Source organism: Chryseobacterium sp. BLS98, assembly GCF_001045445.1.
Taxonomy (GTDB): Bacteria; Bacteroidota; Bacteroidia; order Flavobacteriales; family Weeksellaceae; genus Chryseobacterium.
In genome coordinates, this window is record NZ_LFNF01000003.1 from 807,402 (window position 1) to 922,744 (window position 115,343).

Here is a 115,343-nt window from a genome sequence, read left to right on the forward strand (position 1 = left end):
CACTTCCCCGTCAGGAGTTAAAATGCTTTCAGGATGGAACTGTACGCCATGCACATCATAGGTTTTATGCTGCAGTGCCATGATCATTCCGTCCTTGTCTACGGCTGTAATTTCCAGTTCTTCCGGGAAACCTTCCGGGTTTACCGCCCAGCTGTGGTATCTTCCGACTTCTATTCCTGAAGCCAGATTTCTGAAAATTTTGGTATTTTCTTTCACCAGTTCAGCTGAGGTTGCCACTCCATGGAAAATTTCAGAAAGATTGATCAGGTTTCCTCCGAAAGCTTCCGCAATAGCCTGCTGACCGAGGCAAACACCTAAAATACTTTTAGTAGGTGCATATTCCCTGATCAGATCCAATAGAATTCCTGCTTCTTCCGGAATCCCCGGACCAGGTGAAAGGATAATCTTGTCATATTTTCCGATCTCTTCCAAAGTGATCTGGTCATTTCTTACAACATCTACTTTCTGATCCAGAATTCTTTCAATGATCTGAACCAGGTTATAGGTGAAACTGTCGTAGTTATCAAAAACCAGAACTTTAGGTTGCTCGTTAGTTATATTGTTGTTCATTTTTGTCTTTTTAATTGTTTTTGTTGGTAGTTGTCAGTTGCTGGTTTTTAATTGTTCAACCCTGAACCCTGAACCCCGAATCTCGAAACCCGCATCCCGTACCTTTAATTCATCACGATTTTCCCTGCTTTATCCACTGCTTTTTTCAAGGCATTCAATTTATTATTCACCTCCTGCAGCTCGTTTTCAGGGACAGATTTGGCGACCAGTCCGGCTCCGGCCTGATAATACAGGGTATTGTTCCTGCTTAAAAAAGTACGGATCATAATAGCCTGGTTGCAGGTTCCGCTCAGCCCGATCATGCCGATGCATCCACCGTAGTAGCCACGGGAGTCTTTTTCATACTGATCGATCAGCTGAATGGCTTTATGCTTTGGAGCGCCGCTTAGAGTTCCCTGTGGAAAGGTGGCGGAAACCATATCAAGAGGATTTATATTTTCAGGAAGATCTGCAGTAACTTCACTTACCATATGGATAACGTGTGAAAAAAGCTGGATTTCTTTCAGTTTCGTTACAGTTACATTTTTACCGAGCTTTCCAAGATCATTCCTGGCCAAATCGACCAGCATGGTGTGCTCTGCATTTTCTTTCGGATCATTTTTTAAAGCTTCAATAGACTGGAGATCGGTTTCAAGATGTCCGGTTCTTTTAAAAGTTCCTGCAATAGGGTGGATGATAGCTTTATTGTCTTTGATGATCAACTGGCTTTCGGGACTTGAACCGAATAATTTATAATTTCCATAATCGAAAAAGAAAAGGTAAGGTGAAGGATTGATATTCCTAAGGGCACGGTATACATTGAATTCGTCTCCTTTGAATTTCTGCTCAAATCTTCTGCTAAGAACCAGTTGGAAAACATCACCTCTCATGCAGTGCTTCTGGGCAATTTTTACCAGTTCAATGTATTCTTCATCCGTAAGGTTAGAAGTTTCGCTGCCGGTTTTTTCGAAAGGGTAGACCGGAGTATTTTGATTTCTGAACAGGTTTTCCAGCAGATAAAGCTCAGATTTTAAACCGGGAATCTGATTTTCAATGATATGCATCTCGTCATTGTAATGGTTGATGGCAATAACGTACTGATATAATCTGTAACGAAGGATCGGAATTTCCACTTCGGGACTTTGTGGCTTTAAACTGATATCTTCAAAAAACTGTACTGCTTCAAAGCTCGTATATCCGAAAAGGCTCTGCGCCGTTTGTTCAATAGGATCATGGGTGGTTTCGCATTCAAAAACACTTTGAAATTCCTCAAAAATATCCGTGATATTCCGTTCACCTATCAGTTGTTTCACAGGATCTGAGCCGGGAAGCTTGATTTCAAATTCAGTAAGATTTTTCACTTCAATTCCTGCTACGGCATTCACTGCGATGAATGAGAAATTATTATCAATATTCTTAGAATCCGAACTTTCCAGAAGGATGGTGTCCCGGAATCTGTCCCTGATCTGTAGGTAGATATTCATTGGAGTATAAAGGTCTCCCAATGTTTTTTTAGAACCGGTCTTTATTTTTATTCTTTGAGTGGTCATCTGACTTGTATTTTTTGTTTTAATGAAATAAAAAAGGCTTCAACGGAATCCGTCAAAGCCTATATATTGTTTGTTTTAATTATCTGCTATACCAATTAGCAACATGACAATACTTTCAGACCCGACGAAGAGTTTGAAAGCCACCACCAATTTTTGTTGCTTATATTTAACATGAGACAAATGTAGAAATTTTTTTGATATAAAAACAAAAAAACAGGAGAAAATAAAAAAACTTAATATGAGAATTCTTTATTTAAGCTGTTGCAATTCTTTTTTCAATTCTTCAATTTTTTGCCGGTACTCTTCACTGTCATAGTAACTTACATATTCTTCCAAAGCTAAAATATATTCTTCAATAAACTCTTTATTCGTTCTGTCAGCCTCATATTTAATCTTTGCAGAGTTCACCGGAGCCATTTTTTCATATCGCAATAGAGCGTTTCCTTCTTCGGATTGATAATAAAGAATTACAATGTTTTTCTCGTATCCCGGAATGTATTTCACCGGAAAATGCTGTTCCGTTCTTGGGATCCTGATGGCATTTTCAATAGGATAAATTGTAGCACTTGTCGTTGAGAAATAAGTAGATACATATTTTCCGTCCTGTTTTTTTACAATAGCTTCATAATCATGAATGTACATGTCATTCAGCGTGGAGTTGGTTTCTACATCTGAAGTGATGATTGCGGTACTTTCAACGCCGTATTTATTTAAAAACCAAGCATTAAGATACTGTCCGGCAAAACCATTCAGAATGGCTAAAGGAATAATCGGTATCAGAAACCAACCTTTTTTTGTGACAAATGAAAGCAGTCCAAAGAATACCAGAAGAATAATCACGGTATAAAAACCATGATGGCTGGTGAAAAACAGGATTTTAGATATAAAGATCATGAGAAGCCTGAATTATTTTTGACTAAGTTAAAAAAATTCAAACAATAAAAACAAATTGAGAAATATTGCCTATTTACTGAAGTTTGCTTTATAATATTTTATGCCTTTAATCCCGACAAGCAGCATTAATAGTCCAAAAAATCCGAGAATTGCAATTGCCAGATAATTATTGTTTCGGTGTGCATTATTATAATTGTTCAAAGATAAATATTCAGTATTCCTGTTATGGATTTCCACCATACTTACCCTATTTTTATACAAAAGGTTTCCTGGAAATGGGATGTTTTCTGATTTTAATATTTTTCTGTTATATTCCTGCTTCTCAATAAAAAACATAATTGAATCTCCCGGTTTATTGTCGCTCATCAAATCATAAAAAGATATTTGATCCGATACAACACCTCCAATCATAAAATTAATTTCAGGATATTCATTTAAATGAATTATTAAGGCTCTGCTTCTTCTTCCTTTTTCTATTTTAACATCTTTTAAAACACCTTTTATCTCTGTAATGCTGCTTCTGCCCGGTAATTCGGATAAAGAAATCTTGATTGCAAAAAATAAAAGAAAAAAACTTAATATAAGCGAGATCCAGATAAGCCTCCTGTTTGATTTCTTTTCTTTGTGATAATCCATTTGTGGTTTTGTTTATGGGGCTAAATTACTAAAAAACGGAAATGTTCAATTGACAGTTGAAATGCATTTTTTTGAAGGCTTTAATACAGTAAAATCGTATTAAATGGGAAAATGTCATTCATTTAAAAGCTTATTTTTTATATTTTTGTCTAAATTTTATAGAAAAAATAATGAAAAAAGTATTAGCAATTGCATTCATCGGAGGTTTATTGGTTGTAAACTGCTCTAAGAAACCGGATCACGATTTACAGGACAGCAACACAATGCTGCCAGAACCAGATGCTCCAACAGTAGTAGATTCTACAGCTAAAACAGCTGCTCCGGCTGCTGCAACAACTCCTGCACCATCAACTCCAGAAGCTGCTAAAACAGATTCTACTGCAGCAAAAAAATAATGAAAAAATTCCTTTTGGCGGGAGCTATGGGATTTTTAATCCTTTCCTGTTCTAAAAAAGAAAATACGGAGGTGCCAAGTGTGGATTCTGAAACATCCGCTGTTTCAGAGCCGGCAAAAGCTAATCTTTCAGGTGACCAGATCATCGAAACTTTAGACTGCTCAGGATGCCATTCCGTGAATGAGAGAATGATAGGACCTTCTTACAAGGAAATTGCAGAAAAATATTCCGAAAAAGATATTGAGCTGCTGGCTTCCAAGATTATAGAAGGCGGAAGCGGAGTTTGGGGAGGTGTTCCGATGGCTGCCCATCCACAGGTATCTAAAGAAGATGCTAAAAAAATGGTAGAATACATTCTGAGTCAGAAAAGTAAATAATGTCTACCGAAAAATCCAGTCTGCACGCAAGAAATCTGCATCGTGATCCTTATAATTTTGATCAGCTTATTTCTTGCGTGCCGGAACTGAAACACTATGTTTTCGTTAACGCTTACGAAACAAAGACCATTAATTTTAGCCTTCCCAAAGCGGTTAAACTTCTTAACCAGGCACTACTTTTACATTTTTATCACATTCAGGGCTGGGATATTCCTGAGACCAATCTGTGTCCTCCCATACCCGGCCGTGCAGATTATATCCATTATATTGCCGACCTGTTAGCTGAAGAAAAATCTGAAATTCCGACAGGAATTTCTGTATCTGGTCTGGATATCGGAACCGGGGCAAATCTCGTTTATCCTTTATTGGCCCATAGATCTTATGGATGGAAAATGTTGGGAACCGATATTAATCTTGATTCTTTGGAAAACGCACAGCGTATTTTAGATCAAAATCAGGATTTACTACCAGTTATTCATTTAAAACAACAACCTGATTCTCATCATATTTTTAAAAATATCATTAAGACTGGAGACCGTTTTACATTTTCTATGTGTAATCCTCCGTTCCATGATTCTGAAGAATCTGCATTGAAAGGGAATCTTAGGAAAACAAAGAATATCAGAAAATCAAAACCTCAGAAAGTTTTATTAAACTTTGGCGGTCAACAATCGGAATTGTGGTGCGAAGGCGGTGAAATAGCTTTTATTTCAAAAATGATTGAGGAAAGTGCTTTATATTCTTCGCAGGTTCTCTGGTTTACATGTCTGGTATCTAAAAAAGATAATCTTCATAAATTAACCACACTTTTAAAGAAAGTCAAAGCTGTAGATTTTAAAATAATTGATATGGCGCAGGGACAGAAAATCAGCAGGATGCTGGCATGGACTTTTATCTCTCAAAAGGAGACAAGAAACTGGTTTTAAAGGTCAATAGTTAATTGTCAGTGGTCAATTTTGCTGCGCAAGTCAATAGTCAATTTGAATCTGCACAAGAAAATTCACTACGAAGGAGATTCACTATTGACCATTCACAATTAAAAAAATCATCATTGACAACTCACCAAAAATGCCTAAATTTGTACGCTTTTAGAAAAATAAGAAATGCAATTATCAGAACAAGAAATCATTAGAAGAGAAAAGCTGAACAAGCTTACTGAAATGGGAATTAATGCATTCCCTGCGGAGGAGTATACGATTACAGATACTACAGAATCTATAAAACAGGATTTTTCTGAGAATAAACAGGTGAAGATCGCTGGTAGATTAATGTCCCGCAGAATTCAGGGAAAGGCTTCTTTTGCTGAATTGCAGGACTCTAAAGGTAAAATTCAGGTGTATTTTAACAGAGACGAGATCTGCCCGGGTGAAGATAAAGAATTATATAACGAAGTATACAAACACCTTTTGGATATCGGTGATATTATCGGTATTGAAGGAACTTTATTCACTACCCAGGTAGGTGAAATGACTATTTTGGTTAAGAACTTTACCCTTCTTACCAAAGCTTTACGCCCGCTTCCTCAGGCTAAAACTGATGAAAATGGAGTAGTGCACGACGGATTTACAGATCCTGAATTAAGATACAGACAGCGTTATGTAGATTTAACGGTTAATCCGCAGGTAAAAGAAATTTTCGTAAAGAGAACAAAAATGTTCAATGCAATGAGAACTTTCTTCAATGATGCCGGATATTTTGAGGTGGAAACTCCTATTCTGCAGTCGATTCCCGGAGGAGCTGCGGCAAAACCGTTCATCACGCATCATAATGCTTTAGATATTCCATTATATTTAAGAATTGCCAATGAATTGTACCTGAAAAGATTGATCGTTGGTGGTTTTGATGGTGTTTATGAGTTCTCTAAAAACTTCAGAAATGAAGGAATGGACAGAACCCACAACCCTGAATTTACAGCCATGGAGATCTATGTAGCATACAAAGATTACAACTGGATGATGGATTTCACGGAAAAACTTCTGGAATTCTGTGCTACTCAGGTTAACGGAAGCGCTGAATCTACTTTCGGAGAGCATACTATCAACTGGAAAGCGCCTTATCCAAGAGTTTCCATGACGGAAGCGATCCAAAAATATACAGGTTTCGATATCACAGGAAAAACTGAACAGGAATTGTTTGATTTTGCCAAATCTATCGGAATTGAGGTGAATGAAACCATGGGGAAAGGAAAATTAATTGATGAGATTTTCGGTGAAAAATGTGAAGGAAACTTCATCCAGCCGACTTTCATTACAGATTATCCGATTGAAATGTCTCCTTTAACTAAGAAACACAGAAGTAAAGAAGGCTTAACCGAGCGTTTTGAATTAATGGTTTGCGGAAAAGAAATTGCAAATGCTTATTCAGAGCTTAATGACCCGATCGATCAAAGAGAGCGTTTCGAATCCCAGATGGCCTTATCAGAAAGAGGAGATGATGAAGCAATGTTCATTGACCAGGACTTCTTAAGAGCACTGGAATATGGTATGCCTCCAACTTCCGGATTAGGAATCGGGATGGACAGACTGATCATGTTCCTTACAAATAATGCATCCATCCAGGAAGTTTTATTCTTCCCTCAGATGAGGCCGGAAAAAACGGTTCCTCAGATTGAATTGGGTGAAGATGAAAAAGTAATTCTTGAAATCCTTAATTCTCAGGAAGAGGCGATGTCTTTGGCTGAAGTAAAAGAAAGAAGCCAGTTATCCGGGAAAAAGTGGGATAAAGCATCTAAAATACTGACAAAAAATAATTTAGTAAAAGTTGAAAAGATTGATGAAAATATCTTGATGAAACTTATATAAATAAGAAATTCATTTATTTTTAGGTGTAACAGGTTTGCACCTGGAAGGTTTTGACTTATTCGTAAAAGTTGGGATTAGCGTTTTGTATGATTTTGCAAAAGATTTCTTTCTTATAAAATTAAAATGTGAAAAAATTAAAACAATAAAAACAATGCTTATGAAAAAAGTAAGAGATGGTGTGTTAAAGGCCTTGATTGCGTGATCACAATTTTATAATAAGTCAAAATCATTGAATAATTTAAGGCTATGGGTGCAAATCCCTCTCACGCACAAAAAATCCTGAAAATATTTTCAGGATTTTTATTTTAAATTAAATCAGTACATGGATCGTACTCTTCCTACTTTCTCTGCCTGCTAAACGAAACCATCAGATAAAACAAAAACGGAAGAATAAACAGTGAACCAAGCATTAGTGCCCATCCTAAAGCCGCTATCGTTTTTGGAGGAGCCATATGTTCCAGTAATGAAAGATGCTGTCCGTTTCCAAGCAGGATAATATCCGGATTATGCTGATAAGTTGCCGCCACGAGGATCATGACCATCTGGAATCCTGCCAGTGCGCGTACGGGAAGCAGTTTTCTTTGATTCATAGCTCGAAGGATAAGAAGAAGAGCAATTGTAGCAAAAGATATGGCCATAATTCCTAACGGTTTTGAAAATACCCACATCAACAAAGGAATATCAGAAACATAAGCTGTTAAGAATACCAATATTCCGGTAACCACCACAAAAACCATGGTTTGTTTTGATTTTTTGATCATTAACGTAAGATCGGCTTTATCACGGGTTTCTCTTAAAGAAAAGATGGAAGCCAGATAAGCACAGAGTGCTACGGTGAAAAGTCCTACGGAAACACCAAACCAGTTCAGCCAGCTGAAAATATATAAATCCAAAAATCCAACCGCATCTGGATTGATAGAATGGGAAACAGTTGCCGCTGCAATCAGACCCAGGAAAAATGGAGTTAACAGGCTTGCGTAATAAAAAATCTGGGTATATAAAACCTGCCAGTTATCTTTCACAGCATCGTAATGTCTGAATGTAAAAGCCGTCCCTCTTGCAATAATTCCTAAAAGCATTAGAACCAGAGGAATATGAAGATAAGTCGACATCGTCGTATAAATTTCAGGAAACCCAACAAAAAGAATAACAATAGCAATAATCAGCCACATATGATTGGCTTCCCATACAGGTGCAATGGATTCATACATGATTTCCTGTGTTTTGTGACGGGCCTTTTTGTGGGTGAAAAGCTCTACAATTCCGGCTCCGAAATCAGCTCCGCCCAAAATAATATAAAGACAGATGGAAAGCCATAGAAAGCCTATAACAACGTAAATCATGATTTTTTGTTTTTATCGTTAAACTGAGCGTCTGTAGGGTCATAAAGTTTCGGCACCATCTGGATCTGTCTTCTCAAAAGAAAGATAATGACCAGTGATAAGGATACGAAAATAGCGGTAAAGAAATAGAAAGAATACTGTATGCCCGGCATTGGCGTTACAGCATCTACAGTTCTCATGATTCCATAAATAATCCAGGGTTGCCTCCCAACTTCCGTAACTGTCCATCCTGCTTCCAGAGCAATATATCCGAAAGGTGTCGCGATCAGGAATGTTTTTAAAAGCCAGTTTTTGGTCAGCCATTCCTTTTTGAAGAAAAAAGAGTAAAGGTACACAGCTCCGATACAGATCATCACAACGCCGAAAAAAATCATGATCTGGAAAGCGTAATGAACAACAGCTACAGGAGGCCATTCATCACGGGGAAAATCATTTAAACCCTTTACTTCGGAATTAAAATCATTGCTTACCAGAAAACTTAATACTTTCGGAATTTTAATGGCATATTTTACTTCTCCTTTTTCCTCATCAGGAATTCCTCCAAGTACGAACGAAGCACCCTTTTCAGTTTCAAAGTGAGCTTCCATTGCAGCCAGTTTGATGGGTTGTCTTTCCGCAACGGACTTTGCCGCAACATCACCGCTTAAAGGTGCCCCAAACGCTCCGATTAAAGCAAATCCGGCAGCAATCCTGAACGCTTTTGTATGGAACTCTACATTCTTACCCTTCATAATTAAGAAAGCATGAACTCCTGCAACGGCAAACCCGGTAGCACAGAATGCAGCAACCGTCATATGAAGTGCCTGAGGGAACCAAGCTTCGTTGAACATTGCCTTAATAGGATCTATATTTACATATTGCCCGTTGATATAATCAAAACCTGCAGGTGAATTCATCCAGGCATTTGCTGCAACTACCAGGATTCCTGATGCCAGCCCGCTTAGGCCTACTAAAAATCCACAGAACCAGTGGAACCATTTATTAAATTTTTCCCAACCATATAAAAAGAATCCAATGGCAATAGCTTCAATAAAAAACGCAGTCCCTTCAAGAGAAAATGGCATTCCGAAGATCGGTCCGGCATGTTTCATAAATGCCGGCCATAAAAGGCCCAGTTCAAAAGAAAGCATGGTTCCGGATACAGCACCAGTGGCAAAAAGAATGGCAACTCCCTTGCTCCAGGCTTTTGTAAGTCCTTTGTATACTTCATTACCGGTTTTCAGATATTTCCAGTGGGCGAAAGCCATCAAAAAAGGCATTACCATTCCCACGCATGCAAAAATGATATGAAAACCCAGCGAGAGAGCCATCTGCGCGCGGGCTGCAATAAAATCATCCATATAATCAACTTTTGAGTAATAAATTTAAGAATAAATTAGGTATGTAGGATATGATTTAATACAGTTGATTTTTGGGAAATAGATGATAACTTTAAACTTTTTTAAGCAAAATTACATCCTGGGTTTTCATAAAAACTCCACTCTTTTTTGACATATTTTAACTTTCATAAGTCGAAAAAAATCACGATATTTGTGGGTCTTTGCATTTGGCAGGATTTTAATAATTTATATGAGTCAGAAACAATATACAGCTAGTAGTATTCAGGCATTGGAAGGAATGGAGCACGTACGTATGCGTCCTTCAATGTACATTGGTGATGTGGGAGTAAGAGGTCTCCATCATTTGGTTTATGAAGTAGTAGATAACTCTATTGATGAAGCGTTGGCAGGATACTGCGATACGATCTTCGTCAGCATTAAAGAAGGAAACGGGATCGAGGTTAGTGATAACGGTAGAGGTATTCCGGTAGATTTCCACGAAAAAGAGCAAAAATCCGCCCTTGAGGTTGTAATGACGAAAATCGGGGCAGGAGGTAAATTTGATAAAGATTCTTACAAAGTTTCCGGAGGTCTTCACGGAGTTGGGGTTTCGTGTGTGAATGCACTTTCCAATGAAATGATCACTACTGTTTACAGGGACGGAAATGTGTATCAGCAAATATATTCCAGAGGAAAAGCCCAAACCGGAGTTGAAGAAATTGGTCACAGTGACAAAAGAGGAACCAAACAGTTCTTCCAGCCTGATGATACTATTTTTACAGAACTGGTTTACAACTATGATACTTTAGCAAGCCGCTTAAGAGAGCTTTCCTATCTTAACAAAGGGATTACCATTACGCTTACCGATGAAAGAGAAGCGTTGGAAGACGGATCTTTCAAAACAGAAGTTTTCCATTCCGAAGGAGGACTAAAAGAGTTCGTTGCCCATATTGACGGAAACCGTGAGTCCATTATGGAAAACGTTATCTTCATGGAGGGTGAAAGAGATGATATTCCTGTAGAAGTGGCGATGCGCTATAATACATCATTCAGCGAAAATCTTCACTCATATGTTAATAACATCAATACGCATGAAGGAGGAACCCACCTTGCCGGTTTCAGACGTGCTTTAACAAGAACATTGAAGAAATATGCCGATGATCTGGGAATTCCACAGAAAGAAAAAGTAGAAATTACCGGTGACGATTTCCGTGAAGGACTTACTGCCGTAATTTCTGTAAAAGTAATGGAACCTCAATTTGAAGGACAGACCAAAACCAAACTTGGGAACTCTGAAGTTTCCGGTGCTGTGGATAAAATTGTAGGTGAAATGCTAACCAATTTCCTGGAAGAAAACCCTAACGAAGCAAAAATTATCGTTCAGAAGGTAGTTTTGGCAGCAAAAGCAAGACAGGCAGCCAAGAAAGCTCGCGAAATGGTTCAGAGAAAATCGCCGATGGGCGGTTCTGGTCTTCCTGGAAAATTATCCGACTGTTCATCCAAAGATCCGGCAGAATCTGAACTGTTCCTTGTAGAGGGAGATTCCGCAGGTGGAACAGCAAAACAGGGAAGAGACAGACATTTTCAGGCTATTCTACCTTTAAGAGGTAAGATTTTGAATGTTGAAAAATCAATGCTTCACAAAGTATATGATAATGAGGAGATCAAAAATATCTATACAGCCCTTGGAGTTTCTGTAGGAACAGAAGAAGACAGTAAAGCCTTGAATATGGCCAAGTTAAGGTATCATAAAATAGTTATCATGACCGATGCTGATATCGATGGGTCTCACATTTCTACTCTGATTCTTACGTTCTTCTTCAGATTTATGAAGGAACTTATTGAGAACGGCTATATTTATATTGCTCAACCGCCTTTATATTTATTGAAAAAAGGAAATAAAAAGGTATACGCCTATAACGAGAAAGAGCGTGAAGAGTTTACTCTGGAAATGGCTCCGGACGGAAAAGGGGTAGAAGTACAGCGTTATAAAGGTCTTGGAGAAATGAATCCTGAACAGCTTTGGGAAACCACCCTTAATCCTGAACACAGAATTTTAAAACAGGTAACCATTGATAATGCAGTGGAAGCCGACAGTATTTTCTCAATGCTGATGGGTGATGAGGTACCACCAAGAAGAGAATTTATCGAGAAAAATGCAAAATATGCTAAGATTGATGCATAATTGCTTTTAAAAATAATTAAAAAGACTCCAGAAATGGGGTCTTTTTTATTTTGGCATTAAAGATAATCTGTCAAAATAATTATTTTAGACTTTGATATCCTGGTTTGGAGATTTAAAATGTTAAAATAATAAATTTAAGTTATTGATTGTTAGTTCATTATTCTGTTTTTTAATTTATATTGAAATAAAAAATTAACATTTATTAAGATTTTATTATTTTTGCTCAATTTTAAAGACCATGATGAAAATTTTAATTATAGGGGCTTTATCTACTGCCTCTGTATATTTCGCCCAAACCTATCCGGTGTCTGCTATCCCTGAAAATTTAAAGAAGAATGCTAATGTTGTCATCAGAAAAGATTTTACAACAGTTCAGATTAATAAAATTGATGAAATCAGGTATCAGTATAATAAAGTAACTACTGTTTTAAATAAGGATGGTGACTCTAAGGCTCAGATTTATATTCCTTATCAAAAAGGAGATAATATTTCTGAGGTAAAGGTGACGGTTTATGATGAATCCGGGAAGAAAGTAAAAAGCTTTTCAAAATCTGATTTCGGTGACTTTGCCAACAATACCCAAGGGGTGTTTTATTCAGATAACAGGGCTTTAGCTTTACCGTATACCTCTGCTTATTACCCTTATACTATTGATTTTTCGTACCAGATCACTGATGAAAATACCATTTTCATTCCCGATTTTGTACCATTCTCTTCTCCCAATACCTCTTTGGAAGAAGCTCAGTTTAAAATAATCAATAAATCCGGGATTGATCTTAAAACCAAAAGTTATCCTTCAAAATACGGTTATGCTGCGGTTACTGTGGCTGATAATGGTAATGAGAAAAGCTATTCTTATAAAAATGTTCCCGCTATGGATGATGTTTTGATGCTTCCTCAGCCTGAAAAAATATTGCCTAAAGTAAGTTTTGCCCTGACAAAATTTAACCTGGAAGGAAAACAGGGAGCTTTGAACAACTGGACTGATTTTGGAACCTGGTATTATGCTAACCTTGTAGAGCCTGTTTCTGCGTCTACTCCTGCCATTAAAGCAGAGGTGGCAGCTCTTAAATTAGAAGGCTCAACGGAAGAAAAAGTTAAAAAACTTTACCAGTATATGCAATCAAAAACCAGATATATATTTGTCGGATTGGGTATTGGCGGCTGGCTTCCTATGCTTCCGGATGAAGTTCAGAAAAAAGGATATGGCGACTGTAAAGGGCTTACCAACTATATGAAAACTTTATTGAACGAAGCCGGTATTCCTTCCAATTACTGTGTGATCAATTCCGGTTCATCCGATATTTCTTTTGATCCCGATTTTCCATCTATGGGAGGAAACCATGCCATTCTTATGGTGCCAACAGAAAAAGGAAATATCTGGCTGGAAAACACTTCACAGCAGATTGCTTATAATCACTTAAGTTACAGCACTACGGACAGAAATGTTCTTGCTGTCACCAAAAAAGGAATAGAGTTGATCAATACACCATCTTATTCTGCTGAACAGAACGGAGAAAAGCAGGTTGTAAAAGTTAACCTTACGGAAGATAACAGCATCAATGGGGAAATTCAGTTTGCTTATACGGGAAGTCAATACGATAACAATTTGATATATAATTATTTATCACCAAAAGAAAGAATTGATGCTTTGAAAAAAAGCTTTGATGTGCTGAATTTTGAAAAAGTAGAAATGAAAGACCTTGTCAATGATAAGGATAATGCTGTGATCAGGTTCAATGTGGATTTTAAAGCCAATAATTATTCTAAAACCGCAGGAACTAATTTACTTTTCAGGGCTGTACCTATTTTTAGTAATAATTTTTATAAATCTGATGAGAACAGAGAGCTTCCGTTTGAAATAGGCCAATCTTTTCAGGATGAGTACGAAATTGATTATACCGTTCCTAAAAATTATAAAATAGATGAAGTTCCCGAAAATGTAACCATCAATTCTGAATTCGGGACCTATAAGCTGAATCTTGTAAAAAACGGTGAATCATTGAAAGTGACACGGTTTATCAAAATTAACAAAGGGATATTTCCAAAAGAAAAATACAATGACTATGTAAGCTTCAGAAAGAAAATTCTGAATATGGATAATTCTAAAATATTACTGATTAAAATTTAACCATGAAAAACAAATTATTAACTGCTTTCTGTTTCGGAATTATAATCTCTGTAAACGGTCAGAAGCATGAGTTTCTGGATCCCCCGAAGTTTGACAATGCAGATCTGGCCAAGACAAAATCGGAGCTTGACGAAAATGCCCCTGCAGAAATTTTATACAAATCGGTACACTTTAATGTAGACCCTTCCACAGGAACCCTTAGGAAAAATGTTTTTTACAGAGTAAAGATCTATAACAAAGATAAAGCGGAAGACTGGTTGAATCTCGAGATTCCGTTATATAAAAATTCCAGCAATGACGAAGAAACTTTAAGCAAAGTGAAAGCTTTCGTTTATAATCTGGAAAATGGAACTGCGGTACCTACTAAAGTAGATAAAAGCTCAAAATATAAAAGTAAAGAAAGTAAATATACAACCATAACTAAATTTGCTTTCCCTAATGTGAAAAACGGCTCTGTAATAGAATATCAGTATGAAGTTTTCTCCCCGTTTTTATATTCTGTTCCGCAAATTCTGATAGAATCGGATGCTCCTTCTCTTTACACTGAATATATTCTGGATAGTCCTTCGCATATAGCCTATAATGTAAATTATACAGGATCATTAAATCCAAAATACAGGATGGTTGAAGAAAAAACAATGTATGGAATGCCGTTTAAAACCTATAGATTCGGATATGAAAACCTGAAAGGATTCAAAACTGAGAAATTTGTTAAAAACGATAGGAATTACCGTACAAAAATAAGTGCTGAGCTTCATTCCACTAATTTTGGACAATTGAAAATGTATTCCTCTTCCTGGGAAGAAATCAAAGATAAATTGTATAAAGATGAAGATTTTGGGGAAGAACTGAAAAAAACAAAACTCGCTAAAGAAAAGGTAACATCTGTTATTTCAGGCTTAAATTCTGACGCTGAAAAAGCTGATGCTATTTTTAATTATGTGAAAAATATCTTCACCTGGAACAAAGATCGCGGGATTTATACAGAAGACGGAATAAAAAAACTTTTAGAAACCAAAACAGGAAATGCAGCGGAAATTAATCTTTTCCTTGTCATGATGCTTAGAGAAGCCGGATTGAAAGCTGACCCACTTGTTATTTCCACAGTAGACAACGGTTTGATTAACCTGGTTTCTCCCAGTATAGTGGGGATGAATTTTGTGATTGCAGCCGTAAAAATAAAAGATGGATTAGTCATGTATGATGCTACCTCAAAACAGGCATCTGTGAATAACCTTCCGCCAAGAGACTGGAACCAGTATGGTGTTTTAATGGCTAAAGAAAAGGCAGCCCTGATGGAAATGGGAAATACCACCACCAGTTACAATTATCTCACTACAGAAGCAAAGATCAATGAAGATGGCAGTATTTCAGGAACCTATTCCGATAAAGATACCGGTTCATATGCCATGTTTGTTAAAGAAAGCTACGATGAGAATGCTGAAAAATACAAGAAGCAGTATAAAGAAAACTATTCAATAGACTTTACAGGAATTGAATCGAAAATACTGGATAACGGAGATTTTGAAAGTACGATGAAATTCTCTTCAGATAACCTGATAGATAGAGTAGGGAAAAAAATGATCATCAATCCAATGCTGTTTTTAAGTAAAAATTCCAATGAATTTGATCAGACTGAAGAAAGAAAATATCCCATTGACTTTATTTCCTCATTTACTAAAGTGAAAAAAGTGATTCTGGAAATACCGGAAGGCTATATAATAGAAGCAATGCCTAAAAGTAAAAGGATCGTTACAGAAGATAAAGAAATTGAATACAGCTATATAGCCGAGCAGAAAGGTAACAAACTTGAAATAATTTCTACCACAAAAATTGCCAGCCCGGATTATCCTAAAGAATATTACCCTGCATTCAAACAGATCTGGGGAACCGCTTCAAAAAGTGAAAACCAGGTAATCAGCCTAGTCAAAAAATCATAAAAAACAATTCTTTCAGAATAATTTTGCAAAACCATTCATTTTTGAATGGTTTTTGCATTAGGATAGAAAAAATAATTATGAAAAATACCATCGCCGTTCTGGCTGTTTCTTCACTTCTTGCTTTTTCAGCCTGTAAAAAAAGAGAAACTACAGCTGTGGCCGATAAAACAGAAACTTCCCAGCCGGAAAAATTTACTGTAGACTCCGTGAAAGTAAGCGATTCATCGAAAATTGCAGATTCACTTACGGTAAGCTTCACTTCCAAACTGCTCGTTTTTCCAGCTTTGAAAGACAAACGACTGCTGGATAGTATTTATTTTCAGAATAAAGGCATTAAGGATTTTTCTAAACAAGGACTGCAATCCTACCTGGAAAGCGATAAAAATAAGTATTTCAAATCTGTAAAAAACGACAGCAAAGACTGGATTTCAGATTCCTATGCACAGGACTGGTATACCAATTCCCACATGAATCTGGTTTCCAACGATAACGATTATATGCACATCGAGTATATATGGAGTTCATATGAAGGAGGAGCCCATGATAATTATGGGTTTTCAGAAAGAGTTTTTGATCTTAAAAACAATAAAAAATTAGAGCTTAAGGACATTACTTCAATGCCTAAAGCCAGGCTTGAAAGTATTTTGATGAAAAATATCAATACAATTCATAGTGGGGCAAGTGACAATGGAGATGATGTGAAAAATTCAGATATGCTGCTGGTAGAAGTGATTCCTGCTACAGATAATTTCTATTTCGATCAGAAAAACCTCTATTTCCATTACAGTCCCTATGAAATTACAGCTTTTGCTGCCGGAGATATTGTAATTCCAGTGTCATGGGAGGAATTGAAGGGAACTCTTAATACACAATTTAAAGAAAGAATGAAAATAAAATAAAATTAATGCTTCCGGATGTGGAAGCATTTTTTATTTTTGCGGTAATGGAAAGAACAGCTTTTATCATTAATCCCTTTTCGGCCAAAAAAAATTATCAGCCGTTTCTTGACGAGCTCAAAAAAAAGGTTGGTAATCCTTTATATTATATTTCCGAATCTATTCCGGGGACTGATGATTTTATCAGGGAAAATTTTGACAATGTTGATATCTTTGTAGCTATCGGAGGGGATGGAACCATCTCTACCGTAGCAAGAAATCTTATCAATACAGATAAAATTCTGGCCATCTTTCCGGCCGGTTCAGGAAATGGTTTTTCCAACGAGACCAAATTCAGCAAAAATCTGGATGAACTTTTAGATAAAATTAAAGCTAAAGCCTCCAGAAAGATTGATACTTTTACTGTTAACGACAAATTGTCCATCAACGTTTCTGGAACCGGATTTGACGGAAAAGTCGTTAAAGAATTCGAGAAAACCAGCCGTGGATTCAAAAATTACATCAAAGTATCTCTGAAAACATTCTTCAATTACAAACCTATCAAGGTGAAGTTCTTCGATGAAGCCTATCAGCAGTACAATGGGCGGTATCTTATGCTCAATATAGCCAATACACGCCAGTTTGGGAACAACGCCTATATTGCCCCGAATGCAAGTAAAAGTGACGGTTTGGTCGATATGGTGCTGGTGAAAAAATTCCCGTTGACCTATTCAGCGCTTTTCGCTTTCAGAATGTTTACTAAAAGGCTGAAAGATGATGAATACGTAACCTATCTTCCCGTTTCGGAAATTTCATTTAAAGTCAATACCAAAAACTGGCATCTTGATGGTGAGTTTAATAAAATAAAATCACCGGTTCATGTGAAAGTACAGCCATCAAGTTTAAATATTTTAATATAGTTTTCTGCCGGACTATTTCCAGTAGTTTTTCATAAGATCTGCTACCCACTCAGGCTGTTTGATCTCTGTTTTCGGTTGAAATTCCTTGAATACAGGTTTAATATCAAGCACAGGTGTTCCGTCAATAGCATCCAGGAACTTTACTTTGATGGATCTGCCATTGTGTTCCAGTAATTCAACTGTTGCAAGCCCTATTGTGTTTGGTCTGTCCTTTTTGCGCTGTCCGAAAATACCTGTCATCGGATAATTTACATTCCCTCTCGGATGACCGGAAAAAACGATATCATCTTTTTTTACCTTGTCAAAATAATAAATGATTTCCAGATGGGAGAAGCTTGAAATGCTGTTAAAAGCTTCCGTAGGAATATGGTCCGCCAATTCAATTTCTGCAGTGATGGTTTCCCAGTTGTCATCGATTGGTTCCGTTCTTGAATTTTTGACTGTTGCTACAGGCCGAAGTATTATTTCCATTTCTAAGTGTTTTTATATTGATTTTTTAAATTTCCAGTTTTTTCTCTATTTCAGTCGGGTGATCCAGACAGTACTGAAGCTGGTTTTTATCCAGCTGTTTTTCCCAGTTGGCAACCACTACAGTGGCTACAGAATTTCCAATAACGTTTGTCAGTGCTCTGCATTCGCTCATAAATTTATCAATTCCCAGGATTAAAGTCATTCCTGCAATGGGTATTTCTGGAACTACAGCCAAAGTTGCCGCTAAAGTAACGAACCCTGCTCCTGTAACTCCTGCAGCACCCTTTGAGCTGAGCATTGCCACCAAAAGCAGCATTAATTGTTTTTCCAGCGGAAGGTGAATGTTCAGGGCCTGGGCTATAAAAAGAGAAGCCAGCGTCATATAAATGTTTGTTCCATCCAGGTTAAAAGAATATCCTGTAGGAACCACCAGCCCTACAATCGCTCTTGAGCAGCCTGCTTTTTCAAGTTTTTCCATAATTCCCGGAAGTGCCGATTCGGAAGAGCTGGTTCCTAGAACCAACAGCAGTTCCTCCTTCAGATAAAACATCAGCTTAAAAATATTGAATCCGTTGTACCAGGCTACGGCACCCAAAACCAAAACAACAAAAAGAATAGAGGTAATATAAAATGTTCCCACTAGATATATAAGATTCAGCACCGAATGAAGGCCATATTTTCCAATGGTAAATGCCATGGCACCAAAAGCTCCGATCGGGGCAAGCTTCATCAGTAAGTGGACTATTTTGAATATCGGAGTCGACAGATCCTGTAAAAAATCGGTTACTTTCTGGCTTTTTTCTTTGGTTAAAACCAGGGCAACACCCATTAAAATGGCTACAAGTAATACCTGCAGTATGTTTTCGCCAACCAACGGGCTGAAAAGTGTTTCAGGAATGATATTCATGATAAAGCCGGTCAGCGTGGTATCATGGGCTTTTTGCTGATACTGCGAAACATCTCCGGACAGGGTAGCGGGATCAACGTTTAAGCCATGTCCCGGCTGCAGAAAGTTTCCGACAATCAACCCGATAATCAGGGCTAAAGTTGAAAATGTAAAGAAATAGATCATTGCTTTTATGGCAATACGTCCGACTTTTTTTAGGTCAGTCATATGCGCGATTCCAAGCGTTAAAGTAATGAAAATCACAGGGGCTATAATCATTTTCACCAGTTTGATGAACCCGTCGCCCAGCGGTTTCATTTTTTCGCCCAGTTCAGGATAAAACCTTCCTAAAAGTATACCGGCTGCTATGGCAATAATAACCTGAAAATAAAGCTGTTGGTGAATTTGTTTCGCTTTCAAAGGATTCTTTTTATTTTGGATGCGGAAAATTAAGAATTTTTATCTTAAACATGACAAATGTCAGTTAAAATAATCCGGAGGTCTTGAAAAAGAGAAGGAGAAGTCAAAAGATAGAAGATTCTGAAAGTTTCTATAAAAAAACGTCTCTTTTGACTGAATGGTTCGTTCTTAAAAGAAATAATGCTTCGACTCCGCTCAGTATGACAGTTTACAGTCTCTACACTTATACTTATTAGAGATGTCATGCTGAGCGTAGTCGAAGCATATAAAAGCTTTGGTAGAAATGAATCTGTGTAATTATTCCACCGCAACCGAATCATCCCCGCGGCCATCTGCCACAGCATGGATGTTTCCATTATCATCCATCAGGATCAGTTCGGTTTTTCCGATGTATTTTATTTTTTCGATCACATAATTTTTGCTTTTAAGAGCTTCAATTGTACTTTCGGGGAAATTATTTTCTACGGTAATTTTTTCGGGAAGCCACTGATGATGGAACTTTGGTGCATTCACTGAAATATTGGCATTCAGTTTAAAATCTACCACATTCACAATAGACTGATAAACGGAAGTAGGAATGGTGGTTCCTCCCGGTGTTCCAACAACCATGTAAGGTTTTCCGTTTTTAAGCAGGATAGTAGGAGTCATTGAAGAAAGCATCCTTTTATTAGGCTGTATAGAGTTGGCTTCCCCACCTACGGCCCCAAACATATTCGGAACGCCAGGTTTAATAGAGAAATCGTCCATTTCGTTGTTTAAAAAGAATCCGGCACCTGAAACAACAACTTTACTTCCATAGTATCCGTTGAGGGTAGTCGTTACAGAAGCTGCATTTCCGTCTTTGTCAATAACGGAAATATGGGTGGTCTGTGTTGATTCTTTGGGCTGTTCGATGATTTTTCCTACTTCTGAACTAGGGGTAGCCTTACTGAAGCTGAAGCTTTTCCATCTGCTTTTTAAATAAGCATCAGAAGTCAGGTAAGTGGTTTTATCCTCAATGAAATCAGGGTCGCCCATATATTCTGCTCTGTCTGCAAAAGCTCTTCTTTCAGCTTCCGTCATGATCTGTACAGCTTCCGTTGAGTTCTGCTGATATTTTTCAAGGTTTTCGTATCCGGCCATTGTCAGCATTTGGGCAAGCAATACACCGCCACTGGAAGGAAGAGGCATGGTTACCACGCGGTTTCCTTTATAATCAAATTCTAAAGGTTTTCTTTCTGCTGTTTTATAATTTTTAAGGTCTTCCAAAGTAATGATTCCGTTGCCTTTTTTCATTTCGGAAACCATTAATTCAGCGGTTTTACCTTCATAAAATCCTTTGGCTCCCAGTTTCTGAATTAATTTCAGTGTGGCAGCCAGCTCTTTCTGCACCAAAAGATCACCGGCTTTCCATGGACTATCTTTTACAAAAGCGATAGAAGATTTATTGTGTTTTAAGAAGTTTTCTTTGTGGGTATTCAGCATATTGGCTTCCATTTCCGTGATGGCAAATCCTTTTTCTGCCAAATCAATAGCTGGCTGGATAATTTTGTCCATCGGGAGTTTACAGTATTTTAAAGTCGCAAAAAATCCGGCTATGCTTCCAGGGATTCCCACTGCGAGTCTTCCGTTTTGGGACAGGTCTGTATTGGCTTTTCCGGTTTTGTCAACATACATGTCTCTGGAAGCTTTCCTGGGAGCTGTTTCTCTATAATCCAGCGTGAATTTTTCACCATTGTTTTTCACACCGACCAGAAAACCGCCACCACCGATATTTCCGGCCTGAGGATATACCACAGCAAGGGCATATTGTGTTGCCACAATAGCATCGTAAGCATTTCCTCCCATCTTCATAATATCCGCTCCCGCCTGGCTTGCAAGAGGGTGGGCAGAAACCACTACACCTTTATTCTTTACTTTCACCTCTTTTATGATGTTGAAATCAGTAAACTGTGCCCAGTATATATTACCTGCCAACAGTACTGCTGCAATAAAAAACTTCTTCATATGATTTTTGTTTTAAACAAAAGTAGAGAATTTTTGAAGAAACTGTCAGTCTTTAACAGGAGTTTATATTTGTAAAAATCACTAAAAAATAAATTATTCGTTAAATTATTTATTTGTATGAAAAATATAAAACAGATTGATTAATTTATTTGATTTATTGGTATTGTTTTATTTATTTTCATTAAATATGGCGTTTTATTGAGTTTAATATAGTATTTTATGTATTTAATTGTTATTTTTGATAAAAGAAACCATATGAGAAAAAATTACCAGAAAATTGCTTTGCTTGGAGTATTGTTTTTTATTTCAGCAAATGCCAGTGCCCAAACCAATGATTCTATAAAGACCAACCAGGTAGATGAAGTAAAGATCTCCATTGGTTCAAGGAATAAAGCCCGGGTCGCTACTGATACTCCCGTTCCTGTAGATGTTATTAACATCGGATCCCAGTCGGTTTTAAGCCCACAAATGGATCTTAATCAGATTCTGAATTATGCAGCGCCTTCTTTTACGTCCAACTCAACAACCGTAGCGGATGGAACAGACCATGTGGATCCCGCCCAATTAAGAGGGCTCGGACCTGATCAGGTATTGGTTCTTCTCAATGGAAAAAGAAGGCATACCTCTTCTTTGGTCAATATCAACGGTTCGCCGGGCAGAGGATCGGTAGGGACCGACCTCAATGCAATTCCCGCATTTGCTATTGAAAGATTAGAGGTGTTGAGGGACGGAGCTTCTGCACAATATGGCTCTGATGCTATTGCAGGGGTCATTAACGTCATTATGAAGAAAAATACCAATGCTTTTACAGCTGCTGTTACAGCGGGAGCTTTTAATTCAAAAGGATCCAATGATCATCATGGAGGCTGGGATGGCGGAAAATACCAGGTGGATCTTAATTATGGAACTAAGCTTGGAACAAGCGGATTTATCAATTTCACGGCAAGTTTATTAAGCCGGGACGATACCAGGAGGGCTATGGCTGCGACCGGAGATATTTTTAATGCCTATAATGCCATTGAGCAAAGAGCATTGGAAAACGGGGTAAATATTTCTTCGCTTTTTGGAAACATTAGTAATACTCCAAACACACAGCAAATCATAGGTTATATCCATCAGTATGCCCCGCAGGTCGGTTATTTTACAGCCCAGCAGCAAGCGGGTATTCAATCTGCAAATACTATTGCACAATTACAGAACTTGTTGAGAGTTGATGTAACTGAAAATGAATTGGCTTACAGGAAACTGACAAGGGATGATTTTAATATGAGGGTAGGACAGTCGAAACTGACATCCGGCCAGTTTTTTATGAATTCTGAATTTGATCTTTCTTCATCAGTGAAGGGGTATGCCTTTGGGGGTATTTCTTACAGAGACGGTAATGCTGCCGGCTTTTTCAGAAGACCCAATCAGAACAGAACTTCCACTTCGTTGTATCCCAATGGTTTTTTGCCTGAAATAGCCTCTGATGTGATTGATCTTTCTTTTGCAGGTGGATTTAAAGGAAAATTGGGAAATGTCAATTACGACATCAGTAACACTTTTGGTCAGAATACTTTTGATTATACCATTAAAAACACTGCCAATGCATCCATGCCTTATCCTAGCAAAACAGAATTTGATGCAGGAGGATTAAGCTTTATGCAGAATACCATCAATGCAGATTTCGATACAAAAGTTGACTGGCTGAAAGGCTTTAATATAGCTTTCGGAGGTGAAGCGAGGTTTGAACGGTATAAGATAAAAAACGGAGAAGAGGCATCATGGGCGCTTTATGATATCAACGGAAGGATTCAGACACCAACAACTGATGTTTCTTTAAAACCAACTGATTTTTTTGGAGCTACCAGACCAGGTGGATCACAGGTGTTCCCAGGTTTCAGGCCTGAAAATGCTTTAAATAAAGGGAGGCAGTCTGTAGCGGCTTATGTGGATACTGAACTGGATGTTACGGATAAGTGGCTTTTGAGTGCGGCTTTACGTTATGAAAACTATTCAGACTTTGGATCTACCTTCAATTATAAAGTTGCAACCCGATATAAACTGACTGATCAGATCAATTTAAGAGCGGCTCATTCTACAGGCTTCAGAGCGCCTTCTTTGCAGCAGATTTACTTTAATGCTACAGCAACTCAGTTTGTTGGCGGTACAGCGTTTGAAGTGGGTACGTTTTCAAATGATTCGGAAGCGGCCAAGCTGTTGGGTATTCCACAGTTAAAACAGGAAGAATCAACAAGTTATTCCGCCGGGTTTACAGCTAAAATTCCACAAGCCAATCTTACCTTTACGGTTGATGGATATTATATTAAAATTAAGAACAGGGTAGTTCTTACCGATCAGTTTTCAAGACCATCCGGAACTTTTCCTGATGGAAGTCCGCAGAAAAATCTACAGGTTCTTTTTGACCAGGCTAATGCTAATGCGGCAACATTTTTCGCTAATGCCATTGATACCCAGACTAAAGGACTGGAAGGAGTTATTTCCCACAGAGGGAGATTTTCTGAAAAGTTTTCATTAAACTCTGATCTGGCAGTGACTATATCCAAAACCAACAGGATAGGAGAGATTCATGGTTCGGATGCTTTGATTAATGCGGGGCAGATCAACAGATATTACTCGGAATCCAGCAGGATCTACCTGCAGGAAGCTGTTCCTAGATTTAAGGCATCTCTTAATAATTCTTTTGAGATCAGCAGGTTTAATGTGCTTCTTAGAAACGTGTATTTCGGAAAAGTTACCGACCCGAATGTGATGGATGCTAACGGAGACGGGATTATAAGTGGTGAGATTATCAACGGGCAGGCAGTTGCCACAGAACATCCTGTTTGGGGTGGCAAAGTGATTACTGATCTTTCGGTAGGCTATAAATTCAGCAATCAATTCAGGCTGACGATTGGAGCCAATAATTTATTTGATATTTATCCGGATAAAAATTATGGGCCTGCTGTTGTGAAAACACCTGCTCTGGATAGTTCCGGCAACCTGGTGTATGTTGCCAATGCTGCTCCTGTAGATCTTACCAACCAGAATCAGTTTGTTTATTCAAGAAACACATCTCAGTTTGGGATGAACGGAAGGTTTCTTTTTGCCAGGGTCAACCTGAGCTTTTAAAGGCTTCTTTTCAGGTATAATGAAAAAGGTATGTTTTTGCATACCTTTTTTATTTTGGATGGTATGATTTTTTTACTTTTGTACAATTCTAAAAAATATGTAAAATGGAATCCTATACGGAAAGAATACTCATTACAGGTGCATTGGGACAGATCGGCACCGAACTGACAAACAGACTTGTTGAAATTCACGGGGCTGACAACGTTGTAGCATCAGGACTGGACAGATGGCAAAAAGGAATTACTGCTGCAGGACATTACGAAAGAATGGATGTTACCAATACGCAGTTGGTAAGACAGGTAATCAAGGATTATGAGATCACTACAGTGTATCACCTGGCTTCTCTTTTATCCGGAACTTCAGAAAAGCAGCCGATTTTCGCCTGGAAACTTAATCTGGAACCTCTCCTTCATTTTTGTGAAATGGCAAAGGAAGGGCTCCTTAAAAAGATCTTCTGGCCAAGTTCAATTGCTGTATTTGGTAAAGGAATTCCAAAACAGAATGTAGGACAGGATGTTGTTTTGAATCCTACCACCGTGTATGGGATTTCCAAAATGGCCGGAGAAAAATGGTGCGAATATTATTTTGATAAATATGGAGTAGATGTAAGAAGCATCAGATACCCTGGACTTATCTCATGGAAAACTCCTGCAGGGGGTGGTACTACCGATTATGCCGTAGAGATTTTTTACGAAGCGATAGAGGAAGGCAAATATACCAGCTTTATTTCTGAAGACACGGGAATGCCAATGTTGTATATGGATGATGCCATCAATGCTACCTTGAAATTAATGGAAGCTCCGAAAGAAAGTCTTACCGTTCGTTCTTCTTACAATTTGGGTGGAATGTCATTTACTCCTAAAGAACTGGCAGAAGAAATCAAGAAAGAAATACCGGATTTTTCGATCGATTATCAGCCGGATTTCAGACAGGCAATTGCAGATTCATGGCCGGCTTCCATTGATGATTCCGTTGCGAAAAAAGACTGGGGGCTTACTTATGATTTCGGAATTTCTGAAATGACGAAGGATATGATTAAGAATCTCAGAGTGAAATTAAATAAAAGTTAATTACTTAAAGCTAATGTTTAAATATTAATTTATTTAACATCTGATTTATAATTAATTATGAATATTATCTAAAATTTAATTTAAATGATTTTATTGACTTTTAACATCTTAAATATTGAAGCTGAAGCTAAAAACGGTTCGGAAATTTCGGATGTGGAAAGACTGAAAATTGCAGAAGACAATACAAAAGCTATTCTTCGGATTTTAGATATTTATGACATTAAAGCCAGTTTTTTTGTAGAGGTTTCCATCGCTGAAAAATTGCAGAATTTATTAAAAGCAATTTCATCCAAAGGGCATGAAATTGCTTTTTATAATAAGAACTCCAATCTGCATGAAATTGAAAATGTCAAAAAAAATATTCAGGATCTTTTGGAAAAACAGATCAGGGGAATCAGGCAAAAAGATTTTAAACTGCCTCAGGAAAATCTGAAATCATTGGAGTTTAATTATGTTTCCAATATCGATAATGCAGATATTCTTTTTCCCTTCAAAAGGCTGAAAAGAGATACGGAGATCAGTGAAGAAGACGGATTGAGTATTGTACCGGAAAGCATCTCGCCATACAGCCAGCTGCCGTATAATGATTTTGTATTTCAGATCCTGCCGATGAAGTATTATCAGAATATGGTTTTTGAAACCCTTAAAAAGGATGATTTTGTACTGATCTATCTTAATTCCTGGCAATTCACCGACTTTAAAAAGTATAGATTTGACATCCCGTTTTACAGGAGCCTTTTTTCGGGTAAAAAAATGGAGGACAAGCTGGAGGCACTCCTTGCCTGGATCGATGAGAATGATATGGCTACTTCGCGTATGAAGGATTATATTTTTTAGGTAGCAGGGATTAGGGATTAGGGATTAGGGATTAGGGATTAGGGATTAGGGATTAGGGGCTGCGTCGCAGTTGAAATTCCGGTCTTTGTTTATGTCAATTGTGAATTTTGTTTTGCAAGTGAATGGTGAATTCAGAATCAAGAGCCAAGATGCAAGAGTCAAGAACAAAGATGCTAAATGTCAGACATCAGACGATAAACTCGTTGTTTTAATGACTACGAACTAGCAATAGTAAGTGAACACGCTTCTCTCAACTCATTTATTCTCCAACCCTCAAACTCCAAACTCTCCGACTCCGCAACTCGAATCCCGCATCGCGGAACTAACTCAGCTCAAACAAAGTTATTTCCGGCAAAACCCCAACTCTTCCCGGATAGCCCAGAACTCCAAACCCTCTGTTGACATACAGCATTTTCCCCTCACTTTCATACAGATCGGCCCATTTTGGATAACGGTACTGTACCGGAGACCATTTGATATTTTTCAGGTCTAAGCCGAACTGCATACCGTGGGTGTGTCCTGAAAGGGTTAAATGAATGTTTCCGGGATGCTTTTTCACTACATAATCAAAATGGGTAGGATCATGGCTCATCAGGATTTTTGGAGCGGATTCCGGTACACCTTTTAAAGCGTCATCAATTTTACCGAATTGAGGGAAGGGCTTCAATCCCCAGTTTTCAACTCCTAGGATGTAAAGCTTTTCTCCGTTCCTGTCTATTACCCTGTTTTCGTTTCTCAGCATATCAAAACCGGCTTGTCTTTCGTATTCGATAAGAGTGTCAAGATTCTTCTTTTTAGCATCAGCGGAGGTCCAGGTAACATAATCTCCATAATCGTGGTTTCCGAGAACTGCAAACTTGCCGTCTTTTGCTTTAATTTTTGAAAATAAAGGGATAAAAGGCTTGAATTCATCCGAGACATTATTCACCATATCTCCCGTGAAAAGGACAAGGTCCGGATCCTGCTCATTAATCAGATCAATAGCATGCTGCAGTTTGGACGGATCAGTAAAACTTCCGCTGTGCACATCGGAAATCTGGATTACTTTATAGCCCTGGAAGCTTTTTGAAAGTCCCGGGATTTTTATCTTTATTTTTCTTACCGTATGCCTGTACTTTCCGAACGTAATTCCATCAATAAAAAGAGCCGAAAGCACACCTCCAAGACCTAAACCTACCAGACTCAGGAACTTTCTTCTCTCGGGAAAGAAGTTTTCATTGGGTTGGGTTAATCCTATCAGGTATCCACCGGTTCTTAAGATGTCATCGATCAGTAAAAACAGGACTACAAAGATTTTAGGCAGAATAAAGATCAGGAATAATGAAATCATGATCTGGAATCTGACAGTGCTTCTGTCTGATTTTTGGAAATGGGTAACTTCATAGGCAAAGATCCCATAAACGGCCAAAGAGACAACCCAGTACCCGAGTCTTATCCAGAAATTATCAGTTAATGTTCTTATAGCCTGATAGATATAGACCTCCAGGAACAGGAAGACGGCGGCAATGATTAAAAAATTTCTCTGCATGATCAATTTAAAAAAGCACAAAGAATAATTTCCCTGTGCTTTATATTTTTTTATTAATTAAATATTTTTAAGGAAATCTGTACACGATAGCATTGATGTTCATTCCGGCCCCTACCGACGTCATTACAATGTTACCTTTATCTTTAAACGTTTGACCTTCCATTTTTCCTTTAATTATTAAATCATACATGGTAGGAATGGTCGCTACAGAGGTATTTCCAAAATCCTGGATGGTCATAGGGGAGATGGCATGGTCGTATTCTTTCACATCGTAAAGCTTGTGAAGTCTTTCAATCATGGCGTAATCCATTTTTGCATTGGCCTGGTGAATCAGGATCTTGTCAATATCTTCAAGAGAAAGCCCGGCATCATCAATGGTTTCTTTGATGGCTACGGGAACATTTTTCAGAGCGTATTCATAAATTTTTCTACCCTGCATTCTTACAAATAAACGGGTCTGGTCTGCATCTTTGTTGATGGAAGGACCGTTAGCCAGGTAATTTAATTCAGGACCGTTATCGCAAATGGTGTTGTGGGCAATGATTCCTACATTTTCTTCATCTGTAGCCTTTACTACAACAGCTCCGGCACCGTCTGCGAAGATCATTCTGTTTCTGTCATGCGGGTCTGTAACACGGCTCAGGGTTTCACCTCCGATTACAAGGATTGTTTTGGCTACTCCGGCTTTAATTAAATTGTCGGCCAAAATCATAGCTTCCACCCATCCCGGACATCCGAAAAGCATATCATAAGTAACGCACTTTCTGTTTTTAATGCCCAGTTTATTTTTTACTCTTGCCGCCATCGTAGGCATGAAATCAGCATAACCGTTTTGGGTAACTTCGCCGAAGTTGCTGGCGTAAATAATATAATCCAGTTCTTCTCCATCTACTTTAGCATCCTCAAGGGCTGCTTTTGCAGCTTGAAAACCGATCTGTGAGTTGGAAAGATCGTCTTCAATAAATCTTCTGTTTTCTATTTCTGTGATTTCTACAAACTTCGCGATAGTTTCTTCAGCAGGTTTCTCAATCTTAACTCCATCTTCAGTGTAGAACTCAGAATCCATGAAATAATCTCTACCAATAACTCTGTTAGGAATATAGGACCCGGAACCAATAATGATCGTATTCGGCATTCGTTTATATGATTTTTTAAAGATGCAAAGTTAATAATTAATATTAATAACGGAGAATTAAAAATATTATTAAATTTGCAAAAATTGTACTTTACAATCGTATGAAAAACAACTCGTCCTTAAAAGGCTTACTTATTGCAGCTGTGGTGTTTATCCTCGCCTTTGGGATCTACTTCTTTTTTTTAGCCAAGAAAAATTATTTTGTCGTAGACAACCCTACTTCCAACACTTATTATTTTAAGATCAATAACGGTTCGGAGGGGATCATTTCTGCGGGACAGTACGTTCATGTAGATATCAAACCCGGGAAAAATTCTATCAAGGTTTTTGATCAGAATAAGAAAATGCTCTATGATTCTGCTTTTGAAGTTAATAAAATTCGGGGACTGATTAATATCGCCCATCAGGATTATTATATTAATGATCAGTATTATGGATACAATCTTAAAAAAGATTCACTACTTTTGGCCCTTGACAAGATCACGATAAACGGAAAAGAATATCTCGGAGGAGCAAGGCACTTCAATAAGCTTTACACCGAAGATTTTTATTATAATGTAGATGAAGATTACGATAAAGTGATCAAAAACATCCAGAAAGTGGAATCGAGATCAAAGATCTTCAGAAAGCAGGATTTCCTAAATTATTACAAAGAATATTACAAGTTTTAAAGTTTTGACAAAAGATATTACCAAAGTTACTCCCTACAATTCCGAGGCTACCAAAAAAAGCCAGGTAGAGGATATGTTCGACAATATTGCACCGAAGTATGACCTTCTGAATCATGTTTTATCTATGAAAATTGATGTTTTATGGAGAAATACACTGGTGAAAATGATGAAAAAAGACAACCCGCAAGAAGTGCTGGATGTGGCTACAGGAACGGGAGATTTAGCAATCACGATAGAAAAAGGAACCGGTGCAAAAGTAATTGGTTTGGATTTATCACAACAAATGCTGAATGTTGGCGTTATTAAAATAAAAAAACTTAAATTAGACGGCAAAATTTCCATGCAAAAAGGGGATGCAGAAAATTTACCTTTCGAGGACAATAGATTCGATGCTGTTTCCGTTGCATTTGGAGTAAGGAATTTTGAAAACCTTACCAAAGGTTTGGCAGAATTAAGAAGAGTAGTTAAAGATAACAAGAGTGTTTATATACTGGAGTTTTCAAAGGTTGAGGGGTTCTTAGGTCCATTTTATATGTTTTACTTCAAAAACATATTACCTGCAATTGGCAGATTGGTTTCCAAAGATAATAGGGCATATACATACCTTCCGGATTCTGTAAATGCTTTTCCTTTCGGGGAAAAGATGAAGCAAATTCTTTTAGATACAGGATTTAAGAAAGTAGAATATAAAAAGCTAAGTTTAGGTATAGCCACAATTTATAAAGCAACAAAGTAACCTATGAATAAATTTCTATTAAGAGCACTGGTTTTAGCCTCAGTCAATATTGCAGTTTTTGCAGATGCACAATTCAGAACCCGAAACAGAATGGATAAGTTGGAAGACTTTGACGAGCAGAAATTCAGTTGGGGTTTTTATTTGAACGGCAACAGGCTGGACTACCGTATCGTCCTTCATCCGAGATACGGTTCAGAAGGCAATCAGAATCTTGTTAAATCCAAAGAAAGCTACAGTTTCGGGGCCGGTCTGATCGCCAAATGGAGGCTGAACGACTATCTGGATTTAAGATTGGAGCCAGGCTTGCAATTTGCTCAGAGACAGTTGATTTTCAATACCCAGTCAAATGACCAGTATGCTGCCGGAACATTGACGAATCCACCTTTTACTCCAATTCCGTTAACAGATAAAGATAAAACAAGAGATATCAAATCCACATTGGTAGATGTCCCTGTACTATTGGAACTTCATGGTAACAGATGGTACAATTCCAGACCCTACATTGCAGCAGGGGTGAACTATGTGGTTAACCTTCAGTCCAATTCAGATTCTGAAGATGACAACATGCAGCAGGTTTTCAGATCTACCACGCATAACTTTGCCTGGTCGGCTGAAATGGGAATTCAGTTTTATTTCAACAAATTTAAGCTTACTCCGGCTATCAGAGGAACGTTCTTCATGAACAACGAGAAAGTAGCGGATAATGCGACTACACCTCCGTACTGGGCAACAGCAATGTCTACCCTTCAGACAAGAGCGGTGATGTTTGTTCTTAAATTTGAATAAGTAAATTAATACATCAAAAATACGGAAGGAGGGGCTTATGCACCTCCTTTTTTTCATACCCGGTCAAAATATAAGGACTTTTATTTTTGTTACTGTTATTATTTTTTTACTTTTGCTATTAGTTAGAATATAGAAAACCTGAAATGCTTCAAGATTTAGAAAATAATTTTTCAGAATTAGAGAAAAAGATTTTGCTTTTACAAAAGAACTATAAAAATCTTACTGAGACATTATCTGAATTAACGGTTGAGCATGAAGATCTGAAGAAGAAATACGATGAGGAAAGAAGAAGAAATCAGGTATTAGCAGAAGAACAAAAAAATATAAAACTTTATTCAGCAATATCAGGGAATCCTGAACACAACAGATTAATGAAAAACCATATCAACAGATTGGTAAAAGAAATTGATTTCTGTATTGCACAGCTTCAAAACAGTGGATTATAATGGATGTAAGAAGAATAACCATCAACATTGCAGGAAGGGTATATCCGCTGAACGTACCGGCCGCAGAGGAGGAAACTCTGCGTAAAGTAGGAAAGCAGATTGAAAATATGATTAAAGATTTTGAACAGAACTTCGACGTAAGAGACAAACAGGATGCTTTGGCGATGTGTGCCCTGAAACTGGGAACCAATGCTGAAGTGGTTTCTCTTAACTACGAAAAAAATATAAATTCTACCAACGAAAGATTAGTGAAGATTAATCAGTTGTTGAATGAAACTGGGAAATAGATTTTTTTTCCCGACAAGACTGCCTACAATAATTCTAACACATTTAAGGTAAACTCAACGCTAAACAATTACCGAACGAATGTCCGCTGAATGGCGTGCCGGGTTTCCCGGATTACAGACAGTGGAACTTAGTTCAAATCGTGTTGATTAGGAGTTTACTCTCAATCCCTGAATTGTTGTAGGTTTTTTTATTTAGATAATGTAAGACAATTAAAACTCAATATATATTATGACAACAGCCATTATAGTCGGCGTTATTTGCTTAGTTGTAGGAGCGGTAATAGGGATTCTTTTCTCTAAGAGCTCACTCAATACCAAAGCAAAATTTATTGTAGATGATGCAAAGAAAAATGCCGAAAACCTTATAGAAAAAGCAAATGTTCAAGCTGAATCCATAAAGAAAGAAAAAAATCTGCAGGCCAAAGAAAAATTTTTGGAACTGAAATCCCAGCATGACGCGGATATCCAGTCCCGTGAGAAAAAAATGCAGGAGATTGAAAAAAGGATCAAAGACAAGGAGCACAAGCTGAATGATGAGCTTAGCAAGACCGGAAAACTTGAAAAAGACCTGGACAAGCAGATTGCAGATTACGCTAAGAAAAATGAAATCTTAGAAAGAAAACAGCAGGAACTTGATGTAGCTACTGCCAAAAAAGTAGAGATCCTGGAGAAAATTGCTAACTACACAGCAGAAGAAGCGAAAGCAGAATTGGTAGAAACCATGAAAGCAGAAGCGAAAACAAGAGCTCAGGCGCACGTTCAGGGTATTATGGAAGAAGCGCAGCTTAATGCTAAAAACGAGGCAAGAAAAATCGTTATCCAGACCATCCAGAGAATCGGAACCGAGCAGGCCATCGAAAACTCAGTATCCGTTTTCAATATTGAATCTGATGAGGTAAAAGGAAGAATCATCGGTAGAGAAGGTAGAAACATCCGTGCTTTAGAAGCCGTTACAGGAGTGGAAATCATTGTTGATGATACCCCTGAAGCGATCCTTCTTTCATGCTTTGACCCGGTGAGAAGAGAAATTGCAAGATTATCCCTTCACAGGTTGGTAACAGATGGAAGAATCCACCCGGCAAGAATTGAAGAAGTGGTAGAGAAAACAAGAAAACAGATCGAGGAAGAGATCATAGAAGTAGGAAAAAGAACGATCATTGATCTTGGAATCCACGGATTACACCCTGAATTGATCAAAATCGTAGGTAGAATGAAATACCGTTCTTCTTACGGACAAAACTTATTACAGCACTCAAGAGAAGTAGCTAATATTGCTGCAACAATGGCTGCTGAATTAGGACTTAATGTGAAATTAGCCAAAAGGGCAGGTCTTTTACATGATATCGGTAAAGTTCCTGAGCAGGAATCAGAACTTCCTCACGCTTTATTAGGAATGCAGTGGGCTGAAAAATATGGTGAAAATGCAGAAGTTGTTAACGCCATCGGAGCTCACCACGACGAAATTGAAATGAAGTCATTATTATCACCAATCATCCAGGTAGCTGATGCGATTTCAGGAGCAAGACCGGGAGCAAGAAGACAGGTGCTTGAATCATACATCCAGAGACTGAAAGACCTTGAATCGGCTGCATTAAGCTTCGACGGAGTATCAAGCGCATATGCGATCCAGGCTGGTAGAGAGCTGAGAGTAATGGTAGAAAGCGGAAAAGTAAACGATGAAGTTGCCAACCAGCTGTCTTATGACATTTCTGAAAAAATCCAGAATGAACTGACATATCCGGGACAGGTAAAAGTAACGGTAATCAGGGAAACAAGAGCCGTGAATATTGCAAGATAATAACACGATCAAGATATTTAATAAAAACCTTTCAGGAAACTGGAAGGTTTTTTTATATAAATAGAATAGTCTATCTTAAGATTTTAGGCATCTAATTTCTCTTTTTTCTCTTCTTTGATATTGAGATTGTGTCATATGTAATATTTTAGCGATGTTTCCTGTGTGTTTTTTTTATCAACTTATTTTTATCATTATTATGTACAACTATATTATTTATCTGTTGATATTTACATAAAACTTACATAAAAAGGGTGAATTTATTTCAATTGTGCTTGATATATTTGAAAGGTCAATAAGGCACAAAACAATAAAAAAAATTATTATGAAAAATTTAAAAAAGATTTCAAGAGAGAATTTGAAAAAAGTTCAAGGAGGCAGAAGAGCAGATTTCTGTCAGCCGGGAGCTGGTGACGTTTGCGCACAATACGGATTGGAATGTGGGTTTTGGTACACTTACCAAGATGGTGTATTAGTAGAGAGCCATAACGCGTGTATGTAATTAATTTGAAATGAGTGCTTAAAGAGATATCAAAAGTATCTCTTTTTTTCTATTTTTATAATAACTTAATGCATACTACATGAAACACTTATTTATTTTCATATTTATATCGAATATAATATTTGCACAAAATATTACTTTCATTTATGATGTGAAATACAAACCTAACTCAGGAAAGGAAATTAAAACAGAATACTATTATTTGGATGTTTTGGGAAGTCAATCTGTTTTTAGATCAGAAAGTGCAAGAAATGCTGATTCTTTAATGCAAAAGAATGGATTCTGGCAAAGTCGGAAACCGACATTTGATCATATATATTCCTTCAAGAACTTAATTAGTAATAAGGTGTATAAAAGTGTTACACATCCGGCAATGTATGACCTATACCGTATCAATATTGATGATAAACTTGAGTGGCATATACTCCCAGAAAAAAAGAAAATTGGTGACATGGAATGCCAAAAGGCTTCAGTACAATATGGCGGACGAAATTGGATAGCCTGGTTTGATCCTAAAAACCCAATACAAGATGGGCCATATGTTTTTTATGGACTTCCCGGGCTAATTCTAAAATTGAATGATGACCAAGGTGATTTTGATTTTAACCTGATTTCAATTAAAAGATCTGATAAAAATAATATGTTTTATGTCAGAAAAGGAAAAGAAATAAATTGGGACACCTATAAAAAATTGCAAAGCGACTATTATAATGATCCTTTTGCTGAAATTAAAGCCCATGGTATCAAAACAAAGACTGGTGATGCAAATGGAAATCCTGTAAGTGTAAGCTGGAAGGAAATGACTGAAAGTATTCAAAAACAGTTAGTAGATAAAAATAATCCCATAGAAATAGACAAGAAAGTTGAATTTAAGAAATAGCATTCAAAATAAAAACTATTAAACACGTATAAATAATATTAAATGCGCTCTGTTGAGTGCATTTTTTTTAGAAATTCGGTTTTATTATTTTACATTTAGTTTTCGCGATTTTATTTTTTTAAATTTTTATATGATTACAAAACTTAAATACACATTACCTGTTTTTATTCTTTGCTTTTTTGGCTGTAAAAAGACAGAAAATTATTCTGAAGTTAAAAAAACTTTAGAACAGGTATTAGTAGATGATCAAAAATTCCGGCAACCAACCTATGATTATATTAAACAAGCTCCAATAGACAGAAAGAATATTAAAATAGTAACTAAAATCATTGATAGTTTAGGATGGCTGGGTGAAGATAAGATAGGGCATGATGCTAATTTAGCACTGTTTTTAGTAATTCAGCATGCTGATAAATTGGAAACAATGGAAAAATATCTACCCATATTAAAAGAAGCTGCTAACAAAGGGAATGCTAAAAAAGAACAAGCAGCCTACCTGATTGATAGAGTAGAATTATTAAATAATAGAAAACAGATTTACGGAACACAATATTCAATAAGAAAAAACGGAACAACTTTTATAGAAAACCTTATTGATTCTGCAAATGTGAACTCCAGAAGAAAATCCATGGACTTATATCCGTTGGAAGATTATTTAAGAAAAATTGATTCTTCAAATAATACAAAATGATATTAATAATGTTTTGACAGATTGAGTTTAATGGTAATTACATGGAAAGCAGAATAAGATATTTAATAAAAACCTTTCAGGAAACTGGAAGGTTTTTTATTTTTATCAAAACTTAAAAATGCAAGAACTGCCTTTGTCTTCAAAACTGAAGTACATCTTTTCAATTCCCGTTATTATTTCAGCCCTCGGCTATTTTGTAGATATCTATGACCTTCTTTTATTCGGGATTGTAAGAATTCCGAGCCTGAAAGCTTTAGGCTTGAATCCTGATGCCGACGGAACCTTTATTCTGAACTGCCAGATGGTGGGACTTCTTATCGGAGGTGTTTTCTGGGGAATTTTTGGAGACAAAAAAGGAAGGCTGTCTGTACTTTTCGGGTCTATTTTAGTCTATTCCTTAGCCAATATTGCCTGTGGATTTTTACCCTATTTTCCCAAAGAGCATCTGGTGTACCAATATGCAGGATTAAGGTTCATTGCAGGAATAGGGCTGGCCGGAGAGCTTGGAGCCGGAATTACCCTCGTTTCCGAAAGCCTGCCAAAGAATCTCAGAGCCATCGGAACTTCAGTAGTGGCCGGCTTCGGACTGATGGGAGCCGTTGTGGCACAACTCACCGTAGAATTGGCCGGAGGATGGAATATCTCCTATATCATTGGTGGAATTATGGGAATCATGCTGTTGATCCTCAGGGTAAGTGTTTCAGAATCCGGAATTTATAAAAATTTAGAACATAAAAGCGTCTCCAAAGGCAACTTTCTTTCCTTTTTTACCAATAAAGAACGTTTCGCCAGATATCTTAAATGTATTGCGGTGGGACTGCCTACATGGTATTGTATAGGCATTCTGGCTGTTTTAGCCAACCAGTTTGCCCCTGAATTGGGGATTAAGGATCTTAACCCCGGAAAAGCTATTATGTGGGCTTATGTAGGTATTTCTGTCGGTGACTTAATGAGCGGTTTTATTTCCCATGCTCTTAAATCCCGTAAAATGGCCATTTTTTATATGCTCTTGTTTACGATAGTGGGGGTGGCTATTATGCTGTTCGGAAATACCAATTCAGAAACAAAGTATTATATATTCTGTGTATGGCTGGGGCTGGGGACCGGCTATTGGGCTATGTTTGTAACCCTGGCGGCAGAACAGTTCGGAACCAATATCAGAAATACGGCGACCACTACTGTTCCCAATATGGTAAGAGGATTGGTTCCTGTTATGATTCTTGCATTTGACCTGTTGAAAAATAATTTCACTGTCATTGTAAGTGCGGCAATTGTAGGAATTGTGGTCTTTGGACTGGCTTTTTACTCATCCCTTACCATCTCGGAAACCCATGACAAGGATTTGGAATTTACAGAATAATTAAAACTGTTTAAGAAATATTATGATTATGTTTTACGTTTAAAGTATAGTAAAGGTAATGAAATCAATGTTTTATTAAAATTTTAATTAATTATGTTGCGAATAATTAATATTTGTTTAACTTTGGAAAGTAACCAAACTATATTTGTTTAATCTCAAAATCAAGTCACATGAAAAATGCTAAAAAGCTAAAAAAAGCAGATCTTAAAAACATTACAGGAGGAGTAAGCGGACCCGTTGATTTATCTAAATGCGGATGCAGCTGCTCAGGTTCCGTTACAGGTCCATACTACTGTGTACAGTATATTGCTTGTCCACAGGTATACAACTGCCTGGATTAAGATCCTTTAAAAATTATTTCAGTAAGAAATAAACATTTCCACATTTAATACGCAAAAGCCTTTTGGATCTTCCAAAAGGTTTTTGTCTTTGAAGCTTATAAAAGATCTTAACTGATAATATAAAGAAGACTTCCCACACTTATCGTAACCCATAAAATAATAGCAACAGCCAGCGGCTTGATTCCTATTGTTTTTAAAGTTTGAACAGAAAGAGTAGTTCCGATAAAGAACAGCGTAAGGTTTAATCCCGATTTGGCCAGCGTCGTTACAGAACTGCTAAAACCTTCAAAAACAGAAAAATAAGTATTCAATAAAATAGCCAGGACAAACCATCCGATAAACCATGGAATTTTAACTTTAGATTCTTTATTTTTAAAAATAAACATGGTGATCACAGAAACCGGAATAATCCACAAAGCGCGGGCTAATTTCACGGTTGTAGCGATTTTTAACGCCTCATCTCCATACTTTCCTGCTGCTCCAACCACAGAACTGGTATCATGGATTCCTACCGCGCACCACAGCCCGAACTGTTCCTGGGAAAGCTGCAGAAGATGCCCAATGGCCGGATATACGAATAAGGCTATGGAATTTAAGGTAAAAATAATGGCCAGTCCCAAAGAAATTTCCTTTGTGCCGGGTTTTATGATAGGAGAGACGGCTGCAATGGCGCTCCCGCCGCAGATTGCGGTTCCGGCCGAGATCAGATAAGCGAGTTTTTTTTCCAGTTTGAATATTTTTCCCAAAACATATCCAAGAAGCATTACCGTTACAATACTTACAACCGTTAAGAAGAACCCCGTTTTTCCTGCCTGCAACGCCTCATCAAGCTTAAGTCCGAAACCCAATCCTACAATGGAAATCTGAAGGAGAAGATGAATGTACCGGTGAAGATGCCTTTCAAACGGATTTCCTACCAACATAGCCAAGCCAAAACCAAGAAGTAATGCTATCGGGGAAGAAATGAGCGGAGTAAGACATACCACAGCAAGTATAATAAAAATAATTTTTCGTATCGTTTCATTTGGGACGAAGCCTTTCATAAAATAAGTTTTAAATAAGACTCCAAAATTCAGGAAATTAGTATTACAAAATAAATTGTATTTTATTATGATGGATAACTTTTAGTTATGGATTGGGAGTTGCGGACTCTGGTTTATGGTTTATATAAAGCAGAGTTTTAATATTTTCAAATTTCAAATAATTAATTTATAATGAATTAAAAATTAAGCCCATATTTACATTGATTGAAAAAATTCACCTATCACTTGCAAAGCAAATTCACCCTTCACACCACCAACCCATCAAAAGGCTACAAGCGAATCTGCGACTATCATTCCTGCAACCTGCTACCTACCGTCTGCCACCTAACTTTCCACAAATCTCAGGAAAAGCTTGATCATTTCAGACTGATCTCCTTTTGGAAGAATAAAATGGAAATTTCTTTCAATGCTGAAGTTTTTAATATCCACAATAGTCAGGGTGTTGTTTTTCAGTTCATTCAAAATGGTGCTGATTGACAGAAATGCCATGCAATCCGAGTGTAAAAGATAGTTTTTAATGCTCTCGCTGCTTCCGAGCTGCATTATAATATTCAGCTCTTCGAGGTTAATTCCTTTTTTCTTTAAGCGGTTCTGAATAAATTCCTGAGTGCCGGAGCCCTGTTCTCGGAAGATCAGGTTTAAATGATAAAGATCTTTCAGGCCTAACGTTTTATTCGCCATAGGATGATCTGCCTTTGCTGTGAGAACGATCTCATCCGGTTTGAAAATCTTATAATCGAAAAAAGAAGACTGGGATTCGCCTTCAATAATTCCCAGGTCAATTTTTCCCTCCTTCAGAAGTTCGGAGATCATTTCAGTGTTATGGGCAATCAGTTCAATTTTAATGTCCCTGTAATAAGAATTGAATTTGGCCAGTATTTCGGGTAAAACGTACTGGGCAACACTGGTGCTGGCCCCGATGATCAGTCGTCCTTTATGCTGTTCATTGACCTGGCTGATCTCAAATTCGAGGTCGCGATAGATATTCCGGATCTTTTCTGCATATTCATACAAAATTTTTCCGCTCTGGGTAAGCTGTACAGAAGTTCCTTTCCTGTCAAAAAGTTTGGTGCCGAGCTGGTTTTCAATCTCTTTGATATGCTTGGTAACTGCAGGCTGGGAAATATGAAGTTCTTCAGAAGCTTTTGTAAAACTTAGCCTTGAGGCGGCTGTATGAAAAACTTTTAATCTGTAGTCAAACATTGGGATAGCTTATGGTTATAGCAAACTTAGTGAAATTATGCGGAAAGCGAGAGGGCTTGAGTGTAATAGAGTTTGAGAGTGGAGGGTAAACGAGATACAAATTGAGTGTTTTGGGACTGAGATTGCAGATTAGAAAAAAACAGTACAATATATATCAAGTATTTTATTTCACATAAAACACTAAAACACTAAAACACTAAAACATTCCTACTCTGAAACCCTCTTACAAATCTGAAAAATCCTTGTCCCTGTCACTTTCATACCTCCTGTTTTTTGCTTCCCCGATCTTTTGTTTAGTATAAATGCTGCTGTGGCCGGAAAGCAGATAAGAAACCACACAGGCAATAGCTATATAAACAGCGCTTTCTGCTCCGAACAGTTCAATTCCCATCAGCATACAGGCTAAAGGAGTATTCGTCGCTCCTGCAAATACAGCTACAAAACCCATTCCTGCAAGCAATCCAAACGGTAAAGGAATAAATAAGGATAATGCACTGCCAAGTGTTGCGCCAATAAAAAACAGAGGGGTTACTTCGCCGCCTTTAAATCCTGCCGACAGGGTAATAATGGTAAAGGCCATTTTTAACGCGAAATCATATAACGGAAGCTGTTTTTCAAAAGATTCTAAAATGACGGGAATTCCCAGTCCGATATATCGGGTTGTTCCCATTGCAAAAACGGCAACCGCAATGATAATTCCACCAATCACCGGACGAAGTGGAGGATATTTTATATTGGATTTGAAAACGGAACCCATCCAGTGGAGAATCCTGCTGAAAGATGCCGCGCAGATCCCAAAAATAATTCCTGCCAGAATACTGTATAAAACAGAAGGGAGTTCCATTTTAGGGATGATATCAATATGATAATGGGCGTGTTTTACATTCCAGAGACCGGTAACCAGATCTGCAAAAACGGCAGAGGCAAAGGCAGGAAAAATAGCATTATACCGTATTTTTCCGATCAGAAAGACTTCCAGACCGAAGACCGCGCCGGCTAGAGGGGTGCCGAAAACCGACCCGAAGCCTGCGGCGACTGCAGCAATTAGTAATGTTTTTCTTTCATCTTTGTCAAGCTTAAAAGGTTTGCTGAGCTGGTCGGCAATAGCTCCCGCCATTTGAAGAGCTGTACCTTCACGGCCTGCCGAACCCCCGAAAAGATGAGTAACTATGGTTCCCAGATAGACAAACGGTGTCATTTTAAAAGGAATAATCTCTTTCGGATCATGGATATTGTTAATGAGCAGATTATTCCCTGCCTCAACATCTTTTCCGAAATAATAGTATAAAAGCCCAATAAGAAACCCGGCAGCAGGAAGGAACGCAATCAGCCATAGATGATTTTCCCTGAAGCCGGTTGCCCATTCCAGAGACGTAAGCAACCCTGCAGAAGCGGTACCTGCCAATGCTCCGATAATCATACTGATGCACAGCCATTTTAAAATATACGGTAAAGCCGGATATTTCCTAAAGAAAAACCGGGTATGAAAAGTTGCTTTTTTGCGTATGGTTCTTTGATTTTCTGACATAATAATCCTGATTAATTATTGGTTAATAATCTGTTAATCAGGCGTCATCAGCTTTGGTAAAGCGGTTGGGTAAGGAAGAACACCATTTCCTTATGTTGCAAATATAACTAATATTTCGAAATATCTTAATTTTTATAATGAACAGCTTTATTAATTTCAACCGGGTTATTATATTTTCTTATAATCTCCTGCATGTTTTTTACCTGAGCATTCAGCTCATCAATAGAATGTATTTCTTTTCCTCCGATGTTTATATTTAAATTGCTGTTTGCCGATTTGTTGAAATTGGTTCTCTCAAATGAAAAAGGATCATTATAAAACTCCAGTAAAAGCTTTTGTTTTTGTTTTTCGTTAATTGAAATAGCCTTGCTTCCGAAATTCGATTCAAAAAAATCATCGGTAGGATAGAGGTCTGGAAGTTCCTGACTTTTTACAAGATTGTAAATGAAATTCTTTTTCGAATCGTAAATTTCAAAAACTAATCCCGGAAGGCCGGAAAACTTAAAGGGACCTTCATTGAAAGGAATATCTTTATTAAACCAGGCAATCCAGTTTCTTCCGCCGAATGTTGTCGTTGCTTTTTGCAAGGTATACTGCTGTACCTGTTTGGTTTCGTGAGAAATATTCCAGTTGATTTTATCTGTGGTTTTAAAAGAATAATACCCGAATTTAATGTTGATAAAGTTTTCATTATCAAAAGTGTTGATCTTTCTTTTAACAATCTGTCCGGTCATATCAACATGTTTGTTATCCATATTCCCGAATTTTTTGTTCAGGGAATCTGCGATCAGAAGATTACGTCCGTAGAATTTTACTTCTTTAGAATTGATATCCAGATTCATGTTAAACTTTTGATAATCAGATTCTGTAGAGTCCATTTTTAACTGAAGCTCATACACAAACCGATGGGTTTGAGAGCTTAAAGAAACAATGATCAAAAGGCAAATGAGGGCTGAAGCTTTTTTCATGATCGGCAGTTTTGATTGGAAATTTATTTAAAATAAGAATGATCGAGAATGTATTTTTTGCTGATGGCAATGCTTTCAAAAATATCTTTATCGCTGGAATCCTGCTCTAAAAACCAGTATTTGAGGCCGGCATTTTCTCTGACTTCAAAAATTCTTTTAAAATTGATGGTTCCATTTCCTATTTCTGTAAAATCTTTTGTTGTGGCTTTCATATCTTTTACGTGCCACAACGGAAAACGGCCGGGATACTTTTCAAAATAATCCAATGGATCAAGCCCTGCTTTTGAGATCCAGTATAAATCCAGTTCCATTTTAACCAGTTCCGGCGATGTGTTTTCTAAGATAAAATCATAAACGCTTTTATGGCCTTCCAGTTTTTCAAACTCAAAATCATGGTTGTGATAGGCAAACTGAATTCCTGCTTTCCGGGCAATTTCCCCGGATTTTTCAAATAATTCAGGAAGCTTTTTATAATGTTCAACGGTTCTTTCTTCTGGGAAAAGATAGGAGCAGACCATATACTCCGAGCCGATAAAATGTAGGTCTTCAACAGATTTTTCCCAGTTATACAGTAAAGTGCCCTGGTCTTTATGAATAAGTCCTGTTGTATGGTGCGAGCTGATGACTTTCAGGCCGTTCTGTTTAAGAATAGTTTGGAATTCAGTTCTGCTTTTTCCAAAGAATGTTCCGTCGTACCCATAGATCTCTAATTCTGTAAAACCCGAAGTTGCCAGTTTTTCCAGAGCTTTTTCAAGGTTATCCGAAACAGCATCCCTAATGGTGTAAAGCTGTATAGCTAAAGGTTTTTTACTGCTCATATTAGAAATCCCACAGGAGTATAAACCGAGAAATCCCAGGGACGAAAGTTTGATAAAATCTTTTCTTTGCATACATTATAAAAAAGGTTTCATTTCATCCTCAATCTGTGTTCTAAGGTTCATCAGTCTTTTGGCATACTCTTCCTGCTGTTTTTCCTCTTCTGTTTCAGGAATCCATGCAGGCACCGGGAGCTTCTTACCGTTTTCATCTACTGCTACGAACACGATGATACAGTGTGTTTTTTTATCAAAAGTAGGTTGCTTAAGGTTTCTTGAAAAAACATTGATGGAAATATGCATGCTGGATTTTCCGGTGTAAATCACCTGCGCGTCCACTTTTACCACTTCCCCGATCTTAATCGGTTCATAGAAACGGATACCTCCAACATAAACCGTTACGGAATAGTTTCCGCTCCATGTCGTTGCACAGGCATAACCTGCCTGATCAATCCATTTCATAACGCTTCCTCCATGTACATTTCCTCCATAATTCACATCCGAAGGCTCTGAAATAAACTGAAAAGTAATAGGTTTGTTCTGCATCTTTATAAAATTTGAATAAAGTTATTTAATAATTTCCAGAATTTTGGATTAAATCCTACTTTTGAAAGACAAAACTTCAATGAGGAAGGAAATTTAACAATAACAGATTTAAAAGTAATAATGAAGAAAGTATTTTATCTTAATACATGCGATACCTGCAGAAAGATTTTGGCACAGTTTGACCTTACAGGCTGGGAGCTCAGGGAGATTAAAAAAGAGCCTGTCACCAAGGAGGAATTGGCGGCTATGCATAAAAAAACAAAGTCATATGAAGCTTTGTTCAGTAAAAAATCTACCCAGATCAAATTAAGGGGGCTGGACGTGAAATCCCTTGGAGAAAAGGATTTTAAAGAATTGCTGCTGGATCATTATACATTTCTGAAACGCCCTGTTTTTCTTACAGATGATGAAATTTTTGTAGGGAATGATAAGAAAAACGTTGAAGCTTTAAAAGAATTCTTTGGGGTGAATGAATGAAATATCTGATTTCCATATTGCTTTTGCTTTCCGTAAGTCTTTCCGGGCAGACGGTTTACAGAACGCCTTCAGGTGCTAAATACCATCTGGCATCATGCAGAATGGTGAAAAATGTATCTGCAGGTCTTCAGGTAAATAAAGCTGTGGAAATGGGACTTCAACCCTGTAAAATATGTAATCCGCCTTCAGCCACTGTATACAGAATTGTTTCCCGGCCGAAGAAAGTAAGCGGAACAGATAAAGGAAATCAATGTCTGGGAACAACAAAAGCAGGAACAAGGTGTAAGCATTATACCCGTATCGGAAATGATTACTGTTTTCAGCATGTTCCTAAATAACTTTTAGGAAGCGGTCAATATTTAACCATAAAAAAGTCTGCAAATTATTACTTGCAGACTTTTATTATGTTTTGAACAAATCAATTATACGAAAGGAGCTTTCACCACTTTTGCAGGAATGTTCTTATTTCTTACCTGGATAAAAATTTCAGAACCCAGTTTGAAGTGAGGCTTATCCACATAAGCTAAACCTAAACCGATCTTTTTCATTGGTGACTGTGTCCCTGATGTTACTTTTCCGATTACGTTTCCTTCTGCATCCACTACAGGATAGTCATGTCTCGGAACTCCTTTGTCCTGAAGCTCAAAACCAACTAATTTTCTTGTAACTCCTTCCTCTTTTTGCTTGGCAAATATATTTTTGGAAACAAAATCTTTATCGAATTTGGTAATCCATCCTAAACCTGCTTCAATAGGAGAGGTAGTATCGTCAATATCGTTTCCGTAAAGGCAGAAACCTTTTTCCAGTCTTAAAGTATCTCTTGCAGCAAGTCCGGCAGGAATAATTCCTTCCTCTTTTCCTGCGTTGATGATGGCATCCCAAAGCTGTTCTGCATTTTCATTGTTGAAATAGATCTCAAAACCTCCGCTTCCGGTATATCCTGTGTTTGAAATAATTACATTGTTTACTCCTGCAACACTTCCTACGGCAAAATGATAGTAAGGAATCTCAGAAAGATTGGTTTCTGTAAGTTTCTGAAGGATTTCTGTAGCTTTGGGACCCTGAACAGCCAACAAAGACATATCATCAGAAGCATTGGTCATTTTAGCTCCAAAAGTGTTGTATTTTGATATATGATTCCAGTCCTTGTCAATATTTGATGCGTTTACCACTACAAAGTATTTGTCATCCTCCATTTTGTAAACAATAAGGTCATCCACGATTCCTCCGTTTTCGTTAGGAAGGCAAGAGTACTGAGCTTTTCCGTTTTCCAGAGCATCTACATTATTTGTTGTCACAAACTGTAAAAGATCTTTGGATCCGGGTCCTTCAATAAAAAACTGTCCCATGTGGGAAACATCAAACAATCCTGCCTTCTCTCTTACTGCAAAATGTTCTTCCGTTACACCAGAATATTGTACAGGCATTTCAAAACCTGCAAAAGGTACGATTTTAGCGCCCAAAGAAACGTGTTTATCGTATAAGGCTGTTTTCTTCATATTTAATTTTTATTTCTTTATTTTAAAGCTGTTGAAAGTTTCGTTAAAAAGGCTCATATAATTTCCGTTCCAGAATTTCTGACCGCAGTTGATAGAGATCAGATACAGGTCTTTGTTCTTCTGAAAAGCTTTGGTGATCCAGACCGTTTTTTCTTTTTCATCGAAATATTCGTAAAAATATTCTGTGTATCCTTTTTTGGCCTTGTTTTCTTTTATTTTGTTCTCCGGATCTTGAGATTTATAAAGAGCCAGGATAAATTTTTTCATCTCTGCCTTTGGAAGATCCAGATCATGGTATTCCGAAATGGTGATTGCCCCGATTTCATTTGCGGGGAAAACATTTACAATGCCGCTGTCGTCGGTAGATCTCCAGCCTTCAGGGACATTAATAGAATAGCCGGGAGCCTCATAAATTTTTGCTTTTTGGGCAAAGAACATACTTGCCGATAAAAAAGCGGAGATCAATAGTATTCTTTTCATCAGTTAAAAATGGTGTTTATATTCTTCAAGGATGATTTTGAACCACTCTGTAAAATTCTCCGGGGATTCAATCATTTCCTGATCAAGGTCTTTCATGGAAATGAATCTTACTTCCTCTACTTCCTGTGGATTTAAATTGAAGCCAGCTTCATAATTTCCTACAAAAACATGGTCTAGTTCATGCTCCCAAAGGCCGTTTCCTACATCTGCTTTATAGATAAAACTGAATTTTTCCGTAAGCTCCGTTTCAATTCCGAGTTCTTCTTTTATCCTGCGTCTGGCACCATCGAGATAGGTTTCATTTTCTCTTGGATGAGAGCATACCGCATTAGTCCACTGATTGGGGGAATGGTATTTTCCCTGTGCTCTTTTTTGAAGGAGCATTTCACCCTTACTGTTGAACAGGAATACAGAAAATGCACGGTGCAGAAGACCGTTGATGTGAGCCTGCTGCTTTTCCATAAGGCCTAAAACATCATCTTCAGGATTTACTAAAACTACAAATTCTTCCATTTCTACAAATGTAAGCCTAATAAATGTATTTTGAAAATTTTTGAAGAAACATCATATTTTTAGAGATTGAAAGAGAACAGAGATGATTATAGATTTAGATTATATCTTCCAGTAAAACTCCGGCTGAACATTCCCATCCTCCGGAGGGGTGGATTTCAAAATGAAATTTTGAAAGACGGGGTGGTTAACAAAAAGAAGCATTAGAAGAGAGGTTTAAATGATGAATCATCAACTATTAATTAAATCTTACCAGTGAAATTCAAAACATTGTGATCGTTATTGAGAAAATAACACTAAATGAGAAAAATTTTAATCATAAAGATTGAAATAGAGAATAAAATGTTTATATTATTCTTTAAATATGATTGTTTGTTGTATTTTTTTAACTTAAACCCGATTTAATATTCTGGATACCTATAAAATGTGTAACTTTGCAACTCAAATTTTAATGATGGAGTTAGAATACAAAGAGCATATAAGTCCTATTCTTAAGGACGGGGTAAAAAATTATTTAATAGACATAGACGGTACCATTACAGATGATGTTCCGAATGAAGAGCCTGAAAGAATGGTTACCTGCGAACCTTATCCTGATGCCCTTGAAACCATCAATAAGTGGTACGACGAAGGACACCAGATCTGCTTCTTCACTTCCAGAACAGAAAATCTGAAGCAGATTACCATCGACTGGTTGGATAAGCATGGCTTCAAATACCACAGTGTACTCTGCGGAAAGCCGAGAGGAGGAAATTATCACTGGATAGATAACCACCTGGTAAGAGCAACTAGATACAAAGGCAAATTTACAGACCTTGTAGAAAAGCAGGTTACCATTGAAGTTTTCAAAGAAGATTAAGAAAACATATACAGAGATTTAAAAATTAAATGATAAAGTGTACGCACTCAAAATTCATTAATTTTTAAATCTTTTCACTTTTAATATCAAATTCTATTTATGAAAGTTTTAGCAAACGACGGTCTGGATCAATCTGGAATTGATGCTCTGGCTGAGAAAGGTTTTGAAGTGATCACAACAAAAGTTCCGCAGGAATTTTTGGTGGATTACATTAATGAGCATAAAATCCGTGCCCTGCTGGTAAGAAGTGCCACGCAGGTAAGAAAAGATATTATTGACGGATGCCCGTCTATCGAGATTATCGGAAGAGGAGGTGTAGGAATGGATAATATTGATGTGGATTATGCAAGAGAAAAGGGAATCCATGTGATCAATACCCCTTCTGCTTCTTCAGAATCGGTTGCTGAGCTTGTTTTTGCCCACTTATTTTCAGGAGCAAGATTTCTTCAGGATTCAAACAGAAAAATGCCTTTGGTAGGAGATACGGAATTTGCCGCTCTTAAAAAAGCCTATACTGCCGGTATCGAACTAAGAGGAAAGACCATTGGAATTGTCGGCATGGGAAGAATAGGACAGGAAGTTGCCAGAATAGCCCTTGGACTGGGGATGAGAGTAGTTGCAGCGGATAATAACGTAGGAAGAGCAAGTATCAAAGTAAAATTCTACAACAACCAGTTCATTAATGTAGATATTGAAACGGAACCGCTTCAGGAAGTCTTGAAACATTCAGATTTTATTACACTGCATGTTCCGGCTCAGAAAGACGGATATATGATCGGAAAGAATGAATTTGATATCATGAAAGACGGCGTTGCCATCGTCAACTGTTCAAGAGGAGGTGTTATTGACGAAACAGCTTTAATTGCTGCATTGGATTCAGGAAAGGTGAAGTTTGCAGGATTGGATGTTTTCATCAATGAGCCTACTCCTTCTAAAGAAATCCTGAATCATTCAAAGATTTCACTGACTCCCCACACCGGTGCTTCCACTTTAGAAGCTCAGGACAGAATCGGGCTTTCTTTGGCTGAACAAATCTCAAGCATTTTACAGATTCAGTAATCGCTGAAAAAAGAATAAAATAAAAAGCACCTCTGTTTTTTAGAGGTGCTTTTGTTTTATATATTGTTTTTACTTTTAAGAAGATCTCTGATTTCTGTCAGTAATTGCTGATCTGCAGTAGGTGCGGCAGGTGCTTCAGCTTCGGTCTTTTTCATTCTGTTAATCATTTTTACCATAAGGAAAACTACCAGTGCAAGCAGGAGAAAATTAATACCCACGGTCAGGAAATTTCCGTAAGCAAAAATACTCGCACCATCTACTTTTTTTGCATTCTCCAGAACCATACCCGGCTTTACACCATGATTAGGATCGGAAAGGACAACGTATAAACTGCTGAAATCCGGTTTACCGATCACTGCTCCTACCAAAGGCATAATAAGGTCATCCACAACACTCGTTACTATCTTTCCGAATGCCCCTCCGATGATTACCCCAACGGCCAGATCGAAAGCATTGCCCTTGATGGCAAACTCTTTAAATTCTTTAACAAATCCCATAATTTATATTTTTTTAATTAGTATATACACAAAAATATAATTAAAAAATGTAAAAACATTACTTTTTATAGTTTTTTACTCCTTCATTGTTGAATTAACTGCTGTAATTAATTAGCTTTTTTAGTGAATTTATTCTTTTAGCTAATATTTTATTGTTGTCATCATTTGGACTAAGATGTCAGAAAAAACTTTCGTAATTTGGTTAAAAGTTAATACTATCTATGAAAATATTCACTGCAGAACAAATACGTAACTGGGACCGGTTTACCATTTCGAACGAACCTGTTTCATCCATTCAGCTTATGGAAAGGGCTTCGGAAGCATTGGCGGGTTGGATCTCTGAAAATTGTAAGAATTACAGGAAATTTGCCGTTTTCTGTGGAAACGGAAACAACGGGGGCGATGGTTTTGCTGTTGCAAGAATACTTTATCTGAAAGGTTTCGATGTAGATGTATTTATTAAAGATTCCCGATCAAAGTTTTCAGAAGACGGAGCGGTGAACTTTAAAAAACTAAGGGATTTTTCAGGAATATCGGTCAAAGAATTCAAAGATATGGATCAGAATAATTTTGATTCTAAAACAATCATCATCGACGCACTCTTTGGCACCGGATTATCCAGGAATATAGAAGGTGAATATAAAGAGATCATTGATCAGTTAAATGAAAGAAGCAACATCAAAATTTCAGTGGATATTCCTTCCGGTCTTTTCACGGACAGGATTTCTCAGGAAGATGCCATTGTTTTTAAGGCAGATTATACTTTGAGCTTTCAATCCTGGAAAAAAGCTTTCTTACACCCTGAAACAGGGCCTTATGCCGGAAAAGTAATTATTCTGGATATAGATTTAAGCAAAGAATACACTTCCCAAACAGAAACTGATGATTTTGTTATTGATGATGCCGTTATTGATAATATTTTTAAACCAAGATCAGAATTTTCTCATAAAGGGACTTACGGTAAAGTTACAATAGCTGCCGGAAGCTATGGGAAAATAGGAGCAGCAGTACTTTCCACAAGGTCTGCTTTGAAAACAGGTACAGGTCTTACATTTACTCTTGCTCCCAACTGCGGATATGAAATTCTTCAGACTTCCTGCCCGGAAGCCATGTTTACTAAAGGAGGCGAAAATTATATTGATCATTTTGATATAGAAAAAGATACTGTAGCCGGAATAGGGCCGGGCTTAGGAACTGATGCTGAAACCCAGAAGGCATTTTTAAAATTTTTAAAAGAATATTCAAAACCCGTGGTTCTGGATGCCGACGCCTTGAATATTATTGCTCAGGATGAAGCAAGCTTAAAATTAATCCCTGAAAATTCCATAATAACTCCGCATCCTAAAGAGTTTGAAAGGCTTTTTGGAGAATCAGATGACTCTTATCAAAGATTGGATCTGGCAAAAAATAAGGCTAAAGAACTCCGGATATATATCGTTTTAAAAGATCATCATACCCAGGTTATTACCCCTGAAGGGAGGGTTTATTATAATATTACAGGGAATTCAGGACTGGCAAAAGGGGGGAGCGGCGATATTCTTACCGGTATTATCACATCGCTTGCAGCCCAGCAATATTCTGAAGAGCAGGCAGCAATTCTGGGAATCTGGCTCCATGGAAAAGCAGCTGATTTTGCCGCCGAAAAGCATTCCAGGGAATCAATGCTGCCAACGGATGTTATCAATGAGCTGGGAAATGTATTTAAGCTTTTGGAAAGATAGCCTTGCAAAAAATAAATAAAAAAGCTTTTCAGAAGTAACTCTGAAAAGCTTTAATCTTTTGTTATTACATATTATTCAGGCTTCTCATTTTCTGCCTGGGTAATTTTGAATTTTTTAGAAATAATCATGATAATTACTCCGGCAATCATAAACGGAATGGAAAGCACCTGTCCTGTATTCAGTCCGCCAATATGGATAAACTCATCGCCCTGAGGCTCTTTCAGGAATTCAACAAAGAACCTGATTGCCCAAAGGATAATGAAGAACAACCCGAATAGCCATCCCTGCTGGTATTTTTTATTTGTTTTTCTGTATAATATCCATAATAAAACAAAAAGACACACATAGCCGATAGCTTCAAGGAGCTGGCCCGGATATCGGGGAACCGTTGGACCATATTCACTGCTTTGCTGTGGGAAAAGGATAGCAAAAGGAGAATCAGGAGCCACTGCTTTTCCTACAATCTCGGAATTGAAGAAATTCCCCAATCTTACAAATGCACCGCCCAGGGCAACCACAATACCCAGCCTGTCATATACCCAGAAAGGATTTTTCTTGATGATTTTGAATGAATAATATAATGTTGTAAAAATTAAAGCAATCGTAGCACCATGACTGGCAAGTCCGGAAAATCCTGTGAATTTAAACCCGTTTTTAGTGCTTATCGGTAAAAATACACTCCAGAAATCTTCTTTAAACAATTCTGGCTGATAGAAAATAACATGGCCTAATCTTGCTCCCAAAATAGTTCCGATCAGTGTCCATGTGAAAAGCGGTTCAAGGTATTTCTGGTTTACATTGTCGATCTTGAAGATTCTTGTCATCAAAACATAGCCGAAACCAAAGGCAAAAACGAACATCAGGCTATAAAAATGCAAGGTAGCCGAGAATATATGAATACCTTTTGAAGGATCCCAGATTTTGAAAGGTGTTTCCAGTGCTACAGTATCAGATCCGTTAATTGGTTTTGCTGTTTTTACGGCATATTTGAAATCGGTGATATTTTCTTTTGTAGCGGGATTGTCGATCAGCTTAAAGTTTTTGTCAAAAAACTGATAACGGGCAGTTTTGTATTTTTCTAAAGTTGTTGCGCTGTAGTTAAAATAAGCAGGTTCAAAATTGGATTCGTTCAGAATAACCAAAACATCGTTGCCTGTATTTTTGTCCGGAAAAGTATTAAGATCACCTATTTCTGTGGTGGAAAAGATCTTTACAGGGACATTGTTTCCGCTTACCTTCAGAGTTCCGTCGGATAAGCCTCCGGGGTAATTCTGGGCAAACATAGACTGGGTAATGAATGCAAATGCGATGAGGTAAATTCTGAAAATTAGATTACTCATTTCTATCGATTTAATAGTTTATTACTGATTTAATTTTTTCGGGGGAACGGGATCGTAGCCGCTGCCTCCCCACGGATGGCATTTTGAAATTCTTCTGATGCCCATCCACAACCCTTTGAATATACCATGTACCTGGAGGGCTTCCACCATATAATGGGAGCAGGTAGGTTCATACCGGCAGTTTTTGGGAAGTAGGGGCGAAATAAACCATTGGTAAAATTTGATCAAAATTACCAAAGGAAAACTAATGACTTTATTGAATGTAAGTTTCAAAACAATACAAAAATAGGGTAAATAAATTAAAATTGGTTTAATTTTGTTAGAAGTTTCAGGGATAAGAAACCTCTGAATCTGTTGATCAAAAAATAAAATATCTTGAGCCAGAATATACCATTAGCCGAAAAATTAAGACCCAAAACCCTCGATGAAGTTCTTGGACAGGAACATCTTACCGGCGAAAAAGGGACGATCAGAAAAATGATTGAAAATAACACCCTGAATTCGTTGATTCTTTGGGGGCCTCCGGGAACCGGAAAAACCACCCTGGCTGAAATCATTTCAGAAAAATCAGGAAGGAAGTTTTATAAGCTTTCAGCAGTTTCTTCAGGGGTTAAGGATGTTCGTGATGTCATTGAGGATGCCAAAAAGCAGAATCTTTTTTCCGGAAAGTCTCCCATTTTATTCATAGATGAAATCCACCGGTTCAACAAATCCCAGCAGGATTCATTACTACATGCTGTGGAGAAAGGCTGGATCGTGTTAATTGGTGCCACTACAGAAAATCCAAGCTTTGAAGTGGTATCTGCACTTTTGTCAAGAAGCCAGGTGTATATTTTAAAGGCACTGAGCTACGAAAAGCTGGAAGACCTCATAGATACTGCTTCCCGGAGATACAATAAAGATGAAGGAACCGATTTTAAGATCATGGAAAAAGAAGCATTCATCCAGTATTCCGGCGGTGATGCCAGAAAGCTGATCAATTCCGTTGAACTTGTTCTTAACCAATATAGGAACTCTGACACAAAAGAGATTACGAATGAAGATGTTTTGAGTGTTTTGCAGGAAACGATGGCGCTTTATGATAAAAACGGTGAGCAGCATTATGATATTATTTCTGCTTTCATAAAGTCGATGCGCGGGGGAGACCCGAACGGAGCGGTGTACTGGCTGGCGAGAATGATTGCAGGGGGTGAAGATATTAAGTTTATTGCCCGGAGAATGCTTATTCTTGCCGCAGAAGATATCGGATTGGCCAATCCCAATGCTTTGGTGATTGCAAATAACTGCTTCCAGGCCATTAATGTGATAGGAAACCCGGAATCAAGGATTATTTTAAGTGAAACGGCAGTCTATCTTGCTGTTTCTCCCAAGAGCAATTCTACCTATATGGCTATTAATGACGCGTTGGCCCTTGTGAAGAAAACAGGGAATCTCCCTGTCCCTCTGCATCTGAGAAATGCACCGACCAAACTGATGAAAGACCTGGATTACGGTAAAGAATATAAATATGCCCATTCCTACGAAGGAAATTTTGTAGAACAGGATTTTCTGCCCGAAGAAATTAAAAACGAGAAGCTTTATCAGCCGGGAAACAATGCTACTGAAAAAAAGATCTACGAGGAGCTGAAGAAAAAATGGAGCAACAGATATTAAACAAAAAGGATACTTTCAAAGTATCCTTTTGTTATATAAATTGTAAGTATTATTATTTTATACCATTTGTACTTAGGAAAACGGTTTTTCTTCCGTCGTGATCCTTTACTTCCACGTTACCCATGATGTCACCGTAGATTTTTGTGCTGCTGTCAGGGAATTCGTAGCCTTCAATAAAAACCGGTGTATTTTCAGGCACTCCGTATTGTGAATTCAGCTGAGCCAGGGAGAGGATATCCAAACCTTCCTGCCCGTTCTTAATTTTAAACTCCGTCAGACCTTTTTCTGCAATGAAGCTGTATTTTTTTAAATCCTGAGGCAGACCGGCTGCACTTTTATAGACACTTGAGCTCTGAACAATAGCTTTTCTTGCATTAAACATGCCTACTGTTCCTACTACATCATTGGCAACAGCAAATTTTACAGAAGGATTTTTCTGGGCGGATAATGCTACAGATGATAATATTAAAAAAGAATAGAGTATTTTTTTCATAACCGGATATGTAACTGTTAAAAACTGGATAAATATAATTAATTTTTACAAAATGTGAATGAATTTTTAAATATTGTTTAGAAATAAAAACATTTGTTAGGAATTTTTGATTTTTAGAAAAGCATATTAAAGTCTGTTTTCATTGAAAGGGCTTGCTAAATATGCCTGTTGTTAACCTTCTTTTTCTTCCTCCTTTTTATCAACCATATTTTTGATAATGTTTTTCAGTCTTTGAAAGGTGAAAGAACTTAATAATAAAATGATTCCCAGTATAATAAATGCTGTAATTCTTGAAATATTGTCCATTTGCCATACATCATAGCTGTAAAGTTTCAGGACCATGATTCCTATGAGGACAAAACCAATCCTGCTGTATTCCGGAATGTTCTTTTTTAAGCTCATGTATATAAAAATACTGGCCAGTACAGTCCATATGATCGGAAGATAAAGGATATTGAAATGTTCCTTCGCCTTGTAAATAAGGGACAGATCATTTACGGAGCTGAGAATGTAAGTATGATAGAATCCACAGCTTATGGCAATAACAAGCGTTACAGAAACCATCCAGTAAGAAATCCTGGTTTTGTAAAAATCTGAGCTGGAAGCTGTATTCCACAAAATATATACAAAAGGGATCCAGTGCAGAAGGTGGATCATATAAAAACCGGTCGTAAGTTTCTTCTGTAAAACTGCATTAACGACTGCTGAAGCCGCAAATGAAGCATTCAAAACAATCAGGATAAGAAGCAGATAGATAAGACCTGTTTGAATCATATTGCTGATATCCAGTTTTTTCCTGAATATCATCAGCATAAAGATGTAATAGATGCTGAACAGAAGACCAATACTTGTAATAGCCGGCCAGGGCATATCCGAAATATGATAAGTGATCTCCAGAAGAAGAGCAATATAGATAATACTGTAGCTTACAACGGCAAAAATATTTTCAAAAAAACTGTCCTCCTGTTTATGGGACTTATTGATCTTTTTTAACAGGAAAAGGTTAATGATCGTAGTCGTAACAGTGACAAGACTGGTTAAAAAGACGGGATTAAATACAATGCCCATGTGTTGTTTGTTCAGATATTCCGACCATGTTATAATCTGTGCAATGATGACAAGCGGAAACAGAACGTAAAAACATGTTTTGAAAATAGTATGGCCGCTTTTTTTCCAGATATAAAGGAGCAATGACGCTTCTATTGCCCAAACACTCGTAATGAGATGGCTCATGAACTGAAGGGCAACCGCTACTGTGATCAGGCTTATGGTAAGCGCTGCGAAAATAGAATAGCTGAATCCAAAACTCTTTTTACCGTATTCCCTTAAAAGGAGTACACCGTTAAGTGCTGCAAAAAGAAGCGGAAAAATAATGACCGGTTCATAGTTTAATGCCTTGAATATGTAAATTAACCCGATAATACTGGAAAAATTAATTAATATCAGCATCAAAGTCTCCCATGCTGAAAGTAGATCCTTTTTGAAATGATTCCGAAGAGCAAAAATGTAGAAAATAATATAGTTAATCATATAAAAGACAATGCACAGAAGCTCGGGCTGTTTTATAGTCCAGAAGAAAAGATAGATGCTGGTGAAGATATAAGACGTCCATCCCACGCTCTTCCAGTCCTTTAAAAATGTAGTGACGAGCATGCCTGTATTCAGGAGCGTAAGGTAGGTGAAAAGGAAAAGATAGTTACTCTCGCCGGTGCTGATCATCAGAGGAGCTGAAAACCCACCGAGTAAGGCAAAAATAATCAGAACCTCGCTTTTATAATAATGAGCAAGGACGATAGAAATTACAGTGATCAGAGTTGTGATAATAAAAGCAGTATTCTGGGTAAACAGATGGTATTCCCGGAATGCAATGGTGGTCGTAAAATAAAGCACGGCAATTCCTCCTCCGGTAATAATGGAGGCAAAAACAGCATAATTCTTCCTCAGAAAATGCCCAATCACCATAATTCCTGCTCCGACAGCTAAACCTATTCCTGCCCTTGCACTTTCTCCGATCCAGTTTTTATCAATTGCATATTTTACAAAATATCCGATTCCCAGAACCAGTGTGAAAATTCCGATAATGGTAAGGATGTTTTGTTTTAAAAAGTTAAAAACTGGTTCCAGCCAATCTTTTTCAGGCGGAGCAGGCGGTGTTGGTATAGGAGTAATAATGTCCTGCGGTTGATGGATTATATTGGCTTCTTCATTCGATGCAGGTTGGTAATGCGTTTCTGTATTTTGTTTTGGCTGATTGATTTTCAGATTCAGATCAAAAATCTCCTTTTCAAGCTTCCTGATCCTGTTATTAAGATGATTGAAGATAAAAAAGATGATAATTATGATTAATATCGTCATTAGCAGTCCGCTCATTCTTTAGTTTTTTATCAAATATAAACTAATTGTAACAGGATAAAAAATTAATCCACCACATATTCTGTGATGGATTAACCGTGCAGAGTGATTAAATTATATGAATCTTAGTTAGATATTTTATAGATATAGAATGAGGCAACACTAGCTCCAAGTAAGCCTACATCTAAAGCTGTTGAACCTGTAAGCCCAAAGGAAATTTTATCCCCGGCCTGGAAACTATAAACTGAGTTTAGGCTGGTTTCAGAAATCGTTAAACTCAATAAAATAAGGTTAGCTCCACTGAATGGACGGTTGTCTATTATTGTTGCTACACCGGCCCTTGTTCTTAAAATTCCCACGCCGGGCGAATTGGCAAGGATAGAGGCCTGTAGTCCGGTACCGTACTTAAAGCTAAATCCAATTGCATATACTCCTGCAGATGGAATGGTGTATGTATTATCAACGTCTGAGAATAAAGCTGCATTTCCTATTGATCTTTCAGTAGTAAGAAAATTGACTGCTCTGAATCCTGAAGGAAATAATCCTAAACTTAATAAGCTGATTCCTGAGGTTTTTTTGGCTGCATACACAGAAGCATTAGTACCTGCTGCAGTTGTGGCGGCATCAATAATAAGCTGAGGGTCTACTTTGGCAACCTGAAATGTTCCGTCATTAACCACCATAAGGGTATATCCGGGCAAAGCGGGTATCATTTGGGTATCCCTAACTTTTAAAGTTCCGTTCACATCCAATGTAGCGGATGGGGTAGCTGTGTTGATTCCGACTTGGGAAAATGCTGAAGCTGCAGATAGAGCTAGAAGCAAACTGTAAATTTTGGTTTTCATAAGTAAGTTTTTTAGTTAGTTTTCCTGATGAAGAATGCAAAAATCGTGCCTTCTATTATCATTTATTCAATTAAATATTTGTTATGATGTGAATTTTTTAGATATATTTTAAATATTAAATGTATATTATTTCGTAATATGGTTATGTGTTGTTATTTTAAAATTAATGTTGAGGTAAAAGTAAATATTTATTTTTATATATCTCCATTATATGAATTAATTTTTTTTAAAATTGTTTAAATTGTCACTTTTTGTGACAGTGTAGGCTGCTGATTTGGCAGAATTTAAATCTGTCAAGATGTCACTGATTTTAATAAAAAAACACTGCCGTAAAAGCAGTGTTAAATTCTTATATGTTATTTTTTTAACTTTCGAGAAGGAATTCTTTATAATTTCCAAGGAAATCCACTTCCGCATGAATCGATTTAAGCTCCAGAAGAGCGTTCCCGTGAAGTATCTCTTCCCATTTTCCAACGACGTTGATAAAGAAAAAGTAATTGCCAAGCCCGGTTTTCAAAGTCCGGGATTCAATTTTGCTGAGATTCATTTTTCTCCAGGCAAAAACGGAAAGCACCTGGTGAAGGCCGCCGGCATGATCCTCCGGAAGATTGATCAGCATACCGGATTTTTCGCCTAAAACTTCAAGATGTGTATTGTGATACTCAGATTGCTGTTTGGTAATAACGATAAAACGGGTATGATTCTGTTCAAAATCCTGAATATTTCTCTGGACAATTTTCAATCCGTATAAATTAGCGGCAAACTGGTTGGCTACGGCGGCTATCTTTAAATCCTTATTCTCAGAAACGTATTTTGCTGCAGCAGCCGTTGAAGAAAAATCCTGTCTCGTTATCTCCTTATAATGGCTGTCCAGAAAATGGAAGCTTTGAGCTAAGGCCTGTGGATGCGAATATATTTTTTCTATATCTTCCATATTGTTCTCAGGATGGATCATCAGATGATGGGCAATCGGCATTACCCCTTCCGCTTCAATTTTGATAGAAGGAGTTTTATACAGATAGTCCAGCGTCATAGAAACCGTGCCTTCAATAGAGTTTTCCAAAGGTACAACTGCTTTTTCAGCTTCTCCGCTATTTACAGCGTTAAAACAGTCCAGAATATTGGCCTGTGGTAAAAGTTCTTCTCCGGGAAAAAGCTGTGTGGCGGCAAGCTGTGTAAAGCTGGCATGAGGTCCCAAAAATGCAATCTTCATAAGTGATGTATTAAAACGTAGATTATTGAATTTATATTTAGAGGTGCAAAGATGCAAATTAGTTTAAAAATAACCACCTCCTTCATTGATTATATACAGTATCTATCGGCAGCCTGATGGTCTGTAATCTGCTACCTATAATCTGCCACGTGTTAATCGTTCCAGTTTTCTTCAATAAGCTTCATCAGAAAATCCGGACATCTTATAATTTTGCTGGTTTTCGCATCCAGAAAGAAAAGGGTAGTGGAGGCTTCCGTGATCTTTATCTTTTCTTCATTGAAGATTTCATATTCAAATTCAATTCTTACACCCGGTAATTTTTTTACATAGGTATGGATTTCCAGATTCTGATCATACAGAGCGGGGCGGATGTATTTAATTTTATAATCCGAAACGGGAAGCCAAATTCCTTGGTTTTCAATTTCATCGTATGATATTCCTATGCTTCTGAAGAGTTCCACTCTGCCAATTTCGAAGTATTGTGCATAGTTTCCGTAGTACACATATTTCATAGGGTCTGTTTCTCCGTAACGTACTCTTATTGAGTGAGTTGTGTGTATCATTTTTAGTCCTTATTTACGCATACAAATATATTTTTAAATAATCAATACCTGCAATATTTTTTTTTAAAAAGAAAAAATTGGACCTTTGTCTTCCTTCTAAAAAAAGTACTAACAAAGATTTAATCGGGGCATAAATATGGATGAAAATTTAATGATGATATGGCAGAAATGCCTTCAGTTTATGCGGGATAATTTGAACGCGGCTGAGGACAATTCTGATCTTAAGAAGCTTGAAAAATCCTTCGACATGCTATTCGATAAGGTACAGCCACTTTCGTTGGTTGCCAATAACCTTACGCTTATAGTGCCGAGCGATTTCTACAAGGAATATATTGAGGATAATTACCTGTCCCTGCTTTCTGCTGCCCTGAAGAAAAATCTTGGAAAAGGAGTGAAATTATGGTACTCAGTTATGGAAAACAGGCCAACCGGTGAGGAGAAGCCAGTGACCATGAATATGAAGGGGAAAAGCGTTCCCACCCCAAAAATGCAGGAAACAATGCCACAGGGATTCTCTGCCAATATTGTAAACCCTTTTGTGGTTCCGGGAATAAGAAAAGTAAACATTGATTCTAACCTGAAATCTGATTATTCATTTGATAATTATATAGAAGGAGAAAGTAATAAATTTGCTGCCACGGTAGCAAGATCAATAGCCAAGAGACCGGGAGCAACCGCCTTCAATCCATTATTCCTTCACGGAGGGTATGGAGTGGGAAAGACTCACTTGGGGCAGGCTGTAGGACTTGAAGTAAAAAATCAGTTTCCGGATAAAGTGGTTCTTTATCTTTCATCTGAAAAATTCATTCAGCAGTTTATCTCTGCAGCGAAAGCGCATAAGCAGACAGAATTTGCCAATTTCTACCAAATGGTGGATGTTTTAATCATTGATGATATTCAGTTCCTGTCCGGTAAATCTGCCACACAGGACAGCTTCTTCCACATCTTTGATCATCTTCACCAGAACGGAAAGCAGATTATCCTTACTTCGGATAAGGCTCCTGCAGACATCATGGATATTCAGGAAAGAATCGTTTCCCGTTTCAAATGGGGACTTTCTGCCGAAATCAAATCTCCGGATCTTTCCACAAGAAGGCAGATTATTGTAGACAAATTAAGCAGAGACGGAATCGTTCTTCCGGGAGATATGCTTGATTTCCTTGCGGCGGAAGCAAAAACCAATGTAAGAGAACTTATCGGGGTAATCAACTCTGTAATTGCTTACTCTACCGTTTATAGAAAAGACTTAAGTCTTGAATTACTGAAAGATACGATCAATAAGATTGCTGCCAACCAGAAGAAAGTGATCAATATTCCTTACATTCAGGAAGTGGTATGCGATTATTTCGGAATCAAAAAAGAGCAGCTTCTTTCTAAAACAAGGAAAAGAGAAATTGCCCTTCCCAGACAGTTGGCCATGTATTTCTCAAAAGAGCTTACCAATGCAACCTTTACAAAGATTGGTGAAGAAATGGGCGGGAAAGACCATTCAACGGTAATGTATGCTTGTGATACTATTAAAGACGTATCGAAAATTGACAAAGAAGTCAAGAAGTACGTTAAAGATCTTGCAGAGAGAATCAAGAAATAGAAATAATTTAATCTGAATAAATTGAAATGAAGAATAGCTGTATTCTTCATTTTTTATTTAGTTTTGTTGTTAATAACAGAATCTTTTAATAATTAAAATCATTTAATCTTTTATGAAAATACTGATGGTCTGTCTGGGAAATATTTGCAGAAGCCCTTTGGCAGAAGGCATTATGAAGACAAAGCTTCCTGCAGGTTTTTTTGTGGATTCTGTTGGGACCATCTCTATGCATGAAGGTGAACATCCCGATAAACGGGCAATAAAAACTGCGGCTAACCATCATATTGATATTTCCAGGCAAAAATCCAGACCCATTACAAAGAAGGATCTTGAAACCTTTGATAAAATCTACTGCATGGATATTGACGTGTATGAAGGTGTGATTTCAAAGGCGGAAAATGAGGAACAGCGCCAGAAGATATCGTTATTTCTTGAGGCTTTAGGCGATCACAAAAATGCTGAAGTTCCCGATCCGTATTGGGGAGATATGAAGGATTTTGAAGATGTTTTTCAATTGCTGGATAAAGGTTGCGATGCTATTAAAGACCAAATTCTATCATAATATGAAAACATTGATTCTTGCACTCCTCCTGAGCTTCAATTTTTCTTTCGGCCAAACTCAGGATGAAACTGAAATCCGGAAAGTAATGGATGAATTTATGCAGTGTATCAAAACCAGGGATGAAGCCAAATTTGTATCTTTATTTCAGGATCCTGTGCTTTGGACCGGAATTTATAAAGATAGAACCCAGGCCAAACGTCTGGAAAAAAATCCTAAATCGGAATACTATTTTACAGATGATTATAAAGCCTTTATCAAAAGCTTTAAGGATAATAAATCTGAAGAAAAATTCGACAATATCAAAATCATCGAAGACGGAGCTGTAGCCTCTGCCAATTTTGACTACAGTTTTTGGTATGACGGGAAAATGGAAAATTGGGGTAAAGAAATCTGGACTCTGATGAAAATCCATGGAAAATGGAAAATTACTTCAGTTACTTTTTCTATGGACCTCAATGAATATTTCCCTCAGCCTTCATTAAAAGAAAGAACTAAAAAACAATAAAATGCTTTTTTTACTCCCAGCCTATTTATCAGAAAATACTTCTATCAATCACTTTTCGCCTGTTCTGAAAGATTATATCATGCAGACTGACTATTTTTTTGTTGAAAATGAAAAAACAGCCAGGAAAGTTATTAAATTCTTTGCTCCTGAAAAGAAACAGGCTGATCTGAAATTATTTTTATTAGACAAATACACGGAAAACGCTGATATTAAAGAAGCTCAGAACCTGATGATGCAGGGACAGGATTTCGGTCTTCTTTCTGAAGCAGGACTTCCATGCATTGCAGATCCCGGAAACCTGATTGTAAAATGGTGCCATGAGAAAAATATCAGAGTGGTTCCTGTTTCGGGGCCGTCATCCATCATTCTTGCCCTGATATCAAGTGGCTTTAATGGTCAGGAATTCACTTTTCATGGGTATTTGCCAATAGATAAAGGCGAAAAAAAGAAACAGATCCAGCGTTTGGAAAGCCTGGTGCAGCAAACCGGTTATTCCCAGATTTTCATGGAAACTCCATACAGAAACAATCCGCTTTTTGAAGATCTTACTAAATTCCTTTCTCCCAATACAAAACTTTGTATTGCAGCCAATATCAACGATCCGGAGCATGAATTTATCCAGACAAAAACCATTAATGACTGGAAGAAAGCAAAGCCTGAGCTTCACAAAATTCCCGCTGTTTTCGTACTGGGAAAATAGTACTTCTTGTCTTGCGAACCGTAGGTGAAGAAATCTTTATACTACAAATTGGATATGTAGTGTAGTATTGCTGATTCTTTTTTTTGTGCCCGCAGATTTTGCAGATTGCGCAGATGTTTGCGTTATAATTTATTTAAGATATAAGAGTATTATTGAGCTTGTTTTAGCCATAAACATCTGCGTAATCTGCGAGATTTATAAAAATAAACTATTAACCTAGAACTTTCACCTGAAAAACATTTAACAGCCCTTAACGTTCCCTTTGCACCATTCTTGTTTTATACTGATCATAACACAAAAAAAATAAATTATGTCAGACAAAAAATTAGCAGGAATCTGGATCGATTCAGAAAAAGCAGTTGTAGTAAAGAATCACGATGCTCAGAATGCATTCAAATTTTTCCTTTGTAGCCCTGTAAAAGCAGAAATACAGCATGGAAACTCAAGTGAAAATGCAGCCAACAATGCCGAACGTACCAATAAAGTGAAATTCTTCAAAGAAGTGGAGCATCTTCTTACCAACTCCCAGGAAGTGTATATTACAGGCCCTGGAACCATTCAGGAAGAGCTTAAAAACTATCTTCATGATACAGCTCAATTCAAAAACCTTAAAATAACGTTGGATACAGCACAGAAAATGTCGGACGAGCAGGTTCTTGAAACAGTTAAAGAATATTTCAATGCTTAAATTATTGATAATGCAGTAAAAATCCGGATACCAACAGTATCCGGATTTTTATTATGGTAAAAGCAGACCTATTTTTTTATTCTGCTTGTTTTTCGTTTTCTCCACAAAAAGATAATAATAGGAATGATCAGTAGGAACGGCCAGAATGAAATAATTCCTAATAAAAAGGTCACAAAACTGTTCCATCCTTCAGTTACAGAATCTGCAAATCGGCTTCCGAAACCAATTTTTGAAGTAGCTGAGCTTCTTACTTTTTCTTTGTATAAACTCAAGTTAAGCGTGCTGTAATTCACCCGGTCATCTATGAATCTTAATCTTCCTTCAGCAACGTCAATTTCGTCTTCCAGTTCGCGGATTTTTTCCTGAATTTCAATCATATCTTTTGTGGTAGAAGCACTTCTCAACATATCACGGTACTTTTCAAGATAGATCCTTTTATTGGCAAGTTTAATAGAAACATCGGTATATTCTTCAGTAACATCATCAGATGAAATATTTTTGGACAGTACAGAGCCTACTCCATCAGAAAACGAATTCACCAACGCATCAAAGTTTTTATGCGGAACCCGGATGACAAGATCCAGATTATCATCCATGTCAGTGTTTTGGAATTGCTCAGTTTGAATATAAGCATTATTCTTATTCAGAATATCTCTCACCTGATTCTGGGCTTTTTTTATGTCTCCCACCTGGATTTTCATATTACCATTTTTAATAATCTTTTTGGAGATAGTGTCAGCTTTTTTAGGGGCTACAGAAGCTTGGGCAGATTTATTTACTGTTTCTGATTTTTCAGAAATGGAGCTGGAAGGAGCCATTTGATAAACTTCTTTTGAGGATGGAGGAGCTTTTACATCATATTCAGCAACAGCCGGAGAAGCGTTTACAGCTTCCAGCTCAGATTTCTTACATCCGGACATTAAAAGGATTATAAATAAAGGAAGAAATAATTTTCTCATGGTATTTTTTTTAATGAACATTATCAAAAATTATGCTTAAATGTTTATTTTGTTTCAAATTCATAATATTTTCATAAAATTGATTAAGATTAATTATTATTCAATAGTTTAAAAAACAAACTAAAATCTAAATTATTTTTTATTTTTAATGAATGAAAAAAAGTCTTTTAGCAATTGTGTTTTCTCCATTTCTGATCTACGCACAGGAAGTCCCTAAACTGACCGATGAGATGGCAGTTAAATTATTGGAAAAACCACTTCATTGCATCAATCAGGAATATCCCAATAAAACGGCACACATCATCAACAACGCAGGAGAAGTTACTTTAACTCCAAAAGATCTGCACCCAAGCTTTTATGGCTGTTTCGACTGGCACAGTTCCGTTCACGGTCACTGGATGCTGGTAAGACTGCTGAAAACGAAACCGGATCTGGCCAATGCAAAAGACCTTGAAAAGATTCTTGACAACTCATTAAGCAAAGAAAATTTACAGGCTGAAGCTGACTATTTTAATAAATATGAACTGACAGCCACTTTTGAAAGAACATATGGGTGGGCCTGGCTCTTAAAACTTGACGAAGAACTGACTACCTGGAATCATCCGAAAGCTAAAATCTGGCATGAGAATTTAAAACCTCTTACCGCTCAGATCTTAAAATCATGGAAAGCTTACCTTCCGAAGCAAACCTACCCGAACAGAACCGGCGTTCATCCGAATACTGCATTTGGGCTGGCTTTCGCGATTGATTGGGCGGTTGCCAATAATGACAAAGAATTTGAGATCCAGCTGAAAGAAAAAGCAAAATACTTTTATGGAAAAGATCAGAAAACCCCGGCCTACCTGGAACCTGATGGAACGGATTTCTTCTCGCCAAGCCTTGAAATTGCCGATCTGATGAGAAGAGTGCTTCCCCAAAAGGAATTCGTGCTTTGGCTGAACAGTTTCTATGAAAAAAGAAGCCTGGAGAATATTGAAAAAATCCCTGTAGTAAGTGATCTTAGCGACTATCAAACCGTTCACCTTGTAGGATTGTCCTTTTCCAAAGCATGGTGCATGAAAGGCATATCAAAAGCACTTCCAAATGAGCATCCTTTAAAGAAAGAATTTAAGAAAACTGCTGATGTATTCTTGGCCAACGGACTTCCTCTTTTATTTCAGGGGAATTATGGTGGAGATCACTGGCTGGCAAGCTTTGCCGTTTATTCCCTGGAAGATTAAAACGTTGTAATCACGGAATATAATGGTTACATTTGTCTTATGTCAGCCTTAGAAAAATTCGGTGTTGAGATTTTTACCCAGCACAATATTTTCGAGAGAATTTCTGCGGATAAACCTTTCCGTCCGGATAATCCTGCTTTTATTTTTATTAAATCGGGGAGTATAAAGCTCCGCCAGCATTTCAGCGATCTGGAGCTTTCCGCTAATATGTTTATGGTTACCGATCCGCAGACGATTTATGAAATGGTTTCCGTAAGCGGCGATTTCCAGTCCAGGATGGTTTCTTACAAAAGAGACTTTATTTCTGCATTATCTTTGAAGTTCAACAGACTCATTACCTACCGTTATTTCCGCCAGCAGATGAATAAAGGCGTTCCTTTTCCTGAAAATGAAATGGAGGTGGTCTGGAAAAGCGTGAACTTTTTGAAATATATTCTTGATTCAGATACAGAAATGCTATATAAAAAAGAAATGGTGGAGCATCTTTTCTCTGTTTTCTGCTATCAGATGGCAGGAATTATTTCTAAAGAAGATACTAATTCCATGAACCAGATGTCCAGGCAGGAAGAAATTGTTTTTGTATTTCTTACAGATCTCGCAGAGCATCATCTCACAGAAAGAACCGTTGAGTTCTATGCCGAACGGCAATCCATTACAACCAGACATCTTTCCTCAGTCGTGAAATCCATTACCGGAAAATCGGCCAGCCAGATTATAGCCTTAATTGTAATGAATGAAGCAAAAGTGCTTTTAAACTCTTCCAATAAACCCGTTTCGGAGATTTCTTCCATTCTTGGCTTTAGTGATCAATACGCATTTTCCCACTTTTTCAAAAAACATCTTGAAATAAGCCCCAGACAGTACAGACATCAGTTCGAAAACTAAAATATTACATTTGAACATCTTTTTCCAAAATTCAAACATTTGATTGACTTTTTTGCTGCCGTAACTTTGCCTTCGTAAAACAAGGTAAAATGATAAATAATATAAAAACAGTACTGTCACTTGTGATAGGTGTATTCCCTGCGCTGTTTTTTTCTCAGCAGATCAAAGAGATGACTGCAGGTGAAGCCGCAGATTTGGCGGTGAAAAACCACCAGCAGCTAAAAGTGGCTGCGCAGAATATTGACATCGCAAAACAAAATACCAACATTGCAAAACTTCAAAAGCTTCCCAATATTACAGCTTCTACAAGCCAGTTTTATTTAGGGAATGCTGTGGCGATTGATAAAGATTTTTCGAATTCAACCAATATCCCGATGCCTCACTACGGAAGCTCGTATGCTGTACAGGCAACCCAGCTGATTTTCAAAGGAGGTCTGGTGAATAAATCCATCGAGATGGCCGGACTTCGGGAGCAGCTTTCTGAGCTGGATCTGGAAAAAAACAAGCAGGATGTAAAATTCCTTGTGATTTCCAATTATCTGGATGTCTATAAAATATTCAATCAGGAAACCGTTTTTCAGAATAATAAAAAACTGGCTCAGGAACGTCTGAAAAATGTTCAGAAGTTTTATCAGCAGGGGATGGTGACCCGTAATGAGGTTATCCGGGGAGAACTGGCCATTAAAAATCTTGATCAGGGAATCCTGACCCTGGCGAATAATAAAAAAATCCTTAATTACAATTTAAATATTGCTTTGGGGCTTCCTTCGGGGACAAAAATTATTCCTGTTGAAAGCTTAGAGAATAAAGAATCGGGAATAGGAATGGATTACTATATGGATCTTGCTCATAACAGCAATCCACAGTTGAAATCGGCAAAGAAAAACATTGATGTAGCTGATAAAAATATAGAAATCATTAAAACGGATCAGTTACCGACACTTTCCGGGTTTGGAGGGTATAATTTGCAGCGCCCCATTACAACAAGAAATCCGGTTCTGGATATGTATTCCGGAGGCTGGCAGGCAGGTGTTTCTTTGAGTTATAATATTGATAATTTATACAAGACAAAAGAGAAAGTAAAGCTTGGTGAATTGCAAAAAACGCAGGCAGGAGATGCCGTAACCTTGATACAGCAGAACGTGGATATGGCAGTGAATGCAGCTTATGTAAAATACCAGGAATCTATCCAGCAGGCAGACATTCTGAATGATTCAAAAAGGCTGGCAGAGGAAAACTACAAGATCACGGAAGCTAAATATTTAAACCAATTGGCCGTACAGGCTGAAATGATTGATGCACAGAACCAGAAGCTTCAGGCTGAGCTGGATTTTGCCAACGCGGAAATCAATGTGCTCTATCAATACTATAACCTGTTGAAAGCTGCAGGAACACTTTAATTTTAAAACTGAAAATCAAGATAATGGAAAACAAGGAACAAACCACTCAAAATACTCAGGCCGCTCCCGCACAGTCAGGAGCAGCAGTGAAAAAGAAACAGAACAAAAAAAATAAGATCAGAGCTATCATTTCTAATATTGTGGTATTTCTGCTGATAGGATTCGGGCTTTTCTGGCTGGTCCGCGAATATTTTCACATAGGGGACAAAACCTATACGGAAGCAGCCCAGGTGGAGGAATTCATCAACCCGATCAATACAAGGGTTTCAGCTTATATTAAAGAGATAAAATTCATCGAGCACCAGCAGGTTAAAAAAGGAGATACACTGGTTATTCTGGACAAAAATGAATTATTAACCCAATTGGGCCAGGCGGAAGCTGCTTATCAGAATGCTTTGGCTCAGAGATCGGCAACAAGCTCATCCGTCAATACAGTTTCCAATAATGTAAGTGTGATGGAATCCAATATCGCAGGAGCAAAAGCAAGATTATGGAATGCCGAGCAGAATTTAACCCGGTATAAAAACCTTCTGGCCGCAGAAGCTGTTACCAGACAGCAGTACGATCAGATCAAAACCGAATATGATGCGCAGAAAGCGGCATACGAGACGCTGATCAACCAAAAGCAGTCGGCCAACCTTTCTACGACTGAAGTTAAAAGTAAATTGGGAATCAATGATGCAGAGATCAAAAGGACGAAAGCAGCATTGGATATGGCAAAGATCAATCTTTCTTATACAGTCATTACAGCTCCGTATGACGGAATTATGGGCCGTAGAACAATCTCTGAAGGGCAGCTGATCCAACCGGGACAGCAGGTAGCAACAATTGTTCTGAACGGGCAGAAATGGGTAACGGCTAACTTTCTGGAAAGCCAGATGCCGAATATTAAAATAGGAGAGAAAATAACAATGACTGCCGATGCTTTAGGCGGAAAGAAATTTGAAGGAGTGGTAACTGCAATTTCCGCTGCAACGGGTTCGAAATATTCCAGTGTTCCTACAGATAATTCCACCGGTAATTTTATCAAAGTTCAGCAGAGAATTCCTGTAAGAATAGAATTCAGTGCTTCCAACAGAAAAGAAGACCTGGATAAGCTGAGCGCGGGAATGAATATGAATGTGAATATTAATTAGGATTGAAGATTTTAGAAGGGAAGCCGGTAGTCAGAAGATGGAAGTTAATAGAGAAGAAAAAACGTCCGGCCTTTCTCTAAGTTTATGATCTTTCAAATAGCATATCATTACTTATTTGGAATATAGAAGTATACTGAAAAAGAGAGACTTCCATCTTCTAGCTTCCATCCTCTAACTTAATATCTAATAAAATGTACAACAAAGGATTATATCATGATTGGGTGCCCAAACCCGTGCAGCTGCTGCTCATTGTGCTGTTACTGGCTGTAGTGATGCCGCTTGGTGGAGTGTATACCGGAAATATCAGTTATCTGGTAAGTGGTACCGGAGCCATGACGGAATATTTTATGTGGGCTAATTACGCTACCACTATAGGAATGGGAGCCTGTATGCCCATTGTTCTCAGATTGAAGATGAGATTCAAGGTAAGGGACAAAATGACAGTTTTGCTGGTGCTTTTAGGGTTGCTTAGCTATATTAACGGTACTACAATGCAGCCTATGATCTTCGTATTCACTGCTCTGTTTATAGGCTTTCTAAAAATGATGGTGACCATTGAGCTGTTTCTTCCGTTAATGGCGATGATCGGAAACAGAGGAATGTTTTACGGGCTGTTCTATACCTTTGTTTTGGTGATGAACCAGGTGGCAGCCTATTATGCAGTGGTAGTTTCCATTAATTACAACTGGCAGCATTTTTACATTATTGCCGCCGTATTATGTTTTATACTCGCTTTGATCCACTGGATCTTTATGCACGATAAATATTTTGCCTTAAAAGTTCCGTTACATTATATCGATTGGATGAGTATTATACTTTTCGTTTCGACGTTTATGTTTTCTGCTTATGTTTTTTCATTCGGGAAACAGCAGGATTGGTGGAATTCAAAGAATATACTGAATGCGAGTATTGCTGCTTTTGTAAGCTTTGCTTTGCTGGTGGTCCGCCAGTTTACTTTAAAAAGACCTTATCTGTCCTTCAAAATATTTAAGCAAAATAACGTACAGCATGGTCTTTTTATGCTGTTGTGGCTGGGAATGTTCTTGGGAACAACCTCGATTCAGAATACTTTTGCGGTAGGAGTGCTGGGATATGACCAAAAAACGAATGCCGGTTTGAGTATACTGATGATTCCCGGGATTATTCTGGCAGGAGCTGTTGCTGTATTTTGGTTTAAGAGAGAAATACCATTGAAAATGTTTATTTTTTCAGGATTCTCGGCGATGATGGGATATGCGATCATCATGTATTTTTCCATGGTTTTGGAATTCAATTATGAGAACTGGTACCTGCCGATGTTTTTAAAAGGATATGGAATGTGTTCACTCTTCATTTCGGTATGGTTCTATACCCTCGATAAGCTTGAAATGGATGATATGCTGGCAGCAATCGGGCTGGTGCTGGTATGGAGAACGTTTCTGGCAGTAGGTTTTTTCTCTGCATTATATTCGTGGTTCCAGTACCGTTTCCAGGTAACGGCTGTGGGAGATCTTGCAGTTTATATTGATGGAATGACGGTTACCCCTCAAACTTTGGCAGCCAATATGAAAACACTTCAGTTGAATGCCATTATTGTATCTGGTAAAAAGATTTTTGGATATATTATTTTAGCAGGCTTTGGGGTGTTGCTGTATATCATTACCCATCATTTCGGAAGAGAAAGATTTCATTATTTAAGATTTATCAGGGTTCTTAGCGGTAAGTCTGTTATCGCAAGAAGAAGGCTTCGGGAAAGAAAAAAACTATTAGAAGAAATAAAAGACGCAGCAGGACCTGCGGTTTAAAGATACCTTGTTTTTCACTGGTAAAGCTCTGCTATATTTTTATAGTGGGGCTTTACTTTTTTTAATGTTATTGTTTTTATTTAGACAAAATAAAATTAAATTTGTAAGAATTAAATTAAAATAGATGTCAAGGATTTCAACAGGCCGGATTGTAGCCGAAATGATAAGAAAAGAATATATTACTGACCATTATATCAGGGTATATCTATATTCACCGGAAGCTCATTTGTTTAAAAATACCACTGTTGGTGATAATAATAAAATTGCCATTCCTCCAACAGATTTAGATGAGGTTCATTTTCCTACCCTGGATGAAAACCGGCAATGGGTTTATCCGCCAAAGGAAATAGCTCCGTCAGTAAGAACTTATACCCACAGGGGAATTGATCCTGAGAAAAATATACTGATCATTGATTTTGTAGACCATGGAGATGGCGGTCCTGCATCAAAATGGGCAAGAACATCTGAAGCGGGTGCTAAATTAGGCATCATGATGCGGACAGAACCCAAGGAATTATACCCGGAAGCTGAATGGTACCTCTTTGCCGGGGATGCTACAGCAATTCCTGTTCTGGGAGCTATGCTGGAAACACTTCCTGAGACTGCAAAAGGAGTCTGCATTATCGAAGTTCACGGAAAAGAAGATGAACAAATCCTTAAAACCAAAGCTGATATTGAATTCATATGGCTCCATAATGCAACACCCCATATCAGCAGTGAATTGGCTGATACGGTAAAAAGGATTGCTATCCCGGAGACTACTAAATTCGGTTATATTGCAGCAGAGTTTTCAAGCGTTAAAGAAATCCGCACCTATCTCAGAAAAGAAAAAAACTGGACCGCAAAAGAACTGAATGCCTATTCCTACTGGAAAGCCGGTGTGGCAGAAAACGAATCGGAAAAGGATAGGCATAAGGAGAAGGATTCGATGGGGTAGAGGGTTTTGAGTTTCGTGTTTCAGGTTTCAGGTTTCAGGTTTCGGGTTTAAAGTTTTGTAACAGTTTTAATGAATGTTCTGAATTTTAGTTTTTAGTCAGATGTTAAGTGAATGGTGAATTTGCTTTGCAGGTGAATGGTGAATCTTGTTATAATTGTTATAAAAGCAAATGGTAGTAACTTATATGCATCTCACGCCCCGTACCTCAAACCACGAATCACACAACTTGCAATCCGCATCCCGAAATCCGAACCCCGAACCTCTTGACCCTTCGCCCGGAAACTCCTATCTTTGTAGCTTTTAAAGACAGCAATGAAAGATTTAATGGGCAAAGCAATCTGGGATTATTTTCATAACGAAAATCCGGAGGATTTGCAGACAGAAACTTCAATCTCAGAACTGGATGAACTTCCGGTGGATTATCTTTTCAGGGAATTTGAAGACATGAATGATATTGAGCAGAAAGCACTGGATCTGGCGCAGGGAAAAACTCTGGACATTGGTGCAGGAGCAGGCTCCCATACTTTGTATCTTCAGAATGAAAGAAATCTTGATGTGTTGGCACTGGATATTTCGCCAAAGTCTATTGAAGTTTGTAAACTTCGGGGAATCAAAAAGGTAGTATGCGAAAATATGCTGGATTTTTCAGGAGAAACTTTTGATACCGTTCTGCTCCTGATGAATGGAACAGGAATTTTTCAAAGCTTAGGAGCAATTGATATTTACCTTAAAAAACTACATTCTTTATTGAATGATAACGGACAAATCCTGATCGACAGTACGGATATTCTCTATATGTTCGACCGGGATGATGATGGTGGCGTTTATATTCCGGCAGGCGGCTATTATGGTGAACTGGATTATATTGTTCATTATAAAGGAGAATCGGAAAACCCGATCAAATGGCTGTATCTCGATTTTACTACTTTGAAGAATGCTGCAGAAAATAACGGCTTTAAGATAGAAAAAATAATGCAGGATGAAGATTCTTATCTTGCCAAACTGACTAAAAAGTAAAAGCTTAAATGTCATTGCGAGCAAAGCGAAGCAATCTCTTAATACTCTTAATAGCTAAACTTTTCTTAATGGTTTTATTTTTAAACGATTAAGGTTAGCATTAAGCTTTTAAGATCATTAAGTTTAAGCTTTATTTAAGAGATTGCTTCGCTTTGCTCGCAATGACCAGAAACAAAATAAAAAAGACACATGATTTTTCATGTGTCTTTTACTTTATCTTAAATATTGATTATCCTATCTCAATACCGTTTTCTACACTACTGTCATCCGGTGTTACGAAAGATAATTTTCCATCAGGTTTTGTCGTTAATAAGAACATCCCCTGGGATTCAATACCTCTGATCTTTCTTGGTGCCAGATTCAACAGGATCATTACCTGTTTTCCGATCAGTTCTTCCGGTGTAAAGCTTTCTGCCACACCAGAAACCACTGTTCTGATATCAACCCCTGTATCTACTTTGAATTTCAATAGTTTATCTGCTTTTTCCACTTTTTCAGCTTCTAAAATGGTAGCTGTTCTAAGGTCTATTTTGGCAAAATCATCAAAAGAAATCTCTTCTTTCATAGGGTTGGCGTTAGGGTTTGTTTTTTTATTGTTTTGTTTGGTCTGCTCCAGCTTTTCAATCTGGGCTTCGATGACACTGTCTTCAATTTTTGAGAAAAGAAGAGATGCTTCATTGATCTTATGACCTGTTTCTATTAAAACAGATTTGGTTTCAACATCACTCCAGTTTACCTGTTCAGCATTGAACATGGTTAAAAGCTTTTCAGAGCTGAAAGGCATGAAAGGCTCACATAACTGTGCCAGGGCAACAGCCAGCTGAGCTCCTACAAATAACGACTGTGCTGCTTTTTCAGGACTATCCTTAATGGTTTTCCAAGGCTCTTCATTCTGAAGGTATTGGTTTCCGAAACGGGCAAGATTCATTAAAGCAGTTAAGGCATTTCTGAATTCATAATTTTCAAGGAATCCTGAAATTTCTTTAGCTGTTTTGTTGATTTCTTTTAATTCTGGACTATTTACATCTCCCTGAGGAACAATGCCGTCATAATATTTATGGATCAGTACAGCAACTCTATTGATAAAGTTCCCGAAAATTCCTACCAGTTCAGAATTATTTTTAGTCTGGAAATCCTTCCATGTAAAATTATTATCCTTTGTTTCCGGAGCAGATGATAGAAGCGCATATCTTAAAACATCCTGCTGTCCCGGGAATTCTTCCACATATTCATGAGCCCATACTGCCCAGTTTCTTGAAGTTGAGATTTTATCATTCTCAAGGTTTAAGAATTCAAAAGCAGGAACATTTTTCGGCATAATATAATCGCCGTGGGCCTTCATCATTGATGGGAAAATAATACAGTGGAACACAATATTATCCTTTCCGATAAAATGAACCAGATCACTGTTTTCATTTTGCCAGTAATCTTTCCAGTCCTTACCGTTTTTCTCCGCCCATTCTTTTGTAAAAGAAATATATCCGATAGGGGCATCAAACCAAACGTAAAGAACTTTCCCTTCTGCATTTGGAAGCGGAACAGGAACTCCCCAGTTCAGGTCTCTGGTCATAGCTCGCGGCTTCAGACCATCATTTAACCATGATTTAACCTGGCCGTAAACATTCGGTTTCCAGTCGTCTTTATGGCCTTCTATGATCCATTCGTTTAAAAAGTCCTCATATTCATTTAAAGGAAGATACCAGTTCTTTGTTTCTTTAAGAACCGGAACGTTTCCGCTCAACATGGATTTCGGATTGATCAGTTCTGAAGGAGAAAGGGTAGAACCACATTTTTCACATTGGTCTCCGTAAGCATTCTCATTTCCACAGTTTGGACAGGTACCTACAATATAGCGGTCTGCAAGGAATTCTCCGGCCTGCTCATCAAAATACTGCTCAGAAATCTCTTCCGTAAATTTCCCTTTTTCATAAAGAACTTTAAAGAAATCCTGGCTGGTTTCGTAATGCTTTTTCGAAGTCGTTCTGGAATATTCATCAAAAGAAATTCCCAGATCTGAAAAAGACTTTTTGATGATTTCATGATACTTGTCTACGATATCCTGAGGCGTTACTCCTTCTTTTTTAGCTCTGATGGTAATAGGAATTCCATGCTCATCCGACCCGCAGATAAACGCTACATCTTTTCCCAATCTTCTCTGAAATCTTGCGTAGACATCCGCAGGAATATATACACCTGCCAAATGTCCTATATGAACCGGTCCGTTTGCATAAGGCAAAGCTGCCGTAATCATCTTTCTGTTTGACATTTATAGTAAAGTTTAACTGCAAAGATAATGATTATCTCACGAAACCGCCTAATATTCGGTTATAATAAGTTTTTAAGCCCAATTTGAAAGCTGAAATATTACATTTAGTTAAACAAGCGTTTAACTTTTTGTTAATTAGGCCAATATATTATGCAATGCATATGTTAACGTAATGTTATGAAAAACAGATGCTTGGTTTTTGAATAGACAAGCAATTTACATAAAATTATCTAAATTTTCAATAATCTTATGATAATTCTAATTTTTTTATAAATTGCAAGGCTGGTAGTACAGCCTTATTAAGAAAAACGAAACTAAAAAAAACGATATTGTGAAAAATTTTACAACGGTATTAAAAATAGCTCCTGCTTTTTTATTGGCCAGTTCAATAATGCATGCGCAGGACTCTTTAACCAAAGAAAAAAAGATTGAAGAAGTTGTATTGATCGGATATGGAAAGCAGAAGAAATCTGATCTTACAGGATCCATCACATCAGTTACAGCGAAAGACTTCAACGGAGGTGCAACCTCTGCAGGGCAGCTTATCCAGGGGAAAACGCCTGGTGTACAGATTACTAACAACAGTGGTGCTCCGGGTTCGGGTACTAAAATAAGGATAAGAGGGACATCATCTTTAAATGGTGAGAACTCTCCATTAATTGTTATTGACGGGGTTCCGCAGGACTTTACAGGAGTGAATGGTGCTTCAGATCCATTGTCATTAATTAACCCGAATGATATTGAAACGTTTGATATTTTAAAAGATGCTTCTGCTACGGCCATTTATGGTAATAGGGCTTCTAATGGGGTAATCCTGGTTACAACTAAAAAGGGAACTGCTGGAAAATTTAAAGTTAATTTTTCCACAATGGCCTCTGTTTCTACAAAAATGGGGAATGTTGATGTTCTCAATGCGGACGAATATAGATCATTCGTGAATGAAATGGCGCAGACCAATCCTGCTGTTGCAGTAAATGCCTCCCGACTGGGAACAGCCAATACAAACTGGCAGAATCAGATTTATCAGAAAGCCTGGGGAACAGATAATAACTTGGCTCTTTCCGGGGGTGTTAAATGGTTGCCTTACCGGTTGTCAATTGGATATAATGACCAAAATGGTATCGTAAGAACAAATTCATTTAGGAGAACTTCTGTAGGAATAAATTTAAATCCGAAATTTTTTGATAATCATTTAGCGGTTAATGTTAATGCAAAAGGAACGTTTACTGATAACAGATTCTCTGATGGAGGAGCTATTAAAGCTGCCACTTATTTTGATCCAACTCAACCGGTATATTCAGGAAACTCAAACTATGGAGGTTATTATGAATGGACAGACCCTAATAACCAGGTAACAGGTCTGAATGTAAATGGAACCTCTAACCCATTGGGGCTTCTATACGGTATCCGTGATGTGTCATCTGTTTGGAGAGGTTTAGGAAATATTCAGTTAGATTATAAATTCCATTTTTTACCGGATTTACACTTTAACGTAAATGCTGGTTATGATTATTCTAAGAGTAATGGTGCAAAAACTGTAAGCCCTTTTTATAGACCAGGGATGAGTGATTTAGGAACATTCAATGAATATACTATGGAGAAGAAGAATAAGTTGCTGGAAACGTATTTTAATTACTTAAAAACGATAACTGCAATCTCTACTTCTGTCGATCTTACTGCAGGATATGCATATCAAGGCTTCCGTACAATCATTCCCGGATCAACGACATTCAAAGGAAGAGGTCAGAATACCTCTACCAATAATTTTGAAACAAATTATATCTTGTTATCATTTTATGGAAGAGGTATTTTTACAATAGCTAATAAATATATTGTATCAGCTTCCATCAGAAGGGATGGGTCTTCAAGATTCTATAACGGTGGCACAAGCAATGTTTGGGGGAATTTTCCGGGGGTATCTGTTGCTTGGAAAATTAACGAAGAAAACTTCCTGAAAGATACAGGTGTCAATGTTTTAAAACTAAGAGCAGGTTGGGGGAAAACAGGTCAGCAGGAACTACCTACCTTAGATACTAATAAGCCAAGAAACTATCCGTCTTATGCTGCTTATAATTTAAGTTCAGATGGTGCTCAGTATCAATTTGGAGATCAGTTCTTCTACATGATGAGACCAGAAATTTATAATCCAAATTTGGGTTGGGAGATAACCACAACTAAGAATGCAGGTCTTGATTTTGGTTTTGCAAAAAACAGAATCACCGGTTCCATTGATGTTTACCAAAAAGACACAAAAGATCTAATTGTAGATTCTCCGATTGCAGCAGGTGATTTAAGCAATCATAACCTATTGAATGTGGGTAATATGCAGACAAAAGGGATAGAGGGATCTGTTACAGTGGTTCCAATCAAAAAAGAAAATACGACTTGGGAAGTTTCATTTAATGCAACACACTATAAATCTAAAATTACAAAACTGATTAATGGAGCAGATTCAACCTATAGAATTCTTGTAGGAGGAATTGATGGTGGTGTGAATAATACTATTCAGGCTCACACTGTAGGACTTCAGCCCAATGCTTTCTATGTATTTCAACAGGTATATGACACCAGTGGGAAACCTGTCGACGGAGCATATGTAGATAGAAATGCTGATGGTAAAATTGATGTTAACGATAGATATTATTATAAATCAACACAGCCAGATGCTATTATTGGGTTTAATACCAAATTCTCTCATAAGAATTGGGATATTGGTTTAAGCGCAAGAGCTGTACTTGGAAATTATGTATATAATAATGCTGCATCAAATAGCTCTATCCAGTCATTAACAACCAATAACTATTTACAGAATGTATATTCTTCTACAGCAGACTATAGATTTTCAAGCCCACAATATTTCTCAGACATCTTTGTTGAGAATGCGTCTTTCCTGAGACTCGATAATGTTAATGCCGGATACAATTTTAAGGATGTATTTTATAAAGGAAGTAATATCAGAGTTTATGCAATGCTTCAAAACGTGTTTGTAATTACTAAATATTCAGGAATAGACCCTGAAGTATTCGGAAATATCGATAATGGATATTATCAGATGCCAAAAGTATATTCATTAGGATTTAACTTTCAATTTTAATTAAAATGAGACGATTTAAAACAAATATAATAGCAGTTGCAGCTTTAGTAAGTATTTTGACTGTAACTTCTTGTGTCAATGATTTAGAACAAGTACCAATTACGGATGTTACCTCAGCCAGCGTTTTTGCTGATTTTGGAAACTATCCGATGGCCTTAGCGAAAATATACGGTGGTTTTGCCAATGGAGGGCAGTCGGCCAATGGTGGAAATTCAGATATTAATGGTATTGATGGAAACTTTTCACAATATACCAGAGTAATATATACTTTGCAGACACTATCTACTGATGAAGCGGTAATTGCATGGAATGATGGAACACTTCAAACCATTCATAAAATGACTTGGGATTCTTCCAGCGAATTTGTAGAAGGAGCTTACTACAGACTTTTTACACAAATTGCTACAAGTAATGAATTCTTGAGAAACGTAACTGATGAAAAATTAGCAGCAAATAATATTACAGGCGCTAATTTAACAGAAGCTAAATATATGAGGGCTGAAGTAAGATATTTACGTGCCTTATCATACTATTATGCATTAGATCTTTTTGGAAACGTTCCTTTTGTAGACGAGAGCTATTTGCCAGGATCAGTAAATCCGCCTAAGAGAATTACCCGTGCAGAACTTTTTAATTATGTTGAAAGTGAACTGCTTGCAGTGGCTGGAGAGCTGAAAGATCCTAAAGCAAATGCATATGGTAGAGCGGATAAGGCTGCAGCATGGGCCCTTTTAGCTCGTTTATATCTGAATTCAAATGTGTATAACGGTTCAAATCACTATGCAGATTGTATTACTTATTGCAATAAGATTATACAGGCAGGATATTCATTAAAACCTAAATATAAAGACTTATTTCTTGCTGACAATGATAAAAATAATCCTGAAGTTATTTTCCCTATTGCATTTGACGGAGTTCATATTCAGACATCAGGTGGTACAACTTACCTGATCCATGCAGGAATTGGGGGAAGTATGCCTGCTTCTGACTTCGGGGTTAGTGGAGGATGGGGTGGTTTAAGAACTACAAAATCTTACGTAAACCTATTCTCAGGATCAACTTCTGACCAGAGAGGTAATTTTTATACTGCAGGGCAGAATTTAGAAATTAATGATCTGGGAGTATTTACCGATGGGTATGGATTTATTAAATTCAAAAACCTGACAAGTGGTGGAGTTCCAGGATCTGATGCTTCAGGAAATTTCTGTGATACGGATATTCCGATATTCCGATTGGCTGACGTATATTTAATGTATGCGGAAGCTACTTTAAGAGGTGGAAGCGGAGGTAATGCTGCTACGGCGCTTACGTATGTGAATGCATTAAGAACACGTGCAGGGGCACCAGCAGTAGCATCAATTAATACAGATTATATATTGGATGAAAGAGGAAGAGAATTAGGTTGGGAAATGACAAGGAGAACAGACCTTATTCGTTACGGTAAGTTCACTACCGGCTCATATGTATGGCCATGGAAAGGAGGTGTTAAAGATGGAAAGAGTGTAGAAGACTACAGAAATCTTTATCCGATTCCTGCTAAAGATATCATTGCAAATCCAAATTTAATTCAGAACCCTGGATATTAATTAAAAACACTATAAAATGAAACAAATATTTAGATTATTAGCCATAGCCTTTATTGGTTTTCTGGTTATTTCCTGTGAAAAAGATGAAGATCAGGCAGTAATTAATGAAACAACCACAGGCAAACTATCTGCAGATAAAAGTGCAATAATTCTTAATGAACTTACTGCCAATGATGCTGTAATCAATTTTACATGGACAAAACCCACATTTAATATCGCTGTAGTTTCCACTCAGCAGATAGAGCTTGGAATTAAAGGAAGTAATTTTAAAAAAAGTGCTACTGTTGATTTCGCCAATGATGCTACCTCAGGTGCTATTACTCACGCTGCAATGAATGCTGCAATGTTCAGTATTGGTGCAACAGCGGACGCCGTAAATGATATTGAGGCAAGATTGAAAACATCTGTAGGATCAGCAGCTTTCTATTCAAATGTTGTAGCTATTAAAGTAACACCCTATACTCCAAACCCGGATTTGGTATATCCTAAAATTAATGTACCTGGCGGATATGCCGGAGCAGCAGGTTATGCAACTTGGAATCCAGCTAATTCACCTAACTTATTTTCGCCGGAAAAGAACGATAAATACAGAGGATTTATCCTAATCAGTGATCTAGCAGGTGAAAATGGACAGTACAAATTTACTGTGAACCAGGACTGGCCGGGAAATAAAGGTGATGACGGGACTAATACAGGAAAGCTGGTTGGAGATGGAGCCAACATAAAAGCACCTGTAATAGGAACATATTATATTAAAGTTGACTGGGCGGCAAATACCTATTCTTCCGTTTTGGCAAACTTCGGAGTGATCGGGGATGCCACACCTACGGGATGGGGATCAGATACAAATTTTGTATACAATCCGGCTACTAAAACTTATGTAATTAACTCCATTGCTTTAAATAATACCGGAGTATTCAAATTTAGAGCAAATGACGACTGGGCAATGAAATTCCAGCCTAAAAAAGATGATGAGACGCTGATTTCAGGAAAGGCTGTACAATCTTATTTCAGTGCTGAAAATACAGTAGACGGTGATCCTAATTACAAAGTATCCGAAGCAGGTAACTATAAAATTGAACTGGATTTACATAATTCAGCGTTTTATAAGCTAACTGTTACCAAATTGTAAAACATACAAAATAATTTGATAAAGTGTTGCTTTACCGCAGCACTTTATCTATTTTTAAAGTTTATAAATAATCATTATGAAGAAAATTACAGTTGGAGCGATGTTGCTCTCAATGATGTTCGCGGGTGTTAATGCACAATCTTTAAAATCACCGGATGGAAAGTTTGAAATGAATTTCCAGCTGAAACAGGGAGTACCTTACTATAATCTGAAATATAATGGTGCTGTAGTGGTAGAAGATTCCAAATTAGGATTAAGATTATTTAAAGACACAGCCATCAAATTTGCGTCCGAAATTGCTAAAGCGGAAGATGCTAAATTTGATCTGAACAATGGCTTCACGAAAACAGATGAAAAACGTGATTCTAAAAACGAAACATGGAAGCCGGTTCTGGGTGAAAAGAAAAATTATATCAACAATTACAACGAACTTGCGGTTACCCTTGACCAGACTTCTACAAACAGAAGTATCGTTGTAAAGTTTAGACTGTTCAATGATGGATTAGGATTCAGATATGAATTCCCACAGCAGAAAAACCTGAATTATTTTGTAATCAGGGAAGAAGATTCCGAAATAGATTTTCCTACAGATATGAAAGCCTGGTGGATCGTGGCAGATTATGACTCCCAGGAATACCAGTATCAGGAAACAAAAATTTCTGAGATTCCGTCCCAATGGGATAAAGCTTTCGATGCCAACGCTTCACAGTCGTTGGTGAAAAACGCGGTACAGTCTCCGTTGATGCTTAAAAAAGAAGGAAAAGAGCCCCTATACGTCAATGTTGCAGAAGCAGCGGTTTTAGATTACCCGGCTTCCCATCTTGAGGTAGATGCTCAGAATTTTAAGTTCAAAACCCATCTTACAGCTGACAGACAAGGAGCGAAAGGATATATTCAAACTCCTTCGGTAACGCCATGGAGAACCATTATTGTTTCCCCGAAAGCAGAAGAAGTGATGGCTTCCAAAATGATCTTCAATCTTAATGAGCCTACAAAATATACCGACACTTCTTACATTCACCCTACAAAATACATGGGTGTATGGTGGGAAATGATCATCGGAAAATCCCAGTGGGCCTATTCTACAGCTGAAAACGTACATCTGGACAAAACAGATTTCTCAAAACTGACACCGAATGGAAAACATGCGGCCAACAATACAAAAGTTAAGGAATATATCGATTTTGCAGCTGAAAACGGATTCCAGGGACTGTTGATTGAAGGGTGGAACATCGGTTGGGAAGACTGGTTTGGACACTCAAAAGAATTTGTTTTCGATTTCATCACTCCGTATCCGGATTTTGATATCAAAATGCTTAATGATTATGCCCATTCAAAAGGAATTAAGCTTATCATGCACCATGAAACTTCAGGTTCTGCAACCAATTATGAAAGATGGTCAGATAAAGCTTTCCAATTGATGAATAAGTATGGTTATGATGCAGTTAAGACAGGATATGTAGGAGATATTATTCCAAGAGGAGAACATCACTATTCCCAATGGACGATCAACCATTTCTACAGAATTGCTGAAAAAGCAAATGACTATAAAATTATGGTCAATTCTCACGAATCCGTGCGTCCTACAGGAGAAAGCCGTACTTACCCGAACTATATTTCAGCAGAAGCAGCAAGAGGAACCGAGTATGAAGCATTTGGCGGAAATAAGCCGGATCACCAGACCGTTCTTCCGTTCACAAGATGGATGGGTGGCTCTATGGACTATACGCCGGGAATTTTCCAGACAAAACTGGATTATTACTTCCCCGGAGATAAGCGTTTCGTAAAAACAACCCTTGTAAAACAGCTTGCCTTGTATGTTACCATGTATATGCCTCTTCAGATGGCGGCAGACCTTCCTGAAAACTACAAAAAGCACATGGATGCATTCCAGTTCATCAAAGATGTTGCGGCAGATTGGGACGATACTAAGATTTTATCTGCAGAACCAGGCGATTATGTAGTGACGGCCAGAAAAGCAAAAGGTACAGACAACTGGTTTGTAGGAGGGATTACCGATGAAAATAAACGCGATTACACCGTAGATTTCTCTTTCCTGGACAAAGGAAAAAAGTATGAGGTAACCGTTTATGAAGATGGAAAAGATGCAGATTATATTGATAATCCTCAAAGCTATAACATCTACAAAAAACAGATCACCAGCAAATCTAAATTGAATTTCAAAATGGCGAGAAGCGGCGGTTTTGCAGTTTCTGTCAAGCCTGTCAATTAAGATTTAATTCATAAGTTTGTTATGCCCCGGTTCATTATATTCGGAAAAATGGGCCGGGGCATTACTTTTAACTAAAAACACTGAGAATATAAAATACCGAATAGAATTAACCTTGTTGATCAAAATACATCCATAAATGAAAAAAATATACGCAATTTTTGCTCTCTCAGCAGCTTCAGTAGCTTTTTCCCAGATTCAGAAAGTAGAACCTGCTTTTTGGTGGAAAGGAATGAAAAATCCCGAACTTCAGATTTTAGTTTACGGAAAAAATATTGCCAATAATGAAATTGAGCTTTCAGATAATATTCAGATTAAGGACATTCAGAAAGTAGAAAATCCTAATTATGTTTTCATTACGGTAAATACAAATGAAATTAATGTTCCTGCCTTTAAAATCAACCTGAAAAAAGGAAAGAAAAATATAAACTCTTATTCATATGAATTGAAGCAAAGGCTTCCCGGCTCTGCAGACCGTGAATCTTTTACCTCAAAAGACGTCATGTATCTCATCATGCCGGATCGTTTTGCCAATGGCGACGAAAAGAACGATTCCAGACCCGATCTGATTGAAAAGTCAGACCGTAGCCTGCCCAACGGAAGACATGGCGGTGACCTTCGTGGAATAATCAATAACCTTGATTATATTCAGAATTTAGGAGCCACATCCGTCTGGCTTACCCCTGTTAATGAAGACAATGAAAAAGTATACTCCTATCATGGATATGCACAGACTGACCTTTATAAAATCGATGGACGATTTGGTACCAATGAAGAATACCGTGAGCTTTCACAGAAGCTGAACAAACGGAATATGAAGCTGGTTATGGATTATGTTACCAATCACTGGGGTATTTCCCACTGGATGATCAAGGATTTGCCTTCCAAGGATTGGATTCATTGGTTTGATGAAGGAAAGAACGGCTTTTACCGATCCAATTACAAAACAACCACGCAGTTTGATACCAATGCTTCAGAAATTGACAAAAAATATGCACTGAACGGATGGTTTGATACCACTATGCCGGATATCAATCAAAAAAATCCTTTAGTTCTGAAATACCTTACCCAAAACGCAATTTGGTGGATAGAATATGCAGAGCTGGGTGGTTTTCGTGTAGACACCTATCCGTACAATGACAAAGAAGCTATGGCCAAGTGGGCAAAAGCCATCACTGATGAATATCCGAAATTCAATATCGTAGGAGAAACCTGGCTTAATACGGCAGGACAGATTTCTGCCTGGCAGAAAAATTCCAAAACCGGAGAAGCAGCAGGATACAATTCTAACCTGCCTTCCGTGATGGATTTTATGCTGTATGGCGATATGCCGAAAGCGATTAAAGAAAAAGAAAGCTGGGACACCGGAATGGTAAAGCTGTACAATGTTTTTACCAGCGATTTCCTGTATCCAGATATCAATAACGTCCTGGTATTCTTTGAAAATCATGATACGGAAAGATGGAACGAGATCTTCAATGCAGATCCTAAAGCTTACAAAATGGGGCTTACACTGATTTCTACAGTTCGTGGAATTCCGCAGATCTATTACGGATCAGAAATAGGAATGAAGGGAGACAAAAATAAAGGTGGAGATGCGGATATCAGAAGAGATTTTCCTGGAGGATGGAAGTCAGACACTCAGAATGCTTTGAATCCTTCATCTCAAACTCCTGAACAAAAGGATTTCTATCAGTTTACCCAAAAGCTTTTGAACTGGAGAAAAGGAAAAGAGGTGATTCATACCGGAAAAACTAAAAACTACGTTCCACAGGATGGGGTTTTTGTCTATTTCAGATACGACGGTAAAGAAAGTGTAATGATTGTCCTTAATAATAATGAAAAAGACCAGACTCTGGACTTGAAACGTTTTGCTGAATCTTTAGGAACTGCCAGAAAAGGAAAAGAAGTGATATCAGGAAAAGAAATTTCCATACAGAACAACCTTGTCGTTCCTGCAAAAACCTCAATGATCATTGAACTCCAAAATTAAAATGAATTAGTCATGAAAAAAATAACAATTATTGGTATATTGATGTTATTTGTATTAGGCTTTTCAGATTTGAACGCCCAATCCAACGGTGCCAAATTTGAAAAAGACAAAACAGAAATAGGAACCATGCTCGACGGTTTTAATGTAGCTGCAGCAAAAGCTGATTTCAATACTTATTTCAACTATTTTGCAGATGAATCCACATTTATAGGAACCGATGCTACAGAAGTCTGGGACAAAAAAGCCTTTATGGTCTGGGCAAAGCCTCATTTCGACAAAAAGAAAACCTGGAATTTCACTTCCCTGAAAAGAAACATCTATTTTAGCAAAGACGGGAAACTGGCCTGGTTTGATGAGCTGCTTGATACCCAAATGAAAATCTGCAGAGGTTCAGGAGTTGTAGAAAAAATAAACGGAAGCTGGAAGGTAAAACAATATGTACTTTCTGTAACCGTTCCCAATGAAGTTGTAGACAAAGTGGTCGTAGAGAAAGCTCCGATTGAAAATGTATTAATACAAGAATTAAAAACTAAAAAATAAACACAATGGCAGAAATGGTAGGAAAGATTGACAACGGCAAATTGGGCAGAGTTAAAAAGCCGAATTTATCGATGCTTCAGATCATTAATATGAGCATGGGTTTTTTGGGAATCCAGATGGCTTTCGGTTTACAAAACGGTAATGCAAGCAGGATTCTTGCCAATTTCGGGGCAGATGTTCATGAATTATCGTGGTTTTGGCTGGTGGCGCCCATTACAGGATTAATTGTTCAGCCGATTATTGGTCATATGGGAGATAATACCTGGAGCCCGCTTGGAAGAAGGAAACCTTATTTTTTAATTGGTGCCGTTTTATGTGCGATCGGTCTGGTGATGCTTCCCAATGCTGCTTCTGCAACACAGATGATGGCCGCCAATGTTTTACTGATGGCCGTGATTTTCCTTGCTATGATGGATGCCTCAATCAATGTGGCAATGGAACCTTTCCGTGCATTGGTGGGAGATATGCTTCCGAAACATCAGGCAACAATTGGATTTTCCGTTCAGACAATTTTAATTGGAATAGGAGCGGTTATCGGATCTGATTTACCGAATTGGTTAACCAAATTAGGCGTTTCAAATGTTGCTCCAAAAGGTTTTGTGGCAGATAATGTGATTTATGCGTTCTATATCGGAGCAGCAGTTTTGATCCTGTCAATTTTATATACAATTCTTACAACCAAAGAATATTCCCCTGAAGAATTTGCTTCTTTTGAAGGCGGGAAACCAATAGCAGAGCATAAATCGAAACTTTCGGATATTTTTAAAGACTTCAAAAATGCACCGTCCCAAATGAAAAAGCTGGGAATTGTTCAGTTTTTCTCATGGTTTGCATTATTTACCATGTGGGTTTTCACCACCAGTGCTTTGGCTACCCATCATTTCGGGCTTTCCCCTGAAGATACCCATTCTGCAGAGTTTAATAAGGCAGGAGACCTTACGGGAAGTTTATTCGGAAGTTATAATTTCTATGCGATTTTCTTTGCATTTGCCTTAACTCCGATTGCAAAATTCATTGGTAAAAAACAAACCCATGCTTTGGCTTTGGCTTGTGGCGGATTAGGTTTAATTTCCATGTATTTTATCAAGGATATTCATAGCTTATGGATTTCAATGATCGGACTGGGATTTGCTTGGGCAAGCATTCTGGCAATGCCTTATGCCATGCTGATAGACTCGATTCCGCAAAAGAAAATGGGAGTATACATGGGAATTTTCAACTTCTTTATTGTAATCCCGCAAATCATCAACGGGGTTTTCGGAGGCCCGATTGTAAGCAGTGTTTTTGGAAAACAGGCCATCGATTATATTGTAGTAGGAGGTATCTGCATGCTGATTGGAGCTATCGTTACCATGATCTTTATAAAATCAGAAGACGAAACACCTAAGGAAATAGAAGAAGAAATCCAGCAGGTACATTTTTAATAATAAATCTTGAAACTGGATATCAGAGAATGAAAATCTGAATATCTTCTATCCAGTACCATAATAAAATTCAATAGGAGCGGGCTTTAGCCCGCTTTTATATTTTGACGGCAATACAACGGCTTTGGCCAAAACTTAAAAATATAAATTAAATTTTGATCTTTTTAAACATCGTTTATAAAGACATCATATATAATGTATTCATTTTTCATTTATATAATCAATTGAAATTTAATTTTTTATTAAGCAACTCAGAATTTTAATTCTCTACCTTGGATAGATTAAAAATTAAAAAAATGTACGACATTATCATTATAGGAAGCGGGGCAGGAGGAGCAACCATGGCATATCAGCTTGCAGACAGCGGAAAAAAGATCCTGATTGTGGAAAGAGGAGATTATGTACCCGTAGAAAAAGAAAACTGGGATTCTGTAGAAGTCTTTGAAAAAAATAAATATACCACTACAGACTTATGGCTGGATAAAGATGGAAGGCAGTTTCGTCCCGGAATGCACTATAATGTAGGCGGAAACACCAAATTTTACGGAGCAGCCCTGTTCCGTTTAAGAAAAGAAGATTTTAAGGAAATAAAACATTACGGCGGCATTTCACCAGCATGGCCTATTCAGTATGAAGACTTGAAAGATTATTACCTGGAAGCCGAAAAACTCTTTCATGTACACGGAAAAAGAGGCTCGGATCCCACGGAACCTTTCGATTCGGAACCCTATCCTTACCCGCCCTTACCTCATGAACCCAGAATTCAGGAAATTGTGGATGAGCTGCGGGATTATGGTCTTCATCCTTTTGAATTACCAATTGGAGTCAACTTTAAACCTCATGAGACAGCTAATGCTCCCTATATCCTGAACCGTTTCGACGGATTTCCCGATGCAGCCGAAAGAAAGGGGGATGCCCACCTCTGTGCTCTGGCAAAAGCCTTGGAATACCCTAACGTAGAGCTGATGACTAATACAAAAGTGATAAAGATCAACACCAATGATTCAGGCACAAGAATTTCAGAAATTGTAGTAGAACAACAGAATGGAAATACACAAACATTAAGCTCCGAGTTACTGATTCTTTCTGCAGGCGCCATCAATTCAGCTGCACTGCTGCTGGAAAGTAAAAGTGAGAAGTTCCCTAGTGGTCTTGCCAATACTTCAGATCAGGTCGGAAGAAACTATATGTTTCATCAGAATACTGCATTAGTGGCCCTTTATACCCAGCCTAATCCCACTAAGTTCGGGAAGACATTCGGTATTAATGATTTCTATCACGCAGGCAGGGATTACGAATTTCCATTGGGACATATCCAGATGCTTGGGAAATCAGACGAATATCAGATCAGGGCTGATAGTCCCGTTCCAGCGCCGGGTTTCACCTTTGAACTGATGGCTGAACACGCCGTTGATTTCTGGCTTACCTCAGAAGATCTTCCTGATCCGGAAAACCGGGTAACCGTAGAAAATGGTCAAATTAAAATAAGCTACAATTCCAATAACGAAGAAGGGCATCAGCACCTTAAATCCGAACTTATAAAAGCCCTGAAAGCTTCAGGGAAATTTGAAAGCTTCCTGTTTAAAGGTATTTATTTCAGCAAAGGAATGGATATCGCCTCTCCGGCCCACCAGAATGGAACCACAAAGATGGGGCTGGACCCAAAAACCTCAGTGGTAGATATCAATTGCAAAGCACACGATCTTGAAAATTTATATATAGTGGACGGTGGTTTCTTCGTTTCCAGTGGTGCAGTGAATCCAGCTCTTACCATTATTGCGATGGCCTTGCGAGTGGGAGAGCATCTTAAAAAGAATATCCTGACATCATGAATTCCAAGTTAGCCAAAATTATTATCATCTTTTCATTAGCTTTTCTTACAGGAGTTAATTTTGTTGTATTTCCCGCATTGGGAACTGCTTTTACAGATTCCTCACTCTTCAGGCTTTCTGCTTCTCAGTTTGGAAATTTATTTATCCCACAGGTGATCTGCATTATCATTTCCTGTCTTGCGGCTCCGTTTTTGGTTAATAAATGGGGCCCGAAAACCATTTTGGCTATAGGATTATTACTGATGATTGTTTCTACCGGTGCTTTATGGATGCTTCAGTATTATATGAATGATGCTTCCCTATTATTTCCGGCATTAATGATTTTGGTGGCATTTACAGGCTCAGGTTTCGGGCTTTCCATTACGACATTGAATCCTTTGGCGGCAAGCCTGTTTGAAGATAAAAAATCTTCCGCTATCCTGATCCTGCAGTTTCTGGTAGGGTTAGGAACATCTACAGCTCCACTGATGATGAACCTGATAGGAAATGTGAGAAACTGGATGTATCTTCCCGGATGTATCTTTATTGTAGTAAGTATAGCTTTCGTAACCTTTTTGTTATTGAAACTGGAAAAAGGAACATTTTTCGAGCTTCCCGGGCATTTTAAGATCCCGTCAAAATTATGGCTGTTCTTTATAACAATTGTTCTGTATGGTTGTACTGAAGGTACATTCGGTAGTTTTGGGGCGATCATTCTTAAAAATCAGGGACTTGATAATAATAAAGCCAGTCTGGGCTTGTCCTTGTTTTGGGGAGGAATTGCTTTAAACCGTTTGCTTTTCGGGATCTTCTCAAGAAAGAATGATCTGTCTCATCTGTTTCTTTTTTCACCGTTGGCAGTGGCAGGATCACTTTTGATGTTATTGTTAGCTCTAAATGTGAATATCATTGTCCTGATAATGTTTCTGATCGGCTTTTTTATGGGAAGTATATTTCCCGGATCTATTGGCTGGGGAACAGTGGAATTTCCTACACTTTCGGTCGTGGTTTCCGGATTTCTAATGGCTGCCAACCAGGTGGGAACAGGAATTATTACCAATGTTTTGGGAAGTTTATCAAATCAAACCAATACCATTTTCCAATTTCTCATTGTTTGTATGATTCTTATTTGCCTTCTACTTTTCTATTTAAAGAGAAACTCTAAAATAAAAGAGGCCTTTTAAATAATACAGGAACCTTTTATACAGGTTACCGGGAACAATTCGTGCTTTTTATAAAGCCTGAAATCCTTTCTTAACCTACATCAACACTTTCAGTTAGCAGTTTGCCCTACATTTGTACCATAAATAATCACAATATGAAAACAGTATATCATAAAGCAGATTCAAGAGGCCATGCAAACCATGGATGGTTAAATAGCTACCATACATTCAGCTTTGCCAACTATCAGAATAAAGACAGGACGAACTTCGGTGTGTTGAGAGTTTTAAACGATGACACCGTTTCGCAGGGAATGGGATTTGGTACCCACCCGCACAGGGACATGGAAATCATTTCTATTCCTCTGGAGGGTGACCTGGAACATAAAGATTCAATGGGAACCACTGCCGTGATCAAAAAAGGAGAGATTCAGGTAATGAGTGCCGGAACCGGAGTAATGCATAGCGAATACAATAAAAATAAAGATGAAGCGGTAAAATTTCTTCAGATCTGGATATTTCCAAAAGAACTGAATGTTGAACCGCGGTATGACCAGAAAAGCATTAAAGAAGGTGAAAAAATTAATGGATTCCAGCAGATTTTATCTCCAAATAAAAATGATGACGGAGTTTGGATTCATCAGGATGCATGGTTCAATCTGGCTAATTTTAAAGCAGGAAACGGTAAAAATTATATGCTGAACAAAAAAGGAAATGGTGTTTACGCGTTTGTTTTAAAAGGAAGCGCCAAAGTAGGAGACAGAATCCTCAATGAAAGAGACGGACTGGGAATCTGGGATACTCAGAGCTTTAACATCGAAGCGGTAGAGGATACTGAAATTCTCTTAATGGAAGTGCCTATGGAGCTTCCAGACTATATGAAATAAAAATTAAATTTGTACATTAAAAAATAAATAAAGAATAATGAAAGTTTTAGCAATAGCAGGAAGCAACTCAGAAGTTTCCATGAACAGACAGCTGGTGGCCTACGCATCGTCACTTTTCGAAAACGCAGAAGTAGAAGTAATAGATCTGAACCCTTTTGAAATGCCTATCTATAAGCATGAAAGAGAACTGACAGGTGGTGTTCCTCAGCAAGCTCATGATTTTGCATCAAAAATTGACGGGGCTAACCTCCTTTTGGTTTCATTGCCTGAGCACAACGGAACTTACTCTACGGCATTTAAAAATGTGTTCGATTGGGTATCCAGAATCAAAGACAGAACCGTATGGAATGAAATACCAATGCTATTGATGTCTGCAGCTCCGGGAGGAAGAGGCGGAGCAGGAGTTTTGGAAGCTGCAACCAAGCGTTTTCCTTTCCACGGGGGAAATATTGTAGAAACTTTCTCACTTCCTTTCTTTAATGACAACTTTGATAAAGCAGCACAAAAAATTTCTAATGAAGAGAAAGACAATGAATTAAAGGAAAAAATAAAGAAGATGGCGGCTCTTGAAACCATCCTTGAAAAATAGAATTTGAATATTAATTTAAAATTACTATTTTTGCAAAAAGAAAAAAGATGAAAATTCAGACCACTTTTAAAGAATGTTTTTCAAAGAAAGGGAAAACTATGGGCTCTGAAATTCTGAGATAAAATAACGGCCGATAATCTACCAAGATTGTCGGCTTTTTTATTTTCTAAATTTAAATAAAAAGTAATAAAAAGATAAAGCCATCAGATGTCGGGAAGTAGATTTACAAATAGTCTGGAATCTGAAATCTAGCATCTAAAAATCTAATTAAAATGAGCAACACTTACAAATCAGCAGGCGTAGACAAAGAAGAAGGATACAAAACGGTTGACAAGATCAAGAAAGCAGTGGGAGAAACTCACAATTCAAACGTATTGAACCATCTGGGAAGTTTTGGTGCTTTCTATGAAATCGGAGGATACAAAAATCCTGTGCTGGTTTCCGGAACAGACGGAGTGGGAACAAAGCTGAAAGTAGCCTTGGATACCAAGCAATACGACTCTATTGGTATCGATTGTTTTGCAATGTGTGCCAATGATATCCTGTGCCACGGTGCAAAACCTTTATTCTTCTTAGATTACCTGGCTTGCGGAAAGCTTGATTCCGAAATCGCTGCCGAAATCGTTCTTGGAATGGTAAAAGCGTGTAAGGATAACAACTGTGCACTGATTGGTGGAGAAACTGCCGAAATGCCCGGAATGTACCAGCCCGGAGATTATGATGTAGCAGGATTCTGTGTAGGGATTGTTGAAAAAGACCAGATTATTGACGGTTCTACGATCAAAGCTGGAAATAAGATCATTGCTCTGCCAAGTTCAGGATTCCACTCCAACGGATTTTCACTGGTAAGAAAAGTATTCCCAAATTTTGAAGAAGAATTTGAAGGAAAACCTTTATACGAAACCCTTTTGGTACCGACAAGACTTTATTACCAGGACATTCACAAAGTTTTGGAAGAAGTTAAAGTTTCCGGTATTGCCCATATTACGGGAGGTGGTCTTTATGAAAATGTACCAAGAATTATCCCGGAAGGATTATGTGCTTCCATCGATGCTTCCAAAATCAAAATTCCTAACGTAATGCTTGAGCTGGAAAAAAGAGGAGGAGTATCCCGTGAAGAAATGTTCGGAACCTTCAATATGGGAGTAGGAATGATCATCGTTGCTGATGCTGACCATGCTGAAAAAATATTACACCTTCTGGACGATGCTTACGAAATAGGGGAGATCACGGAAGGAAGCGAAAAAATTAATTTAACTGTATAAATGTATTAACGTAAAAAGTATTAATGATTGTAAGGATCATAAATACTTTTTACATTTTACAAGAAATATGAAGAACATCGTTGTACTCGTTTCAGGTTCCGGAACCAATTTGCAGAGAATCATAGATACCATTGAAAACGGAGAAATCCGGAATGCAAAAGTAACTTTGGTAGTGGCAGACAGAGAATGTTACGGACTTGAAAGAGCAAAAAATCATAAAATAGACAACATCCTGATCCCAAGAGGGAAGAACTTCAGCAGCGAATTGGAAAATGTGATTCCAAAAGATACGGACTTAATCGTATTGGCAGGGTTTTTATCCATTCTGAAGCCTGAATTCTGTGAGAAGTGGAACGGTAAAATTATCAATATCCACCCAGCTCTGCTTCCGAAATTCGGAGGAAAAGGAATGTGGGGGCATCACGTTCATCATGCGGTGATTGAAGCCAAAGAAAAAGAAAGCGGTGCTACGGTACATTTTGTAACCCAGGGAATTGATGAAGGGGAAATTATACTTCAGAAATCATTTGAAGTAACAGCAGAAGACACTCCCGAAACCATAGCAGAAAAAGTACACCATATTGAATACGAAATATTTCCCAAAGCCATTGACAAGGTTTTGAATATTTGATATAATACAATAAGTATAAAAGCGAAAAATGGAAGGAACTTCAACAATTGCCATTCTGGATGATTATCAAAATGTGATCAGTACTTTAAAATGTTTTGACATGATAAAAGATCAGAATGTTATGATTCTTCATGAAACCTATAAAGATCCGGAGATTTTAGCTGAAAAAATTAAAGAAGCAGACATTTTGGTTCTGACCCGGGAGAGAACAGAAATTAATGAAGCATTGCTTTCCAGGTTGCCAAAACTTAAAATGATCAGCCAGACAGGGAAAATATCAAACCATTTAAAACTGTCGGATTGTACCCGGTTGGGTATTGCAGTTGCGGAAGGAATCGGTTCACCCCTTGCTCCGGCAGAATTAACCTGGGCCTTGATTATGAATACCGTACGTCAGATTCCACAGGCAATAGAAGCGATGAAGCAGGGAAAGTGGCAGGTCAATATTGGAGAAGCCATCAGTGGAAAGACCATCGGAATATGGGGATATGGAAAAATCGGAAAAAAAATTGCCCAGTATGCGAAAGCTTTCGGAGCTGAGGTTTTAGTCTGGGGAAGCGAAACGTCCAGGGAAAATGCAGTAAATGACGGCTTTAAAAAAGCAGAAACGAAAGAATATTTCTTTAAAAATGCTGATGTGATTACCTTGCACCTCCGTTTGAATGACGAAACATCCGGTATTGTAAAACAAACCGATCTGGAGCTTATGAAACCTACAGCGGCATTTATTAATACCGCAAGAGCAGAGCTTTTAGAAAAGAATGCATTGGTTAATGCTTTGAAAAAAGGAGCACCGGGTTTTGCAGGAGTAGATGTTTATGAAGAAGAGCCAGTATACAATGAAAACTTTGAACTGCTGAAAATGAATAATGTTATCTGTACTCCACATTTAGGTTACGTAGAAAGGAATGGGTATGAGCTTTATTTTGGGAAAGCCTTCGAAAATGTTGTACAGTTTATCAATGGAAACCCTGTTAATATTGCCAATCCGGAAGTATTATAAGACTGCTTAGTAAGAAAAAACATCATTTAGATTTTTGATAAAAAAATATTTCGAAAAAAATTAAAAAATCTAAGTAAAATAAAAGTAAACCGGAGGTGAAAGACCCGGCTACAGTTTGAAATAGCTGTAAAAAGTAAAAAATTGAAAGTAATGAGTAAAAAGAGAGTTTTAATCAGTGTTTCTGACAAAAGCGGATTGATCGAATTCGCCCGGTTCTTGGAAGCGCAGAATTACGAGTTGATTTCTACAGGAGGAACGTTCAAACATTTGAAAGACGCTGGTTTAAATCCGATTCAGATCGATGAGGTAACCAATTTCCCTGAAATGCTGGACGGAAGAGTGAAAACCCTTCATCCGAAAGTTCACGGAGGTCTTTTAGCAGTTCGTGCCAATGAAGAGCACATGAAAACGGTTCAGGAACATGGAATTGACTTGATCGATATGGTTATTGTCAACCTTTATCCTTTCTTTGAAAATGTAAACAAAGACATTTCTTTACATGAAAAAGTAGAGTTTATCGATATCGGAGGCCCTTCAATGCTTCGTTCTGCAGCCAAGAACTTTGATTCCGTTACTGTCATTACCGATGTGGAAGATTATGCCACTGTAAGACTGGAAATGGAGCAGAACGGTGATTCTTACATTGAAACCCGTAAAAAGCTGGCAGGGAAAGTATTCAACCTTACTTCAGCGTATGATGCTGCGATCTCAAGAATGCTTTTAGATGAAGAATATCCTGCCTATCTTAATGCTTCTTACAAAAAAGTATCCGACTTAAGATACGGAGAAAACCCTCACCAGACAGCTGCTTATTACGTTTCTACATTTGAAAACGGAGCGATGAAAGACTTTGAACAGCTTGGCGGTAAAGAACTTTCCTTCAATAACCTGCGTGATATGGACCTTTGCTGGAAAGTAGTCACTGAGTTTAAAGAAGAAATGGCATGCTGTGCCGTGAAGCATTCTACCCCTTGTGGTGTAGCCATCGGAACTTCAGCCCTGGAAACTTATCAGAAAACTTTTGAATGTGACCCGGTTTCCATCTTTGGCGGAATTGTTGCAATGAACTACAAGATCGATGCTGCAACAGCTGAAGAACTGAATAAAACATTCCTTGAGATCGTAATGGCTCCGGATTTTGATGAAGAAGCTCTTGAAATTTTAAGAAAAAAGAAAAACCTTAGAATCATAAAAATTGTAAACCCGGTTTCCGACAAGCAGACATGGGTGAAGATTGATGGAGGTATCCTGGTTCAGGATAATGACAACCATTTCTCTGATGATATCAAAGTGGTAACAGAAGTACAGCCTTCAGAAGAGCAGAAAAAAGCCCTTCTTTTCTCCCAGAGAGTTGTGAAGTATGTAAAATCAAATGCTATTGTTGTTTCCAACGGTATCCAGGCCTTCGGAATCGGTGGCGGACAGGTGAACAGAATCTGGGCGACCGAGCAGGCTATTGAAAGAGCAAAAGAGAAATTCTCAGGAGATCTTGTTTTGGCTTCCGATGCATTTTTCCCTTTCCGCGACGTGGTGGATTTCTGTGCCAAAGAAGGTATCAAAGCCATCATCCAGCCGGGCGGCAGTGTGAAAGATCAGGACAGTATAGAAGCTGCCAATGAGCACGGTATCCCAATGATGTTTACCGGAGTTAGACATTTTTTACACTAATTAAAATAGAATTAAAAATAATTTGGGATTGTATTTATAGCATTCAAAATTATATATTTGTAAAATAGACTAGATAATAAATAAAGTATGAGAATATTAATCATAGGTGAAGGCGGTAGAGAGTCTGCTTTAGCGGCAAAACTTCAGAATGACCCGAGAATTTCTAAAATGTTTTTTGCTAACGGTAATGCTACCACCGATGTAATAGGGAAAAATGTTCATTTGTCAGAGATCAAGGAACTGAGAGATTTCGCGATCAAAGAAAAGATAGACCTTACGATCGTAGGTCCTGAAGCTCCTCTTGTAGCCGGGCTGAAGGATGAATTCAAAAAGCACGATCTTAAAGTTTTCGGTCCGAATCAAAAAGTAGCAAGCCTGGAAGGAAGTAAGGCTTTCTCTAAGAAATTTATGCAGACCTATGATATCAAAACAGCTAAAGCTGTAGTATTTGATTCATACAACGATGCTAAAGAATATGTTCAGACCCAGCAGTATCCTTTAGTAATTAAGGCAAGCGGTCTGGCAGGAGGAAAAGGGGTAGTAATCTGTGACAACCTTGAAGAAGCTGAAGCTACGATCCACGACTTCATGATCAGAAGAATCTATGGAGATGCCGGGATCCGTCTGGTTATTGAAGAATATTTAGAAGGTTTTGAGGCTTCAATTATTGCATTCTCAAACGGTGAAAAAATCTTCCCTTGTATTGCTGCAAAGGATTACAAAAAAGCAGGAAACGGCGATACAGGACCCAATACAGGAGGTATGGGATCTGTAGCTCCAAGCCCTGATTTTACTCAGGAGCACTACGCTGATTTTGAACAAAATATCTTACAGCCTACTATCAACGGTCTTAAAGGAGAAGGATTCAGCTTTAAAGGAATCATTTTCTTCGGATTGATGGTAACTAAGAACGGAACATATCTTCTTGAATACAACATGAGATTCGGAGACCCTGAAACTCAGGTGCTGATGGCACTGATGGAGAACAATCTTCTTGATGTGATCCAGGATTGCATGGAAGGAAAAGATATCCAGCTTAAGTTTAAAGACGAAAAAGCAGTGTGCCTTGTTATGTGCTCAGGAGGTTACCCTAGAAATATCGAAACAGGTTACGAAATTGTAGGCGAGGACAAGATGAAGCATGCCAAGCTTCTTTATGCCGGCGCTATAAGAAAAGGTGATAAAGTGGTTTCCAACGGCGGAAGAGTTCTGAATATCGTAGCTACAGGAGCTACTTACGACGATGCCCGCAAAAAGGTTTACGAAGATGCGAGCCACATCCATTTCGATTACGGTTTCTACAGAGAAGACATCGGAAAGTTTTAAAATAAATCACGAAAAAAGATTTGGAAAGTTTCCAAGTCTTTTTTTGTAAAAAAATTAATTAGCAGTAAGCTTTAAGCTATAGGCAGTAAGCTTTAACATTCACAAAATAGCCTACTGCATATTGCCTATAGCTTAAAGCTTTTATTATTTATCATTTATCAATCATCAATTATCATTTATAAAATGAACAACGGTATTATCATATTAGATTTCGGATCACAGTACAACCAGCTTATCGGAAGAAGAATCCGTGAGATGGGAGTATACTCTGAAATCCTTCCTTTCAATACACCTTTACAGGATATTTTAGCCAAACAGCCAAAAGGAATCATTCTTTCCGGAGGGCCAAGCTCTGTGAATGCAGAAAACGCTCACCTTGTTGAAAAAGAACTGTATGAGCAGGGAGTTCCTGTTTTGGGAATCTGCTACGGAATGCAGCTTACAGCCCACCTTTTAGGCGGAAAAGTAAACAAAGGAGAAAAAGGAGAGTACGGAAAAGCTCATTTGGATATTATTAAAGAGAGTTCTTTACTAAAAGGAGTTACCCAGAATTCTATAGTATGGATGAGCCACTTTGACGAAGTAGGCGAATTGCCTGCAGGTTTTGAATTGAATGCAAAATCAGGGGTAATGGCTTCTATTTCCAATGAAGACAGAAAAATCTACTGTGTGCAGTTCCATCCGGAGGTATCCCATACAGAAGAAGGCGGAAAGATGCTTGAAAATTTTGTTTTCGGGATCTGTAATGCTGAAAAAAACTGGAAGCTGACGAACTACATCGAAAAAACAGTTGAAGAAATCCGTGAAAGAGTAGGAGACAGCAGGGTCATCCTTGGACTTTCAGGAGGAGTTGATTCTTCTGTAGCAGCGGTTTTAATTCACAAAGCGATCGGTGATCAGCTGACATGTATCTTCGTAGATACTGGGTTATTAAGAAAGGATGAAGGCCAGAAGGTAATGGACAATTATGGAGAGCACTTCCATATGAACATTAAAATGGTGGATGCCAAAGAAAGATTCCTTTCAAAATTAGCCGGAGTAGACGATCCAGAAGCAAAGAGAAAGATCATCGGAAACGAGTTTATTCATGTTTTTGATGAAGAATCCCATAAAATTGAAGGCGCTAAATTCTTAGCTCAGGGAACCATTTATCCTGACGTTATCGAAAGCCAGTCTGTTAACGGACCTTCTGCCGTGATCAAGTCACACCACAATGTAGGAGGACTTCCTGAAGATATGGAATTCGAATTATTAGAGCCATTGAGAGAACTTTTCAAGGATGAAGTAAGAAAAGTTGGGGAGGAGTTAGGTATTCCGCATCATTTGGTACACAGACACCCATTTCCAGGTCCTGGATTAGGAATCAGGGTATTGGGAGCTGTAGATGCGGATAAAGTGAGAATCCTTCAGGAAGCAGACGATATTTTCATCGAAGAATTATACAAAAATGATCTTTACGAAAAAGTATCACAGGCTTTCGTAGTTCTTCTTCCTGTAAAATCAGTAGGAGTAATGGGAGACGAGAGAACTTACGAATACACAGCAGTAGTTCGTTCCGCCAACACTATCGATTTCATGACGGCAACGTGGAGCAGACTTCCTTACGAATTCTTAGATACGGTTTCAAGCAGAATTATCAACGAGGTAAGAGGAATCAACAGAGTAGCTTATGATATTTCAAGCAAACCGCCTGCAACAATTGAGTGGGAATAGTTTTTTGACTTGAACTTCAAATATTAATCCTGCCCTTTTCGGGTGGGATTTTTTTAAAACTGTTTTAATGAAAAAAGGATCAGTAAAATATTTAAAGCAATTATTAGACAATACACCAACTTGAAGAGTATATGCTTATGGAAAATAGCATAATTTATTAATATTGTGATCATTAAATAAAAGTAAATAAAATTTTTTGTTTCCCGAGGGTTTATTTCAGATGCTGAAAACAAGTTTAAATTATGTGAAAGATTGACTGATGTGTCAGCATAAAAGATTCTTAAAATAGAGATAATTGAGACACTTATAAGTAAGGTTATTGCGTAGGGTTTCATCAGCTAATAAAAATATTAATACTGTTTTCTTTTTAATTTACATTGTAAAAATAAAAATCTTCAGCAGAAAAAACATTTAAATTTTCCATTTTGACTATCTATAAAAATCAAAGGATAATTTAGACAAATATATTCGATGATTTTATTTCTCAGATGTAGAATAGCAATTTTTTCTGTTTCCATTTCTATATCAGTGCTATAACCACATGAGAGAGCCTGAGTTATAGACTTGAAATCAGAGTGTTTCCAGTAATTATTTGAGTGAATTGCTGTTTGTAAAGTTTCGGTGAAATCCACTGTTAAATTATATAAATAGTTGTAGAAGTACTTTTCTATAAGGATTTAAGTAAAATATTTTCCCTAAATTTAAGTAAAATTAAGTCAAATGCAAATAGAAACAAGGCCCCTGACGGTTCAGGATTATGATGAACTGGTCGTTACAATGAAGCGTGCTTACCCGCAGATGTCAGAATCGATATGGTCTAAAAAAAGCATCGAAAAACTCACTAAAATATTTCCTAAAGGCCAGATATGTATTACAGTAGACGGTAAGCTGGCTGCCGTGGCCCTTTCCATTATTGTCAATTATGATGATTTTGGGGACGATCACACTTACGTAGACATTACCGGAAACTATACATTCAATACCCATTTATCAACGGGAAACGTGCTCTACGGAATTGAAGTTTTTGTAGATCCTGAGTTTCGTGAACTGCGTCTGGGAAGAAGATTGTATGATGCCAGAAAAGAATTATGTGAACTGCTTAATCTCAAATCCATCATTCTGGGTGGGAGAATTCCTAACTATCATAAATACAGCGATGAACTTTCCCCAAGAGAATACATTCGAAGAGTAAGAGACAAGGAAATTTATGATCCCGTACTGTCTTTCCAGCTATCCAATAATTTTCTTCCCATCAAAATTCTGAAGAAATACCTTCCCGAGGACGAATCATCACTGGAAAACGCCGTTTTGCTCCAATGGAACAACATTTATTACAGCAAGAAGCCCAACACCATGCAGGATAGCATCATCCGTCTCGGATTGGTACAGTGGCAGATGAGGCATTTCAAAAATATTGATGCCTTTTATGAGCAGGTAGAATTTTTTGTAAATGTAATGGGAGATTATAAATCCGACTTTGTTCTTTTCCCGGAGCTTTTCAATACACCGCTGCTGGCTCCGTTCAATAAGCTTTCAGAAAGAGACAGTATGATAGAGCTGGCTAAGCTGAGTGAGGAAATCAAGAATAAAATTTCTGAGCTGGCTATCAGCTATAATGTCAATATTATTTCAGGAAGTATGCCCGTTTTTGAAACTGAAACCAATGATCTTTATAACGTAAGCTATTTACTCCATCGTGACGGCCGTATCGATGAGTACCGTAAAATTCACATCACGCCGAATGAAAGAAAATATTACGGAATGAAAGGCGGAAACGAAATCCGGGTCTTTGATACGGATTGCGGAAAAATAGGCCTTGTAATCTGTTACGATGTTGAATTTCCGGAACTTCCGAGGATTCTGGCAGATCAGGGAATGAAAATTCTCTTTGTCCCTTACCTTACCGATACGCAGAACGCCTATATCAGGGTAAGACACTGCGCAGCGGCAAGAGCTATTGAAAATGAATGTTATGTTGCTATTGCAGGCTGTGTAGGGAACCTTCCGGGAGTGAATAATATGGATATCCAGTTCGGGCAGGCTGCTGTGTTTACCCCTTCAGATTTTGCCTTCCCGTCCAATGCTGTGAAAGGGGAAGCGACCCCCAACACGGAAATGACCCTTATTGTAGATGTAGACCTTAATCTTTTGAAAGACCTTCACCACCACGGTTCCGTTCAGGTGATGAACGACCGTAGAAAGGACCTCTATGAAACCTATCTTAAATAAATAATTTATATCAATACAAAAATATCCTGTCCGTATGGGCAGGATATTTTTAAATAAAAGAGCATATCAATGTCTGCTCTATGTTTAAATTTTAATTCAAACTTTTACAAATACTGAGGACATACCACGGCAGGGCAGATCAGTCTTGGACATCTAGGTCTTCCATCGGTAGGGCAGCATTCGTTTGAACAGTTACCGCCGATAATGATACCGCTTCCGTTAATTCCTTTTAATTGCTCTCTTGAAAGTTTGTTGTTACGTAAATTTTTCATTTTTTAATATTTATAGGTTAGTTTGGAATTTGTAGCTATAAAGATAAAAAAATCCTGTAAATAATGGTAAGGATGGAATTTTTTTCTTTGAATTTAAAATAACATCTCCGGCTATCAGCGAAAAATAAATGAAGAATATGTGTTTTTTTTCAGCATGTTCCTAAAATTTACTATCTTCACTAATCAATTTAAATAAAATATAATGACAGGAACAGTAAAATGGTTTAACGAAACAAAAGGTTTTGGTTTTATTACACCAGATGGGGGCGGAAATGATATTTTTTGCCACCATACAGCCATTCAGGCATCAGGTCTTAGATCTTTAAAAGAAGGACAAGCGGTAGAGTTTGATCTTAAAGAAGGGAAAAAAGGACCTGAAGCAGACAATGTTAAAGTAGTAGGATAATAAACTTATTAAGATATTGTTAAGAAAAGCTGCCGTTTAGGCGGCTTTTTTCATTAATATATCCCAAATCGTTTCTCTCTCAGCCCAATTTCCATTACTGAAAGTAGCCTTACTTGTTATTCATGTACCGAATTCATGTACCGATTAAAATAAAATAACAATAGGAACAGTTTTTGGAGTAATTTGCATTAACTATTTAGGAATATATGTTTGATAAACAGCAAAGGAAACTGAAAAGGTCGGCCAGGCTTATTTCCGTACTCAGTAAATACGGGTTTAAAGATATGCTGGCGAGGATGAATACAGGAAATAAACAGGATACAGTTTCTGTTGATCCGGATGAGGTTATTTCTAAAGGAACGGTATACGAAAGAATCAGGCTGGTATTGGAAGAGCTTGGCCCTACGTTTGTAAAGCTGGGGCAGACCTTCAGTAACAGGGAAGATCTCCTTCCGCCGGAGCTTATTCAGGAGCTGCAGAAGCTTCAGGATAAAGTGGATACGGTGGACATGAACGTAGAAGAAATCCTGGAAAATGAGTTCAACATATCCGTTAAAGATCATTTTCAGGAAATTCAGAAGCAACCTTTAGCTACTGCTTCCATTGCCCAGGTTTATAAAGCGGTTTTGCTGGATGGAAGTCCTGTGATTCTCAAACTAAAGAAATCTGATGTACAGACCGTTATTGAAGACGATTTACTTCTTATAAAAGATCTCGAAAAGATTGTTTCCGCCTATTCTGAAATTGGAGAAAAGCTTAATCTGAAACAGGCCATTTCCACTTTTGAAAAATCTTTACTGGAAGAAGTCTCTCTGGTCAACGAAAAAGAAAATATCCTGCATTTTGCACGGAATTTTAAAAACAATAAAGAAACCTATGTTCCGAAAATCTATGAAGAATATTCCAATAACAATATTCTCTGTATGGAATTTATCGACGGGATTAAGGTAACCGATAAAACAGCTCTTTTAGCCCATAATATTGACCCTGTAAAAGTCTCAGAAGTAGGATTGAGGCTGTTTGTATCTCAAATCCTGGATTATGGGTTTTTCCATGCCGATCCGCATGCCGGTAATATCCTCGTGAAAAAAGACGGGAAAATCGTTTTTATTGATTTTGGTGCCGTAGGAAAAATTCAGCCGAACGATAAGGAAATCCTTGAAAGCCTCATTGTAAGCTTTGTTGCTAAAAATTCGCATAAAATTGTGCGGCAACTCAAAAAAATGGCTGTCAGCTACGAAATTCCGGATGAAAGAAGATTTGAAAACGATGTGGAAGATATTCTGAATTTTGTACACAGCTCATCGCTGCAGGATATCAACGTTCAGGTGATCATCAATAAAATGAAAGATATTCTGAAGGACAACAGGCTCCATATGCCGGACTATTTTTATCTTTTGTTTAAAGGAATCAGCCTGATAGAGGGAGTTGGAAGAACAATCAATCCGAATCTGGATATTGTGAAAAGCCTTCATCCTTACACCAGAAAAATCCTGACCAAAAAGATCAAACCCAAAAATCTTTTAAAAACAGGAATGGACCGGATGATGAATTTCACAGATAATGTAGATGAAATTCCCAAAGAACTCAGATCGGTACTCCAGAAGCTGGATGATAATAAATTTACGGTTTCCAGCGAGATTAAAAATATTGAAAAGACCAATCAGCTGATCAAATCAAGTGTGGTCAATTTAATTCTGGCCATGATCCTCGGAGCCAATATTATTGCCACAGCAATTGTTTTTGTTTCAGAATCAGGACCAAGGATTGGGGAGCTGTCTCTGGTTGCGGTTTTAGGTTTTGTATTTTCTATTATATTGATTTTAGTACTTTTATTGAGAGTGACGAGGAAATAAGAAACGGTGCGGGTTTCGGGTTTTGGGTTCTGGGATAAAGGATGAAGAGTTTAGGTTAATGAATGGTGAAGTGTATTTCCACTAACTTCTAACTTCTAACTTCTAACTTCTAACATCAACCTCGTACCTCGTAACCCGGAACTCAAAACCCGAAACACCCACATCCAACCTCTCAATTTAAATACCTATCTTTGCACCATGGAAAAACTCACTTTTGCGGATTTTGACCTGCCGGTTAAAATTCTTGATGTTTTAGCGGATCTGGAATTGTTCGAACCTACACCCATTCAGGAAAAGAGCCTAGGGCCTATACTTTCCGGAAGGGATGTGATGGGGATTGCACAAACCGGAACCGGAAAAACATTAGCCTATCTTCTGCCCGTTCTTAAAACATGGAAATATAACAAAACAGGGAATCCTACTGTTTTGATCCTTGTTCCTACAAGAGAACTGGTGGTTCAGGTCGCTGAAATTGTTGAGAAACTGACCGAAAATATGACTGCAAGGGTCATTGGAATATATGGAGGGAAAAATATCAATACTCAGAAATTATTATTTAATGACGGATGTGATATTCTGGTGGGTACTCCGGGAAGGGTAATGGACCTTGCCATTGATAATGCCATTTCATTAAAAGAAGTTCAGAAGCTGATCATTGATGAGTTTGATGAAATGCTGAACCTGGGTTTCAGACCGCAGCTTACCCATATTTTTGAAATGATGAAGCCGAAAAGACAGAATATCCTTTTCTCGGCTACCATGACGGAAGCAGTAGATGAGATGCTGGACCAGTACTTTGCCAGTCCTGTAGAAATTTCTCTGGCAAAATCAGGAACACCTCTTGAAAAAATAGAACAGACCGGTTATAAAGTAGAAAACTTTAATACAAAGATCAATCTTCTTGAACATTTACTGAAGAGCAACAAAGACATGTCCAAGGTGTTGATTTTCACCAATAACAAGAAAAATTCTGATCTTCTTTTTGCTAAAATTGATGAACTTTTCCCTGAACAGTTTGATGTGATTCACTCAAATAAATCTCAGAATTACAGGCTTAAAGCGATGAAGAGATTTGAAAATGAAGAGATCAGAGGACTGATTACTACCGACGTAATGGCCAGGGGTCTTGATATTTCAAATATTACCCACGTTATCAATTTCGAAACCCCTGAAATTCCTGAACAGTATATCCACAGAATAGGAAGAACGGGTAGAGCGGATAAAGATGGTAAAGCGGTTACTTTTGTGACTAGAAAAGAAGAAGCTTCCATACTTGATATTGAGCTTTTAATGGATAAAGACCTTAAGTTTGCCGATTTCCCTGCAGAGGTGAAAATAAATCCTAAAAAGATCGCTTCTGAAGAAGAGGTGATTGTGATGAAAAATCCTGCACAGGTAAAGCTGAATGAAGGAGGAGCAGCATTTCATGAGAAAAAGGATAAAAATAAAAAAGAAAACTGGGGAGGACCATCCAAAAGAAAAGCTCCCAAAAAATTCGGGGCTAACAGAGCCCAGCAGAAAGCTATATCGAAATCTAAAAGAAAGAAATAAAAAAAATCCCTTAACGGGATTTTTTTTGTTATAAATATTATTTCATATAAGGTTTCATCACCTTCGCCCAGACGGAATACCCTTCAGGTGTTAAGTGAAGCATATCTTCCACAAAAAGGTCTCTTCTTACATTCCCGTTGGCATCCTCCATCGCCTTTGTAATATCAATGAATTCAGCATTAGGCTCTTTTTTCATGAAAGCGGCAATTTTTTTATTCGTTTCCTTCATCTGCGGCCAAAGAATTTCGCGGCTTGGCGAATATTTTATGGAAATAAAATCTACCTCAATATTGGGGAATCTTTCACGGATCTTTTTATAGAATGTTTTAAATCTGTTGACCACTACCTTTGCCTTCAGGTCATGATTATCCGCAAAGTCATTATCACCGCAGTAAATAATGATCTGCTTAGGTTGATATGGGCTTAGAAGATCATCTGAAAAATCATTCAGATCCGTTATTCTTGATCCTCCAAAACCTCTGTTGATGATTGTTTTTCCGGGGAAATAACTGGCAACATCAGTCCATTTGGTGAATGATGAGCTTCCAATCAATAAAATAGCATCTTTAGGCGGTGGATTTTCCTGATCAGCTTTTTTGAAATTTTGAATGTCCTGCCAGAACATTGGTTTTTGGTCCTGTGAAAAGAACAGGGTAAAATACAGCAACAGGAATGCTGAAAGAATCTTCTTCATTGTAATCAATTTTAAATATCTTATAAATGTAATAAAAAACTCCCGAAAACCGGGAGTCTGTATTTATCTTTTGTAGCTAACATAGGTCAGATCGGCAACACCATCACCGTCCTGATCAAAGGAGTTGAATAATTGTGCCAGTTTCAGATCATGGCTGGTGAGCACTTCCACTCTGTACCATCTTTCAGTATCATTGTCATTTTTTATACTCAGGAGCTTAGACTCTTCAGTATAAGTGTATTTACCTTCAGTTTTTCCTGCCATCTGGCATTCAAGTCCCACTTCGGAATAGTAGGTATAGCTTGTATAATAATCACTTCTGAAATGCAGAATGTTTTTAGCCTCACAGTCAGAAGGTGTTTCGGTCTTAATTACTGTTTTATTGTCCTTTCCGGAAATAATTTCTATTTTGCTTACCTTCCAGTCTCCGCTCATCATTTCTAATTCATAAGCTTCGATATTGTCATCTTTACAGGAAGTTAGTGCTAAAGCAGAAAAGGCAAATAAAAGTAGCTGTTTTTTCATTTTCACAAATTTAAGAATATGCTAAAATATAAATAAATTTGAAATATTTGTAATGAAATCCAGCTTTTTTAAACGAATGTTTATAAATAAAAGAATTTTATAGGGATTGGGATGCGAGGTTCGGGTTTCGGGTTACAAATTTCGGGTTTTGAAAGCCTAATAATAAACTTTCAAGCCCCGGAAATTAACGCTGATACTCGAAACTCGCATCCCGCAACTTTAATAGCTCATCTCCACAATTTTATAAGCATCTTGAGGCGTCAGTTTTTTATATTCACCAAGGCCGGACCAGTTTCTGTCTGTAAATGCCTTTTCCACTCTTTCTGCAGTTCCTTTATAGTCTTCCGTATATTCCGAAAGTTTGGTTTTGATGTTCAGACTGTGGAAAAATTCCTCCATCTTTTTAATTCCCTGTTCTGCTTTTTCTTCCACTGTTCCGTCTTTAATACCCCATACTCTTTCAGCATACTGAGCCAGCTTTCCTTTCTTGGTCTCAAAATTATAACGGTAATGGGAAGGGGCTATAACGGCTAAAGTTCTTGCATGGTCGATTCCGAAGTAAGCGGTCAGTTCATGGCCCATGGCATGTACAGCCCAGTCTGTGATCACCCCTTTCTGGATAAGTCCGTTAAGAGCCATCGTACAGCACCACATAAAATTCCCGGCAGCATCATAATCAAAATCATCAGCTAAAACTTTAGGAGCGGTTTCCTGCAGGCTGATCAGGATGCTTTCTGCAATTCTTTCCTGCAGATCAGCAGAAGAAGGAGCAGTCATGTATTGTTCCAGAACGTGGGTATAAGCGTCTGTAATTCCATTTACAATCTGGTTTTTAGGAATGGTTCTGATCACTTCCGGATCTAAGACAGAAAACTGAGGAAAAAGTCCGGGACCGCCGGAAGACAGTTTTTCATTGGTCTCTCTTCTTGAGATCACATAACCGGAATTCATTTCAGAACCTGTTGCCGGTAAAGTCAGGATACTTCCGAAAGGCATTCCCTCACCTTCAAATGTTCTTACTGAATTTCTAAGAATGTCCCAAGGCTCACCGTCATAATTGGCAGCTGCTGAAAGGAATTTAGTTCCGTCAATAACAGATCCTCCACCTACAGCCAGTAGGTAACTGATGTTTTTTTCTTTGATAAAACTTAAGGCATCCAGCAATACTTCATATTCAGGATTGGCAGGAACACCACCAAATTCATATAAATCATGATCTTTCAGAGCTTCTTTTACCTGATCGTAAACACCATTGTTTTTGATGCTTCCGCCTCCGTAAATCATTAATATTCTGGCATCTTTTGCAACTTCGCGGGAAATTTTAGCGATTTCACCTTTTCCAAAAAGTATTTTTGTAGGATTTTTAAATTCGAAATTAAGCATTGTTCTAAATTTATTTGATTCAAATTTACGCAATGCAATACGAAAACTGAGTTAATGAAATTTTAAAATTCCTATCAAAGCGTTTTATAATAACAATGTAGATTTTATTGGGCTGGCCGATAAGAGTTTGGCATAAAATGTTTCAAAAATTATCTAAGCTATAGAATTTTTTAACGCAAAGATGATGTTTCATCATATATTATTCTAAGAAAGCAAAGCGGGAATCAACTTTGTTGATTCGATGAAGCAGTCTTTTAAAATGCTGCAAAATGTGCGTAATCTGTGCAATCAGCGAGAGAATTTATTATTGGGAAGTCTGGTTGCAATTATCACTTTTGAAATAAGTACCGTTGTTTTTTGATTCAAGCTTTCCGTTTTTTCTGTTGATCTTTATATAATAAGATTCTTTATTTTCCGGGCAGCCTCTAGACTTTGAGAGGTACAGGTCAATATGTTTGTCTTCAATTTTATAGGATCCGCTGAGTTTATTACCGGTGTCTACTGAAAAGCCATAAGTTTTAGCCAGCAGAATAGCTTCCGGAAGATTGTCAACCGTTCCGATAAAATCTCTCAGTTGCTGTTCACTGGCAAAATATACAGCTCTGTCTTTTTTGCAGGCCAGAATATAGGTGAAACATTTTTCACCAATGCATTTCTGGAAAAAACCTTTCTCAGGAAAAGGTTCATTGATGGTCATGAAATCCGGCATCTGGCTTTCATAGATAACTGCTTTATCAGGATCCGGATCATTAGTCAGTACCCGCCAGTAGCCATAATCTTTATCAGGAACAATGAATGGATAGAGGAGTTCAATATTGTCAAGGATCTCGGGAATTTTCCTGAAATCGGCGGGTACTGTATTTTGACAAAGCAGCAGACCTGAAATAAGAAAAGAAATGATCGAAATAATTTTCATAATTATTATTTAAATAGAATATGCTTAAATTATTGGAATATTATTTTATAATATCCTTTTTCGTCAGTTACATCAATCCCTATGCCTGTAAATGTTAATTTATTAATCTGATACCCATCGCAGCCTCCTTTAAACTCTGATGACTGTATTGAAAAATCAAAAGTTTTGACATTAGACTGGAAGTTGTATTTTTTTGTCCCATTATAAGCCCCCACATTTTCTAAAATGATTAAGTCGTCGGATGTTTTGGTTAATTGTATTTCATTCTGGTTTTCATCCTTAATTGAATAAGCAGTGAGTGTTCCGTTCGTGATCAGATTTTCATCATTAGAATCAACGAATTTAAAAGCTATCGTTTGAGGAGCATTATAACAATCTTCACCACAAGCCGTGAAAATAAAAGTCATTAAAAGGAATATGAAGATATTTTTCATGAGATATGGATTAATTTCTGTGAAAAGTAAAATTAATCATTAAACTGCTGTATTCAAAAAATAATTTTGTTGCTGTTCCTGCGTTTTTTTGTCATTTATCAATTCATTTAATTCCAAAATCCATTACATTTGTTATATGATACACGACCAACGAGCAGAAAAATTCAGGCAGATCGTGGAGAATAAGTTCCAGATCTACAATTCATTATTTATGAGCCTGCCTTATGATAAAATGACCAATATCGGGATGCTTCTCCCATTCCTTTACGAGGAAAGCCGAAACGGATATGAAGAAGGCAAAACCCCTGAGGAAATTATTGAAGAATTCTTTAAAAACCATACCGATCTTCAGACGGAAGAGCAGAAAGTTGAACTTCTTTTCAAGATCATACAGTATATTGAAAGGCAGGTAGTTTTGTTTGACAGTATTGAAGATGCTGCCTTTCCAAGCCTTCATTCTGAAAGCGACAATGGAACGGTCACCAATCTTTTCGAACGTTCATACCAGGATCATAAACTTGAAAAAGTTCGCGAAAAACTAAAGGATTTTACGGTAAAAGTCGTGTTTACAGCACACCCGACCCAGTTTTATCCAAGTTCGGTGCAGAGGATTATCCAGGATTTGCGGGGCGCTATTACCAGTGATTCCGTTACCCAGATCGATATGCTTCTGCAGCAATTGGGGAAAACACCTTTTGTCAATAAGGAAAAGCCAACTCCAATTGATGAAGCACTGAGCATCATTTCTTATTTAAGATATGTTTATTACGATACCATCGGAGAACTGTTTACCAAGATCAAAAAGACTTTTGGAAACGGTCATTTCCATCTTCATGAAGATATTATTCAGCTTGGTTTCTGGCCGGGTGGAGACAGGGACGGAAACCCATTCGTCACTGCAGATGTTACCAAAAAGGTAGCAGAAGAACTTCGTTCCGCAATCCTGAAATCCTATTACAGCCATTTGAAATTTATCAGAAGAAGATTAAGTTTCAGAGGTGTTTCTGAAGTATTAACCCAGTTAAGTGATGAGCTTTACGGTGCCATTTTTAACGGGAAAATGATCACTGCAGATGATATTCTGAGAAAAGCTGATGAAGCAGAAAAAATACTGGTGAATGAGCACAATTCCCTGTTTTTAGATCTTCTGGCAAATTTTAGGGACCGCGTGAAAATTTTCGGAACTCATTTTGCCACGCTGGATGTTCGCCAGGACAGCAGGATCCATCAGAGAGTGATCGATGAGGTGTTTGCTAAAGTATTTGAAGGTGCAGAAGCTTCTGAAGAAGAAAAATTTAATAAACTGATTCAGTTTGGTGAAAGGGTTAATGCAGATCAGTTTGAAGATATCGTTAAAGATACTTTATTAACGGTTTCCCAGGTTTCCGAAATTCAGGATCAAAATGGACAAAGAGGAATAAACCGCTATATTATTTCAAATTCCGATGCTGTAAAGGATGTGATGAATGTGTATGCGTTCTTTAAAATCTGCGGCTATCAGGATGAAGAGATCAAAATGGATATTGTTCCGCTTTTTGAAACCATGGAAGGTCTCGCCAATGCTGAAAACGTAATGAGTGAGCTTTACCGGAATCCTATCTATAAAAAACATCTTGAAAGCAGAGGAAACCAGCAGACGATTATGCTTGGTTTTTCAGACGGAACAAAAGACGGAGGCTATCTTAAAGCCAACTGGGAAATTTATAAAGCCAAAGAAGTTTTAACTCAACTTTCCGTTCAGAATGGAATTAAAGTAGTATTCTTCGACGGTCGAGGCGGACCGCCGGCAAGGGGAGGAGGAAAAACCCATGATTTTTATGCATCACAGGGAAATACCATTGCGAACAATAAAATCGAATTGACTATTCAAGGCCAGACAATCACCAGTATTTTTGGAAATAAAGAACAGGCCAAATACAATTTTGAGCAACTTCTGACCGCCGGAGTTGAAAATGATGTTTTTAAAAATTCGAAAAAAGACCTTACAGAAAAAGAAAGAAAACTGATCGCCGAGCTTGCTGACATCAGTTATAAAAAATATTCGGATCTGAAAGCGCATCCTATGTTCGTTCCTTATCTCCAGGAGATGAGTACCCTCGAATATTATGGTAAGACCAACATCGGAAGCCGTCCGTCCAAAAGAGGAAACGGAAGCGAGCTGAAATTTGAAGATTTGAGAGCCATTCCTTTTGTAGGATCGTGGTCACAGCTGAAGCAGAATGTTCCCGGGTTTTTCGGGTTCGGATTTGCCATGCAGCAGATGAAGGAGCAGGGAAGGCTGGATGAAGTGAAAGAACTGTATAAAGGTTCGGATTTCTTTAAAACTTTAGTTCTGAATTCTATGATGAGTATGAACAAGTCTTATTTCCCGCTTACATATTACATTAAAAACAATCCGAAATTCGGAGCATTCTGGAATGTGCTTTATGATGAATATGTTCTTTCGAGGGATATTATGCTGGAACTTACCGGCTTCAAAATGCTGCAGGAAGAAGATCCGTTATCCAGAAAATCTGTGAAAATAAGAGAAAAGATTGTTTTGCCGCTATTGAGTATTCAGCAATATGCCTTAATAAAAATCCAGAAAGAAGAAGGCAATAGGGAAGCTTACGCAAAGCTGGTGACAAGGTCATTATTCGGAAATATTAATGCGAGCAGAAATTCAGCTTAACTGATATATAAAAACGCTTCTCAAATCGAGAGGCGTTTTTTTGTATTGATTAAAATTTTAGCTAAAGCCTTTGGCAAAATGTTTAAATTATTTAACAGTATAAAGCCCGTTCCTATTAAATACATTTGTTACCTTAAAAAATCTGAGTAATCTGTGTGAAATAAAATTTAAAAATGCTGCAGTTTATTTTCATCAATTTAATCGTTGTTTAATTACTCTTTTAAGAACTTCTCATAAAAAGTATCATTCTTCATCTTAATTTTCAGGTAATAGGTTCCTTTCGGAAAATCCTCTACTTTTACAGATTTCTGTCCGCTATTTTTCCTGATCAGCTTCCCTAAATTATCATAAACTTCCAGGGATATAATTTCACCTTCAGAAGCAATATTCAGAATATTTTTTACAGGGTTGGGGAAGATGGCAAACTTTTCTTTTTTCACTATTTCAGAGGTGTTCAGCACCTGATTATAAAGGCTTCCAAAATTAAGAATTCCATAGCCCATCTGGTCTGTGTGGCCCGGGTAAAGAGAAGCGGTCTGACGGAGTTTTGTCCTGATCTGTTCCCTGTTCATCGATGGAAAGGCCTGAATAAAACAGGCTACACCACCTGCAGCGATGGGGGTTGCAATAGATGTTCCGTTAACGGAGGTTAATGTACTGTTGGTCACCGTTGCGGCTGCAGTTCCTCTTGAACTTCCGTCAGGTTTTACTACACCAAGGGAATTGGGGCCATAAGATGAAAATCCTGAAGAGTTTCCTGCCGCATCTACAGATCCTATACTGAACACCTTGGCATTATCTGCAGGGGTCATAATATAATGCCAGGGCTGGACTCCTGAATTTCCTGCTGCTGCAAGAACGAAAATCCCTTTATTGGCAGCTATTTCTGCCGCTCTGGCAATAAAAGAAGTAGTTCCGTTCATATCCGAGTACGTATAGCTGTACCGGGAGTCGTCAAAAACATTGTATCCAAGTGAGGTTGTGATAATATCAACACCTTTTCTGTCTGCTTCTTCAGCCGCCTCTATCCAGTACAATTCTTCTTCGGGGATTTCACCGACAGCATTTTCGCTTCGGTAAAGGTAAAAATCGGCATCCGGGGCAGAGCCTACAAAAGTATTCTCGATATATCCGCCAATAGCACCTAACACAGCAGATCCATGATTGCTGATGGCAGTATTGTATACATTGCTTGTTTTGGTAACAAAATCATAAACGGCTTTAATGTGATTGTTGGTACGTAATCTTTCAAATGCAGATCCGGTATCCACATAAGGAAAACCTGCATCAATAACTGCAATGGAGACCCCTATACCAGTAAAACCGGCAAGATGAAGAGGTCTTATATTGATCTGGTCGATCTGGGCAGATCCGGAACCATAATCGAAAACAGTCAGTGTTTTTTGAGTTTCAGAAACCGGATTCCATTTATTTTGAACCACTGTTTTAGGGACAGAAGTATTATTTTTTGCGAAACGTCCCACCGACTGCACGTAAGGCTGTGCCTGCAAAACTGTTATCTGTGTGGGAGTTGCGTTTACAGCTGCACCATTAAGCCATTTGGAATAATCGGTAACGGTAAAGCCGAGGTTCTGAAGATTCTGGATATATGACTGTTCAATAGGGGCATCCTGGTCATTCAGGACAATACCCAGCGAAATACGTCTATTGAGGGATTTTTGGCTCAGTTCAGATAGTGGATTGGCATAAAAAGCAGCTTTATTCGGTTTGTCTGTAAAATAAACAAAAACAAGCTCCGTTTGTGCATTTACAGCAGAGTAACCCACTAAAAGACAAAAGAGTAAAAGTTTTTTCATAAAGTTATTTTCTATAAAGATAAAACAAAATCAATAAAATTTTTGATAGGATTTTAAATTCCTTATTTTTACACAAATATTTATTTATGAAAAAAATTCAGATGGTTGACTTGCAAAGTCAGTATTACAAAATAAAAAATGATGTAGACAATGCGGTTTTAAATGTAATGGATTCTGCGGCTTTTATCAATGGCCCTGAAGTAAAGTCTTTCCAGAATGAATTGGAATCTTATTTAGATGTAAAGCATGTAATTCCGTGTGCTAACGGAACGGATGCTTTGCAGATCGCACTGATGGCTTTGGACCTGAAAGAAGGGGATGAAGTAATCACTGCAGATTTTACTTTTGCCGCTACAGTAGAAGTTATTCATCTGCTTAAACTGAAATCAGTACTGGTAGATGTAGATTACGATACATTCACAATTTCTACGGAAGAAATTAAAAAAGCAATCACTCCAAGAACAAAAGCAATTATTCCGGTCCATATCTTCGGACAGTGTGCCAATATGGAAGAGATCTTAAAAATTGCGGAAGAGCATAACCTGTATGTTATTGAAGACAATGCACAGGCAATAGGAGCACAATATACGTTTTCTGACGGAACTCAGAAATATGCGGGAACCATGGCAACGGTAGGGACTACTTCATTTTTTCCTTCCAAAAATTTAGGGTGCTATGGAGATGGTGGGGCTCTTTTCACTAATAATGATGAACTGGCACACCGTCTGAGAGGAATCGTTAACCACGGAATGTACGAGAGATATTATCATGATGAGGTAGGAGTGAATTCCAGATTGGACAGTATTCAGGCGGCAGTCCTAAGAAAAAAACTTCCTCATCTGGATACTTACAATGAAGCAAGAAGAAAGGCTGCTGATTATTATGATGAAGCATTTGCAGGACATGCAGATATTCTTACTCCACAAAGATCAGAAAGCTCAACACATGTATTCCACCAGTATACTTTAAGAATCCTGAACGGAAAACGTAATGAGCTTCAGAAATTCCTTACAGAAAAGGAAATTCCTGCCATGATCTATTATCCGGTAGCATTGAGAAAGCAAAAAGCCTACTTCCAGGAAAGCAATGATGCAGACTTTGTGAATACCGATAAGCTTCTGGATCAGGTAATCTCCCTGCCTATGCATACTGAACTGGATGAAGAGCAGCTGAAGTATATTACGGATGCGGTGCTGGAATTTATGAAGTAGGCTAGGCTATGCTTCACGATGAAAGAATACTTAAAAATAAGTTTGCTTATTTTTTTACTATCGTTTTTCTTTTAGGCTGGATCATTTATTATGGAGTATTTGTAATTAATGTTTTACTTAAAGGTTATAGATTAGTCGAAAAGTATATTAAATTTAGA

102 protein-coding genes and 1 riboswitch (2 of these 103 cut by a window edge) are annotated in these 115,343 nt (G+C 37.7%); of the genes, 65 read left to right on the plus strand and 37 right to left on the minus strand.

Translation table 11 applies throughout. The features are described 5' to 3' along the window. The 4 genes from ACM40_RS14840 to ACM40_RS14855 all read right to left on the minus strand — a co-directional run. A protein-coding gene (locus ACM40_RS14840) for an anthranilate synthase component II (protein WP_048503522.1) crosses the window boundary here: on the minus strand, positions 1 to 570 show its 5' portion. It extends 27 nt beyond the left edge of the window; only the first 570 of its 597 coding nucleotides appear in the window; its start codon is at positions 568 to 570; the stop codon falls past the left edge of the window. A gap of 104 nt (positions 571 to 674) precedes the next feature. After that, the gene (locus ACM40_RS14845) at positions 675 to 2,099 is read right to left on the minus strand and encodes an anthranilate synthase component I family protein (RefSeq protein ID WP_048503523.1); all 1,425 of its coding nucleotides are present in this window, start codon (positions 2,097 to 2,099) and stop codon (positions 675 to 677) included. A gap of 249 nt (positions 2,100 to 2,348) precedes the next feature. Beyond that, positions 2,349 to 2,993: a hypothetical protein gene (locus tag ACM40_RS14850; protein WP_048503524.1), complete on the minus strand. Its 645-nt coding sequence runs from the start codon at positions 2,991 to 2,993 to the stop codon at positions 2,349 to 2,351. Positions 2,994 to 3,062: 69 nt separating this feature from the next. Beyond that, positions 3,063 to 3,629 (minus strand): hypothetical protein, encoded by a 567-nt coding sequence (locus tag ACM40_RS14855; RefSeq protein WP_048503525.1) that lies wholly within the window; start codon positions 3,627 to 3,629, stop codon positions 3,063 to 3,065. Between the two features lie 170 nt (positions 3,630 to 3,799). Here ACM40_RS14855 and ACM40_RS14860 point away from each other — a divergent pair, with 170 nt between their 5' ends. The 4 genes from ACM40_RS14860 (at position 3,800) to lysS (ending at position 7,202) form a co-directional block, all read left to right on the plus strand. Next, on the plus strand, positions 3,800 to 4,024 hold the full coding sequence (locus ACM40_RS14860; RefSeq protein WP_048503526.1) for a hypothetical protein: 225 nt from the start codon (positions 3,800 to 3,802) through the stop codon (positions 4,022 to 4,024). Continuing rightward, positions 4,024 to 4,401 (plus strand): c-type cytochrome, encoded by a 378-nt coding sequence (locus ACM40_RS14865; RefSeq protein WP_048503527.1) that lies wholly within the window; start codon positions 4,024 to 4,026, stop codon positions 4,399 to 4,401. Before ACM40_RS14860 ends, ACM40_RS14865 begins: the two co-directional genes overlap by 1 nt. Next, the gene (rlmF, locus tag ACM40_RS14870) at positions 4,401 to 5,327 is read left to right on the plus strand and encodes a 23S rRNA (adenine(1618)-N(6))-methyltransferase RlmF (protein ID WP_048503528.1); all 927 of its coding nucleotides are present in this window, start codon (positions 4,401 to 4,403) and stop codon (positions 5,325 to 5,327) included. Before ACM40_RS14865 ends, rlmF begins: the two co-directional genes overlap by 1 nt. Before the next feature lie 177 nt (positions 5,328 to 5,504). Beyond that, positions 5,505 to 7,202 carry a lysine--tRNA ligase gene (gene lysS / locus ACM40_RS14875; protein WP_048503529.1) on the plus strand — a complete coding sequence of 566 codons (1,698 nt, stop codon included), beginning with the start codon at positions 5,505 to 5,507 and terminating at the stop codon, positions 7,200 to 7,202. A 338-nt stretch (positions 7,203 to 7,540) separates the two neighbouring features. On the opposite strand, the gene ACM40_RS14880 is transcribed toward lysS, so the two are convergent. Further along, positions 7,541 to 8,545 carry a cytochrome d ubiquinol oxidase subunit II gene (locus ACM40_RS14880; protein WP_048503530.1) on the minus strand — a complete coding sequence of 335 codons (1,005 nt, stop codon included), beginning with the start codon at positions 8,543 to 8,545 and terminating at the stop codon, positions 7,541 to 7,543. Then, entirely contained in the window at positions 8,542 to 9,885 is a 1,344-nt protein-coding gene (locus ACM40_RS14885) for a cytochrome ubiquinol oxidase subunit I (RefSeq protein WP_048503531.1), read from the minus strand. Before ACM40_RS14885 ends, ACM40_RS14880 begins: the two co-directional genes overlap by 4 nt. Before the next feature lie 229 nt (positions 9,886 to 10,114). Here ACM40_RS14885 and gyrB point away from each other — a divergent pair, with 229 nt between their 5' ends. The 5 genes from gyrB (at position 10,115) to ACM40_RS14910 (ending at position 17,915) form a co-directional block, all read left to right on the plus strand. After that, the gene (gene gyrB / locus ACM40_RS14890) at positions 10,115 to 12,049 is read left to right on the plus strand and encodes a DNA topoisomerase (ATP-hydrolyzing) subunit B (protein WP_048503532.1); all 1,935 of its coding nucleotides are present in this window, start codon (positions 10,115 to 10,117) and stop codon (positions 12,047 to 12,049) included. Between the two features lie 238 nt (positions 12,050 to 12,287). After that, positions 12,288 to 14,180 carry a DUF3857 domain-containing protein gene (locus ACM40_RS14895; RefSeq protein ID WP_048503533.1) on the plus strand — a complete coding sequence of 631 codons (1,893 nt, stop codon included), beginning with the start codon at positions 12,288 to 12,290 and terminating at the stop codon, positions 14,178 to 14,180. A gap of 2 nt (positions 14,181 to 14,182) precedes the next feature. Then, the gene (locus ACM40_RS14900; RefSeq protein ID WP_048503534.1) at positions 14,183 to 16,120 is read left to right on the plus strand and encodes a transglutaminase-like domain-containing protein; all 1,938 of its coding nucleotides are present in this window, start codon (positions 14,183 to 14,185) and stop codon (positions 16,118 to 16,120) included. Between the two features lie 77 nt (positions 16,121 to 16,197). Then, positions 16,198 to 17,019, plus strand: a complete 822-nt coding sequence (locus ACM40_RS14905; RefSeq protein WP_048503535.1) for an RsiV family protein — start codon at positions 16,198 to 16,200, stop codon at positions 17,017 to 17,019. A 44-nt stretch (positions 17,020 to 17,063) separates the two neighbouring features. Then, positions 17,064 to 17,915 carry a diacylglycerol/lipid kinase family protein gene (locus ACM40_RS14910; protein ID WP_048503786.1) on the plus strand — a complete coding sequence of 284 codons (852 nt, stop codon included), beginning with the start codon at positions 17,064 to 17,066 and terminating at the stop codon, positions 17,913 to 17,915. A gap of 12 nt (positions 17,916 to 17,927) precedes the next feature. Here ACM40_RS14910 and tsaA read toward each other — a convergent pair whose 3' ends face one another. The 3 genes from tsaA to ggt form a co-directional block, all read right to left on the minus strand. Next, positions 17,928 to 18,386, minus strand: coding sequence for a tRNA (N6-threonylcarbamoyladenosine(37)-N6)-methyltransferase TrmO (tsaA, locus tag ACM40_RS14915; RefSeq protein WP_048503536.1), 459 nt, complete (start codon positions 18,384 to 18,386; stop codon positions 17,928 to 17,930). Between the two features lie 25 nt (positions 18,387 to 18,411). Beyond that, on the minus strand, positions 18,412 to 19,692 hold the full coding sequence (locus tag ACM40_RS14920) for a dicarboxylate/amino acid:cation symporter (RefSeq protein ID WP_048503537.1): 1,281 nt from the start codon (positions 19,690 to 19,692) through the stop codon (positions 18,412 to 18,414). A gap of 297 nt (positions 19,693 to 19,989) precedes the next feature. Next, positions 19,990 to 21,678 (minus strand): gamma-glutamyltransferase, encoded by a 1,689-nt coding sequence (gene ggt, locus ACM40_RS14925; protein ID WP_048503538.1) that lies wholly within the window; start codon positions 21,676 to 21,678, stop codon positions 19,990 to 19,992. 255 nt (positions 21,679 to 21,933) lie between these two features. Between ggt and ACM40_RS14930 the strand changes: the two genes are divergently transcribed. From ACM40_RS14930 to ACM40_RS14940, 3 genes are all read left to right on the plus strand, one after another. After that, positions 21,934 to 24,789: a TonB-dependent receptor plug domain-containing protein gene (locus ACM40_RS14930; RefSeq protein WP_048503787.1), complete on the plus strand. Its 2,856-nt coding sequence runs from the start codon at positions 21,934 to 21,936 to the stop codon at positions 24,787 to 24,789. A gap of 104 nt (positions 24,790 to 24,893) precedes the next feature. Then, positions 24,894 to 25,859 (plus strand): NAD-dependent epimerase/dehydratase family protein, encoded by a 966-nt coding sequence (locus tag ACM40_RS14935; protein ID WP_048503539.1) that lies wholly within the window; start codon positions 24,894 to 24,896, stop codon positions 25,857 to 25,859. 84 nt (positions 25,860 to 25,943) lie between these two features. After that, positions 25,944 to 26,696: a polysaccharide deacetylase family protein gene (locus ACM40_RS14940; RefSeq protein WP_048503540.1), complete on the plus strand. Its 753-nt coding sequence runs from the start codon at positions 25,944 to 25,946 to the stop codon at positions 26,694 to 26,696. A 322-nt stretch (positions 26,697 to 27,018) separates the two neighbouring features. On the opposite strand, the gene ACM40_RS14945 is transcribed toward ACM40_RS14940, so the two are convergent. Together ACM40_RS14945 and ACM40_RS14950 are read right to left on the minus strand one after the other, a co-directional pair. Further along, a complete protein-coding gene (locus ACM40_RS14945; protein ID WP_048503541.1) occupies positions 27,019 to 28,224 on the minus strand; it encodes a metallophosphoesterase in 1,206 nt (401 codons plus the stop codon). 67 nt (positions 28,225 to 28,291) lie between these two features. Then, positions 28,292 to 29,359 (minus strand): 3-oxoacyl-ACP synthase III family protein, encoded by a 1,068-nt coding sequence (locus tag ACM40_RS14950; RefSeq protein ID WP_048503542.1) that lies wholly within the window; start codon positions 29,357 to 29,359, stop codon positions 28,292 to 28,294. Between the two features lie 101 nt (positions 29,360 to 29,460). Here ACM40_RS14950 and ACM40_RS14955 point away from each other — a divergent pair, with 101 nt between their 5' ends. The 11 genes from ACM40_RS14955 to ACM40_RS20625 all read left to right on the plus strand — a co-directional run bounded on the left by ACM40_RS14955 (position 29,461) and on the right by ACM40_RS20625 (position 37,854). Then, entirely contained in the window at positions 29,461 to 30,030 is a 570-nt protein-coding gene (locus ACM40_RS14955; protein WP_048503543.1) for a hypothetical protein, read from the plus strand. A gap of 4 nt (positions 30,031 to 30,034) precedes the next feature. After that, on the plus strand, positions 30,035 to 30,766 hold the full coding sequence (ubiE, locus tag ACM40_RS14960; RefSeq protein ID WP_048503544.1) for a bifunctional demethylmenaquinone methyltransferase/2-methoxy-6-polyprenyl-1,4-benzoquinol methylase UbiE: 732 nt from the start codon (positions 30,035 to 30,037) through the stop codon (positions 30,764 to 30,766). A gap of 3 nt (positions 30,767 to 30,769) precedes the next feature. Continuing rightward, the gene (locus tag ACM40_RS14965; RefSeq protein WP_048503545.1) at positions 30,770 to 31,552 is read left to right on the plus strand and encodes a porin family protein; all 783 of its coding nucleotides are present in this window, start codon (positions 30,770 to 30,772) and stop codon (positions 31,550 to 31,552) included. Between the two features lie 143 nt (positions 31,553 to 31,695). Beyond that, positions 31,696 to 31,998, plus strand: a complete 303-nt coding sequence (locus tag ACM40_RS14970; protein ID WP_048503546.1) for a hypothetical protein — start codon at positions 31,696 to 31,698, stop codon at positions 31,996 to 31,998. Further along, entirely contained in the window at positions 31,998 to 32,285 is a 288-nt protein-coding gene (locus ACM40_RS14975) for a cell division protein ZapA (protein WP_040996063.1), read from the plus strand. The genes ACM40_RS14970 and ACM40_RS14975 overlap by 1 nt, the downstream gene beginning before the upstream one ends. A 229-nt stretch (positions 32,286 to 32,514) precedes the next feature. Further along, entirely contained in the window at positions 32,515 to 34,083 is a 1,569-nt protein-coding gene (gene rny / locus ACM40_RS14980; RefSeq protein ID WP_048503547.1) for a ribonuclease Y, read from the plus strand. 322 nt (positions 34,084 to 34,405) lie between these two features. After that, positions 34,406 to 34,582, plus strand: a complete 177-nt coding sequence (locus ACM40_RS20620) for a bacteriocin-like protein (RefSeq protein ID WP_165579311.1) — start codon at positions 34,406 to 34,408, stop codon at positions 34,580 to 34,582. Positions 34,583 to 34,661: 79 nt separating this feature from the next. Then, entirely contained in the window at positions 34,662 to 35,462 is an 801-nt protein-coding gene (locus ACM40_RS14990) for a GLPGLI family protein (RefSeq protein WP_048503549.1), read from the plus strand. A gap of 130 nt (positions 35,463 to 35,592) precedes the next feature. Then, positions 35,593 to 36,153: a DUF6624 domain-containing protein gene (locus tag ACM40_RS14995; RefSeq protein WP_048503550.1), complete on the plus strand. Its 561-nt coding sequence runs from the start codon at positions 35,593 to 35,595 to the stop codon at positions 36,151 to 36,153. Positions 36,154 to 36,271: 118 nt separating this feature from the next. Beyond that, the gene (locus ACM40_RS15000; RefSeq protein ID WP_048503551.1) at positions 36,272 to 37,513 is read left to right on the plus strand and encodes an MFS transporter; all 1,242 of its coding nucleotides are present in this window, start codon (positions 36,272 to 36,274) and stop codon (positions 37,511 to 37,513) included. A gap of 170 nt (positions 37,514 to 37,683) precedes the next feature. Further along, a complete protein-coding gene (locus ACM40_RS20625; protein ID WP_165579312.1) occupies positions 37,684 to 37,854 on the plus strand; it encodes a hypothetical protein in 171 nt (56 codons plus the stop codon). A 107-nt stretch (positions 37,855 to 37,961) separates the two neighbouring features. Here the strand turns inward: ACM40_RS20625 and ACM40_RS15005 are convergent, their stop codons facing one another. The 6 genes from ACM40_RS15005 to ACM40_RS15030 all read right to left on the minus strand — a co-directional run bounded on the left by ACM40_RS15005 (position 37,962) and on the right by ACM40_RS15030 (position 43,957). Next, entirely contained in the window at positions 37,962 to 38,897 is a 936-nt protein-coding gene (locus ACM40_RS15005; RefSeq protein ID WP_048503552.1) for a YeiH family protein, read from the minus strand. Positions 38,898 to 39,221: 324 nt separating this feature from the next. Beyond that, on the minus strand, positions 39,222 to 40,100 hold the full coding sequence (locus ACM40_RS15010; protein ID WP_048503553.1) for a LysR substrate-binding domain-containing protein: 879 nt from the start codon (positions 40,098 to 40,100) through the stop codon (positions 39,222 to 39,224). A 223-nt stretch (positions 40,101 to 40,323) separates the two neighbouring features. Further along, entirely contained in the window at positions 40,324 to 41,628 is a 1,305-nt protein-coding gene (locus ACM40_RS15015; RefSeq protein ID WP_083996871.1) for a voltage-gated chloride channel family protein, read from the minus strand. 31 nt (positions 41,629 to 41,659) lie between these two features. Continuing rightward, positions 41,660 to 41,727: riboswitch (Fluoride riboswitch) on the minus strand. A 26-nt stretch (positions 41,728 to 41,753) separates the two neighbouring features. Then, entirely contained in the window at positions 41,754 to 42,596 is an 843-nt protein-coding gene (locus tag ACM40_RS15020) for a GLPGLI family protein (RefSeq protein ID WP_083996872.1), read from the minus strand. 23 nt (positions 42,597 to 42,619) lie between these two features. After that, positions 42,620 to 43,486: a sugar phosphate isomerase/epimerase family protein gene (locus tag ACM40_RS15025; RefSeq protein WP_048503554.1), complete on the minus strand. Its 867-nt coding sequence runs from the start codon at positions 43,484 to 43,486 to the stop codon at positions 42,620 to 42,622. A gap of 3 nt (positions 43,487 to 43,489) precedes the next feature. After that, positions 43,490 to 43,957, minus strand: coding sequence for an acyl-CoA thioesterase (locus ACM40_RS15030; RefSeq protein WP_048503555.1), 468 nt, complete (start codon positions 43,955 to 43,957; stop codon positions 43,490 to 43,492). 120 nt (positions 43,958 to 44,077) lie between these two features. On the opposite strand from ACM40_RS15030, the gene ACM40_RS15035 reads away from it, so the two are divergent. Beyond that, positions 44,078 to 44,434 carry an arsenate reductase family protein gene (locus ACM40_RS15035; RefSeq protein ID WP_048503556.1) on the plus strand — a complete coding sequence of 119 codons (357 nt, stop codon included), beginning with the start codon at positions 44,078 to 44,080 and terminating at the stop codon, positions 44,432 to 44,434. Beyond that, entirely contained in the window at positions 44,431 to 44,772 is a 342-nt protein-coding gene (locus tag ACM40_RS15040) for a hypothetical protein (RefSeq protein ID WP_048503557.1), read from the plus strand. The genes ACM40_RS15035 and ACM40_RS15040 overlap by 4 nt, the downstream gene beginning before the upstream one ends. A gap of 84 nt (positions 44,773 to 44,856) precedes the next feature. On the opposite strand, the gene gcvT is transcribed toward ACM40_RS15040, so the two are convergent. From gcvT to idi, 3 genes are read right to left on the minus strand one after another with little or no spacing between them, the layout of a single operon-like run. Then, positions 44,857 to 45,933, minus strand: a complete 1,077-nt coding sequence (gene gcvT / locus ACM40_RS15045; RefSeq protein WP_048503558.1) for a glycine cleavage system aminomethyltransferase GcvT — start codon at positions 45,931 to 45,933, stop codon at positions 44,857 to 44,859. Between the two features lie 9 nt (positions 45,934 to 45,942). Further along, positions 45,943 to 46,413, minus strand: coding sequence for a hypothetical protein (locus ACM40_RS15050; RefSeq protein ID WP_228376187.1), 471 nt, complete (start codon positions 46,411 to 46,413; stop codon positions 45,943 to 45,945). A gap of 3 nt (positions 46,414 to 46,416) precedes the next feature. Continuing rightward, entirely contained in the window at positions 46,417 to 46,926 is a 510-nt protein-coding gene (gene idi / locus ACM40_RS15055) for an isopentenyl-diphosphate Delta-isomerase (RefSeq protein WP_048503560.1), read from the minus strand. A 451-nt stretch (positions 46,927 to 47,377) separates the two neighbouring features. On the opposite strand from idi, the gene ACM40_RS15060 reads away from it, so the two are divergent. Beyond that, on the plus strand, positions 47,378 to 47,782 hold the full coding sequence (locus tag ACM40_RS15060) for a phosphoheptose isomerase (protein WP_040996424.1): 405 nt from the start codon (positions 47,378 to 47,380) through the stop codon (positions 47,780 to 47,782). 99 nt (positions 47,783 to 47,881) lie between these two features. After that, complete coding sequence (locus tag ACM40_RS15065; RefSeq protein WP_048503561.1) at positions 47,882 to 48,841, plus strand: D-2-hydroxyacid dehydrogenase; 960 nt, start codon at positions 47,882 to 47,884, stop codon at positions 48,839 to 48,841. 56 nt (positions 48,842 to 48,897) lie between these two features. Here the strand turns inward: ACM40_RS15065 and mscL are convergent, their stop codons facing one another. Beyond that, positions 48,898 to 49,338 (minus strand): large conductance mechanosensitive channel protein MscL, encoded by a 441-nt coding sequence (mscL, locus tag ACM40_RS15070; RefSeq protein ID WP_048503562.1) that lies wholly within the window; start codon positions 49,336 to 49,338, stop codon positions 48,898 to 48,900. Positions 49,339 to 49,559: 221 nt separating this feature from the next. Here mscL and ACM40_RS15075 point away from each other — a divergent pair, with 221 nt between their 5' ends. Further along, the gene (locus ACM40_RS15075; protein WP_048503563.1) at positions 49,560 to 51,059 is read left to right on the plus strand and encodes a bifunctional ADP-dependent NAD(P)H-hydrate dehydratase/NAD(P)H-hydrate epimerase; all 1,500 of its coding nucleotides are present in this window, start codon (positions 49,560 to 49,562) and stop codon (positions 51,057 to 51,059) included. 71 nt (positions 51,060 to 51,130) lie between these two features. Here ACM40_RS15075 and lgt read toward each other — a convergent pair whose 3' ends face one another. Both lgt and yidD read right to left on the minus strand, forming a co-directional pair. Beyond that, a complete protein-coding gene (gene lgt / locus ACM40_RS15080) occupies positions 51,131 to 51,997 on the minus strand; it encodes a prolipoprotein diacylglyceryl transferase (protein ID WP_048503790.1) in 867 nt (288 codons plus the stop codon). A gap of 423 nt (positions 51,998 to 52,420) precedes the next feature. Beyond that, positions 52,421 to 52,672 (minus strand): membrane protein insertion efficiency factor YidD, encoded by a 252-nt coding sequence (gene yidD, locus ACM40_RS15085; protein ID WP_048503564.1) that lies wholly within the window; start codon positions 52,670 to 52,672, stop codon positions 52,421 to 52,423. 102 nt (positions 52,673 to 52,774) lie between these two features. Here yidD and ACM40_RS15090 point away from each other — a divergent pair, with 102 nt between their 5' ends. Next, positions 52,775 to 54,052: a replication-associated recombination protein A gene (locus ACM40_RS15090; RefSeq protein ID WP_048503565.1), complete on the plus strand. Its 1,278-nt coding sequence runs from the start codon at positions 52,775 to 52,777 to the stop codon at positions 54,050 to 54,052. Positions 54,053 to 54,104: 52 nt separating this feature from the next. Here ACM40_RS15090 and ACM40_RS15095 read toward each other — a convergent pair whose 3' ends face one another. The 5 genes from ACM40_RS15095 to ACM40_RS15115 form a co-directional block, all read right to left on the minus strand. Beyond that, the gene (locus tag ACM40_RS15095; RefSeq protein WP_048503566.1) at positions 54,105 to 54,545 is read right to left on the minus strand and encodes a hypothetical protein; all 441 of its coding nucleotides are present in this window, start codon (positions 54,543 to 54,545) and stop codon (positions 54,105 to 54,107) included. A 171-nt stretch (positions 54,546 to 54,716) separates the two neighbouring features. After that, the gene (locus ACM40_RS15100) at positions 54,717 to 56,915 is read right to left on the minus strand and encodes a DUF2339 domain-containing protein (protein WP_048503567.1); all 2,199 of its coding nucleotides are present in this window, start codon (positions 56,913 to 56,915) and stop codon (positions 54,717 to 54,719) included. Between the two features lie 107 nt (positions 56,916 to 57,022). Beyond that, positions 57,023 to 57,742, minus strand: coding sequence for a hypothetical protein (locus tag ACM40_RS15105; RefSeq protein ID WP_048503568.1), 720 nt, complete (start codon positions 57,740 to 57,742; stop codon positions 57,023 to 57,025). 364 nt (positions 57,743 to 58,106) lie between these two features. Beyond that, positions 58,107 to 58,955, minus strand: coding sequence for a prephenate dehydratase (gene pheA / locus ACM40_RS15110; protein ID WP_048503569.1), 849 nt, complete (start codon positions 58,953 to 58,955; stop codon positions 58,107 to 58,109). A gap of 152 nt (positions 58,956 to 59,107) precedes the next feature. Next, positions 59,108 to 59,518, minus strand: coding sequence for an acyl-CoA thioesterase (locus tag ACM40_RS15115; protein ID WP_048503570.1), 411 nt, complete (start codon positions 59,516 to 59,518; stop codon positions 59,108 to 59,110). A 136-nt stretch (positions 59,519 to 59,654) separates the two neighbouring features. On the opposite strand from ACM40_RS15115, the gene dnaA reads away from it, so the two are divergent. The 5 genes from dnaA (at position 59,655) to ACM40_RS15140 (ending at position 63,564) form a co-directional block, all read left to right on the plus strand. Then, the gene (dnaA, locus tag ACM40_RS15120; protein WP_048503571.1) at positions 59,655 to 61,109 is read left to right on the plus strand and encodes a chromosomal replication initiator protein DnaA; all 1,455 of its coding nucleotides are present in this window, start codon (positions 59,655 to 59,657) and stop codon (positions 61,107 to 61,109) included. 112 nt (positions 61,110 to 61,221) lie between these two features. Beyond that, positions 61,222 to 61,671 carry a low molecular weight protein-tyrosine-phosphatase gene (locus ACM40_RS15125; RefSeq protein ID WP_048503572.1) on the plus strand — a complete coding sequence of 150 codons (450 nt, stop codon included), beginning with the start codon at positions 61,222 to 61,224 and terminating at the stop codon, positions 61,669 to 61,671. 1 nt (position 61,672) lies between these two features. After that, positions 61,673 to 62,176, plus strand: coding sequence for a nuclear transport factor 2 family protein (locus tag ACM40_RS15130; RefSeq protein WP_048503791.1), 504 nt, complete (start codon positions 61,673 to 61,675; stop codon positions 62,174 to 62,176). Between the two features lies 1 nt (position 62,177). Further along, a complete protein-coding gene (locus ACM40_RS15135) occupies positions 62,178 to 62,876 on the plus strand; it encodes an SAM-dependent methyltransferase (RefSeq protein WP_048503573.1) in 699 nt (232 codons plus the stop codon). 310 nt (positions 62,877 to 63,186) lie between these two features. Further along, positions 63,187 to 63,564, plus strand: a complete 378-nt coding sequence (locus ACM40_RS15140) for a hypothetical protein (RefSeq protein ID WP_048503574.1) — start codon at positions 63,187 to 63,189, stop codon at positions 63,562 to 63,564. Positions 63,565 to 63,632: 68 nt separating this feature from the next. Here ACM40_RS15140 and ACM40_RS15145 read toward each other — a convergent pair whose 3' ends face one another. Beyond that, a complete protein-coding gene (locus ACM40_RS15145) occupies positions 63,633 to 64,523 on the minus strand; it encodes a DUF4349 domain-containing protein (RefSeq protein ID WP_048503792.1) in 891 nt (296 codons plus the stop codon). A 152-nt stretch (positions 64,524 to 64,675) separates the two neighbouring features. Between ACM40_RS15145 and ACM40_RS15150 the strand changes: the two genes are divergently transcribed. From ACM40_RS15150 to ACM40_RS15180, 7 genes are all read left to right on the plus strand, one after another. Next, positions 64,676 to 65,743 (plus strand): DUF2891 domain-containing protein, encoded by a 1,068-nt coding sequence (locus tag ACM40_RS15150; protein WP_048503575.1) that lies wholly within the window; start codon positions 64,676 to 64,678, stop codon positions 65,741 to 65,743. 39 nt (positions 65,744 to 65,782) lie between these two features. Next, positions 65,783 to 66,628, plus strand: a complete 846-nt coding sequence (locus tag ACM40_RS15155) for a helix-turn-helix domain-containing protein (protein ID WP_048503576.1) — start codon at positions 65,783 to 65,785, stop codon at positions 66,626 to 66,628. Between the two features lie 89 nt (positions 66,629 to 66,717). Continuing rightward, entirely contained in the window at positions 66,718 to 68,028 is a 1,311-nt protein-coding gene (locus tag ACM40_RS15160) for a TolC family protein (RefSeq protein ID WP_048503577.1), read from the plus strand. Positions 68,029 to 68,051: 23 nt separating this feature from the next. After that, entirely contained in the window at positions 68,052 to 69,164 is a 1,113-nt protein-coding gene (locus ACM40_RS15165; protein WP_048503578.1) for an HlyD family secretion protein, read from the plus strand. A 191-nt stretch (positions 69,165 to 69,355) separates the two neighbouring features. Then, entirely contained in the window at positions 69,356 to 70,948 is a 1,593-nt protein-coding gene (locus ACM40_RS15170) for a transporter (protein WP_048503579.1), read from the plus strand. A gap of 124 nt (positions 70,949 to 71,072) precedes the next feature. After that, a complete protein-coding gene (locus ACM40_RS15175; RefSeq protein WP_048503580.1) occupies positions 71,073 to 71,885 on the plus strand; it encodes a siderophore-interacting protein in 813 nt (270 codons plus the stop codon). A gap of 312 nt (positions 71,886 to 72,197) precedes the next feature. After that, positions 72,198 to 72,902 carry a class I SAM-dependent methyltransferase gene (locus ACM40_RS15180; protein ID WP_048503581.1) on the plus strand — a complete coding sequence of 235 codons (705 nt, stop codon included), beginning with the start codon at positions 72,198 to 72,200 and terminating at the stop codon, positions 72,900 to 72,902. A gap of 229 nt (positions 72,903 to 73,131) precedes the next feature. Here the strand turns inward: ACM40_RS15180 and metG are convergent, their stop codons facing one another. Continuing rightward, complete coding sequence (metG, locus tag ACM40_RS15185; RefSeq protein WP_048503582.1) at positions 73,132 to 75,168, minus strand: methionine--tRNA ligase; 2,037 nt, start codon at positions 75,166 to 75,168, stop codon at positions 73,132 to 73,134. Between the two features lie 331 nt (positions 75,169 to 75,499). Here metG and ACM40_RS15190 point away from each other — a divergent pair, with 331 nt between their 5' ends. The 18 genes from ACM40_RS15190 (at position 75,500) to ACM40_RS15275 (ending at position 101,449) form a co-directional block, all read left to right on the plus strand. After that, on the plus strand, positions 75,500 to 78,262 hold the full coding sequence (locus ACM40_RS15190) for a SusC/RagA family TonB-linked outer membrane protein (RefSeq protein WP_048503583.1): 2,763 nt from the start codon (positions 75,500 to 75,502) through the stop codon (positions 78,260 to 78,262). Between the two features lie 5 nt (positions 78,263 to 78,267). Next, positions 78,268 to 79,848 carry a RagB/SusD family nutrient uptake outer membrane protein gene (locus tag ACM40_RS15195; protein WP_048503584.1) on the plus strand — a complete coding sequence of 527 codons (1,581 nt, stop codon included), beginning with the start codon at positions 78,268 to 78,270 and terminating at the stop codon, positions 79,846 to 79,848. Positions 79,849 to 79,864: 16 nt separating this feature from the next. After that, on the plus strand, positions 79,865 to 80,980 hold the full coding sequence (locus ACM40_RS15200; protein ID WP_048503585.1) for a SusE domain-containing protein: 1,116 nt from the start codon (positions 79,865 to 79,867) through the stop codon (positions 80,978 to 80,980). A gap of 76 nt (positions 80,981 to 81,056) precedes the next feature. Beyond that, on the plus strand, positions 81,057 to 83,213 hold the full coding sequence (locus tag ACM40_RS15205) for a glycoside hydrolase family 97 protein (protein WP_048503586.1): 2,157 nt from the start codon (positions 81,057 to 81,059) through the stop codon (positions 83,211 to 83,213). A 136-nt stretch (positions 83,214 to 83,349) separates the two neighbouring features. Further along, positions 83,350 to 85,203, plus strand: a complete 1,854-nt coding sequence (locus ACM40_RS15210; protein WP_048503587.1) for a glycoside hydrolase family 13 protein — start codon at positions 83,350 to 83,352, stop codon at positions 85,201 to 85,203. A gap of 12 nt (positions 85,204 to 85,215) precedes the next feature. Next, on the plus strand, positions 85,216 to 85,743 hold the full coding sequence (locus ACM40_RS15215; RefSeq protein ID WP_048503588.1) for a nuclear transport factor 2 family protein: 528 nt from the start codon (positions 85,216 to 85,218) through the stop codon (positions 85,741 to 85,743). A 5-nt stretch (positions 85,744 to 85,748) separates the two neighbouring features. Then, on the plus strand, positions 85,749 to 87,167 hold the full coding sequence (locus ACM40_RS15220; protein WP_048503589.1) for an MFS transporter: 1,419 nt from the start codon (positions 85,749 to 85,751) through the stop codon (positions 87,165 to 87,167). 296 nt (positions 87,168 to 87,463) lie between these two features. Continuing rightward, positions 87,464 to 88,999, plus strand: a complete 1,536-nt coding sequence (locus ACM40_RS15225; protein ID WP_048503590.1) for a GMC oxidoreductase — start codon at positions 87,464 to 87,466, stop codon at positions 88,997 to 88,999. Beyond that, positions 88,996 to 90,162, plus strand: coding sequence for an MFS transporter (locus ACM40_RS15230; RefSeq protein WP_048503591.1), 1,167 nt, complete (start codon positions 88,996 to 88,998; stop codon positions 90,160 to 90,162). The genes ACM40_RS15225 and ACM40_RS15230 overlap by 4 nt, the downstream gene beginning before the upstream one ends. Positions 90,163 to 90,296: 134 nt before the next feature. After that, positions 90,297 to 91,025 (plus strand): pirin family protein, encoded by a 729-nt coding sequence (locus ACM40_RS15235; RefSeq protein WP_048503592.1) that lies wholly within the window; start codon positions 90,297 to 90,299, stop codon positions 91,023 to 91,025. Between the two features lie 37 nt (positions 91,026 to 91,062). Beyond that, positions 91,063 to 91,614 (plus strand): NADPH-dependent FMN reductase, encoded by a 552-nt coding sequence (locus ACM40_RS15240; protein ID WP_048503593.1) that lies wholly within the window; start codon positions 91,063 to 91,065, stop codon positions 91,612 to 91,614. Between the two features lie 272 nt (positions 91,615 to 91,886). Further along, positions 91,887 to 92,879, plus strand: a complete 993-nt coding sequence (gene purM, locus ACM40_RS15245; protein WP_048503594.1) for a phosphoribosylformylglycinamidine cyclo-ligase — start codon at positions 91,887 to 91,889, stop codon at positions 92,877 to 92,879. Between the two features lie 67 nt (positions 92,880 to 92,946). Continuing rightward, entirely contained in the window at positions 92,947 to 93,510 is a 564-nt protein-coding gene (purN, locus tag ACM40_RS15250; RefSeq protein ID WP_048503595.1) for a phosphoribosylglycinamide formyltransferase, read from the plus strand. 28 nt (positions 93,511 to 93,538) lie between these two features. Continuing rightward, a complete protein-coding gene (locus ACM40_RS15255; protein WP_048503596.1) occupies positions 93,539 to 94,513 on the plus strand; it encodes a D-2-hydroxyacid dehydrogenase family protein in 975 nt (324 codons plus the stop codon). 150 nt (positions 94,514 to 94,663) lie between these two features. Next, complete coding sequence (gene purH, locus ACM40_RS15260) at positions 94,664 to 96,181, plus strand: bifunctional phosphoribosylaminoimidazolecarboxamide formyltransferase/IMP cyclohydrolase (protein ID WP_048503597.1); 1,518 nt, start codon at positions 94,664 to 94,666, stop codon at positions 96,179 to 96,181. Between the two features lie 87 nt (positions 96,182 to 96,268). After that, the gene (gene purD / locus ACM40_RS15265; protein ID WP_048503598.1) at positions 96,269 to 97,507 is read left to right on the plus strand and encodes a phosphoribosylamine--glycine ligase; all 1,239 of its coding nucleotides are present in this window, start codon (positions 96,269 to 96,271) and stop codon (positions 97,505 to 97,507) included. Between the two features lie 183 nt (positions 97,508 to 97,690). After that, positions 97,691 to 99,220: a glutamine-hydrolyzing GMP synthase gene (gene guaA, locus ACM40_RS15270; protein WP_048503599.1), complete on the plus strand. Its 1,530-nt coding sequence runs from the start codon at positions 97,691 to 97,693 to the stop codon at positions 99,218 to 99,220. 720 nt (positions 99,221 to 99,940) lie between these two features. Then, positions 99,941 to 101,449 (plus strand): carbon-nitrogen hydrolase family protein, encoded by a 1,509-nt coding sequence (locus ACM40_RS15275; protein WP_048503600.1) that lies wholly within the window; start codon positions 99,941 to 99,943, stop codon positions 101,447 to 101,449. A gap of 104 nt (positions 101,450 to 101,553) precedes the next feature. On the opposite strand, the gene ACM40_RS20630 is transcribed toward ACM40_RS15275, so the two are convergent. Continuing rightward, complete coding sequence (locus ACM40_RS20630; protein ID WP_165579313.1) at positions 101,554 to 101,721, minus strand: hypothetical protein; 168 nt, start codon at positions 101,719 to 101,721, stop codon at positions 101,554 to 101,556. A gap of 202 nt (positions 101,722 to 101,923) precedes the next feature. Between ACM40_RS20630 and ACM40_RS15280 the strand changes: the two genes are divergently transcribed. The 3 genes from ACM40_RS15280 (at position 101,924) to ACM40_RS15290 (ending at position 105,534) form a co-directional block, all read left to right on the plus strand. Beyond that, positions 101,924 to 102,127 (plus strand): cold-shock protein, encoded by a 204-nt coding sequence (locus ACM40_RS15280; protein WP_131705373.1) that lies wholly within the window; start codon positions 101,924 to 101,926, stop codon positions 102,125 to 102,127. Positions 102,128 to 102,333: 206 nt separating this feature from the next. Further along, positions 102,334 to 103,983 (plus strand): ABC1 kinase family protein, encoded by a 1,650-nt coding sequence (locus ACM40_RS15285; RefSeq protein WP_048503602.1) that lies wholly within the window; start codon positions 102,334 to 102,336, stop codon positions 103,981 to 103,983. A gap of 198 nt (positions 103,984 to 104,181) precedes the next feature. Next, the gene (locus tag ACM40_RS15290; RefSeq protein WP_048503603.1) at positions 104,182 to 105,534 is read left to right on the plus strand and encodes a DEAD/DEAH box helicase; all 1,353 of its coding nucleotides are present in this window, start codon (positions 104,182 to 104,184) and stop codon (positions 105,532 to 105,534) included. Positions 105,535 to 105,571: 37 nt separating this feature from the next. Here the strand turns inward: ACM40_RS15290 and ACM40_RS15295 are convergent, their stop codons facing one another. From ACM40_RS15295 to ACM40_RS15315, 5 genes are all read right to left on the minus strand, one after another. Beyond that, positions 105,572 to 106,228, minus strand: coding sequence for a GDSL-type esterase/lipase family protein (locus ACM40_RS15295; protein WP_048503604.1), 657 nt, complete (start codon positions 106,226 to 106,228; stop codon positions 105,572 to 105,574). Positions 106,229 to 106,291: 63 nt separating this feature from the next. Further along, positions 106,292 to 106,753, minus strand: coding sequence for a lipocalin family protein (locus ACM40_RS15300; RefSeq protein WP_048503605.1), 462 nt, complete (start codon positions 106,751 to 106,753; stop codon positions 106,292 to 106,294). A gap of 219 nt (positions 106,754 to 106,972) precedes the next feature. Then, complete coding sequence (locus tag ACM40_RS15305) at positions 106,973 to 108,136, minus strand: iron-containing alcohol dehydrogenase (protein ID WP_048503606.1); 1,164 nt, start codon at positions 108,134 to 108,136, stop codon at positions 106,973 to 106,975. Between the two features lie 304 nt (positions 108,137 to 108,440). Further along, a complete protein-coding gene (locus tag ACM40_RS15310) occupies positions 108,441 to 109,052 on the minus strand; it encodes a hypothetical protein (protein ID WP_048503607.1) in 612 nt (203 codons plus the stop codon). Between the two features lie 29 nt (positions 109,053 to 109,081). Next, positions 109,082 to 109,486: a hypothetical protein gene (locus tag ACM40_RS15315; protein ID WP_048503608.1), complete on the minus strand. Its 405-nt coding sequence runs from the start codon at positions 109,484 to 109,486 to the stop codon at positions 109,082 to 109,084. Positions 109,487 to 109,622: 136 nt separating this feature from the next. Here ACM40_RS15315 and ACM40_RS15320 point away from each other — a divergent pair, with 136 nt between their 5' ends. Beyond that, the gene (locus ACM40_RS15320) at positions 109,623 to 112,157 is read left to right on the plus strand and encodes a phosphoenolpyruvate carboxylase (RefSeq protein ID WP_048503609.1); all 2,535 of its coding nucleotides are present in this window, start codon (positions 109,623 to 109,625) and stop codon (positions 112,155 to 112,157) included. A gap of 212 nt (positions 112,158 to 112,369) precedes the next feature. On the opposite strand, the gene ACM40_RS15325 is transcribed toward ACM40_RS15320, so the two are convergent. Further along, the gene (locus ACM40_RS15325) at positions 112,370 to 113,974 is read right to left on the minus strand and encodes a S8/S53 family peptidase (RefSeq protein WP_048503610.1); all 1,605 of its coding nucleotides are present in this window, start codon (positions 113,972 to 113,974) and stop codon (positions 112,370 to 112,372) included. A gap of 86 nt (positions 113,975 to 114,060) precedes the next feature. Between ACM40_RS15325 and ACM40_RS15330 the strand changes: the two genes are divergently transcribed. After that, a complete protein-coding gene (locus ACM40_RS15330; protein ID WP_048503611.1) occupies positions 114,061 to 115,185 on the plus strand; it encodes a DegT/DnrJ/EryC1/StrS family aminotransferase in 1,125 nt (374 codons plus the stop codon). Between the two features lie 8 nt (positions 115,186 to 115,193). Further along, positions 115,194 to 115,343, plus strand: partial view of a hypothetical protein gene (locus tag ACM40_RS15335; RefSeq protein ID WP_048503612.1) — the 5' portion only. The gene runs 294 nt beyond the window's last position; the window shows 150 of its 444 coding nt (coding positions 1-150); the start codon lies at positions 115,194 to 115,196; its stop codon lies beyond the right edge, outside the window.

What these genes read in the sequence shown, in the direction of transcription:
- ACM40_RS14845 (WP_048503523.1), bottom strand. Translation starts at nt 2,099, where the DNA reads ATGACCACTCAAAGAATAAAAATAAAGACCGGTTCTAAAAAAACATTG.
- ACM40_RS14850 (WP_048503524.1), bottom strand. Translation starts at nt 2,993, where the DNA reads ATGATCTTTATATCTAAAATCCTGTTTTTCACCAGCCATCATGGTTTT.
- ACM40_RS14855 (WP_048503525.1), bottom strand. Translation starts at nt 3,629, where the DNA reads ATGGATTATCACAAAGAAAAGAAATCAAACAGGAGGCTTATCTGGATC.
- ACM40_RS14860 (WP_048503526.1), top strand. Translation starts at nt 3,800, where the DNA reads ATGAAAAAAGTATTAGCAATTGCATTCATCGGAGGTTTATTGGTTGTA.
- ACM40_RS14865 (WP_048503527.1), top strand. Translation starts at nt 4,024, where the DNA reads ATGAAAAAATTCCTTTTGGCGGGAGCTATGGGATTTTTAATCCTTTCC.
- rlmF (WP_048503528.1), top strand. Translation starts at nt 4,401, where the DNA reads ATGTCTACCGAAAAATCCAGTCTGCACGCAAGAAATCTGCATCGTGAT.
- lysS (WP_048503529.1), top strand. Translation starts at nt 5,505, where the DNA reads ATGCAATTATCAGAACAAGAAATCATTAGAAGAGAAAAGCTGAACAAG.
- ACM40_RS14880 (WP_048503530.1), bottom strand. Translation starts at nt 8,545, where the DNA reads ATGATTTACGTTGTTATAGGCTTTCTATGGCTTTCCATCTGTCTTTAT.
- ACM40_RS14885 (WP_048503531.1), bottom strand. Translation starts at nt 9,885, where the DNA reads ATGGATGATTTTATTGCAGCCCGCGCGCAGATGGCTCTCTCGCTGGGT.
- gyrB (WP_048503532.1), top strand. Translation starts at nt 10,115, where the DNA reads ATGAGTCAGAAACAATATACAGCTAGTAGTATTCAGGCATTGGAAGGA.
- ACM40_RS14895 (WP_048503533.1), top strand. Translation starts at nt 12,288, where the DNA reads ATGATGAAAATTTTAATTATAGGGGCTTTATCTACTGCCTCTGTATAT.
- ACM40_RS14900 (WP_048503534.1), top strand. Translation starts at nt 14,183, where the DNA reads ATGAAAAACAAATTATTAACTGCTTTCTGTTTCGGAATTATAATCTCT.
- ACM40_RS14905 (WP_048503535.1), top strand. Translation starts at nt 16,198, where the DNA reads ATGAAAAATACCATCGCCGTTCTGGCTGTTTCTTCACTTCTTGCTTTT.
- ACM40_RS14910 (WP_048503786.1), top strand. Translation starts at nt 17,064, where the DNA reads ATGGAAAGAACAGCTTTTATCATTAATCCCTTTTCGGCCAAAAAAAAT.
- tsaA (WP_048503536.1), bottom strand. Translation starts at nt 18,386, where the DNA reads ATGGAAATAATACTTCGGCCTGTAGCAACAGTCAAAAATTCAAGAACG.
- ggt (WP_048503538.1), bottom strand. Translation starts at nt 21,678, where the DNA reads ATGAAGAAGTTTTTTATTGCAGCAGTACTGTTGGCAGGTAATATATAC.
- ACM40_RS14930 (WP_048503787.1), top strand. Translation starts at nt 21,934, where the DNA reads ATGAGAAAAAATTACCAGAAAATTGCTTTGCTTGGAGTATTGTTTTTT.
- ACM40_RS14935 (WP_048503539.1), top strand. Translation starts at nt 24,894, where the DNA reads ATGGAATCCTATACGGAAAGAATACTCATTACAGGTGCATTGGGACAG.
- ACM40_RS14940 (WP_048503540.1), top strand. Translation starts at nt 25,944, where the DNA reads ATGATTTTATTGACTTTTAACATCTTAAATATTGAAGCTGAAGCTAAA.
- ACM40_RS14945 (WP_048503541.1), bottom strand. Translation starts at nt 28,224, where the DNA reads ATGCAGAGAAATTTTTTAATCATTGCCGCCGTCTTCCTGTTCCTGGAG.
- ACM40_RS14950 (WP_048503542.1), bottom strand. Translation starts at nt 29,359, where the DNA reads ATGCCGAATACGATCATTATTGGTTCCGGGTCCTATATTCCTAACAGA.
- ACM40_RS14955 (WP_048503543.1), top strand. Translation starts at nt 29,461, where the DNA reads ATGAAAAACAACTCGTCCTTAAAAGGCTTACTTATTGCAGCTGTGGTG.
- ACM40_RS14965 (WP_048503545.1), top strand. Translation starts at nt 30,770, where the DNA reads ATGAATAAATTTCTATTAAGAGCACTGGTTTTAGCCTCAGTCAATATT.
- ACM40_RS14970 (WP_048503546.1), top strand. Translation starts at nt 31,696, where the DNA reads ATGCTTCAAGATTTAGAAAATAATTTTTCAGAATTAGAGAAAAAGATT.
- ACM40_RS14975 (WP_040996063.1), top strand. Translation starts at nt 31,998, where the DNA reads ATGGATGTAAGAAGAATAACCATCAACATTGCAGGAAGGGTATATCCG.
- rny (WP_048503547.1), top strand. Translation starts at nt 32,515, where the DNA reads ATGACAACAGCCATTATAGTCGGCGTTATTTGCTTAGTTGTAGGAGCG.
- ACM40_RS20620 (WP_165579311.1), top strand. Translation starts at nt 34,406, where the DNA reads ATGAAAAATTTAAAAAAGATTTCAAGAGAGAATTTGAAAAAAGTTCAA.
- ACM40_RS14990 (WP_048503549.1), top strand. Translation starts at nt 34,662, where the DNA reads ATGAAACACTTATTTATTTTCATATTTATATCGAATATAATATTTGCA.
- ACM40_RS14995 (WP_048503550.1), top strand. Translation starts at nt 35,593, where the DNA reads ATGATTACAAAACTTAAATACACATTACCTGTTTTTATTCTTTGCTTT.
- ACM40_RS15000 (WP_048503551.1), top strand. Translation starts at nt 36,272, where the DNA reads ATGCAAGAACTGCCTTTGTCTTCAAAACTGAAGTACATCTTTTCAATT.
- ACM40_RS20625 (WP_165579312.1), top strand. Translation starts at nt 37,684, where the DNA reads ATGAAAAATGCTAAAAAGCTAAAAAAAGCAGATCTTAAAAACATTACA.
- ACM40_RS15005 (WP_048503552.1), bottom strand. Translation starts at nt 38,897, where the DNA reads ATGAAAGGCTTCGTCCCAAATGAAACGATACGAAAAATTATTTTTATT.
- ACM40_RS15010 (WP_048503553.1), bottom strand. Translation starts at nt 40,100, where the DNA reads ATGTTTGACTACAGATTAAAAGTTTTTCATACAGCCGCCTCAAGGCTA.
- ACM40_RS15015 (WP_083996871.1), bottom strand. Translation starts at nt 41,628, where the DNA reads ATGTCAGAAAATCAAAGAACCATACGCAAAAAAGCAACTTTTCATACC.
- ACM40_RS15020 (WP_083996872.1), bottom strand. Translation starts at nt 42,596, where the DNA reads ATGAAAAAAGCTTCAGCCCTCATTTGCCTTTTGATCATTGTTTCTTTA.
- ACM40_RS15025 (WP_048503554.1), bottom strand. Translation starts at nt 43,486, where the DNA reads ATGCAAAGAAAAGATTTTATCAAACTTTCGTCCCTGGGATTTCTCGGT.
- ACM40_RS15030 (WP_048503555.1), bottom strand. Translation starts at nt 43,957, where the DNA reads ATGCAGAACAAACCTATTACTTTTCAGTTTATTTCAGAGCCTTCGGAT.
- ACM40_RS15035 (WP_048503556.1), top strand. Translation starts at nt 44,078, where the DNA reads ATGAAGAAAGTATTTTATCTTAATACATGCGATACCTGCAGAAAGATT.
- ACM40_RS15040 (WP_048503557.1), top strand. Translation starts at nt 44,431, where the DNA reads ATGAAATATCTGATTTCCATATTGCTTTTGCTTTCCGTAAGTCTTTCC.
- gcvT (WP_048503558.1), bottom strand. Translation starts at nt 45,933, where the DNA reads ATGAAGAAAACAGCCTTATACGATAAACACGTTTCTTTGGGCGCTAAA.
- ACM40_RS15050 (WP_228376187.1), bottom strand. Translation starts at nt 46,413, where the DNA reads ATGAAAAGAATACTATTGATCTCCGCTTTTTTATCGGCAAGTATGTTC.
- idi (WP_048503560.1), bottom strand. Translation starts at nt 46,926, where the DNA reads ATGGAAGAATTTGTAGTTTTAGTAAATCCTGAAGATGATGTTTTAGGC.
- ACM40_RS15060 (WP_040996424.1), top strand. Translation starts at nt 47,378, where the DNA reads ATGGAGTTAGAATACAAAGAGCATATAAGTCCTATTCTTAAGGACGGG.
- ACM40_RS15065 (WP_048503561.1), top strand. Translation starts at nt 47,882, where the DNA reads ATGAAAGTTTTAGCAAACGACGGTCTGGATCAATCTGGAATTGATGCT.
- mscL (WP_048503562.1), bottom strand. Translation starts at nt 49,338, where the DNA reads ATGGGATTTGTTAAAGAATTTAAAGAGTTTGCCATCAAGGGCAATGCT.
- ACM40_RS15075 (WP_048503563.1), top strand. Translation starts at nt 49,560, where the DNA reads ATGAAAATATTCACTGCAGAACAAATACGTAACTGGGACCGGTTTACC.
- ACM40_RS15095 (WP_048503566.1), bottom strand. Translation starts at nt 54,545, where the DNA reads ATGAAAAAAATACTCTATTCTTTTTTAATATTATCATCTGTAGCATTA.
- ACM40_RS15100 (WP_048503567.1), bottom strand. Translation starts at nt 56,915, where the DNA reads ATGAGCGGACTGCTAATGACGATATTAATCATAATTATCATCTTTTTT.
- ACM40_RS15105 (WP_048503568.1), bottom strand. Translation starts at nt 57,742, where the DNA reads ATGAAAACCAAAATTTACAGTTTGCTTCTAGCTCTATCTGCAGCTTCA.
- pheA (WP_048503569.1), bottom strand. Translation starts at nt 58,955, where the DNA reads ATGAAGATTGCATTTTTGGGACCTCATGCCAGCTTTACACAGCTTGCC.
- ACM40_RS15115 (WP_048503570.1), bottom strand. Translation starts at nt 59,518, where the DNA reads ATGATACACACAACTCACTCAATAAGAGTACGTTACGGAGAAACAGAC.
- dnaA (WP_048503571.1), top strand. Translation starts at nt 59,655, where the DNA reads ATGGATGAAAATTTAATGATGATATGGCAGAAATGCCTTCAGTTTATG.
- ACM40_RS15125 (WP_048503572.1), top strand. Translation starts at nt 61,222, where the DNA reads ATGAAAATACTGATGGTCTGTCTGGGAAATATTTGCAGAAGCCCTTTG.
- ACM40_RS15130 (WP_048503791.1), top strand. Translation starts at nt 61,673, where the DNA reads ATGAAAACATTGATTCTTGCACTCCTCCTGAGCTTCAATTTTTCTTTC.
- ACM40_RS15135 (WP_048503573.1), top strand. Translation starts at nt 62,178, where the DNA reads ATGCTTTTTTTACTCCCAGCCTATTTATCAGAAAATACTTCTATCAAT.
- ACM40_RS15140 (WP_048503574.1), top strand. Translation starts at nt 63,187, where the DNA reads ATGTCAGACAAAAAATTAGCAGGAATCTGGATCGATTCAGAAAAAGCA.
- ACM40_RS15145 (WP_048503792.1), bottom strand. Translation starts at nt 64,523, where the DNA reads ATGAGAAAATTATTTCTTCCTTTATTTATAATCCTTTTAATGTCCGGA.
- ACM40_RS15150 (WP_048503575.1), top strand. Translation starts at nt 64,676, where the DNA reads ATGAAAAAAAGTCTTTTAGCAATTGTGTTTTCTCCATTTCTGATCTAC.
- ACM40_RS15155 (WP_048503576.1), top strand. Translation starts at nt 65,783, where the DNA reads ATGTCAGCCTTAGAAAAATTCGGTGTTGAGATTTTTACCCAGCACAAT.
- ACM40_RS15160 (WP_048503577.1), top strand. Translation starts at nt 66,718, where the DNA reads ATGATAAATAATATAAAAACAGTACTGTCACTTGTGATAGGTGTATTC.
- ACM40_RS15165 (WP_048503578.1), top strand. Translation starts at nt 68,052, where the DNA reads ATGGAAAACAAGGAACAAACCACTCAAAATACTCAGGCCGCTCCCGCA.
- ACM40_RS15170 (WP_048503579.1), top strand. Translation starts at nt 69,356, where the DNA reads ATGTACAACAAAGGATTATATCATGATTGGGTGCCCAAACCCGTGCAG.
- ACM40_RS15175 (WP_048503580.1), top strand. Translation starts at nt 71,073, where the DNA reads ATGTCAAGGATTTCAACAGGCCGGATTGTAGCCGAAATGATAAGAAAA.
- ACM40_RS15180 (WP_048503581.1), top strand. Translation starts at nt 72,198, where the DNA reads ATGAAAGATTTAATGGGCAAAGCAATCTGGGATTATTTTCATAACGAA.
- metG (WP_048503582.1), bottom strand. Translation starts at nt 75,168, where the DNA reads ATGTCAAACAGAAAGATGATTACGGCAGCTTTGCCTTATGCAAACGGA.
- ACM40_RS15195 (WP_048503584.1), top strand. Translation starts at nt 78,268, where the DNA reads ATGAGACGATTTAAAACAAATATAATAGCAGTTGCAGCTTTAGTAAGT.
- ACM40_RS15200 (WP_048503585.1), top strand. Translation starts at nt 79,865, where the DNA reads ATGAAACAAATATTTAGATTATTAGCCATAGCCTTTATTGGTTTTCTG.
- ACM40_RS15205 (WP_048503586.1), top strand. Translation starts at nt 81,057, where the DNA reads ATGAAGAAAATTACAGTTGGAGCGATGTTGCTCTCAATGATGTTCGCG.
- ACM40_RS15210 (WP_048503587.1), top strand. Translation starts at nt 83,350, where the DNA reads ATGAAAAAAATATACGCAATTTTTGCTCTCTCAGCAGCTTCAGTAGCT.
- ACM40_RS15215 (WP_048503588.1), top strand. Translation starts at nt 85,216, where the DNA reads ATGAAAAAAATAACAATTATTGGTATATTGATGTTATTTGTATTAGGC.
- ACM40_RS15220 (WP_048503589.1), top strand. Translation starts at nt 85,749, where the DNA reads ATGGCAGAAATGGTAGGAAAGATTGACAACGGCAAATTGGGCAGAGTT.
- ACM40_RS15225 (WP_048503590.1), top strand. Translation starts at nt 87,464, where the DNA reads ATGTACGACATTATCATTATAGGAAGCGGGGCAGGAGGAGCAACCATG.
- ACM40_RS15230 (WP_048503591.1), top strand. Translation starts at nt 88,996, where the DNA reads ATGAATTCCAAGTTAGCCAAAATTATTATCATCTTTTCATTAGCTTTT.
- ACM40_RS15235 (WP_048503592.1), top strand. Translation starts at nt 90,297, where the DNA reads ATGAAAACAGTATATCATAAAGCAGATTCAAGAGGCCATGCAAACCAT.
- ACM40_RS15240 (WP_048503593.1), top strand. Translation starts at nt 91,063, where the DNA reads ATGAAAGTTTTAGCAATAGCAGGAAGCAACTCAGAAGTTTCCATGAAC.
- purM (WP_048503594.1), top strand. Translation starts at nt 91,887, where the DNA reads ATGAGCAACACTTACAAATCAGCAGGCGTAGACAAAGAAGAAGGATAC.
- purN (WP_048503595.1), top strand. Translation starts at nt 92,947, where the DNA reads ATGAAGAACATCGTTGTACTCGTTTCAGGTTCCGGAACCAATTTGCAG.
- ACM40_RS15255 (WP_048503596.1), top strand. Translation starts at nt 93,539, where the DNA reads ATGGAAGGAACTTCAACAATTGCCATTCTGGATGATTATCAAAATGTG.
- purH (WP_048503597.1), top strand. Translation starts at nt 94,664, where the DNA reads ATGAGTAAAAAGAGAGTTTTAATCAGTGTTTCTGACAAAAGCGGATTG.
- purD (WP_048503598.1), top strand. Translation starts at nt 96,269, where the DNA reads ATGAGAATATTAATCATAGGTGAAGGCGGTAGAGAGTCTGCTTTAGCG.
- guaA (WP_048503599.1), top strand. Translation starts at nt 97,691, where the DNA reads ATGAACAACGGTATTATCATATTAGATTTCGGATCACAGTACAACCAG.
- ACM40_RS15275 (WP_048503600.1), top strand. Translation starts at nt 99,941, where the DNA reads ATGCAAATAGAAACAAGGCCCCTGACGGTTCAGGATTATGATGAACTG.
- ACM40_RS20630 (WP_165579313.1), bottom strand. Translation starts at nt 101,721, where the DNA reads ATGAAAAATTTACGTAACAACAAACTTTCAAGAGAGCAATTAAAAGGA.
- ACM40_RS15280 (WP_131705373.1), top strand. Translation starts at nt 101,924, where the DNA reads ATGACAGGAACAGTAAAATGGTTTAACGAAACAAAAGGTTTTGGTTTT.
- ACM40_RS15285 (WP_048503602.1), top strand. Translation starts at nt 102,334, where the DNA reads ATGTTTGATAAACAGCAAAGGAAACTGAAAAGGTCGGCCAGGCTTATT.
- ACM40_RS15290 (WP_048503603.1), top strand. Translation starts at nt 104,182, where the DNA reads ATGGAAAAACTCACTTTTGCGGATTTTGACCTGCCGGTTAAAATTCTT.
- ACM40_RS15295 (WP_048503604.1), bottom strand. Translation starts at nt 106,228, where the DNA reads ATGAAGAAGATTCTTTCAGCATTCCTGTTGCTGTATTTTACCCTGTTC.
- ACM40_RS15300 (WP_048503605.1), bottom strand. Translation starts at nt 106,753, where the DNA reads ATGAAAAAACAGCTACTTTTATTTGCCTTTTCTGCTTTAGCACTAACT.
- ACM40_RS15305 (WP_048503606.1), bottom strand. Translation starts at nt 108,136, where the DNA reads ATGCTTAATTTCGAATTTAAAAATCCTACAAAAATACTTTTTGGAAAA.
- ACM40_RS15310 (WP_048503607.1), bottom strand. Translation starts at nt 109,052, where the DNA reads ATGAAAATTATTTCGATCATTTCTTTTCTTATTTCAGGTCTGCTGCTT.
- ACM40_RS15315 (WP_048503608.1), bottom strand. Translation starts at nt 109,486, where the DNA reads ATGAAAAATATCTTCATATTCCTTTTAATGACTTTTATTTTCACGGCT.
- ACM40_RS15320 (WP_048503609.1), top strand. Translation starts at nt 109,623, where the DNA reads ATGATACACGACCAACGAGCAGAAAAATTCAGGCAGATCGTGGAGAAT.
- ACM40_RS15325 (WP_048503610.1), bottom strand. Translation starts at nt 113,974, where the DNA reads ATGAAAAAACTTTTACTCTTTTGTCTTTTAGTGGGTTACTCTGCTGTA.
- ACM40_RS15330 (WP_048503611.1), top strand. Translation starts at nt 114,061, where the DNA reads ATGAAAAAAATTCAGATGGTTGACTTGCAAAGTCAGTATTACAAAATA.